83 protein-coding genes are annotated in these 90367 nt (G+C 58.2%); 45 read left to right on the forward strand and 38 right to left on the reverse strand.

Annotated elements, in window-relative coordinates:
- Nucleotides 1-299: 299 nt before the first annotated feature.
- The gene (gene rnk, locus FHJ80_RS16425) at nt 300-713 is read right to left on the reverse strand and encodes a nucleoside diphosphate kinase regulator (protein WP_139528414.1); all 414 of its coding nucleotides are present in this window, start codon (nt 711-713) and stop codon (nt 300-302) included.
- A 246-nt stretch (nt 714-959) separates the two neighbouring features.
- On the opposite strand from rnk, the gene rlmM reads away from it, so the two are divergent.
- Nucleotides 960-2027, forward strand: a complete 1068-nt coding sequence (gene rlmM / locus FHJ80_RS16430) for a 23S rRNA (cytidine(2498)-2'-O)-methyltransferase RlmM (RefSeq protein WP_139528415.1) — start codon at nt 960-962, stop codon at nt 2025-2027.
- A gap of 18 nt (nt 2028-2045) precedes the next feature.
- Here rlmM and FHJ80_RS16435 read toward each other — a convergent pair whose 3' ends face one another.
- The gene (locus tag FHJ80_RS16435; protein ID WP_139528416.1) at nt 2046-2333 is read right to left on the reverse strand and encodes an antibiotic biosynthesis monooxygenase; all 288 of its coding nucleotides are present in this window, start codon (nt 2331-2333) and stop codon (nt 2046-2048) included.
- A gap of 27 nt (nt 2334-2360) precedes the next feature.
- On the opposite strand from FHJ80_RS16435, the gene tusA reads away from it, so the two are divergent.
- Nucleotides 2361-2612: a sulfurtransferase TusA gene (tusA, locus tag FHJ80_RS16440; protein ID WP_139528417.1), complete on the forward strand. Its 252-nt coding sequence runs from the start codon at nt 2361-2363 to the stop codon at nt 2610-2612.
- A gap of 58 nt (nt 2613-2670) precedes the next feature.
- Here the strand turns inward: tusA and FHJ80_RS16445 are convergent, their stop codons facing one another.
- From FHJ80_RS16445 to FHJ80_RS16455, 3 genes are all read right to left on the reverse strand, one after another.
- Nucleotides 2671-3375, reverse strand: a complete 705-nt coding sequence (locus FHJ80_RS16445; RefSeq protein WP_139528418.1) for a hypothetical protein — start codon at nt 3373-3375, stop codon at nt 2671-2673.
- A gap of 112 nt (nt 3376-3487) precedes the next feature.
- Nucleotides 3488-4480, reverse strand: a complete 993-nt coding sequence (locus FHJ80_RS16450) for a DUF3080 family protein (RefSeq protein WP_139528419.1) — start codon at nt 4478-4480, stop codon at nt 3488-3490.
- A 3-nt stretch (nt 4481-4483) separates the two neighbouring features.
- On the reverse strand, nt 4484-5902 hold the full coding sequence (locus tag FHJ80_RS16455) for an MATE family efflux transporter (protein ID WP_139528420.1): 1419 nt from the start codon (nt 5900-5902) through the stop codon (nt 4484-4486).
- 136 nt (nt 5903-6038) lie between these two features.
- Here FHJ80_RS16455 and FHJ80_RS16460 point away from each other — a divergent pair, with 136 nt between their 5' ends.
- A complete protein-coding gene (locus tag FHJ80_RS16460; protein WP_139528421.1) occupies nt 6039-6617 on the forward strand; it encodes an elongation factor P hydroxylase in 579 nt (192 codons plus the stop codon).
- Here the strand turns inward: FHJ80_RS16460 and FHJ80_RS16465 are convergent.
- Entirely contained in the window at nt 6614-7093 is a 480-nt protein-coding gene (locus FHJ80_RS16465) for a hypothetical protein (protein WP_139528422.1), read from the reverse strand. The genes FHJ80_RS16460 and FHJ80_RS16465 overlap by 4 nt on opposite strands.
- A gap of 20 nt (nt 7094-7113) precedes the next feature.
- Nucleotides 7114-7959 (reverse strand): TatD family hydrolase, encoded by an 846-nt coding sequence (locus tag FHJ80_RS16470; protein ID WP_239286072.1) that lies wholly within the window; start codon nt 7957-7959, stop codon nt 7114-7116.
- Between the two features lie 222 nt (nt 7960-8181).
- Here FHJ80_RS16470 and FHJ80_RS16475 point away from each other — a divergent pair, with 222 nt between their 5' ends.
- Genes FHJ80_RS16475 through FHJ80_RS16495 form a run of 5 tightly spaced genes read left to right on the forward strand, consistent with a single transcriptional unit; the run spans nt 8182 to nt 15063 of the window.
- On the forward strand, nt 8182-9411 hold the full coding sequence (locus FHJ80_RS16475; RefSeq protein WP_218013991.1) for an ABC transporter substrate-binding protein: 1230 nt from the start codon (nt 8182-8184) through the stop codon (nt 9409-9411).
- 43 nt (nt 9412-9454) lie between these two features.
- Nucleotides 9455-11002 carry a fatty acyl-CoA synthetase gene (locus FHJ80_RS16480; RefSeq protein ID WP_139528424.1) on the forward strand — a complete coding sequence of 516 codons (1548 nt, stop codon included), beginning with the start codon at nt 9455-9457 and terminating at the stop codon, nt 11000-11002.
- A complete protein-coding gene (locus FHJ80_RS16485) occupies nt 11002-12147 on the forward strand; it encodes an acyl-CoA dehydrogenase family protein (protein ID WP_139528425.1) in 1146 nt (381 codons plus the stop codon). The genes FHJ80_RS16480 and FHJ80_RS16485 overlap by 1 nt, the downstream gene beginning before the upstream one ends.
- A 40-nt stretch (nt 12148-12187) precedes the next feature.
- Complete coding sequence (gene bktB, locus FHJ80_RS16490) at nt 12188-13372, forward strand: beta-ketothiolase BktB (protein WP_139528426.1); 1185 nt, start codon at nt 12188-12190, stop codon at nt 13370-13372.
- 38 nt (nt 13373-13410) lie between these two features.
- Entirely contained in the window at nt 13411-15063 is a 1653-nt protein-coding gene (locus FHJ80_RS16495; protein ID WP_139528427.1) for a fatty acid--CoA ligase, read from the forward strand.
- A gap of 11 nt (nt 15064-15074) precedes the next feature.
- On the opposite strand, the gene FHJ80_RS16500 is transcribed toward FHJ80_RS16495, so the two are convergent.
- The gene (locus FHJ80_RS16500) at nt 15075-16079 is read right to left on the reverse strand and encodes an AraC family transcriptional regulator (protein ID WP_139528428.1); all 1005 of its coding nucleotides are present in this window, start codon (nt 16077-16079) and stop codon (nt 15075-15077) included.
- 153 nt (nt 16080-16232) lie between these two features.
- Between FHJ80_RS16500 and FHJ80_RS16505 the strand changes: the two genes are divergently transcribed.
- Nucleotides 16233-18152 (forward strand): ATP-binding cassette domain-containing protein, encoded by a 1920-nt coding sequence (locus FHJ80_RS16505; protein ID WP_139528429.1) that lies wholly within the window; start codon nt 16233-16235, stop codon nt 18150-18152.
- Nucleotides 18153-18204: 52 nt separating this feature from the next.
- Here the strand turns inward: FHJ80_RS16505 and FHJ80_RS16510 are convergent, their stop codons facing one another.
- Entirely contained in the window at nt 18205-18657 is a 453-nt protein-coding gene (locus FHJ80_RS16510; protein ID WP_139528430.1) for a universal stress protein, read from the reverse strand.
- Nucleotides 18658-18802: 145 nt separating this feature from the next.
- Between FHJ80_RS16510 and FHJ80_RS16515 the strand changes: the two genes are divergently transcribed.
- A complete protein-coding gene (locus FHJ80_RS16515) occupies nt 18803-19345 on the forward strand; it encodes a preprotein translocase subunit YajC (protein ID WP_139528431.1) in 543 nt (180 codons plus the stop codon).
- A gap of 3 nt (nt 19346-19348) precedes the next feature.
- Here FHJ80_RS16515 and slyA read toward each other — a convergent pair whose 3' ends face one another.
- Both slyA and FHJ80_RS16525 read right to left on the reverse strand, forming a co-directional pair.
- Nucleotides 19349-19801 (reverse strand): transcriptional regulator SlyA, encoded by a 453-nt coding sequence (gene slyA / locus FHJ80_RS16520; protein ID WP_139528432.1) that lies wholly within the window; start codon nt 19799-19801, stop codon nt 19349-19351.
- A 71-nt stretch (nt 19802-19872) separates the two neighbouring features.
- Nucleotides 19873-21030, reverse strand: coding sequence for a DUF5924 family protein (locus FHJ80_RS16525; RefSeq protein WP_139528433.1), 1158 nt, complete (start codon nt 21028-21030; stop codon nt 19873-19875).
- A 257-nt stretch (nt 21031-21287) separates the two neighbouring features.
- On the opposite strand from FHJ80_RS16525, the gene fadB reads away from it, so the two are divergent.
- Together fadB and fadA are read left to right on the forward strand one after the other, a co-directional pair.
- Complete coding sequence (fadB, locus tag FHJ80_RS16530) at nt 21288-23474, forward strand: fatty acid oxidation complex subunit alpha FadB (protein WP_139528434.1); 2187 nt, start codon at nt 21288-21290, stop codon at nt 23472-23474.
- A gap of 24 nt (nt 23475-23498) precedes the next feature.
- On the forward strand, nt 23499-24677 hold the full coding sequence (fadA, locus tag FHJ80_RS16535; RefSeq protein ID WP_139528435.1) for an acetyl-CoA C-acyltransferase FadA: 1179 nt from the start codon (nt 23499-23501) through the stop codon (nt 24675-24677).
- Nucleotides 24678-24739: 62 nt separating this feature from the next.
- Here the strand turns inward: fadA and FHJ80_RS16540 are convergent, their stop codons facing one another.
- Nucleotides 24740-25201 (reverse strand): flavodoxin family protein, encoded by a 462-nt coding sequence (locus FHJ80_RS16540; protein WP_139528436.1) that lies wholly within the window; start codon nt 25199-25201, stop codon nt 24740-24742.
- A gap of 159 nt (nt 25202-25360) precedes the next feature.
- Here FHJ80_RS16540 and FHJ80_RS16545 point away from each other — a divergent pair, with 159 nt between their 5' ends.
- The 10 genes from FHJ80_RS16545 to FHJ80_RS16590 all read left to right on the forward strand — a co-directional run bounded on the left by FHJ80_RS16545 (nt 25361) and on the right by FHJ80_RS16590 (nt 33959).
- Nucleotides 25361-25927, forward strand: a complete 567-nt coding sequence (locus tag FHJ80_RS16545) for a hypothetical protein (protein ID WP_218013992.1) — start codon at nt 25361-25363, stop codon at nt 25925-25927.
- Nucleotides 25928-25979: 52 nt separating this feature from the next.
- The gene (locus FHJ80_RS16550) at nt 25980-26456 is read left to right on the forward strand and encodes a YbhB/YbcL family Raf kinase inhibitor-like protein (RefSeq protein ID WP_139528437.1); all 477 of its coding nucleotides are present in this window, start codon (nt 25980-25982) and stop codon (nt 26454-26456) included.
- A 91-nt stretch (nt 26457-26547) separates the two neighbouring features.
- Nucleotides 26548-26895: a zinc ribbon domain-containing protein YjdM gene (locus FHJ80_RS16555; RefSeq protein WP_139528438.1), complete on the forward strand. Its 348-nt coding sequence runs from the start codon at nt 26548-26550 to the stop codon at nt 26893-26895.
- 239 nt (nt 26896-27134) lie between these two features.
- On the forward strand, nt 27135-27599 hold the full coding sequence (locus FHJ80_RS16560) for an SUF system Fe-S cluster assembly regulator (protein ID WP_139528439.1): 465 nt from the start codon (nt 27135-27137) through the stop codon (nt 27597-27599).
- 68 nt (nt 27600-27667) lie between these two features.
- On the forward strand, nt 27668-29110 hold the full coding sequence (gene sufB / locus FHJ80_RS16565; RefSeq protein WP_139528440.1) for a Fe-S cluster assembly protein SufB: 1443 nt from the start codon (nt 27668-27670) through the stop codon (nt 29108-29110).
- A gap of 70 nt (nt 29111-29180) precedes the next feature.
- On the forward strand, nt 29181-29930 hold the full coding sequence (gene sufC, locus FHJ80_RS16570; protein ID WP_139528441.1) for a Fe-S cluster assembly ATPase SufC: 750 nt from the start codon (nt 29181-29183) through the stop codon (nt 29928-29930).
- The gene (gene sufD, locus FHJ80_RS16575) at nt 29927-31267 is read left to right on the forward strand and encodes a Fe-S cluster assembly protein SufD (protein WP_139528442.1); all 1341 of its coding nucleotides are present in this window, start codon (nt 29927-29929) and stop codon (nt 31265-31267) included. The genes sufC and sufD overlap by 4 nt, the downstream gene beginning before the upstream one ends.
- Before the next feature lie 14 nt (nt 31268-31281).
- Nucleotides 31282-32547 carry a cysteine desulfurase gene (locus tag FHJ80_RS16580; RefSeq protein WP_139528443.1) on the forward strand — a complete coding sequence of 422 codons (1266 nt, stop codon included), beginning with the start codon at nt 31282-31284 and terminating at the stop codon, nt 32545-32547.
- An 8-nt stretch (nt 32548-32555) separates the two neighbouring features.
- Nucleotides 32556-33125, forward strand: coding sequence for a putative Fe-S cluster assembly protein SufT (sufT, locus tag FHJ80_RS16585; protein WP_139528444.1), 570 nt, complete (start codon nt 32556-32558; stop codon nt 33123-33125).
- Nucleotides 33126-33143: 18 nt separating this feature from the next.
- Nucleotides 33144-33959: a vancomycin high temperature exclusion protein gene (locus FHJ80_RS16590; RefSeq protein WP_139528445.1), complete on the forward strand. Its 816-nt coding sequence runs from the start codon at nt 33144-33146 to the stop codon at nt 33957-33959.
- Here the strand turns inward: FHJ80_RS16590 and FHJ80_RS16595 are convergent.
- The 4 genes from FHJ80_RS16595 to FHJ80_RS16610 form a co-directional block, all read right to left on the reverse strand.
- Nucleotides 33956-34402: a hypothetical protein gene (locus FHJ80_RS16595; RefSeq protein WP_139528446.1), complete on the reverse strand. Its 447-nt coding sequence runs from the start codon at nt 34400-34402 to the stop codon at nt 33956-33958. The two genes, FHJ80_RS16590 and FHJ80_RS16595, sit on opposite strands and share 4 nt — an antisense overlap.
- A gap of 88 nt (nt 34403-34490) precedes the next feature.
- Nucleotides 34491-35399: a 30S ribosomal protein S6--L-glutamate ligase gene (gene rimK, locus FHJ80_RS16600; protein ID WP_139528447.1), complete on the reverse strand. Its 909-nt coding sequence runs from the start codon at nt 35397-35399 to the stop codon at nt 34491-34493.
- A gap of 39 nt (nt 35400-35438) precedes the next feature.
- Nucleotides 35439-35879 (reverse strand): RimK/LysX family protein, encoded by a 441-nt coding sequence (locus FHJ80_RS16605; RefSeq protein ID WP_139528448.1) that lies wholly within the window; start codon nt 35877-35879, stop codon nt 35439-35441.
- A 52-nt stretch (nt 35880-35931) separates the two neighbouring features.
- Complete coding sequence (locus FHJ80_RS16610; RefSeq protein ID WP_139528449.1) at nt 35932-36975, reverse strand: DUF3549 family protein; 1044 nt, start codon at nt 36973-36975, stop codon at nt 35932-35934.
- Between the two features lie 285 nt (nt 36976-37260).
- On the opposite strand from FHJ80_RS16610, the gene FHJ80_RS16615 reads away from it, so the two are divergent.
- Complete coding sequence (locus FHJ80_RS16615) at nt 37261-37593, forward strand: YqcC family protein (RefSeq protein WP_139528492.1); 333 nt, start codon at nt 37261-37263, stop codon at nt 37591-37593.
- Between the two features lie 70 nt (nt 37594-37663).
- Here FHJ80_RS16615 and FHJ80_RS16620 read toward each other — a convergent pair whose 3' ends face one another.
- From FHJ80_RS16620 to FHJ80_RS16645, 6 genes are all read right to left on the reverse strand, one after another.
- On the reverse strand, nt 37664-38290 hold the full coding sequence (locus tag FHJ80_RS16620; RefSeq protein WP_139528450.1) for an OmpW family protein: 627 nt from the start codon (nt 38288-38290) through the stop codon (nt 37664-37666).
- Between the two features lie 197 nt (nt 38291-38487).
- The gene (gene putP / locus FHJ80_RS16625; RefSeq protein ID WP_139528451.1) at nt 38488-39987 is read right to left on the reverse strand and encodes a sodium/proline symporter PutP; all 1500 of its coding nucleotides are present in this window, start codon (nt 39985-39987) and stop codon (nt 38488-38490) included.
- A 343-nt stretch (nt 39988-40330) separates the two neighbouring features.
- Complete coding sequence (gene putA, locus FHJ80_RS16630; protein ID WP_139528452.1) at nt 40331-43522, reverse strand: bifunctional proline dehydrogenase/L-glutamate gamma-semialdehyde dehydrogenase PutA; 3192 nt, start codon at nt 43520-43522, stop codon at nt 40331-40333.
- A 254-nt stretch (nt 43523-43776) separates the two neighbouring features.
- Nucleotides 43777-44643, reverse strand: a complete 867-nt coding sequence (locus FHJ80_RS16635; RefSeq protein WP_139528453.1) for an AraC family transcriptional regulator — start codon at nt 44641-44643, stop codon at nt 43777-43779.
- Nucleotides 44644-44670: 27 nt separating this feature from the next.
- Nucleotides 44671-45030, reverse strand: coding sequence for a hypothetical protein (locus FHJ80_RS16640; RefSeq protein ID WP_139528454.1), 360 nt, complete (start codon nt 45028-45030; stop codon nt 44671-44673).
- Nucleotides 45031-45309: 279 nt separating this feature from the next.
- Nucleotides 45310-45717 carry a CBS domain-containing protein gene (locus FHJ80_RS16645; protein WP_139528455.1) on the reverse strand — a complete coding sequence of 136 codons (408 nt, stop codon included), beginning with the start codon at nt 45715-45717 and terminating at the stop codon, nt 45310-45312.
- Nucleotides 45718-45859: 142 nt separating this feature from the next.
- On the opposite strand from FHJ80_RS16645, the gene FHJ80_RS16650 reads away from it, so the two are divergent.
- The 8 genes from FHJ80_RS16650 to FHJ80_RS16685 all read left to right on the forward strand — a co-directional run bounded on the left by FHJ80_RS16650 (nt 45860) and on the right by FHJ80_RS16685 (nt 52120).
- Complete coding sequence (locus FHJ80_RS16650) at nt 45860-46393, forward strand: YqaE/Pmp3 family membrane protein (RefSeq protein ID WP_139528456.1); 534 nt, start codon at nt 45860-45862, stop codon at nt 46391-46393.
- An 85-nt stretch (nt 46394-46478) separates the two neighbouring features.
- Nucleotides 46479-47348 carry a carboxylate/amino acid/amine transporter gene (locus tag FHJ80_RS16655; protein WP_139528457.1) on the forward strand — a complete coding sequence of 290 codons (870 nt, stop codon included), beginning with the start codon at nt 46479-46481 and terminating at the stop codon, nt 47346-47348.
- A gap of 110 nt (nt 47349-47458) precedes the next feature.
- Complete coding sequence (locus FHJ80_RS16660; RefSeq protein WP_139528458.1) at nt 47459-48391, forward strand: NAD(+) kinase; 933 nt, start codon at nt 47459-47461, stop codon at nt 48389-48391.
- A 1-nt stretch (nt 48392) separates the two neighbouring features.
- Complete coding sequence (locus FHJ80_RS16665) at nt 48393-49379, forward strand: metallophosphoesterase (protein WP_139528459.1); 987 nt, start codon at nt 48393-48395, stop codon at nt 49377-49379.
- A gap of 198 nt (nt 49380-49577) precedes the next feature.
- Nucleotides 49578-50429 carry a rhomboid family intramembrane serine protease gene (locus FHJ80_RS16670; protein ID WP_139528460.1) on the forward strand — a complete coding sequence of 284 codons (852 nt, stop codon included), beginning with the start codon at nt 49578-49580 and terminating at the stop codon, nt 50427-50429.
- Nucleotides 50430-50470: 41 nt separating this feature from the next.
- A complete protein-coding gene (locus FHJ80_RS16675; protein ID WP_139528461.1) occupies nt 50471-50755 on the forward strand; it encodes a YeaC family protein in 285 nt (94 codons plus the stop codon).
- A gap of 46 nt (nt 50756-50801) precedes the next feature.
- A complete protein-coding gene (locus FHJ80_RS16680) occupies nt 50802-51602 on the forward strand; it encodes a DUF2797 domain-containing protein (RefSeq protein ID WP_139528493.1) in 801 nt (266 codons plus the stop codon).
- A 92-nt stretch (nt 51603-51694) separates the two neighbouring features.
- Nucleotides 51695-52120 (forward strand): CopD family protein, encoded by a 426-nt coding sequence (locus FHJ80_RS16685; RefSeq protein WP_139528462.1) that lies wholly within the window; start codon nt 51695-51697, stop codon nt 52118-52120.
- Between the two features lie 40 nt (nt 52121-52160).
- Here FHJ80_RS16685 and FHJ80_RS16690 read toward each other — a convergent pair whose 3' ends face one another.
- Nucleotides 52161-52622 carry a DUF2231 domain-containing protein gene (locus FHJ80_RS16690; protein ID WP_139528463.1) on the reverse strand — a complete coding sequence of 154 codons (462 nt, stop codon included), beginning with the start codon at nt 52620-52622 and terminating at the stop codon, nt 52161-52163.
- A 68-nt stretch (nt 52623-52690) separates the two neighbouring features.
- On the opposite strand from FHJ80_RS16690, the gene coxB reads away from it, so the two are divergent.
- From coxB to FHJ80_RS16710, 4 genes are read left to right on the forward strand one after another with little or no spacing between them, the layout of a single operon-like run.
- Nucleotides 52691-53755, forward strand: a complete 1065-nt coding sequence (gene coxB / locus FHJ80_RS16695) for a cytochrome c oxidase subunit II (RefSeq protein ID WP_139528464.1) — start codon at nt 52691-52693, stop codon at nt 53753-53755.
- On the forward strand, nt 53752-56277 hold the full coding sequence (gene ctaD / locus FHJ80_RS16700) for a cytochrome c oxidase subunit I (protein WP_139528465.1): 2526 nt from the start codon (nt 53752-53754) through the stop codon (nt 56275-56277). The genes coxB and ctaD overlap by 4 nt, the downstream gene beginning before the upstream one ends.
- Before the next feature lie 4 nt (nt 56278-56281).
- Nucleotides 56282-56626 (forward strand): hypothetical protein, encoded by a 345-nt coding sequence (locus FHJ80_RS16705; protein WP_139528466.1) that lies wholly within the window; start codon nt 56282-56284, stop codon nt 56624-56626.
- Complete coding sequence (locus FHJ80_RS16710) at nt 56617-58923, forward strand: cation-translocating P-type ATPase (RefSeq protein WP_348773451.1); 2307 nt, start codon at nt 56617-56619, stop codon at nt 58921-58923. The genes FHJ80_RS16705 and FHJ80_RS16710 overlap by 10 nt, the downstream gene beginning before the upstream one ends.
- On the opposite strand, the gene FHJ80_RS16715 is transcribed toward FHJ80_RS16710, so the two are convergent.
- Both FHJ80_RS16715 and FHJ80_RS16720 read right to left on the reverse strand, forming a co-directional pair.
- A complete protein-coding gene (locus FHJ80_RS16715; RefSeq protein WP_139528467.1) occupies nt 58844-59137 on the reverse strand; it encodes a helix-turn-helix domain-containing protein in 294 nt (97 codons plus the stop codon). The two genes, FHJ80_RS16710 and FHJ80_RS16715, sit on opposite strands and share 80 nt — an antisense overlap.
- A 38-nt stretch (nt 59138-59175) precedes the next feature.
- Nucleotides 59176-60255, reverse strand: coding sequence for a PA0069 family radical SAM protein (locus FHJ80_RS16720; RefSeq protein WP_139528468.1), 1080 nt, complete (start codon nt 60253-60255; stop codon nt 59176-59178).
- 213 nt (nt 60256-60468) lie between these two features.
- Between FHJ80_RS16720 and FHJ80_RS16725 the strand changes: the two genes are divergently transcribed.
- Nucleotides 60469-60669: a hypothetical protein gene (locus FHJ80_RS16725; RefSeq protein ID WP_244993008.1), complete on the forward strand. Its 201-nt coding sequence runs from the start codon at nt 60469-60471 to the stop codon at nt 60667-60669.
- Here the strand turns inward: FHJ80_RS16725 and FHJ80_RS16730 are convergent.
- From FHJ80_RS16730 to ptsP, 5 genes are all read right to left on the reverse strand, one after another.
- Nucleotides 60618-60998, reverse strand: a complete 381-nt coding sequence (locus FHJ80_RS16730) for a gamma-glutamylcyclotransferase (RefSeq protein WP_139528470.1) — start codon at nt 60996-60998, stop codon at nt 60618-60620. The genes FHJ80_RS16725 and FHJ80_RS16730 overlap by 52 nt on opposite strands.
- A gap of 134 nt (nt 60999-61132) precedes the next feature.
- Nucleotides 61133-62800, reverse strand: a complete 1668-nt coding sequence (pgi, locus tag FHJ80_RS16735) for a glucose-6-phosphate isomerase (RefSeq protein WP_139528471.1) — start codon at nt 62798-62800, stop codon at nt 61133-61135.
- 236 nt (nt 62801-63036) lie between these two features.
- Nucleotides 63037-64773, reverse strand: a complete 1737-nt coding sequence (locus FHJ80_RS16740; protein ID WP_139528472.1) for a PTS fructose-like transporter subunit IIB — start codon at nt 64771-64773, stop codon at nt 63037-63039.
- Nucleotides 64770-65741, reverse strand: coding sequence for a 1-phosphofructokinase (gene pfkB, locus FHJ80_RS16745; RefSeq protein ID WP_139528473.1), 972 nt, complete (start codon nt 65739-65741; stop codon nt 64770-64772). The genes FHJ80_RS16740 and pfkB overlap by 4 nt, the downstream gene beginning before the upstream one ends.
- On the reverse strand, nt 65741-68611 hold the full coding sequence (gene ptsP / locus FHJ80_RS16750; RefSeq protein WP_139528474.1) for a phosphoenolpyruvate--protein phosphotransferase: 2871 nt from the start codon (nt 68609-68611) through the stop codon (nt 65741-65743). The genes pfkB and ptsP overlap by 1 nt, the downstream gene beginning before the upstream one ends.
- 236 nt (nt 68612-68847) lie before the next feature.
- Here ptsP and cra point away from each other — a divergent pair, with 236 nt between their 5' ends.
- A complete protein-coding gene (cra, locus tag FHJ80_RS16755) occupies nt 68848-69822 on the forward strand; it encodes a catabolite repressor/activator (RefSeq protein ID WP_139528475.1) in 975 nt (324 codons plus the stop codon).
- Between the two features lie 17 nt (nt 69823-69839).
- Here the strand turns inward: cra and FHJ80_RS16760 are convergent, their stop codons facing one another.
- Both FHJ80_RS16760 and pyk read right to left on the reverse strand, forming a co-directional pair.
- On the reverse strand, nt 69840-70316 hold the full coding sequence (locus FHJ80_RS16760) for a methylglyoxal synthase (RefSeq protein ID WP_139528476.1): 477 nt from the start codon (nt 70314-70316) through the stop codon (nt 69840-69842).
- 54 nt (nt 70317-70370) lie between these two features.
- A complete protein-coding gene (pyk, locus tag FHJ80_RS16765; RefSeq protein ID WP_139528477.1) occupies nt 70371-71837 on the reverse strand; it encodes a pyruvate kinase in 1467 nt (488 codons plus the stop codon).
- Nucleotides 71838-72075: 238 nt separating this feature from the next.
- Here pyk and gap point away from each other — a divergent pair, with 238 nt between their 5' ends.
- Nucleotides 72076-73080 (forward strand): type I glyceraldehyde-3-phosphate dehydrogenase, encoded by a 1005-nt coding sequence (gap, locus tag FHJ80_RS16770; RefSeq protein ID WP_139528478.1) that lies wholly within the window; start codon nt 72076-72078, stop codon nt 73078-73080.
- Nucleotides 73081-73103: 23 nt separating this feature from the next.
- On the opposite strand, the gene FHJ80_RS16775 is transcribed toward gap, so the two are convergent.
- The 6 genes from FHJ80_RS16775 to FHJ80_RS16800 all read right to left on the reverse strand — a co-directional run bounded on the left by FHJ80_RS16775 (nt 73104) and on the right by FHJ80_RS16800 (nt 80309).
- Nucleotides 73104-74153: a LacI family DNA-binding transcriptional regulator gene (locus tag FHJ80_RS16775; RefSeq protein ID WP_231125665.1), complete on the reverse strand. Its 1050-nt coding sequence runs from the start codon at nt 74151-74153 to the stop codon at nt 73104-73106.
- Between the two features lie 178 nt (nt 74154-74331).
- Nucleotides 74332-75438, reverse strand: a complete 1107-nt coding sequence (locus tag FHJ80_RS16780; protein ID WP_139528479.1) for an ABC transporter ATP-binding protein — start codon at nt 75436-75438, stop codon at nt 74332-74334.
- Nucleotides 75439-75503: 65 nt separating this feature from the next.
- Nucleotides 75504-77120: an alpha-glucosidase family protein gene (locus tag FHJ80_RS16785; protein WP_139528480.1), complete on the reverse strand. Its 1617-nt coding sequence runs from the start codon at nt 77118-77120 to the stop codon at nt 75504-75506.
- A gap of 68 nt (nt 77121-77188) precedes the next feature.
- Nucleotides 77189-78031: a carbohydrate ABC transporter permease gene (locus FHJ80_RS16790; protein WP_139528481.1), complete on the reverse strand. Its 843-nt coding sequence runs from the start codon at nt 78029-78031 to the stop codon at nt 77189-77191.
- Nucleotides 78031-79023: a carbohydrate ABC transporter permease gene (locus tag FHJ80_RS16795; RefSeq protein ID WP_139528482.1), complete on the reverse strand. Its 993-nt coding sequence runs from the start codon at nt 79021-79023 to the stop codon at nt 78031-78033. The genes FHJ80_RS16790 and FHJ80_RS16795 overlap by 1 nt, the downstream gene beginning before the upstream one ends.
- A 14-nt stretch (nt 79024-79037) precedes the next feature.
- Complete coding sequence (locus FHJ80_RS16800) at nt 79038-80309, reverse strand: ABC transporter substrate-binding protein (protein ID WP_139528483.1); 1272 nt, start codon at nt 80307-80309, stop codon at nt 79038-79040.
- A gap of 469 nt (nt 80310-80778) precedes the next feature.
- On the opposite strand from FHJ80_RS16800, the gene FHJ80_RS16805 reads away from it, so the two are divergent.
- From FHJ80_RS16805 to FHJ80_RS16835, 7 genes are all read left to right on the forward strand, one after another.
- The gene (locus tag FHJ80_RS16805) at nt 80779-82314 is read left to right on the forward strand and encodes a carbohydrate porin (RefSeq protein WP_139528484.1); all 1536 of its coding nucleotides are present in this window, start codon (nt 80779-80781) and stop codon (nt 82312-82314) included.
- Nucleotides 82315-82472: 158 nt separating this feature from the next.
- Nucleotides 82473-85178, forward strand: coding sequence for an HTH-type transcriptional regulator MalT (malT, locus tag FHJ80_RS16810; RefSeq protein WP_139528485.1), 2706 nt, complete (start codon nt 82473-82475; stop codon nt 85176-85178).
- Between the two features lie 147 nt (nt 85179-85325).
- Nucleotides 85326-87005 (forward strand): alpha-amylase family glycosyl hydrolase, encoded by a 1680-nt coding sequence (locus FHJ80_RS16815; protein ID WP_139528486.1) that lies wholly within the window; start codon nt 85326-85328, stop codon nt 87003-87005.
- Nucleotides 86993-88108 (forward strand): sn-glycerol-3-phosphate ABC transporter ATP-binding protein UgpC, encoded by a 1116-nt coding sequence (gene ugpC / locus FHJ80_RS16820; protein ID WP_139528487.1) that lies wholly within the window; start codon nt 86993-86995, stop codon nt 88106-88108. The genes FHJ80_RS16815 and ugpC overlap by 13 nt, the downstream gene beginning before the upstream one ends.
- A 113-nt stretch (nt 88109-88221) precedes the next feature.
- Nucleotides 88222-88746, forward strand: a complete 525-nt coding sequence (locus tag FHJ80_RS16825; RefSeq protein ID WP_139528488.1) for a DUF3455 domain-containing protein — start codon at nt 88222-88224, stop codon at nt 88744-88746.
- A gap of 124 nt (nt 88747-88870) precedes the next feature.
- Nucleotides 88871-89494: a sigma-70 family RNA polymerase sigma factor gene (locus tag FHJ80_RS16830; protein WP_232068234.1), complete on the forward strand. Its 624-nt coding sequence runs from the start codon at nt 88871-88873 to the stop codon at nt 89492-89494.
- A complete protein-coding gene (locus FHJ80_RS16835; protein WP_139528489.1) occupies nt 89491-90228 on the forward strand; it encodes an anti-sigma factor domain-containing protein in 738 nt (245 codons plus the stop codon). Before FHJ80_RS16830 ends, FHJ80_RS16835 begins: the two co-directional genes overlap by 4 nt.
- The last annotated feature ends 139 nt before the right edge of the window (nt 90229-90367 follow it).

Below are 90367 nucleotides of genomic sequence, written 5' to 3' on the forward strand. Positions count from 1 at the left end.
CGATGGTAGTGTGGGGTCTCCCCATGCGAGAGTAGGTCATCGTCAGGCACTTATACCGCAAAGAACCCAGCCAACCGGCTGGGTTTTTTGTTGCGCGCTCGATAAGCGTGCCATTATTCAGGCCCCGGGTACGCTGTGCTCGGGGCTTTTTGCTGTGTGCACGAAGGGGGAGTGAAAAACCATAAGCGGGGAAGGGCGAATAGCATTTTCATGCATTTATTATTCACCCATCCCGTTCATTTCTAAGATACGGGCACTGGCCACCTTCCTATCCGCATAAGTGGCTCTTTTGATCGACGTTAGCGGTGGTACTGCTTCTCGCGTTCGGGTTGCCAGAGAATCGCGTCTACTCGCAGGCGAGCATTTTGCTGATTGGGCAGCGGCCAGTCGATGGTGTCGCCCACTTTGAGCCCTAATAGGCTGGCTCCAATGGGGGCCATGATCGAAATAGCGTCTTTCGTCGTGCTGAGAGAGTGCGGGTACACCAGTGTACGCACCATCTGCTGGTTACGCGTTAGGTCAGTGAACTGAATCTGGCTGTTCATACTGACGACGTTGTCGGGAATGTCTTCAGGATCCACTACTTCTCCGCGACTAAGCTCGTCTTGTAAAAGCTCAGCCACCATTTGATCCTTGTCGGTGGCGTTATCGATCAAGCGCTGCAGACGATCTGCGTCGAGACGATTAATCAAGAGGGGAGGACGCTGCCCCATGATGCTCTCCTTGGCAAACGCGGCCGAACGACACGGCGTGCGTTGTTAGTCAAATGGTACTGTCTGGCATAAAAAAAGCCCCACCAAGAAGGAAGGACTCAAGATACTGTTTGGATAGTGTACGACACTTCTAATGAAAAGACGACGCGCTTAGAGCGAGGCGCGCAAAGTGCTATGATGCAGGCCGCCGAGCGAGCAAGTGATAAATATCGCATTTATGGATTGCAAATGATTTTGAGGTGAAAGGTGAGCGATACGGTACCCACGTCATGGCTTGTTTACTGCCGACCAGGGTTTGAAAACGATGCGTTAGCAGAGATGCAGCATCATGCACAGCAACTTGACGTGCCCTGTGAGTCGGTGCGAGGTGAAGGTTGGGTAAGTGTCACGCGCCAAGACGGAGAGGCCATTAACGATTTACATCGTCGGGCCGCCTTCCATCGACTCATCTTCGCCAGACAGAGCTTAGCGGCGCTACCTGCGTTAGCATTGTCGCGTGATGATAGGCTAACGGCTATCTTGGAGCAAATCAAAGCAAGCCGTTGGAGTTTTGAAGACATTTGGCATGAAACGCCGGATACGAATGAGGGAAAAGCGTTAGCGGGTTTGATCAAGGCGTTGACCAAGCCATTGCAAAGCATGCTGAAAAAGCGAGGAGCGCTTCGCAAAAAAGCGGGTGGCCGACGTTTACACATATTTTGGACCGATGGTGACCGTGTCCAGCTAGGGATGAGTTTTCCTGATAATCGCAGCGAGCTCATCAACGGAATTCGTCGGTTGCGTTTTCCTTCACGCGCGCCCAGCCGCTCGACGTTGAAGTTGGAGGAAGCTTGGCACGAATTCATACCCAGAGACGAGTGGGATGAGCGTTTGGCCGCGCACATGCAAGCGGCAGATCTTGGGGCAGCGCCGGGCGGCTGGACATGGCAGTTAGTGCAGCGTGGTATGTATGTCTATGCCATCGATAATGGCCCCATGAATAAGCAGCTCATGGACACTGGGCAAATCGATCATCTACGTGAGGATGGTTTTGCGTGGGAGCCGCCCCAGCGATTGGATTGGCTGGTGTGTGACATTGTCGATAAGCCAGTACGCGTATTGGCCATGGTTGAGCGCTGGTTAACGCGCAAATGGTGTAGGGAGGCGATTTTCAACCTCAAACTGCCGATGAAAAAGCGTTGGGATGAAGTGACACGCTGTCTGGCGGCACTGGAAGAAACATTGGCGGCGTCTGGGGTCCACGCCACGATTCGATGCCGCCACCTCTATCACGATCGCGAAGAAGTGACGGTACACGTCAGATTAGCGCATTAGTATGGCAACTGCTGTGTCCTAGTAGCCCGGCTCGTAGATGCGGATGGTTTCATCTTCCGTGAGCAACGGTAAAATACGCTGCATGGCCATGGCGCGCTCTTCGCTCCCGTGCCACTCTTTCCAGGCGCGCAGGTCGCGCCATTTGGTGATCATCAAACGGCGGTCGGTGTGGCCAAGCTCTACCAAGGTTTCACCACCAACGAAGCCCCGGACACCCAGAGAGACACGCATGGCCTCGCGTGCGGCCTGTTCATATTCGTCTTCTAAACCGGGCATAATGCGTCGTTCAATGATGATTTTTATCATAGGTCCGTTTCCTAACCGAGAGAGTCGATGACTGATACTACGGATGATTCCACCGCGTTCGATACGGCATTAGATACCACAGGGCTTTATTGCCCAGAGCCCATTATGTTGATGCATAACAAAGTGCGAGATATGGCGTCGGGCCAAATCTTGAAAGTCGTGGCGACCGATCCTGCCACCACTCGTGATGTGCCAAAGTTCTGCCAATTTCTTGGCCACGAACTGTTACATAAGGAGAGTGAGGGCGATCAATACGTCTACTTTATCCGCTTAGCATGACCCTGTGGAGAGAGACAAGGCGTTTACCGACTAAAGAGTAAACGCCTTGCATAGAGGATTATGGATGGTCACTACTGGGTACGACCATCATGGCAAGTGCCTCTAGTGTGGCTGGGTCCTCGTCCAAAATGCGGTTGGCAATGTGGCGCTGGAAGAAGTAGACGGTTTGATGCTGGGAGTGGGCATCGTAAAGGCATTCATCCCCCAGTAAGATCGGTGTCATAGTGGCCTTTTGCTCATCTGCCAAGACCGCCTCGACGCTGCCATTGCTATAAAGGCGCCATCCATACACCGGCTTCATGTGCCAAGGAGCGCTAGGGTGATTCATGCAGAGCGCATGAGTGCCTAACGTGTCGGGAAGCTGCTGAATCAGTGTGACGTCGCCAGATGATTCATACTCGAAGTAACCGGCTGCCGCGATCAGCTCATCGTATTTGTGGTCAGGCGGAGTGTCGAAGATTTCGTCTGTCTCTGGGTCACGATAACCAACGAAAACACCACTCTCATGACTATCTAGCTCATGACAAGCAACGAGTGACTCCATCCAAGGAACGAGGCCAACGACACTACCATCTTCTCTCAGCCCCCAAGCAAGAATCGGCAGGCCGTAGTAGGTGTCGGGACTCGCAGCGAGCTGGTAGACCATCTCTAATCCATCTAGCTCTGGGGCTAAACGCACTAAATACTTTCGCGCCTGATGACGCTGACGCACGGTTTCCAGGTCGATGACCTGGGCAGAGCGAGTTGACAGGGGTGCGCCCATGGTGTCCCTCCTTGTACTGCGTGGCCACGACGTTGGCAAGCAGCGATCACCGCCTGCCGCTACCTTCACCAATAGCACAGCTTGACCGTCAGGTTAAGCGTAAACATGATTTTTAATCAGGTGTACAAGTAGTGTGTGCGCTCTTTAACGCGGTATGTTCTTTCCAGGTCGATTGAAATTGCGACCACGGTGCCTCTGGATTATCCAGTGAGAGCCAGTCGCGTTGGTAAGTAGCAACAGCATCGGGAGGTGTGATTGGGTGGGCATCGATCAATTGATTGACGCTAACGAGCCATTGCTGTGAGTGAGTGGCCATCGTCTCGATCCAAACGGGTGTGTCCACGGTGAGACAGGCTTCTTCGTCAGAGGTCTGCGTGAGCAGTTGATTAGCTTCACGGAGTCGCTGTTCCGCGAGGAGGAGCGCGCGCAGAACCTCTGCCGTAAGCGGTCGTTCCTGTAATGTCTTAAGGTGATTCTCAAGTCGTGAAGAGTCTTGCTCCCATCGATGGCTGAACTGCTCATTGACCATTTGACGAAGATAAGTGAGGGCAGCTAGCTGCTCGCTAATGTCGTCCGTCCCCCCTGGGGGTAGTGGGCTGCTAGCCCTGGAAAAGCTTTTTTCCCACTCGTCGGAATCGAAGATGGCGTTCCAGCTCACAGCGGGTAGCTGCTCGGTTTTTAGATCGGTTAGCTGCGCCAAGCGTGCTTTGTCGTCATCGCCTAGAGTGTTGGGGATATCGCTATTCCAGCAAGCGTCCAAGCGTTGCCATAGAGAGCGTTCATAAAGCCAGTGCTGGCTGGGAGGGGCGACACGGCCCAACTGATTATTGCGGGCAGCAATCAAGGACGTAATTTGGCACTCACGCAGCGCGTAGATGTTGAGCATGCCGTCGCGGGTTTCTGGCACGTCGATCAAGCGCTGCTGACGCTCAGGGAAAGCACCTATGTTACGCGGCTCTGATCGCGTTGGCAGTGGTGTATCGAGCGCCGCTGCCAACTGCTGGTGGTATTGCTCCCAGGCGTGCTCAGCGCTGTCGTCACTACACCCAACAAGTAAAAAAACCGTAGCGACCGGCCTCCAGAGGGTGCGGAATGGTTTGGGCATACATCACTCCTGTCGACTGATCCTTTTTAAACGCCAAGCCAATAAACAGGCAGCTGTGCTGAGGCCCGCAATCAACCCAATCCAGTAGCCGTGTACACCCAACGGGTCAGACACACTCCCCAGGCCGTAGGTTCCTAGCCAGTGCCCGCCTCCCAAACCAACGATCCAGTAAGAGAGCACGGTAATTACCATCACGATCCGCGTATCTTTGTAGCCTCTGAGTGCGCCAGCCAAGTTGACTTGTAAGGAGTCAGAAAGCTGAAAAATCACCGCCAGTGAAATGATGGTAAGCGCTAACGCTTGAATATCTGCATTCGAGGTATAAAGCGATATCACCCAGGGCGCAGTGAACCACAATAGCGTGCTATTGATGGCAGCAACAATGACGCTGATGACGATACCATTCCAAGCCACTTGGCGCGCCATAGTCAAGCGCTGTTGGCCAAGCGTGTTACCTACGCGAACGGTCAGTGCCATGCTCAACGACATCGGTAACATGAACAGAATGGTCGTATAGCTGAGCGCGATTTGGTGCGCGCCAACGGTCACTTCACCGAAGCTGGCAATGAATAACGCGATCAGCGTGAACAGCGTGACTTCGACGAAAATAGCCACCCCGATCGGCACCCCTACGACGACGAGCTCGCGAATGCCCGCTAAACGAGGTGGCGTCAGCTGCTGCCATAATGACACGCTGCGATAGGTGTTGCCGCGGCGAGTGTAAAGCGCCATAGCGATGGCCATGGTCCACATGGATATGGCGGTGGCAATGCCACAGCCAAAAGCACCCAGTGCCGGGAGCTGCTGCCAACTGACGGGTGCGAGATCGCCAAACAGAATCGACAAACCCTCGCCGCCGTAGATGAGTAAATAGTTACAGGGGACATTGACGGCCAAACCGATCAAGCTGATCCACAGGGCGGGGCGGGTGTGGTTCATGCCATCCGAAAAGGCGCGTAGTGCTTGGAAGAGAGCAATGCCCGGCATGCCAAACGCCACAGCGCTAAGGTAGGCAGCGGACTCCTTTGCAACGCTCGACGGCACGTCCATGCGTTCGAAAATAGGCGCCACGGCGACCCATAGCAAGATTGCGGAGAGTAGGCCCAATGCCAACGCTACCCACAAAGCTTGATGCACGGCTGGGCGAATGGCGTCGTGGCGCTGGCCACCCAGCAAGTGTGCCACGATGGGCGTCAAGCCCATGAGGGTGCCGGTCATGAAGAGCATCAGCGGCATCCATAAGCTCGACCCGACAGAGACCGCCGCCAAGTCGGTGGCGTTGTGCCTGCCCGTCATCATGACATCCACTACGCTCATGCCCGCTTGAGCCAGCTGTGCACCACAAATCGGCAGTGCCAATGTGACCAGCGTGCATGTTTCTGGCCAGTAGATGGATTTGATATCGCTAGTAAAGCCGCCCAAAGTATGGCTCCTGTTTAGCAAAGAGACCTAAGAAAAGTCGATAGAGTAGCAGGAGTCGCTGTGCTTTGCCGTCTCCTCTTTAGCCTTGTGGAGGGGCAGGGGTATACTGCGCGAAATGCATCACGAAAGTATCAACATGGTCACACACGAAAAAGAGCGTTGGACGCTCGACGATATCAGGGCGCTGTTCGATGGTGTGTTTTTAGAGCAGTTTCAAACGCGTCTCGTCAAAGGGGGCGATGAGCCGCTTTATCGTCCCGCAAGTGCCGAATTTCCGTATCATCAAGTTATTTTTGCTCGTGGTTATTTTGCCAGCGCGCTTCATGAAATTAGCCATTGGTGTATCGCAGGGGAAAAGCGGCGGCAGCTCGAAGACTATGGCTACTGGTATCTACCGGATGGTCGGAATGCCGAACAGCAGCAGGCCTTCGAGCGAGCAGAAATTGCGCCACAGGCCCTCGAACGACTGTTCGCTCATGCCTGTGGGCGCACGTTCCACGTCAGCGTTGACAACTTAGGGGGGGAGGTCGAGGTAGACCGAGACGCCTTCGCCGCAAAGGTTGCTGCAAGAGCGCAGACCTATTTATATGAGGGGTTACCGCTGCGCGCCAACGCTTTTCATACAGCGTTGGAGCACTATTACCAGAAACACGCCTCTCTCGATGACGCCATTGACAAGGGAAGAGCGCAGCTAGCGGCATGTGCCGCGGTTTAATCCTGTATGTTTAACTGGCGGTGGAGGGTCAGCATCACTTCTATTTCGTGCTCAGGGCGCATCGGTTCCAGGCCAAGATCGTTGAAGGCTTCGCTACGTAGGCGATGCCACTCTCCGGCATCCAACCGGTCGTAGAGCACCTTGGCCGGTGCAAGTTCAACGAAAGGATCCAGACCATAAGTATCGAAAAGCCTGGCGAGCGCGGCTTCGTCTTCGCCGTTATCGCTGGTATAGAGAGTCGCTGAGAAGTGGTCGTTCTCCAGCTCGCGAATCACGTCCAGCGGGCTGACCCCTAAACTCTCCAACTCTTCGATACTGTACGCGCCCATGACGTTGCTGTCTTCGTCGATCCAGCTATCGTCAGGCTGAATCAGCGTTTGTTTGATACGTCCATCGGGCAGCGACCAGGCAATGGAGAGCGGCAGGCCATGGTCTTCGCCTGTTTCGATGGCAATGAAGCCAGGATAGTCAGCCACGCAGTTGCTCCTTTTAAGCATCAGCATTCAATACGGAAAAAACGTCGGGCGGTCTGCGTCGAAGCAGCCCCCAGCTCGGTGTCGCTTACCTCATGCCAACGGGCGATCTCTTGCACGATCCATGGCAGCAAAGCCGGTTCGTGTCGGCGTCCCTTCAATTTAGCAGGCAAATTCCGGGGCAGTAGGTAAGGGCAGTCGGTTTCCACCATCAGTCGGTCCAACGGAATGTCGCGCACCACTTCGCGTAGATGATGCCCTCGGCGCTCGTCGCAAATCCAGCCGGTGAGGCCGATGTGTAGGTCTAGGTCCAGATAGCCATGCAGGGTCGCTCGATCCGCCGTAAAGCAGTGTATCACTGCCTCACTAATGTCATCTCGCCAGTGGCGGAGGATATCCCGCATGCGCGCTCCTGCATCCCGCTCATGTAGAAACAGTGGCAGGCCGCTTTCTGCCGCCAGTGCCAGTTGGGCCTCGAAGGCATGCTCCTGCTGCGCTGGGGTGGAAAAATTGCGATTAAAATCCAACCCGCACTCTCCAACCGCCACCACTTCCGGCATGCCATAGAGCTGTCGCATCTCTTGGGCGACCGTGTCGGTCCATCCACTGGCATCATGAGGGTGAACGCCCGCCGTTGCGTGAACCCCCGGGTACTGCTGCGCCATGTGCACAGCCTGCTTAGCGTGGGCGATATCGGTGCCGGTCACGATCAGCGTCGTAACATTGGCCGCCTTGGCCCGCGCTAGCACGTCATCCAGGTCGTGCTGGAAGCTTTCGTGGGTCAAGTTCGCGCCAATGTCCACCAAGGGTGTCTCGGGGCGAAATTGCAGTGCTTCGGGTAAAAACGTATCGGCCTCAATGCTTGCCAAACTGTATTCCTCCGCCATGGGTCATTAACGCTATTGTAACGCTGGCGGCTCACAACCACTAATGCGCCTACAATCTGCACGCGGTACGAATGGCACGAATTGCAAAAAAACTGGCTTGTTAGGTAAACAGTAGCCGGGTGTTTACTTTTACTATGCAAGGGGTCCATCGAATAAATGCACAGTAAATACTCCTTCAATAACAACAATAGACAGGTATAAATCATGCAATTATCACGTCACTTCGCAATGACAGCGCTATCCGCTGCGGTGCTTACGGCCGCCTGTGCGCCCCAGGTAATGGCCAATGAAGGGATCTCGGATAACGAAATTCGTATTGGTTATCTAGCTGATATGTCGGGGGTTTACCGTGACCCCATCGGCCCCCTTGGTGAGGATGCCATTCATATGGCCATAGAAGATGTGGGGGGTAGCGTGCAGGGTGCCAATATCGTTGTGTTTAGTGCCGACGACCGAAATAGTCCCGACGTGGGCTCCAGCGTCGTGCGTGAATGGATCGACGAGCGTAACGTGGATATGGTCACAGGCTTGGTGGCGTCATCGGTCACATTGGCGGCGGTGAGCTTGTTGCAAGAGGCCGATAAGCTGGGGTTAGTGAACGGCGCGGTTTCATCTGGAGTGACCAATGAGCACTGTTCTCCCAATCATATTCATTGGGTTTATGACACCTGGGCAATGTCTAATGGTACTGCTAAAGCGATTACGCAAGAGGGCTACAAAAACTGGTACTTATTGAGCGCTGACTACTCGTTTGGTCACGCACTTGAAGCGGACGTCGAGCGTGTCGTCACTGAAAATGGCGGGACCATCGTAGGGCGCGCCCGCCACCCCTTCCCCAACAACGATTTCTCATCGTTTATGCTGCAGGCGCAAGCGTCTGGGGCGGATGTCATCGCCCTGAACAATGCCGGTGGGGACACTATCAACGCAGTGCAAACAGCAGGGGAGTTTGGGGTTACCCAAGCAGGCCAGGTGTTGGCAGGGATGGTGCTGTTTAGTACTGATATTCGCAGTATTGGACTTGAGAATGCGCAGGGTCTGCAGTTTACCAAGGCGTGGTATTACGACCTCAATGAAGAGACGCGTGACTGGGCGGAACGTTTTCGTGAGCGCACGGGCAGCATGCCGACCATGGTGCACGCCGGAATTTATTCCAGTACGCGCCACTACCTAGAAGCCATTGCCGCGGTAGGCACCGATGATACACAAACGGTTCGCCAGCAGATGGCCGATACGCCGATTAACGATATCTTTGCCACGAATGGCTATATCCGAGAAGACGGTCGCATGGTGCACGATATGTATCTTGTCGAAGTGAAAACACCGGAAGAGTCGGCCAATGAAGATGACTTGTTCCGCATCGTGCGGACTATCCCCGCAGAGGAAGCGTTCAGGCCGCTGTCTGAAAGCGTCTGCCCATTGGTAACGAGTTAATCCATCGCTGAAGCCTTTTAGACCATAACAACAAGGACTTAGCATGACGCTTGCCGACTCAATCCATCGTAATACCATTGGCGCTGCGCTTAACCGCAGCGCAGGTAAATATCCTCAGCAGCTGGCTCTTCGCTTCGCTGAGCGCTCTTGGAGCTATCACACCCTCAATGCTGCCGCTAACCAAGTGGCTAACGCCCTTTTGGAGGCAGGGCTGGTGCCAGGAGACCGCCTAGCCGTTTATGGCAAAAACTCCGACGCCTACGTGATTGCTTGGCTGGCAGCGGTTAAGGCTGGGCTGGTGCATGTTCCGGTCAATTTTGCCCTGAGTAGTGAGGAGCTTGGCTACATTTTGCAGCAGTCAGGCGCTAAGGGAGTGCTGAGTGATGCGTCGCTGGCTGACAAAGTGTGTGAGGCCACTCAATCCATCACGCTGACGGTGAATGGCACCTTGCATGCTGTAGAGCCTAGCGGCTTCGATGTATTAGCCAGCGTCGGTTCGTCCCACTCAAGTAAAGAACCTGACGTCGCGCTAGAAGGGAGTAGCCTTGCCCAGCTGCTCTACACCTCGGGCACGACCGCCGCGCCCAAGGCCGCGATGATGAGCCATCAGGCGCTAATGGCTGAATACATGGCGTGTATGGTGGAGCTGGATATCAAAGGCAATGAGGCGATGTTGGCCGCATTGCCGCTTTACCACTCAGCGCAAATGCACGTGTTTTTAATGCCTGCATTACTGCTCGGTGCCCCGGTCACTCTTTTGGAGGCGCCGCTGCCCGAAAGCTGCTTAGCGGCCATGGCTCAACACCAGATTAGCTCTTTTTTTGCGCCGCCTACGGTGTGGATAAGCCTCTTACGCCATCCGCAGTTCGGCCAGCACGACCTCTCTTGCCTGAAAAAAGCCTACTACGGTGCCTCCATTATGCCGGTGCCCGTACTCGAAGAGATGCAGCAGCGCTTTAGCGGTGTGGGGTTATACAACTGTTACGGCCAAAGCGAAATAGCGCCCTTGGCGACTGTTTTACGACCCGAAGAGCATGCCGAGCGCCCGGCATCGGCGGGTCGTCCGATTCTCACGGTAGAAACGCGTATCGTCGATTTAGAGGGAAACGATGTCGCCCCAGGGGAGCACGGTGAAATCGTGCATCGCTCGCCGCAGCTCATGGTGGGTTACTGGGATAAGCCCGAGATGACCGCTGAAGCGTTTCAAGGCGGTTGGTTTCACTCAGGGGATGTCGGTTATGTCGACGAGGCGGGATATCTATACATTGTTGATCGCATTAAAGACGTGATTAACACCGGCGGTGTGTTGGTGGCCAGCCGCGAAGTGGAAGAGGCGCTGTTCAAGCACGAGGCGATTTCTGAGGTGGCGGTGATAGGTCTGCCGGATGAAAAGTGGATCGAAGCGATTACGGCAGTGGTGGTATTAAAAGAGGGCCAGGCAGTCAGTGAAAAAACGCTGATTCACCACGTCAAAGGCATCATGGCGCCTTACAAAGTCCCTAAACGGATCGTCTTCACCGACGCACTCCCCAAAAGCACGGCGGGAAAAATTTTAAAGCGCCATCTGCGTCATGATCTCAAGGAGTCATGATGGACGAGCAGACGCACGCGCTTTTTCACACCATGATAACCCGCTGCTTAGCACAGGAAGTCGCGCCGTATTACCCACAGTGGGAAGAGGCTGGCGAGATTCCACGTTCGTTATGGCAGGCACTAGGAGCCGCTGGATTGCTTGGGATAGATCTAGAGGAGACGTACGGCGGCTCTGGAGCGGATATTGCCCTCACACAGTTGGCGCTTGAAGAGATGTCTCGCCATGGCTTTGGTGGCCTTGCCAGTGCCTACAACATTCACGCCAATATCGTGATGCCCTATGTACTGAATCTGGGGTCGCCTGAACAAAAAGAGACATGGCTGCCGCGAATGGCTCAAGGTGAGTGCTTAGGAGCGATTGCCATGAGCGAACCTCATGCAGGCAGTGACTTGGCCGCAATGAGAACGCGTGCCACCCCAACAGATCAGGGTTGGCAGCTCGATGGCAGCAAACTGTTTATCACCAACGGTCAATTAGCTGACCTGGTGATTGTCTGCGCAAAAACGGATCCTACTGCTGGCGCAAAAGGGGTCTCGCTATTTTTGGTGGACACCACATTGCCTGGTTTTTCCCGGGGTAAGCCGATCAAAAAAATAGGTCAGCATGCCAGTGATACGGCGGAGCTAGCCTTCGATCAATTACAGCTGCCTGCCAACGCGCTACTAGGTGAAGAGGGCGAAGGATTTCGCTACCTCATGCAAGAGCTGCCCCGGGAGCGCTTGGGGGTAAGCGCTCAAGCGTTGGGGGCGATAGAAGGGGCGCTGGCGCTAACGCTTGAGTACGTCACCCAGCGGAAAGCCTTTGGCCAGCGAATCGGCGATTTTCAAAATACTCGTTTTACGCTGGCGCAGATTAAAGCCCAACTGGAGATGGCAAGGGCCTATTTTGAGCAGTGTGTCGAACGGTATCGACAAGGCACCATGAGCAGTACCGATGCCGCTATTCTCAAGTTACAGCTGAGCGAGCTGCAGTGCCAGGCGATCGATCGCTGCTTGCAGCTATTTGGTGGCTACGGCTACACCCAGGAGTACCCCATTTCACGCTTTTATCTGGATGCACGGGTACAAACGATTTATGCCGGTAGTTCTGAAATCATGAAAGAAGTGATCGCGCGCTCGCTGCTGGGCAAAGCTTCTGAATAGGCGGCAAGCGTGAGCGTGTCATTTTCAACAAGGAGAAGATATGCAGCTGGATAGCGTAGTCATCGTGGGCGGTGCACGTACGGCCATCGGTGGGTTTGGCGGGGCGCTGTCATCGTTTGCCCCGCACGAGTTAGGTACCATCACGGCCATAGAGGCGCTACGCCGAGCTGGGGTAGACGGCGCCGATATTGATCACTCAGTGTACGGTCATATTATTACCACCGGCCCACAAGATGCCTACTTGGCTCGCCATGTTGCGCTCGATGCAGGCGTCCCTAAAGAAGCCGGCGCCTTTAATGTTAATCGGCTGTGCGGCTCCGGAGTCCAAGCGGTGGTGTCAGCGGCGCAGCAAATTGCCATGGGTGATAGCCGTCTTGCCTTAGCAGGCGGTGCCGAAACCATGTCCCGTGGTGCCTACGTATTGGCTCCCCAGGCGCGTCATGGCATCCGGATGGGTGACACTTCCCTTCAAGACTTGACCCTGGGAGTGCTCAGCGACCCATTTGGCAGTGGTCACATGGGGCTCACCGCTGAAAATATCGCTCAGCAGTATGGATTGAGTCGTGAGCAGTTGGATCAGTTCGCCCTCGATAGCCATCAAAAAGCAGCGCGGGCGATATCAGAAGGGCGTTTTGATACTCAAATCGTGCCAGTTGAGGTGACGAAAGGTAAGCAAACGCTGGCCTTTGCCCGTGATGAGCATGTCCGCGAGGGTGTTGAGCTCAGTGATTTAGCACGTCTAAAACCTGCGTTCAAACGCGGCGGCGTGGTCACGGCTGGCAACGCCTCGGGTATTAATGATGGCGCGGCAACGCTGGTCTTGGCTCATGCCGAAGAGGCGCAGACTCGGGGGCTCACTGTGCGTGCGCGGCTTCGAGTCGCCACCACCGCGGGTGTGGAGCCATCGCTGATGGGGTTAGGGCCGATTCCTGCGGTCAAGCGCTGCCTAACGCAGGCAGGGCTAACGATCAACGATATCGATGTGATTGAATCCAATGAAGCGTTCGCGGCCCAAGCGATGGCAGTGGCCGCGACGCTCGGCTTTCCGCTCGAAAAGCTCAATCCCAATGGTGGAGCGGTGGCGCTTGGCCACCCCGTGGGGGCGACGGGCGCCATCTTAATCTTGAAGGCGCTGCATGAGCTGGAGCGTATTCAGGGGCGCTTTGGATTGATTACGCTCTGCATTGGCGGTGGGCAAGGCATCGCGCTGTTGATCGAGCGCTAAGCCGCCCCGGTATCCAATAACAATCAAAGGTAGGTCTTATGTCGACGATAACGCCAAAACTGCTTCCTTCGACGTCCTCTGCCACCAACCCTCCCATGCTGATCAAGGATCTGCTGGAGTCCGGTGTGCGCATGGCGGGCAACAATCAGATTGTGTATCGTGATCAAACCCGTCACGACTACCGTCGGTTTCAAGAGCGTGTTCAACAGTTGGCCCACCTTTTAACCTCACAAGGCGTTCAGGCCGGTGACGTGGTGGCCGTGCTCGATTGGGACAGCCACCGCTATCTAGAGTGTTTTTTCGCCATTCCCATGATCGGTGCGGTGCTACACACAGTGAATGTCCGCTTAGCGCCTGAGCAGATCCTATACACCATGGAACACGCGGAAGATGTCTTTGTGCTGGTGCATGAAGACTTTGTGCCCCTGTTGGAACCGCTGGCCCATCAGTTGCCCAATATTCGCGGTTATCTACTCTGCCAGGAAACCACCCAGGAAGTGACCACTCCGCTCCCCCTGGTGGGAGAGTTTGAAACGCTGCTGGCTGAGCAACCCAGCCACTATGAGTTTCCCACGTTCGATGAAAATGGCGTGGCCACCCTGTTCTACACCACCGGTACCACGGGCAATCCGAAAGGGGTGTTTTTCACCCACCGTCAGCTTGTGTTGCACACGCTAGGTGAAGCCAGCACGTTCCAAGCGCCCGGCTTCGAGCTGCTGAACCGAGATAAGGTGTATATGCCGATTACGCCGATGTTTCACGTGCATGCCTGGGGCGTCCCTTACACCGCCACGCTGTTAGGGGCGACACAGGTGTATCCGGGCAAATACGAGCCCGAGATGCTGGTGAAGCTGCTGGTCAGTGAAAAGGTCGATTTTTCGCACTGTGTACCGACGCTGCTCAACATGGTGGTCAGTGCCGAGGCGATTGCGTCGAAGAAGGTCGATCTAACTGGCTGGAAGGTTCTGGTAGGCGGCAGCGCACTGACTCAGGCATTGGCAAGTCGTGCCTGGGCGTTGGGGATCGATACCCGTAGCGCCTACGGGATGTCGGAAACCTGCCCGCTGCTCACGGCCGATATATTACCGAAAGAAGTCACTGAGGCTGACTTCGAGCATCAGCTTCCGTGGCGCTGCAAAGCGGGGCTTCCGGTGCCGTTTGTCAGGCTGCAGGTGGTCGATCTCGACGGCCAACCGCTCCCCCACGATGGTAAAAGCGTGGGCGAAGTGCGTGTTCAAGCGCCTTGGCTCACCCAGGCTTACTATAAAGAAGAGCAGCGCAGTGAAGAGCTGTGGCAGGATGGCTGGCTGCATACCGGGGATGTGGGATCGCTGGACGAGCACGGCTTCCTATCGATTAGCGACCGCATTAAAGACGTCATCAAAACGGGCGGCGAATGGCTGTCATCGTTGGAGTTGGAAAGCTATATCAGCCAGTGCCCCGGGGTTGCTGAAGTAGCAGTGATTGGCGTGGCAGATGATAAATGGGGGGAGCGACCGGCTGCGCTGGTGGTGCCCAGTGATATCGAGCAACCGCCTACCGTTGAAGCGATTCAGGGCTTTATGGAGCAGTTTGTTGCGCAAGGAAAGCTGAACCGTTGGGGCGTTCCCTCGCTGATCCGTATCGTCGATGAAATTCCCAAAACCAGTGTCGGCAAGCTAGATAAAAAGCGCATCCGCACGGAGGTATAGACGCTACCACCTCACCCTGTCGCCTGTGCCTTACGGTAGGCGGCAGGGGAGTTTCCCGTCCACTGCTTGAAGGCGCGGCTAAAGCAGGCCAAGTCCTCGAAGCCCAGCGTTTCTGCGATGGAAGCGAGCGTCCGCTGGCTTCGGGTGAGCGCTTGAATCGCATAGTCACGGCGGTACTCATCTTTCACGGCTTGGAAGTGCGTCCCCTCCAGTCGTAAATGCCTCGATAGTGTTCGAACGGAGACATGCAGCGCCTCGGCGACCTCTTGCACGGTACATGCATCCGGCAGGTGACGGCTGAGATGCTCTCTCACCCGGTGAGTCGCTAAACGATCTTCAAACGAGACATAGAACCAATCCGCGGGGGCGCGCTGTAAAAAAGCCCCTAGGTGCCGCTTCGTTTGCCGGATAGGCTGCTCCAATAGCGACTTATCGAAGTAAACGGCCGTTTGTGGCTGATCGAATTTTACTTTGCCAGGGTAGAAGTAGAGGTAGTCGGCACTGTGTGTGGGTTGCGGATAGCTGCACTCCATCAACACGGGCGGTATCTTGCGAGCGATCAACCATGAAGCGATGCCATGAAAAAGCTTGAGCATTAATTCGTGCACGAAAATACGGCTGCCCGGCAGCGGCGCATGCTCCTCGAGCGCCATCCTCGCTAGGTCGTTGTCGATGGTAAAGGTGTAGCCAAAGTCATCCAGCATGATGCGAAAAAACTGGGTGTAGCGATGGAGGGCTACCTGGAGCGTTGGCGCGTCCAACATACTCAAGCAAAGCAGCTTGAGCGTTCCGCAGCGTAACGGGCGGGAGAAAAAGCGCGGCGTTTCATCGTCTAACTCGACGGCCAGCCGACGATATAACTCCGCGAACTGCTCGACGGTAACACGCCCGTGAGGGGCGCTGAGTAAAAAGGGGGAAATGCCCGCCTGTACTAGATAATGCGTGGGGGGCTGCCCCGCAAATGTAAGGCCACGAAAGAGTTCGTTGACGAAATGCATGGAGACCGTAACTGTCACGGTGATTTCACCTTGCCCGCATCTTTAAACACCGCTTTATAGTCGTGATCCTTCCGTGACGTTAGCACGTTGTCTCGCTTGGCTCTACAAGGGTGCATCGTAATTCGGAAGCATGCGTTACACTGTGCGCCTCACGATGAAGGAGGACACTGCGTGACCCTGTTACGACTCGAACAGCTGCAACTCGCTTACGGCACCCAAGTACTGCTCGATCGCGCCGACCTGACGGTTGAAAGAGGCGAGCGGCTGGCGCTGGTCGGACGCAACGGCACCGGTAAATCCACGCTACTCAAGCTCGTAGCGGGCGATATTCAGCCGGATGATGGCACCATTTGGCGCGCCCCCGGTTTGAAAATCGGCGTGCTGGCTCAGGAGCTTCCCGAATCCTCGGGGATGACCATCTTCGATATGGTGGCCCAAGGCCTGCCCGAAGCAGGTGAGCTGCTGTCGGAATATCAACACCTGATCAACGATCCTGACCCGGACATGAATCGCATGGCGACGCTTCAGACGCGGCTCGAGGCCATTGACGGCTGGTCGTTTCATCAGCGTATCGATGTCGTGCTCACACGACTGGGTTTGCCACCCGAAGCGGAGATGAGCGCACTTTCCGGCGGCTGGCGTCGTCGGGTGGCGCTGGCCCGTGCGCTGGTTTCCGAGCCGGACCTACTGCTGCTGGATGAGCCGACCAACCATTTGGACCTCGATACCATCGCGTGGCTGGAAGAGCAGCTGCTCGCTTTCAACGGCGCTGTGCTGCTGATCACCCACGACCGTGCGTTTCTGTCGAAACTCGCCACGAATATTTTAGAACTGGATCGCGGGAAGCTCGGGCGTTATCCCGGTGTCTACAGCGAGTATCAAGAGCGCAAACAGCACGAGCTGGAGGTCGAATCGCGCGAAAATGCATTGTTCGATAAAAAGCTCGCTCAGGAAGAGGCCTGGATTCGCCAGGGGATCAAAGCGCGCCGTACCCGTAACGAAGGGCGCGTCCGCGCGCTAGAAGCCATGCGCAATGAGCGCAGCCAACGCCGCGAGCGTCAAGGCACCGCCAATCTCACGGTGGATAGTGGCGAACGCACCGGTAAGCGGGTGGTCGAGCTCAAAGGCGTTACTCAGCGCTTTGGTGATGAGGTGATCCTGCGCAACGTGAACCTGGAAGTGATGCGTGGCGACCGCATCGGCTTCTTGGGGCGTAACGGTGCCGGTAAAACCACGCTGTTGAAAATATTGCTTGGCGAGCTGGCCCCTACCGAAGGCAGCGTACAGTTGGGCACTAATCTCAAAGTGGCCTATTTTGATCAGCTACGGGCCGGCCTCGAGTTGGAAAAAACGGTGTATGACAACGTAGCCCAGGGGAGTGATCGCGTTAGCGTGGGCGGTAAAGACCGCCATGTCATGAGCTACCTGCAAGATTTTCTGTTCACCCCAGACCGCGTTCGTCAGCCAGTGAAAGCGCTTTCCGGTGGTGAGTCCAATCGCCTGCTCTTAGCCAAGTTGTTCACGCAGCCTGCTAACGTGTTGGTGCTGGATGAGCCCACCAACGACCTGGACATGGAAACCCTGGAGCTACTCGAAGAGCTACTGCTCGATTTTGATGGCACGCTGCTTCTGGTTTCCCACGACCGAACCTTCATGGATAACGTGGTGACCAGCATGCTGGCCTTCGAAGGTGAAGGGCGTGTGCGCGAATACGTGGGGGGCTACACCGACTGGATTCGTCAAGGAGGGCAGCTGCCGCCCGCTCCCTGGGAGGGGGCAGCGCGTCAACAAACGGAGCCTACTCGCGCAGCGGAAGAAAAAACGCCACCGGCAATGGCGGCGGAGCCTGCGAAAAAAACCGTCAAGCTCTCTTACAAGCTTCAACGTGAATTGGATGCGCTGCCTGCTGATATCGAACGGCTAGAGAGTGACGTGGAAGCACTTGAGAAAGAGATTGGCGACCCCGCTTTTTATCAGCAGGAAGCCACGGCGGTCACTGCCAAGCTACAGTCACTCGAGAAGGCCCAGCAAGCGTTGGATAGTGCCATGGAGCGCTGGATGGAGTTAGAAGCCATGGCGAACGGAGAATAGAACGCGTAGTGAAATGCCAAAGGCCCCGTGAGGGGCCTTTGAGATTGACAAGTCACTCGTCGCTTTTTTCACCTTTTTTACCCACACGCACGGCGAGCACATCGCACTGTGCGCCGTGAAGAACACCGGTCGACGTAGAGCCCAGTAACAGCGCGAAACCGTGGCGACCATGGGAGCCGACCACGATCAAGTCGACGTTATGCTCATCGGCGAAACGGTGGATCTCGGTGTCAGGCATACCCACGACTACGTGTTGATCGGCGGCGTCGACGTGGGGAGCAGCAATGTCAGCCAAGCGTTTTTTGGCATGATCATCGAGCTGGTCTTGTATGCTGGTGAGGTCCATGGGTATGTCGCCGCCGTAGGCGAATCCCAAGGGTTCCAGAGTGTGCATGATCGAAATTTTCGCGCCGTTGTTGCGCTCGGCAATCGCCACCGCACGCTCAAGGATTTTGTGAGAGTCTTTGGTTAAGTCGACGGCGACCAGGATATGGCGATAGCTCATGGCGTATCTCCTTGGTGATGTGCCACACAGAAAGGCTCTGTTCGATACCTTTACTTTAGGTCTGAAAATGAATCTTAACAACGACCTAGGTCATGGTTTTTAAATATTGCGAGTTGAGTTTGACGAAAAGAGGGTAAGCGTTGCAATGGAATGGTTGATCATCGTTTTTATTCTGATGTTTGTGATTGCGCCAGTCATGTGGTTAAAACCAAGCCCGCGCCAAAAGCGCCAGATGGCGCTGCGCTCCTGCGCAGCGCGTCAGGGGGTGATGGTCAAAATGGCCAAACCGCCGCTCCATCACTTTAGAGGCACCATGCCGGCTTATCGCTGGCACTACGCGCAGTCCGCGCCTGGGCCAGATTTTTTATTGGTGAGAAACTCCAATGCCAGTGAGGCATTAGAGCCCTTTCATGCAGGCTGGCGCTGGCGCATTGCGCCGCTGCGTCCCTTGCCCGATGTGGCCAGCACACACTTACGAACTCTGTTAGAGCGTCTGCCTCAGGATGCGTTGGTATTGGAATCTAACGCCCATTCGCTGACGCTATGGTGGTGGGAATCACAAACCGCCGAGCGGTTTACGCGCTATTTGGCGGATATCGAACCTCTCAAGAAGGCGTTGAGCGGCCTTTCAGACCACCCACCCGCCAAACCGCTAGCGCCAGATGGCGTGGAACAAGGAAACGTCTAATGATTAGGCTGTGGGGCTATCTTGATCCCTTGCCTGAATCGCCAGACCGTTGGATTCGATCAGCGCAAGCCACTTATCCAACTGGTCCAGGTCCTGTTCGCTCAAGCCCGCTAGCATCTCCTGACGCGCAGCCAGTACCACACTATCGATCTGCTCCAGGAGCGGCATGGCGGCTGGGGTAAGATAGAGCCGTTTGCTGCGTCGATCGTTATCGCAGGCGCGACGCTCGACCAGACCTTGCGCCTCCAACTGTCCTAAAGTACGCACCAACGACGGCGCCTCGACACCGATCGCGCGCGCCAAATCACACTGAGGATTGCCTTCCCCCAGTTTCCAAAGATGGTACAGCGTCACCCACCGGGTTTGGGTCAGCCCTAATGGTGCCAGCCTGCGATCGAGGATCGAGCGCCACAGATGGGGCAAACGAGCAATACGAAAACCAATTGTTGATGCCATAGGTAACTAACTGCCAAAAGTGTAAGTGAACGAATTGTCATAAGCTGCGCCGCTGAATGCAAGGCGTTCTGTCACTCGGTCTGATTAGCGTCATTTTGGGTGGCGCCATTACCCGGAATGAAACGACGTAAATTCAGAGCGCTCAAACCGCTCGCACGGACCGTGCCATCGGCCACGGTAGCGGCGTTAACATCTTCCGAGACAGTAAACCGAATCAATCCAAGCCGCTGGCCACCGTCGGTCATGATATCGACACGCCACTCGCCAGAGGGGTCTTGAGGGAAATTCTGTTTATGGCTCCAGGCGCGGTATCCCTGTTCGCGGCCGCCGTTGATCGCCAGTGCAACGGTATCCAGCGCTTTTCCATTATGATGCCACGCATGGTAAATCGTTTCGCTCAGCCCTCGCGGGGCGCGAATGGCCGTATAGACGTACAGGCCGTTGCTGCGAATGGCCTCGGGCGTCAGGGTCAGCGACCCTTGCGGGGCGCGCTGCTGCGTATCGAAAGCGGGGGAGAGCGCCGTGCTGGTCATCCACAGGCTGGCGGGCGGTACCCATACGCGGCCAAGCCATGCCCCGTAGGCCAGTAGCACGGTAAGCGCAAAAAATCCCAACCAGCGCGCGAGAGAGCGTTTTTTGAGTAGATGCCAGAAGCTGGGCAGCGCCACGAGTACCGTCAAGACTAAGGCAAGTAGCATGCTCTGGCCGGTGGTCAGGTGAACCATGATGGGGAGTATCACCAGCAGAACAAGAAAGACGCACTGAGCATGAAACATGAAATAGAGGCTGCGCCAGCGGCCAGCGAGTTTGTAGTAGAGCGGGTCAATGATCGACCACACGGCCATGCCTATGACCAAGAGCGCGAAGAGTGCTTGTCCACTGTTCCACACCGTAGTGACTAGAATAAAGGGCAGGGTGAAAAAAAGCGTCTCTTGGTGGATCATTTGCGCAATAAAGGCCGTTACGCCTTTCGGCAGCGTCGGGTGACCACGATGGGAGAGCCAGCGGCCAATCACACTTTCAGATAGCAGTAGTAGCCAAGCGAACAGCAGGCCGAGTGCCAAAGCTGCGCCTAGCCACTGCTGCCGATCCACCAAAAAAAAGCTGCCGAGCCCGGCCGCAAACGCCATCGGTGGCCAAAGCCAGCTCCAGGGCTTCAAGCGCTCGACGATTCGTTCTATGCATCCTTGCAGTGCTTCTAGTCGCGCGGGTGTGAGGAGTGTCCCCATAGCGTCAAAAACTCATCAATGAAACGTATATGATCGTTGGGATCGTGATTAAAGTCGATGTGACGACGAAGTGTGGAAGAAAAAAGCGCAAGAAATGTGCTCATGGCCATGTGAACTGGGGGGCAAGCGAATTAGCCAAAAGTCAGGGCTTGACGTACTGATGTAACTCAACCAAGCTAAAGCAATCAAACGACCGTATGAAATGCGTGGCGGGCACGTTACCGACGTGCCAGCCCGAACTTGTGGAGAGAGCGCGAATGATCTATCAAGGCAATGCCATCACGGTGGAGCGTCGTGACACCCAGGGTGGCAATGACATCGCAATGCTCACTTTCGATTTGAAAGATGAGTCCGTCAACAAGCTATCTAGCGCCGTCGTGGCCGAGCTAGGCGACGCTGTCAAAGCGATTCAGGCCGAAAGTGGTTTGGAAGGGTTGATGATTCGCAGCGCCAAAGACGCCTTTATCGTCGGCGCCGACATCACAGAATTCCACAGCCTGTTCCACAAGGGCGAAGAGTACTTGGTGGAGATGAACCTCAAGGTTCACGACATCTTCAACGCCATTGAAGACCTGCCTTTCCCTACGGTGACGGCAATCAACGGGTTGGCGCTGGGCGGCGGCTGCGAAGTCCTGCTAACCACCGACTTCCGCGTGATGAGTGAGAAAGCCAAAATTGGCTTGCCGGAAACCAAGCTGGGTATTCTGCCGGGGTGGGGCGGTTGCGTGCGTCTGCCGCGCCTGATCGGTGCCGATAATGCCGTCGAGTGGATTGCTGGTGGTACCGAAAACCGTGCCGATGCTGCCTTGAAAGTAGGCGCCGTGGATGCCGCTGTTGCCCACGAGCAGTTGGAAGAGGCGGCACTGGATATCCTCGACCGCGCCAATGCAGGCGAATTGGATTATCACGCTCGTCGCGAAGAGAAAAAATCACCGCTCAAACTCAACGCCATCGAACAAATGATGGCGTTCGAAACCGCTAAAGGATACGTCGCTGGCAAAGCGGGCCCGCACTATCCCGCCCCGGTTGAAGCGATCAAAGTGATCCAAAAAGGCGCCGGTGAGACCCGCGCCCGCGCTCAAGCCATCGAAGCCAAGTCGTTCGCCAAACTGGCGCTAAGCAGCGTTGCCTTCAACTTGGTGGGCCTGTTCCTGAACGACCAAGTGGTCAAGAAGAAAGGCAGCAAGTACGAGAAACAGGCGCAGCCAGTCAAGCAAACCGCCGTGTTGGGTGCTGGCATCATGGGTGGGGGTATCGCCTACCAGAGTGCCAGCAAGGGCACACCGATCCTGATGAAAGACATCAAGGACGATGCCATCGAGCTTGGCCTCAAAGAAGCCCGCAAACTGTTCGCTAAACAGGTAGAGCGTAAGAAGCTCACCACCGAGCAGATGGCCGAAAAACTCTCCAATATCCGTCCAACCCTCTCTTACGGCGATTTTAGTAATGTCGATTTGGTCGTAGAAGCGGTGGTCGAGAACCCCAACGTCAAAGACGCCGTGTTGACCGAAGTAGAGGACAAGGTAAGTGAGAACACGATTCTGACTTCCAACACGTCGACCATTTCGATTAACCGTCTGGCCAAGAATCTGAAGCGCCCGGAAAACTTCTGTGGCATGCACTTCTTCAACCCCGTGCACCGCATGCCGCTGGTGGAAGTCATTCGTGGTGAGAAAACCTCGGACGCCGCCGTTGCCGCAACCGTGGCTTATGCTCGGGCCATGGGTAAAACCCCCATCGTGGTGAATGACTGCCCTGGGTTCCTGGTCAACCGTGTGCTTTTCCCTTACTTCGGTGGCTTTAGCTTCCTGGTCGAGCAAGGTGCCGACTTCCAGCGCGTCGATAAAGTCATGGAGAAGTTTGGCTGGCCAATGGGCCCGGCGTACCTGCTGGACGTCGTCGGCATGGATACCGCCGTGCACGCCAATGATGTGATGGCTGAGGGCTTCCCAGATCGTATGGCACGTGAGGGTAAAACGGCTATTCAGGTCATGTACGATAACAAGCGCTTGGGCCAGAAGAACGACAAAGGCTTCTACGCCTACGAAGAAGATAAGAAGGGTAAGCCGAAGAAAGTGAGCGACGAGCAGGCTTACGCACTAGTAAAAGAAGTGGTGAAAGAGCAAAAAGAGTTTTCGGATGAGGACATCATTGCTCGCATGATGGTGCCGCTGTGCCTTGAGACCGTGCGTTGCTTGGAAGATGGCATCGTCGATACGCCCGCAGAAGCCGACATGGCGCTGATTTACGGCATTGGCTTCCCTCCCTTCCGTGGCGGTGCGCTGCGCTACATCGACGCGCTGGGCGTGGCTGAGTTCGTCGCGATGGCGGATCGTTTGGCAGAAGAACTAGGGCCGCTGTACGCGCCTACCGAGAAGCTCCGCGCCATGGCCAAGAGCAACGAGCAGTTCTATGCGGGCGCCACGGCAAGCGCTCAGGCCTAAGTCACCACCCACAGGAGAAATAAGATGAGTTTGAATCCGAGAGATATCGTGGTGGTGGACGGTGTTCGTACCGCCATGGCGAAAGCGAAAAACGGCGCCTTCCGCAACGTGCGTGCCGAAAACCTCTCCGCTGCCGTGATGCAGGCGCTGTTTACCCGAAACCCTAATCTGGATCCGTCGGAAGTAGACGACGTGATCTGGGGCTGCGTCAATCAGACACTAGAGCAGTCCATGAACATCGCTCGCAACGCGGCGATCATGACCGGTATTCCTCGTACGGTGCCTGCCCAAACGGTGAACCGCCTCTGCGGCTCTTCGATGACCGCACTGCATATTGCTGCTGCAAACATTAAGGCGGGCATGGGTGATTTTTACGTGATCGGCGGTGTTGAGCACATGGAGCACGTACCGATGGCTCACGGCGTCGACGTGAATCCGGCGGCGAGTAAATACGCGGCCAAAGCCGCCATGATGATGGGGCTCACGGCGGAACTGCTGGGTAAAATGCACGGTATTTCCCGCGAAGATCAGGACAAGTTCGGTGTCCGTTCGCATCAACGTGCACAAGCGGCGATGGAGAAGGGCTACTTCGACAATGAGATCATCGGCGTCGAAGGTCACGACCAGCGTGGCTTCAAAGTGCTTGTGAAAAACGATGAGGTGATTCGCGCCGATGCCAGCCTGGAATCCATGGCGAACCTGAAGCCGGTCTTCGATCCGCGTAACGGTACCGTGACGGCGGGCACTTCGTCAGCGCTTTCAGTGGGCGCTTCCGCCATGGCCGTGATGAGCTACGAGCGTGCCCAGGCGCTGGGGCTGGAGCCGATTGCCAAAGTACTCTCAACCGGTGTCGCAGGCTGCGATGCATCTATTATGGGGTATGGTCCGGTACCTGCATCTAAAAAAGCCTTGAAAGCGGCTGGCTTGTCTGCAGCGGATATTCAAACCGTCGAGCTGAACGAGGCATTTGCCGCCCAGGGGCTGCCGGTGTTGAAAGACCTAGGCTTCCTGGATGTCATGGACGAAAAAGTGAACCTGCACGGCGGTGCCATCGCCTTGGGTCACCCGTTAGGCTGCTCCGGGTCGCGCATTTGCACGACACTGCTGAACGTCATGCAGCAGCGCGATACCACCCTGGGCCTAGCCACCATGTGTATTGGCATGGGACAAGGGGTTGCCACGGTGTTCGAGCGTTTGAAGTAATATGCGCTCTTCCCCGTAATGAAAACGGCACCCTGAGCGGTGCCGTTTTTCGTTTCAAGATGTTAAAACAATCCGTTATCCAACCCAGCAGCAAGGGTCATGCCCAGCTCTTCGGCTTGGCTGATAAACGCCTCTTGCCACTCGCCGCGAAAAATCAGAGGGTCCTGCACCCAACGCCAGCGTAGTCCCGTAACGATACTTTCCACTGCCCGACGAGTACCCGTTCCATCATGGCCCGCGCGGATGTAGAGCGCGCAGGGCAGGCCCTGCTTCTCTTCCAGTACGCCGTAGTAGCTGCGGTCGAAAAAGTCCTTTAGCGCGCCGCTCATGGTGCCTAGGTTTTCGGTAGTGCCCAATACGATACCGTCACAATCGAGGATGTCCGTCGGTCCTGCGTCGAAAGGCGTTTTGACGATGCACGTCACTGACTCGATATCCTCATGTTCTGCACCTCGCTGTACGGCCTCGCTCAAGGCGCGGGTATTGATGGAGGGGGAGTGGGCCACGATTAATAGACGTTTCATTCGGCGTTCTTCAGGCAATTGGCGGTAAGTTCAAGAGGTGCCACACTGTAAGCACTCCATGGCACAGCCTAGTCGCCTTTGGGTAAACCAATCAAACGCTCTCACACGGCATCTTGGATAGGGTATCAAGCGTTGAACGATCAACCAGGGAATTGCGTCATGCGCCAGCAGACCAAAGCGATAGGGATCACCACTTTTTGCACATTGGCACTCTTATTGGCAGGGTGTGCCGGCCCATCACGCCCGCCTGCCGATAACGAGCGCTCGGCGGCTCCTGCCGTCAATCAAGTAGCGACAGTGCCTAGCGCGCAGATAGCGCAGCCATCTTCCGTGGTGCGCGCCGATGATTGGGCGCCGCCACTGCAGGTGAGTCCAGAAGAAGAGGCCGCTTATTACGTCAGCCGCTTGGCGGATCGCCGGTTCGTCAGCCAGTATGGAGGCCCCGATAACTCAAGGCCTTGGTACATCGCCGCCGAGCGACTAGGCGACATCGGCCTGCCGGCAGTGCCGCTGTTGTTCTCAAGATTACACACCGATGACGCTTATGAGTTGATGCTGGTGCTATACGCGCTTCAGCTCGCCACACAGGATCCGCTTGTGACGTTTCAAACGGACGGTGACTACATTCAATTGCCCTCCGTATTAGACCCTAACGCAAATGCGGCAAATCGGCGAATTGCGCAGCAGTGGTGGGAACGCCATTCGTCGCGATTAGAGTTTCGCTAAATCATTCGCTACATTATGGCTTGCTATTACATCCGTAGAATAGGAGAGCATGATGGCTTTTGCACTATCCTCAATGAGCGTCACTAGCTCGGCGTTTGCGAATCACCAAGCGATTCCTGCCAAGCACACGGGCGAGGCTGAAGACGTTTCCCCAGCGCTTGCGTGGGAGGGGGCGCCGGAAGGTACTAAGGGGTTTGCGGTGATTTGTCATGACCCAGATGCGCCACTGGTGAAAGAGGGCAGTTATGGTTTCGTTCACTGGGTGCTGTACAACCTGCCTGGTGAGACCACTTCGCTGGAAGAAAGTACTGCGCTGGGCACGTCCGGTATCACCGATTTCGGTAAATTGGGATATGGCGGGCCTATGCCGCCGGAAGGACATGGCAGCCACCTTTACTACTTCTGGGTACTGGCGCTGGACAAGCAGACGTCACTGCCCGAAGGGCTGACGTTGCCTGAGCTACTCCAGGCCGTGGAACCCCATCTGCTGGGAATGAATCGCTTGGTAGGTACTTACCAGCGAGGCTAAACCGGCATTAGGCTGGAGCATTGCGCTCAAGCCGTGTAGGCTCCGTCGCTTGCTACTGTTTGCGTGACTGTCTGCTGCGATGGAGTCTTTAATGAGTGACCTGCCTAACTGCCCTACCTGTGCCTCTGAGTTTACCTACGATGATGGCCTTCAGTATGTTTGCCCCGAGTGTGGTCACGAGTGGTCGAAAGCGCCAAGCGCCAGCGAAGCGGACTTGGATGATGGCATTCGTGATGCAAACGGCAACCTGCTCGTCGATGGTGACTCGGTGACCGTGATCAAAGATCTCAAGGTCAAAGGCAGCTCCTCGGTCGTCAAAGTAGGCACCAAAGTCAAAAACATTCGATTGGTGGACGGCGATCACGACATCGACTGTAAAGTCGACGGTATTGGTCCTATGAAATTGAAGTCCATGTTCGTCAAGAAAGTCACCTCTTAATCCCGCCTTCTGACAGCCTGCCGCTTGCGAGCAGGCTTTTTTATGTCCATGTCATAGTTTTCCTAAATGATAATGATTGGCTTTTTTGATGTTATCAGCCGCGAACGTGCTAAGAAGTCGCGCTATTTGATAAGGATTTTGCAGAAGGGCTTCACATCAAATTTATACAGGACTAAAATGGTACCCAATTAGCGGGTAGGCCAACGGTTCGGCCCAACGCGATGGCAAACGGAGTGACTATGCTCAAGCTTTCTCGGCTGACAGATTATGCCGCTGTGGTGATGGCACAAATTGCCCGTCATCCCCAGGCGTCGCATGCGGCGGCTGACTTAGCAGACGCGGTACAGCTACCCCATCCCACCGTGAGTAAAACCCTTAAAATGCTGGTGAAAGCAGGACTCTTGGAGTCGCAGCGTGGGGTTCAAGGTGGTTATCGCCTAGCGCGGCCAGCGTCGCACATCACGGCGGCTGACATTATCAGTGCCATTGAAGGCCCCGTCGCGATGACCGAGTGCAGCCAAGCCGAAGGTGAGTGCGACTTGGTGGCCACCTGCGGTGTGGCCGACAACTGGCAGCGAGTATCGCTGGCCATTCGCACGTTACTCGAAAGTGTGACGTTGGCGCACTTGGCCGACACGACACCTATCAAACTGCCCGTACAGTTACCGATCCAAAGCATTAGCCTATCGGCGGCATCCGCATAAGCCGCTAGGTCTATCACCCTATTGACGGCGAGCTGACCTCGCCACCCAACTGCCCGGAGGGTATCACCATGGCAAGCGAAGAAATGGAACAGTTGGTTCGTCGCGAGTACAAAGATGGTTTTGTAACCGATATCGAAAGCGACACACTGCCACCTGGCCTTGATGAAAACACCATTGCCTTCATTTCCAAGAAGAAAGGCGAGCCCGAGTGGATGTTGGAGTGGCGTCTGGATGCGTATCGTCAGTGGTTGAAGATGGAAGAGCCATCCTGGGCGCACCTCGACTATCCGCCCATCGATTATCAAGAGATCTCCTATTTCAGTGCGCCCAAGCGCCCAGAAGATCGTCCCCAAAGCCTCGACGAGGTAGACCCTAAACTGCTGGAAACCTACGAGAAACTGGGTATTCCGCTGCACGAGCGTGCCGCCCTGGCAGGGGTTGCCGTCGATGCGGTCTTCGACTCCGTCTCGGTTGCGACGACCTTCAAAAAAGAGCTGGCGGAAGCGGGCGTGATTTTCTGCTCCATTTCCGAAGCGATTCGTGACTACCCGGATTTGATCAAGCAGTACCTGGGTACGGTAGTGCCCGTGGCTGATAACTATTTTGCTGCGCTAAACTCCGCCGTGTTCACTGATGGCTCGTTCGTGTTCGTGCCAAAAGGCGTGAAGTGCCCGATGGAGCTGTCTACCTACTTCCGTATCAACGCGGCCAATACGGGCCAGTTCGAGCGCACGCTGATCATCTGCGAGGATCGTGCCGAGGTCTCCTACCTGGAAGGCTGCACCGCACCCATGCGCGATGAAAACCAGTTGCACGCTGCCGTGGTCGAACTGGTTGCATTGGACGATGCCTACATCAAGTACTCCACCGTACAGAACTGGTATCCCGGTGACGAAGAGGGTAAGGGCGGCATCTATAACTTCGTGACCAAGCGCGGAGACTGCCGTGGTGAGCGTTCCCGCATCAGCTGGACACAGGTCGAAACCGGCTCGGCGATCACCTGGAAGTATCCTTCTTGCGTACTGCGTGGCAAAGACAGCATCGGCGAGTTCTACTCCGTTGCCGTTACCAATGGCCGCCAGCAGGCGGATACCGGCACCAAGATGATTCACATTGGTGAGGGTACTCGCTCCTACATCGTCGCCAAAGGCATTTCGGCGGGTAAGAGCGACCAGTCCTACCGTGGTCTCGTCAAGATCGGGCCGCGTGCCAAGGGTGCGCGTAACTTTACCCAGTGCGATTCACTGCTGATCGGCGACAAGTGCGGGGCACACACCTTTCCGTATCAAGAAATCGGTAACAGCACGGCGACCATCGAGCACGAAGCAACGACCTCCAAGATCGGTGAAGATCAGCTCTTCTACTGCCAGAGCCGTGGTATCTCCGAAGAGGACGCGGTCAGCATGATCGTTAACGGTTTCTGTAAAGACGTTTTCCAGGAACTGCCGATGGAATTCGCAGTTGAGGCGGAAGCACTGCTAAATGTCACTCTGGAAGGCGCGGTGGGCTGACCGCACCGGCACCCAACTCATTTTAAGGGCGTCGCGCTCGCGACCCGCAAGCATTTAAAAGGCGATCACTATGTTGCAAGTTAATGATTTACACGTCACCGTCGAAGGTAAAGAGATTCTGAAAGGCTTGACGCTCACCATCAATGCCGGTGAAGTTCACGCCATCATGGGCCCTAACGGCGCGGGTAAATCCACGTTGTCAGCAGTTATTGCTGGTAAAGATGGCTACGAGGTGACCCAAGGCAGCATTACGTTCGAAGGTCAGGACGTACTGGAGATGGAAATCGAAGAGCGCGCCCAAGCGGGTCTGCTGCTGGGTTTCCAATACCCGGTCGAAATTCCGGGCGTGAAGAACATCTACCTGCTGAAGTCCGCGCTGAACGCTCAGCGGGCTGCGCGCGGTGAAGGTGAAATGCCTGCCCCCGAATTCATGAAGCTGGTGAAAGAGAAGCTTGGCTTCATGAAAATGGACGCCAGCTTTCTGCAGCGTGCGGTGAACGAAGGCTTTTCCGGCGGTGAGAAAAAGCGCAATGAAATCCTGCAGATGCTGGTGCTGCAGCCAAAGCTGGCCATGCTCGACGAAATCGACTCTGGCCTCGACATCGACGCCATGAAAGTCGTCGCTGACGGCGTGAACAGCCTGCGTGCCGAAGAGCGTGCCATTCTATTGGTCACCCACTATCAGCGCCTGCTGGACTATATCGTACCGGACAAAGTCCACGTTCTGGTCGACGGCCGCATCGTCAAAACCGGCGATGCCGAGCTTGCCAAAGAGCTAGAGGCCAACGGTTACGAAGGCATTGAGGAGTCCGTGGCATGAGCGATACCCAAACCTTTCTGGACACGCTAGCGGCGCGCAGTCAGCAGCGCGCTGGAGAGCCTACCTGGATCGCTGCTCGCCGTCAGGCGGGCGCGGCTCGCTTCGAAGCAATGGGCTTCCCGACCCGCCGCGATGAAGAGTGGAAATATACCGATGTTCGCGCCATCGCCCAGGGCAACTTTGCCTTGGCAGAGAACGCCGAGTTCTCTCAGGCCCAGGCGGCTGCCCTCACGCTGCCACTGGATGCTTACCGGCTGACGTTCGTGGACGGTGTGTTTTCGGCAGCGCTATCGGACCTCGATGCGCTTCCCGACAGCGTTCAGGTCATGCCGCTCTCCAAAGCGCTGACGGATAACCATGAAGCCGTTGGAGGGCCGTTGGGTCGTTTGACCGGTGTCGACTTCTCGAGTTTTGCTGCGCTGAACACGGCCTTTATGGAAGAGGGCGCCGTGGTGCGTATCGCCCCCGGCACCGTAGTCGAAAAGCCCATTTTGCTGCAGTTCCTTTCCCGCGCGGGCACGCCGGTGATGAGCCATCCACGTATTCTGGTGGAAGCCGCTGGGCGTAGCGAAGCGACACTGATCGAGCACTACGTAGGCGAGGCGGATGCCGCCAACTTCACCAACGTGGTGGCTGAGTTGATGCTGGATCGTGGGGCGATTTTGAACCACTACAAGCTGCAGGAGGCGCCGCTCGGCGATCTGCATGTGGCGAGCATCCACGTAGAGCAGAATCGTGACAGCCGCTACACCTCGCACAACCTGAATCTGGGTGGCGCGCTGGTGCGTAACGACCTGATCAGCGATTTGAATGGGCAGGGCGCTGAGACGAACTTCTACGGCCTGTTCTTTGGCCAGGGGCGTCAGCACGTGGACAACCACACCAAGGTCAACCACAACGCCCCGCTGACGTTCTCGAACGAGAACTACAAAGGCATTCTGGATGACCGCGCTCACGGCGTCTTCAACGGTAAGGTCTACGTGAAGCGCGACAGCCAGAAGATCGAAGGTTTCCAGAGCAACCAGAACCTGCTGCTATCGGATCGCGCGCAAATCGACGCAAAACCCGAGCTTGAAATCTATGCCGACGACGTGAAGTGCTCCCACGGTACCACTACCGGTCAGTTGGACGAGGACGCGATCTACGCACTGCGTACCCGCGGTATCGACGAAGCCACCGCCCGTGGCCTTCTGACACTGGCGTTTGCTGGGGAAGTGCTGGAGCAAGTGGCACTGGATGCCGTCGCTGAGCGCGTCGAGTTGGCGGTGGCGGGTAAATTGCCGGAGCGTTTCAACCTGGCCGGACTGGTCGAAGCGGCGGCTGCGCTCAACGATTAATCAAGGAGTCATCGATGCCCCATAGCGTGATTGAGAAGCCCATGGCGGGCAGCACTGAGGCGTATGACGTTGAGGCACTGCGTGGCGACTTTCCGATTTTAAATCGTGAAGTGCACGGTAAACCACTCGTCTATTTGGATAACGCGGCGACCAGCCAAACGCCACAACAGGTGATCGAGGTGTTTAGCGACTACTATTCGCGCTATAACGCCAACATTCACCGTGGGCTGCACACGCTGGCCGATGAAGCGACAGCCGCTTTTGAAACCACACGTCATCGTGTCAAAGCGTTTCTCAATGCTGAAGATGCTCGCCAAATCATTTTCACGCGGGGTACTACCGAGGCCATCAATCTCGTCGCGCAGAGCTGGGGGCGCAGCTCACTCGGCGCGGGTGACGAGGTATTGATCTCGATGCTGGAGCACCACTCTAACATCGTGCCTTGGCAGCTGTTGGCAGCCGAGCGAGGGGTCACCATCAAGGTGATTCCGGTCGATGCCCGCGGTTCGCTCGATATGCAGGCGTACCGTGAGCTGTTGAGCGAGCGCACCAAGCTAGTGGCCGTGAATCATGTCTCCAATGCACTGGGCACGATCAACCCGGTGAAAGAGATGGCGGCATTGGCGCATCAGCACGGCGCATTGATCCTGGTCGATGGCGCCCAGGCCACGCCGCATCAGCAGGTCGATGTTCAGGAGATAGACGCCGATTTCTACGCTTTCTCAGGTCATAAAGTATACGGCCCTACGGGCGTAGGCGTGCTTTACGGCAAGCAGGCGCTACTAGAGGCCATGCCGCCTTGGCAGGGTGGTGGTGAGATGATTAGCACCGTCTCTTTCGATGTTGGCACTACGTTTGCCGATATTCCTCATAAATTCGAAGCGGGCACGCCCGCCATTGCCGAGGTCGTGGCACTAGGGCGCGCCTTGGAGTGGATGGAAGGCGTCGGTGTCGACGCGATTAGTGCCTGGGAAACGGTATTGCTGGACCATGCGACTCAGGCCGTCAACCAGATCGACGGCCTGCGTATCCTGGGAACCGCGCCCCATAAAGCGGGTGTTCTCTCCTTTGTGGTCGAGGGTGCGCATGCCCAGGACATTGGCCTGCTTATCGACCAGTTAGGCGTCGCGATTCGCACTGGACACCACTGTGCTCAGCCGCTGCTTCATCATTTTGGTGTCGAGGCAACCTGTCGTGCCTCGTTTGCGGCGTATAATACGCTCGACGAAGTGGATATCTTCGTGGCAGCGCTCAACCGCGTGATTGGGATGGTACGTTAAGGACTGCTATGGATATCGAGCAAGTGGCCAGCCTCGAACGAGGCCAACAACTACCGCTGCAACGAGATGTCGACGCTATCGCCATTCCGTTTGGCAAAACGGAGACGCTGGCGGAAGATAGTGTCGTCAGCGTCATGCAAGCCAAAGGCAGCTCGGTCAGTGTCGGGTTCGAAGGGCGTTTATACTTGATCGAAGGACGTCATTTGGACGCGCTGGGGCTAGAGCCGCTCCCACGGCCGACGCTCCCTGAGAGCGCTAGCGATGAAGAGATCGAGCAGTTCGTGTGGGATCAGTTACGCACCTGTTTCGATCCCGAAATACCGGTCAACATCGTTGATCTAGGGTTGGTATATGGCTGCCGAATCGAGCGCTTGATCAGCGGCGAGCGTATGGTGACTATCCGTATGACGTTGACCGCGCCAGGTTGTGGGATGGGGGACGTGATTGCCGCCGATGCGCGCAACAAAATCCTGGGAGCGCCGCAAATCAACAAGGTGCATACCGAGATCGTCTTCAGCCCGCCCTGGAGTCGTGACATGATGAGCGACGAAGCCAAGCTAGAGCTCGGCATGTTCTAACCCCTGTTGGGGAGCTGGATGCACAGCCTGTTATTACGTTGGATGAAGCGTTTGCTAATGTCGCTAGGAGCCTTGTTGCTGCTGGCGACATTGCTGTTTATAGCCGGTAATTTGTGGGTGCTCGCGAGCACCACACGCTATATCGACGGCCACTGGGCGCAGTGTCGTCCGACCGATGTAGCGATTGTGTTTGGCACCTCTCACTGGACGCGCAGTGGCCTGCGCAACCCTCACTTTCATGCCCGCATGCGAACCTCAGCGCGCCTTGTGGCTGACCAGCGTGTGAAGCATCTGCTGATCTCCGGGGACAATCGCACCCAGGCGTATAACGAGCCGCGCGCCATGTGGCGAGACCTGTATCGCCGAGGGGTGTCCGCGGAGCAGCTGACGATGGATTTCGCTGGCTTTAGCACCTACGACACGATGGTGCGTGCGCGAGATGTGTTTCAGTTGGATGAGGCGCTATTGGTCACTCAGAGCTGGCATTTGCCTCGGGCCATCTTTATTGGTCGAGCGCTAGGCATGGACGTGACGGGCTGCATCGCAGAGGAGCAACCCGCAGCAGACGAGTGGCGGCTGAGGATGCGCGAGTGGGTCGCACGCATTGCCACGTTGGGAGACCTATACCTCTGGGGAAGGGAGCCTTACTTTCTTGGTCCCGCTGAGCCGATCGATCTACAGCCGCAGAGCAGTAGTGCGACTGAAAGCAGCAAACCGGCACTCGAAACGACCGTTAATAGCGATGCTGCTCTACTGTTATTGCAGACGCAGGAGGATGAAAGGGGGATAGAGCCGAGTGCCGAGGAGTACTTAACCCCTAATGCCCGATACTAGCGCCGGGCTTTGCGTTTTTGCAGGCTATACAGCTCCCGGATAAGCTTTCGGCAACCCTGCATGCACTCGTCCACGACCGGCTCGATGGGATCGGGCAGAGGGTGAGTGAATAGCGTTGAAAGGGCCTGCATGAGTACACGCTCTTGTTCCAACAGCTCATTGATCAATACTTGGCTATCGTTGCCCACGAAACTCTTCAAACGGCTCCACAGCCACAGAAAATCGTCCCGCTCGACATCCGCATCCCGTGGCAGCATTTTCAGGTGAGCACGGGCAAGCTCCTGCAACGTGCGCATTTGTTGGAGTCGCTCAGTATAGTGCGGCTTCAGTGCATCGCGCAGCGAGGGGCGCAGGCGTTCGATATTGTCCTGGAAATAATCAATGCTATCGGCCAGCGCTTCCAGCACGCTGTCCATCGCCACTTGGCGATTGTCGAGAAACATGAGCGTCTACCTCCTTCGGTGACGCAGATTGTGGGGGTGGCAGCGTTGATTTGCCACCCCTAATGGGGATTATTTTTACAATTGACCGTTAGCCTTTAGGCTTGGGTGGTGCTTTGCGAGCAGGCACTGCATTCTTTTCGATATGCTCGATGATCATGCCGGCAATATCCTTGCCGGTGGCGCTCTCGATGCCCTGTAGTCCGGGAGACGAGTTGACTTCCATGATCACCGGGCCGTGGTTCGAGCGAAGCAAATCCACGCCCGCGACGCGCAGTCCCATCGCCTTGGCTGCACGAATTGCGGTGGAACGCTCTTCTGGGGTAATGCGAATCACGCTAGCGGTGCCGCCGCGGTGTAGGTTAGAGCGGAATTCGCCCTCTGCCGCTTGTCGCTTCATCGAAGCGACGACCTTATCACCAATGACGAAACAGCGAATATCGGCGCCGCGTGCTTCCTTGATGTACTCCTGCACCATGATATTGGCTTTCATGCCCATGAAGGCTTGAATCACGGACTCTGCGGCTTGGTTGGTTTCTGCCAATACCACACCAATGCCTTGAGTGCCTTCCAGTAGCTTGATGACCAGGGGGGCACCCTTCACCATGGTGATCAGGTCGGGAATGTCGTCAGGGGAGTGAGCAAAACCAGTAATGGGTAGGCCCAAGCCTTTACGGGAGAGCAGCTGTAGCGAACGCAGCTTGTCACGGGAGCGAGTAATCGCGACCGAGTCGTTGAGGACGTAGGTGCCCATCATTTCGAACTGACGTAGCACCGCACAGCCGTAAAAAGTCACCGACGCGCCAATACGAGGGATGACCGCATCGAACGGCTCGATTTCCGCGCCTTTATAGTGAATAGAGGGGTGGTGCGAGGCGATGCTCATATAGCAGCGCAGGGTATCCACAACCCGGGCAGTGTGGCCGCGCTGTTCGGCGGCTTCCACCAGTCGGCGGGTAGAGTAGAGGTTGCGATTACGCGAAAGCAGGGCAATATGCATGCAAGGCTCCGGTTTAAAAAAGTTGCCGTTTAAAAGTGTTCAAGGCTCGCCGTGCAAAAAAGCGGCACCGGGGGCGACGAGCAGGCGGCGCATGGCACGCCTGCCCAGCAACATCGCGTGGCGCATATTGCGACGGTCGGTCAGGGTGAGTTCAACCGGAAAGTTCAGTTCGCCCAGTTGCATAGGGGTTCTAATCACATAGCGCCACTCGCTATGGCCGTTTGAGCTGGTGACGCGTCGACGGTCGTGTAGGTGTAAACGGTAGCGGTGTGCTGGGGTTTCTGGTCCGCCGCTATGGGTCAAAAAACTCACCCATAGCTGCCCGTCGGCATCTTCGTGGGTTTCGATCTCTTCGGCGTGCAGTGCCGACGTGCGCGCACCGGTATCGGCTTTGCAGCAGAGGTGAAGCCCTAACTCAGGTAACGTCACCATTTCGCGGCGGCCGATGACCGCTTTGGCCTGATAGGGTAATTCCTTCACAGTGCACTCCTGACGATATAAGAAAAACAAGACATAGTGATGACGTTTGTTGTTAGCCGTTATGCGAAGACTGCATGGCCGATAAACGCGCCTGGATAGCGGAACCCGCAGGCGCGTCACGTAGGGTAAGCATAACGGGTAAGCGTAGACGAGGAATCAACGCAATGTCGCGTACCACGGAGGCAAAGTGGCTGCGCTCGTCTTCCGCCAAGCGCTGTAGGAACCGGGGAAGGCGTTCGGCGTCTTCTAGCCATGGCCAGCCGCGTCCGGCTATGGCGGCCATCAAATCTGGGCCGCAGGCTGCCGGGTCGTTTAGCAGGTGGCTGTACCATTCGCCTGCTAGAGCTGCACGGGAGCTGCCAACGGACCGCACGCAGGCGCACAGCGTTTCTAAATCTCCCTCGCTGGCTGCCACCTCGCCACGCGCGCACAGAGCTTCGACGAGCGCATCCGGCAAGGGTTGGTGCTCCAAGCAGTAGCAGAGGGAGTGGATCACACTTGTCGGCAGGCCGGGAATGCGGCCGGCGAGCGCCTCTGCGGTCTCGTTATCCAAGCGAACGACGTAATCGGCAATGCCTTGTAGCCCCAAAGCTTGCCAGTCGATCGTCTGTTGGCCGCTCAAATACGCTTCCACAGCCTCTAGGTGCTGGCTGGCAGATAGGCCATGGGCATGGGTAGCCCGGGCATTGAGCATGGCCTGAAAAGTAATGTCCGGCGTAAACGCCAGTGGATTATCTTTCATCAGATGATCGACGTCTGCCGTGTCGGCGGCGCCCAGGTCGGTGGCGGCGGCATTGCGCCCAAGCGTTTCCAACAGACGGTTGATGAAACCGTCACGCTGGGCAGGCGAGAGCATGCCTTGCTCGTCCAGTGGCAGTGCCAAGAACCAAATGGCAGGCTCTTCCATGGCTCCCAAACGGAAGACGATGGCGAGCCGTGCCTGACCCTGCCAAGGCTCGGGCCATGCGTGCTCGGCGTTCTCGAAAGCGCGCAATACGTCTCGTGTACACGCCGTGACCCGGCGCCCCATATGGTAAAGCGATACCTCCGCACCGCTGCGCGTAAAAAACTCATCAAGGGTGTGAATTGGCTGCATGACATCCTTCCGCTTTTCAAGCCTGCACTCTACCTTGCTGGTTTGCCACTGTCAGCCGCAACCGCTGATTAATCCGCGCTTTATTATCTAGGTGGTTAAAAATTGAACAACGTGGTGTAAGCCGCGTGAGAGTAGCGGTGGCGACACCTTTCCATAGTTTATCCACAGCCTCTTGCAGGTTTTCTGTGAATCTGTGAATAACGACTTCGATAGAGGCGTACGAGTGGCAACTTACCCACAGAGTTGGGATAATGGATGTCAACATTGTTCAACCCCAAGGTGTTTATGAGCGTCCATCAACAGCTTCAAACCGCGCTTCTCGAGCTTGAAGCCGCCATGAAGGCCGCGAATTTATGGCGCACCCCTACGCCCGAGGCGTCGGCGTTTGCCAGCCAGCAGCCTTTCTGTATCGATACCATGTCGTTGCCTCAATGGGTGCGTTATGTGTTCATTGCGCGACTGAACGCGTTAATCGATGCCAAAGCCGCCATGCCTGCCAAGTGCGACGTTGCCCCTGCGGTGGCGGCTTACATGATGCAGGAGAAGTTCCGGGCCAGTGACCAAGTGCTCGTCGTCAAAGCAGTGGAGCGTGTCGACCAAATCGTCACCGAGAATTAAGAGCGCGTCTCATCAACGAAAATGCCCAAGGCGCTCGCCCTGGGCATTTTTTTGTGGAGACTGCGTCGCTTCAGAAACGGTAGCTCAATCCTGCCATGACGACCATGGGGTCAATGGCAACGGTGCCTGCAGCGGCACCATTGACGGTGGCATCGGTATCGATGTCCAAGTACCAGGCGGCAGCATTCAATGCCCAATGTTCGTCGATCAGCAGGTCGACACCAATTTGGGCGGCAGCGCCCCAGGAGTCGTCGAGATCGAGTTCGCCAATCGCTAGCTGCTCATCGGAGAAGCGTGTGTAATTGATGCCTGCGCCAACGTAGGGTTGTACGCGAGCGTCGCTTCCGCCCAACGGATAGTACTGCAAGGTTAAGGTCGGCGGCAGGTGCTTGGTAGAGGCGAGGCTCTCGCCATTGAGTTGGATGTCGTGCTCAAAGGGGAGTGCGGCCAGCAGCTCGACGCCCAGCTTATCGTGGAAGCGGTAGCCCAAGGTGAACGCGAAGTCGGTTTTATCCTGAACATCCACTGCGAAGGCACCGCCTGCCAGCGAGCCGTTGTCGCTCTTGGGGGCTACTTTAGCGACCCCTACACGGGTGAAAAAGTCGCCGGCACCGTAGGCAATGGCTTGGCTGCTGATGGCCAAGGTGGCAGCGGCAAACCCAGTGGCGAGTAAGGTGGGAAGTGATAAAAGGCGCATGGCGTCGCTCCTGACCGTTCATTTTAGGGAAGTGAGTTGCTTAGCAATCATGCGGACAGTGTATCGAGTCAGGGCGAAGGCGTTCTTGACCTGGAGCAATCGCGGTGCTCTTGTGGCTCGAAACTTTCGACACAAAGTACCGCGCACAAAAAAGCTCAGCGGGTTGCCCCGCTGAGCTTTTTGCATCCGATCTTGGATTACGCTTCTTGACGGTCGATATGCTTGTACTCACCGGCGTCTGCCGTCACGCTGCTGACGACCAGAATGGCGATGAACGAGGCGATGAAGCCTGGAATGATTTCATACACGCCGGGACCACCCATGAAGGAGCCGTTCCAGCCCAGTGCAATCCATACCATGACGGTGACTGCGCCGACGATCATACCGGCTACCGCGCCCGCACCGTTAGTACGTGGCCACATCAGTGACAAGATGATCAGCGGGCCAAAGGCTGCACCAAAGCCCGCCCAGGCGTTACTGACCAGACCCAGCACTTGGGAGTTTTCGTCAGAGGCAATAAAGGCTGCCACAATACCGACCAGCACGACGCAGACGCGTCCCACTGCCACACACTGCTGCTCAGTGGCATTTTTGTGCAGGAAGAGACGATAGAAATCCTCGGTCAGCGAGGAAGAGGAGACGAGCAGCTGACTAGAGATGGTGCTCATGATGGCCGCCAGCAGCGCCGCATACAGGAAGCCGGTGATCAACGGATGGAACAGCAGGTTGGCTAGAATAATGAAGATGGTTTCTGGGTCTTGTACGTCCAGCCCATTACGAACGGCAAACGCACGACCTGCCAAGCCCAGAGAAACGGCTCCAATGAGCGATACCAGCATCCATCCCATGCCAATGTTGCGCGCAATGGGCACATCCTTTTGTGAGCGGATGGCCATGAAGCGCACGATGATATGCGGCTGACCAAAATAGCCAAGGCCCCAAGTAACCGCTGACAGCCAGCCGATAAAGGTCAAGCCGGTCGTCCAAGAGAGCAGGGTGGGGTCAACGCTATTCAGCGTTTCGGAGGCCTGGGAGAAACCGCCGCCGCCTTCGCCGAACAGTACTACGGCTGGCATGATGATCAGCGCCAACATCATGATGCAGCCCTGCACGAAGTCGGTCATGCTCACCGCCAAAAAGCCGCCCACGACGGTATAGATCAATACCACGCCCAGGGTGATGACCACGCCCATGGCGTAGTTGCTCATGTCACCGAAGTTATAAACCCCCGTGAATGCGCTTTCGAACAGCTTGCCGCCAGCGACGAGGCCCGACGCCGTGTAAACGGCGAAGAAAATCACGATGACGATGGCCGATACCGTGCGCAGTGACAGCGCCCGGGTCGGGAAGCGATTGGCCAAAAAGGCCGGGATGGTGATGGCGTTACCGTAGTGGATGGTCTGCTCACGCAGGCGTGGCGCCACCAGCAGCCAGTTAAAGAACGCCCCGACCAGCAGGCCGATCCCGATCCAGGCGGAACCCAGGCCCGATACGAACATGGCGCCGGGCAACCCCAGCAGCAGCCAGCCGCTCATGTCCGAAGCGCCCGCGGAAAGTGCGGCGACCTGTGGGCTAAGAGTTCGCCCCCCCAACATATAGTCTTCAGAAGAAGACGTGGATTTGCGCATTGCGTACACGCCAATGGCGATCATCAGCGCAAAGTAACCAAATAAGCTAATCCAGACACCTGTAGCCATGAAACTTCTCCAATTTGTGAGGACGACGCTACGCTACGTACAAAAGCGACTGCGGGTGCTGACCCTTTTGTACACGGCGAGCGTCGACAGGGGCTGCGTTGGCCAGGCCATGGCGGCCATCAACAGCCTTGTTGTTGTTAATCCTGAGTCGCTCTTCTACTGCCAAGCGTCGCGCATTCGCTCGTCAAAGCATGAGAGAGTTGATGGGTACGTGCGTATCTCGTGTTCCCCGTGCCCGGCGGGAGGCCCGTGAAGGCCCCCCGCGTCAAGGCAGTTGCTCTATTATTGTCAACCATGAGACGGTTCCTTTTCAGGAGTTCAGGTTAGTTGTATGGACGAGCCGTTACTCATCCCCTAGCGCCAGAAGTGACGCGTTGCCACCCAGGGCGGCGGTGTTGTTAGTAATCGTTTTTTCGGTCACGAAGCGCTGCAAATAGTGCGGTCCGCCCGCTTTCGGGCCAGTGCCGGATAGCCCCTGTCCACCGAACGGTTGAACGCCAACGACAGCCCCGATGATATTACGGTTGATATACACATTGCCTACTCGAATTTTCTGCGCTATTTCAGCGGCAAAGGATTCATTACGGCTATGTACCCCAAACGTCAGGCCATAGCCACGGCCGTTGATGTCGTTGATGACCTTGTCCAACTCGCGTGCTTTGTAGCGCACGATATGCAGGATGGGGCCAAACTGCTCGCGGGTAAGGGCATCGATGCTATCGATGGTAAAGGCCACTGGCGGCACGAACGTACCGTGCTGGGTGTGTTCAGCGGCCATAGGCGTTTCGGCGACTAAGCGGTTTTCGCCTTTGAGCTTTTCGATGTGCGCCATTAAGCCTTTACGCGCGTCTTCATCGATAACGGGGCCGACATCGGTGCCCAGGTCGCGGGGGTCGCCGATCCGCAGTTCGCTCATCGCACCCTTAAGAATTTCGATGACGCGATCAGCGACGTCTTCCTGAAGGTAGAGCACCCGCAGGGCCGAGCAGCGCTGACCGGCACTCTGGAACGCCGATTGAATCACATCCACGACGACCTGCTCCGGCAGGGCCGTCGAGTCGACGATCATCGCGTTCATACCGCCGGTTTCGGCGATCAGCGTGGGTAGCGGCGCATTTTCGCGGGCGGCCAACGCGCGGTTGATGATTTGCGCCGTGTCGGTGCCGCCGGTGAAGACCACGCCGGTAATGCGCGGGTCAGACGTCAATACGCTGCCCACGGTCGGGCCGTCGCCCGGCAACAGCTGCACCACGTCGCGGGGCATACCGGCTTCGTACAACAGCTCGATGACGCGGTGGGCAACGATCGAGGTTTGCTCGGCGGGTTTTGCCAGCACCGTGTTGCCTGCAACGGCGGCGGCAACGATTTGTCCGCAGAAGATCGCCACCGGGAAGTTCCAGGGGCTGATGGCTGCAAACACGCCTTTACCACCCATGGTCAACCGGTTGGACTCACCGGTCGGGCCAGGCAGTTCGATCGGCTCGCCAAACGACGCCTCGGCACGCATGGCATAGTAGCGGCAGAAGTCGACCGCTTCCTTGATTTCATCGACGCCATCGGTGAGCAGCTTGCCGCCCTCGCGGGAGCAGAGCGTCATCAGCTCCGCCATGTGCTCTTCCATCAGATCGCCCAGCCGACGCACAATCGCCGCGCGCTCGGCGACGGGCGTCGCGTCCCAGCGTGGGAAGGCTTCCCAGGCGGCATCGAGGGCTTTCGCCGCTTGCTCTTTACTGGTCCACTGCACGCTACCGACGGTTTGGCGACGATCGAATGGCGACGTTACGCGATGCGTGTTGGCGCTGTCATCGGCCACATCGAAGGCTAGCAGCGGCTTGGTGGGGTACTGCTTGTCCATGAACCCGCCCATCTTCTCCATCAGCGGGTAGTAGTGGCTACGGATATTGAGATTGACCCCGCGTGAGTTGCGACGTTTGGGTCCATAGATGTCTTTCGGCAGCGGAATACGCTTGTTATAGAACGTTTTCTGTTGACGCAGGGTGTCAATGGGGTGCTGGCACAGCGACTCCACCGGCACGTCGGGATCGACGATCTGGTGAACGAACGATGAGTTGGCGCCGTTTTCCAGCAGGCGACGAACCAAGTAAGGCAGCAGGTCTTTATGAGCCCCGACCGGCGCGTAGATACGGCAGTAGGTGCCTTTGGGCGCACGCTCCAGGGCCGCATCATAAAGCGCTTCGCCCATACCGTGCAGACGCTGGAATTCGAACGGGCGCTTGTCGTGGTTCGCGAGTTCCAAAATGGTGGTGACGGTGTGGGCGTTATGCGTCGCGAACTGCGGGAAGATGCGGCCACGGGTGTCGTCAGAGAGCAAGAACTGCGCACAGGCCAAATACGCTACGTCGGTACACGCCTTGCGGGTGTAAACCGGGTAACCATCGATACCCAACTGCTGCGACTCTTTGATCTCGCTGTCCCAGTACGCCCCTTTGACCAAACGCAGCGGAATTTCATCGCCCTGTTCGTCGGCCAAGCGGTTGATGTAGTGCAGCACCGGTAGCGCGCGCTTCGAGTAAGCCTGTACCACTAGGCCAAAGTGACCCCAGCCTTTGACGGCGTCGCTTTGATAAATCGCACGGAACACTTCCAGTGAGAGTTCCAGCCGATCGACTTCTTCGGCATCAATGGTAACGGCCACGTCTAGCGCGCGTGCTTTGGTGACCAGCTGGATGACGGTATCCACCAACTCGGCCAGCACTTGCTCTCGGCGGCCGAATTCGTAGCGCGGGTGAAGAGCGGAAAGCTTGATGGAGACCGAGGGGGCAGGCGTCTTGTCGCCCAGGGACTTACACGCTTTACCAACTTGCTCGATGGCACGGGCGTAATCGTCGAAATAGCGCTTGGCGTCGGCGCGGGTGCGGGCGGCTTCGCCCAGCATGTCGTAAGAGTAGGTGTAACCTTTATTGAACAGCGGCTTAGAGCGCTTTAGCGCTTCATTAATGTCGCGGCCCAATACGAATTGTTTACCCATGATTTTCATGGCTTCGGTCATTGCCCGACGAATGACCGGCTCGCCCATGCGGTTCACCATGCGATTGATGAAATGGGCGGGCTGGCCCTCTTTAGGATGATCCAGCTTCAATACCCGGCCGGTCATCAGCAGGCCCCAAGTCGAGGCGTTGACCATCCACGACTCGCTCTTGCCTACGTGGGACTGCCAATCGGCTGGCCCCAATTTATCTTCGATGAGTGCATCGGCGGTAGCTTTGTCCGGAATACGCAACATCGCCTCGGCGAGACACATCAGCATGAGCCCTTCGTGGGTATCAAGGCTGTACTGTTGCAACAGCTCGTCGATGGTATCGACAGCGGTGTCCATGTTGCGAACGTCGCGTACCAGCGCTGCCGTGTTGGCTTCAATGCGCGCGAAATCGTCCTGATCGGCGTTGAGCAGCTTGATCAGCTCGCCCACGTAAGCATCTTCGTCGACGATGTAGTGTTCGCTGACACGCTGCATGAGTGTATCGAGGTCGGTTTGCCAGGTGGCAGAGTCACGCATTTTCTTAGCATTGAGCATTGGAGCCCCCGTAAGACAGGTCTGAAACGAGCAACTTTAACGATAGCTGGGTTGGCTACCGTTAAAAAAGTGATGGCAGGGCTGGTGCCCAGTCTGACGATCGAATTTAGAGCTAGCCGCCGTTAGGTGTATGTCGTTTTCATGGCAAAACGTGTCAATTTCTCGGCAAGCAGTACCTGTTTACGACTTTAGTAGAGTTGGCAGGCACTGGCGAGGGCTCAGTTCAACGGCGTCGTGTTCGTATAACCGAATGCCTATCGGCGCGAAGAGAATATGCCCGGACTTACCGATGGACCGGAGGGTGGAAGAACCGTTGAGTGGTTCGTTGAGCTGTGGACGGTATCGAGCGCCGGATTCGCGAAGCCTTGCCGTAACTGGCGTGGTGAAGCGCCATAGCTGCGCCGAAACGCGTGGGAGAGGGCGCTTTGATTGGCAAACCCCGTTTGGATGGCAATATCGGTCAACGGCAGGCGGCTCTGCATAATGAGCTGGCGCGCCGCGTGTAGCCGCTGTCTGCGAACATACTGCCAAGGCGATAGACCCGTTTGGGCGCGAAAACGCTCGGAGAAATGCGCCTCGCTCAGGCAGGCAAGTTTGGCTAGATCTGCCACGCGTAGCTCGTCAGCCAAATGACGACGAATGAAACGATCGATTTGATCGAGGTTGATCCGGCGCTGGTTCGTCGCGCCCGACGCACCCAATCGCGCTTTTAGCGAGCCCAGCAGCGTGGCGGCTAGACGGTCTTGTTGAAACGAGGTCGCCGAGTTGTCAAATCCTCGGGCCAGCTCGCTCTCTACAAAGGTTAAATAGTGGCGCAGTGGGCTATCCAGCGCGAAAAAACGCGGCGCATCGAAAAGCGCCACCAGCTCGCGATGTTCGCCGGTAAGGGCGGGCGCGTCCTCGGGCAGGTCCAAAATCAGTTGGCGATTGTGGCCATTGCCCGAATAGTAGTGTTCATGGTTGGCAGGTACTATGCAGCCGGAAAACGCATTCACACGCCCACCCAAGCCCTCGATCTCAAACTCCGACGAGCCACACAGTGTAATGACGATCTGATGAAAGTCGTGGGAGTGATGCTTCGTCGCCGTTTCCAGAGGTATTTGTCGGATGGTGCTCGGCATACGGTTCTCCTCGTCGCTACAGCGTGGTTAGCGCTGACGAAGCGCTGTATGTGCCGCCAAATGGTCGCGCAGTGCTTTCAGCTCTGCGTAACCCTCCTGGTTGAGCAGCGGTTTGCCTTGAGCAATCTGCCAGCGCCTGCCATGGGTATCCATCAAATGGGACGCGCGGCGACGAATATTGTCGAGATACTCATCGTGGCGAATGGGGTAACCGATCAATGCATTCCACTCGGTCTCACTCACGCTGCTTTCCAACGCCTTGTCAAAGAGGGTAATCAGGTCTTTTGGCTCAGTGCGGTAGCGGGGGGTTCCGGCGTTCATCAGCACCAACAGCACGGCGCCTATGACCAGTACACACACGCCCAACACTAGTAAATAAAGTGCCATCTCACGCTCCCGGCCGCATCAGAATGGACGTCACTCGTGGCGTCCGCATCAGAGTCATTGCCCAGTATACGCCTGCCCCCGCCGAGACGAAAATTTTAACCTTTTGCGAACTTTTTCCCTGAGCAGTGTCTGAGTGTGTACAGGCAACATAGCGATGGCAGTCGCTAATAGTGTTGTTCTGGCTATTGTTTTCGATCCCTTGCTTCCGCTGCTTATCCCAAGCAGCGGTTTTTTTTGTAGGTACGTTGGGCTGACTCTAACGCTTTGGTGTTGTCGCACTCAATGACGACGAATCGTGAGTAAGGCCATGAGAATGTCACGACGTGTGACGATCCCTACCAAGCGATGCTGCTCGACGACGGGGTAAATCTTCGGTTTGGCGCCGAGCATTTCTTGCGCGAGGTCGGTCACGCTTTTATTGGGGGTGGTGGTCAGCACGTCTTGACGCATCAGCTCTCTCACCAGAGGGGCTTCGTGGTCATGGTAAATGCTGTCGAGTACGCGGCCCAAGACATCTTGTTCGGAGATGAAGCCGATCAAACGGTCCGACATATCGACGACCGGTGCCCCCGGCAGGCGATGTAACGCAAGCCCTTGGGCAAGCGTCGTGATGGATGTCTCTCCTGAGACGCGGTAGCAGTCACGAGACATGATGTCTCTAACGGTATCCGGAATTTTTTTGTTCATGAGAGCACTCCTCATCGTGATCGACAGGCCGCGGCCGATTCTCTTACTGTAGGTGATTTAACTCACTCTGCGCTGCCCCCATACTGTCTCTATTCAACGCTTTGCTTTTTCAAATCAGCCTCGAATGCTGTGAGGAGTCGTGATGGACGCTCGTGAATACCTGAATCGCAAGGGCGTGGGCTTGGACCGAGATCCTGACAAGCCCAATACGCTGGAAGAGAAAGCCTGGGAGCGTGCCCGAGGTTCGGGTCAGCAGCGCCCCAAATCAGGCACTCCGCATGATTGGGAGGATTGGGAGCGTTTCCATGACGATCTTGCCGAAGGTGCCGACACCCTAGAGCAAAAGATAGACAAAGAGGCACATCGTAAGGCGCTCGCTCGTGAGAAAGCGGCCTCTGAGCAGGCCAATGCTGCCGTCGAGCACTTTACGCCTCCGCCAATGGTCGAAAAGGCCACCGCCAGCGCGCAGCCAGCCCCTGCCGTCCATAGCCGAGTAACTCCTGACGAGCCGGCAGCGCTCGAGTGGGCCTATAGAGCACTGGCCGTACTGCTACCACCCTTGGCCCTCGGGCTGACCGACGGAGGTGCGCGGCGCGTGATCATTAGTGTGCTACTGACGTTGGCGGGTTGGATACCAGGCATCATCTACGCGTTGGTCTGGTTGAGTAAACGATAAATCCGCTTTGCGCTCTTGGCGCATTGGCAGGAGAGGTGAATGACGTATAATTGTCGTCAACTATCTTCTTCTTTGGGGTTTACTGATGGGCTACCTAGTAGGCGTTACGGCGTTGTGGGCGTTTTCGTTCTCGTTGATTGGGGTCTACCTCGCTGGGCAGGTAGATAGCTACTTTGCCGTGCTGGTGCGCGTGACGTTGGCCATGCTGGTATTTCTGCCTTTTTTACGACCAAGCCTGCTGCGCGGTAAGCAGCGGCTGGCGTTGATGGCACTGGGCGCGATTCAGCTCGGTGTGATGTATGCCTTCTTTTATCACTCGTTTTTACTGCTCTCCGTGCCAGAAGTGCTCTTGTTCACTATTTTTACGCCGGTTTACATCGCGCTGCTGGACGATTTGATGTTCAAGCGCTTTACACCTATCTATCTCGTCACCGCCGTGCTCGCGGTGATCGGGGCTGGGGTCATTCGCTACGATGGCGTTGATAGCGGTTTCTGGTTAGGTTTTTTGGTCGTGCAGGGCGCGAACCTATGTTTTGCCATTGGCCAAGTCGGCTACCGTCGTCTTGCAGCCGATCTTCCGCCGACATTGGCGTGGCACAACGTGTTTGGCTGGTTCTTCATTGGCGCCATGCTGGTGGCGTTGCCTGCGTTTTTGCTGTTCGGCAACGGTGCGGCGCTACCCTCGACGTCACTTCAGTGGGGCGTTCTGGCGTGGCTGGGCCTCGTCGCGTCGGGGGTGGGATATTTCGCTTGGAACCAGGGTGCCACTAAGGTGGATGCGGGTACGCTGGCCATCATGAACAACGCGCTTGTGCCTGCAGGTCTGGTCGTCAATCTCGTCATCTGGAACCGCGATGCCGATCTTGGCAAGTTACTGCTGGGGGCTGCCATCATGGGCGCTTCGCTATGGTTGAACCACTGGTGGCTGCAGCGCCGCCAGTGGGCGGCGAGCTAAGCTAAATCGCTGATTTTTCCCGGCGCCGTGCAAGCCGCCATCGCGCCGGGTAATTTGCTCGTGACTGTCTTCCTCTCCATAATGTGGGCTGATGCTAGCGAGAGTTGCCCATGTCCACCACCCCATCGCAAGGCTCCCCCTCTGGTAGCCCTCGTCATCCAGCGACGCCGTTCAAGACGATTGGATTGATTGGCCGTCTGGGCAGCGACAAAGTCGTTGACTCCCTTCAACGCTTGGTCCGCTACTTGACCGAGCATGACTATAAAGTACTCATCGAAGACCGTACCGCTACGGCGCTGTCCCATCACGGCGTACCTGAAGCGAGCCGTCGAATGCTGGGGGAATTATGTGACCTAGTGATCGTCGTGGGTGGGGATGGTAGCCTTCTCGGTGCCGCACGAACCCTATGCCGCAGCGGGACGCTGATCCTGGGGGTCAATCGTGGGCGGTTGGGTTTTCTCACCGACATCTCACCGGATGAGCTCGAAAACCGGGTCGGCGAGGTATTGGCAGGCGCATTCGAAGTCGAAGAGCGTTTTTTGCTGGATGCAGTGCTCTACCGCAACGGAGTAGCGGTAGGCAACGGTGACGCCTTGAACGAGGTCGTCGTACACCCTGGCAAAGCGGTGCGCATGATCGAGTTCGAGCTGTTCATCGATGGACAGTTCGTTTATAGCCAGCGTAGCGATGGGCTAATTGTCGCCACGCCGACCGGCTCAACTGCTTATGCACTGTCAGGCGGCGGGCCTATCATGCACCCAAAATTGGATGTGGTGACGCTGGTGCCCATGTTTCCGCATACCCTCTCCAGTCGTCCCATCGTGATCGATGCGGCCAGCGAAATACGTATTCACATCGGCGAAACCAACCAGACCTACCCGCATATTAGCTGCGATGGCCAAACACGTGCGGTGGCCAAACCTGACGATGTGCTGGTCATTACCCGTAAGCCAGAGCGCGTTCAGTTAGTGCACCCTATTGGGCACAATTTTTACGATGTGCTGCGCAGTAAACTCGGCTGGAGCCATCGGCTAGGGGATTGATATGGAGGGCTATGATTTAATCGGCGATGTCCATGGCTGCGGCGCAACGCTAGCAACGCTGCTCGAGAGGTTGGGGTATCACCAGCGTAGCGGTGTCTACCGCCATCCTCGGCGCAAAGTGATCTTTTTAGGCGATCTCATCGATCGCGGACCGCGCATCCGGCTCGCCGTCACGATTGCACGACGCATGGTAGAGGCGGGCGAGGCGCACATCGTGATGGGCAATCACGAGTACAACGCGTTGGCCTATACCCACCCAGCGCCTGCCGGGAGCGGCAAGCGTTGGCTTCGCGAGCATACGCCACGCCACAACCGCATCATTCAAGATACGCTGAATCAGTACCGTGATCACACCAACGAGTGGGAGGATACGCTGGCGTGGTTCAAAACCATTCCGCTCTTTTTGGAATTGGATGGAATCCGTGTCGTGCACGCCTGCTGGGACGACGCGCTGATCCATGAGCTCAAGCAGCGCGCGCCTACAGCGCGTATGGATAGCCAGTTTTTGGTGGAGTCCACTGACCCGTCCTCTCAGGCATATCGCATCCTTGATCGACTCACCCGCGGTCCCCATATACGGTTACCGAAAGGGGTGGCGATCCATTCAGGCGATGGCTTTACCCGGCAAACTTTTCGAGCGCATTTTTGGTCAGCCAATCCACAGCAGTGGGGCGATGTGGTGTTTCAGCCTGATAACCTTCCCGGTGATTTAGAGACGCAGCCACTCAGCGAAAGCGAACGGCAGCGGCTTAGTTATTACGGCCCCGATCAGCCGCCGCTCTTCATCGGTCATTACTGGTGTGAGGGTATTCCTGCACTGCCTGCTTCCAATATCGCTTGTTTGGATTATAGCGCCGTCAAGTTTGGCCGGTTAGTGGCGTATCGTTGGAGCGGTGAAACACAGTTGAATGCTGACCATTTCGTTTGGATTCAAGTGCCTAGAGAGGAGCGGGCGCTGCCCAAGCCTTGGGAAATCGATTTTGATTGAGTATCAAGCAGAATGGTTACATAAGGTTACATAATTTTTGCAAAACGGCTGAACTAACCCTCTTGCTGGATATCAGAGTAAGTGTTCCCTTGAATGATCCCTTGCTTTTATCCGGCGGCCCCCTCCGCCGGATTTTTTTGCTTCTCCGTTGGCAACGGGCCGCAAGCTGCACGACCACTTGGATACTAGGGAGATGCCATGCATCCCGTCATGCTCTTACCCCCGGGCGCAGATACACAAGCACTGCGCAAAGCGTTGTGGCACTACCGCATTGGTCATCGCATCACCGACGAAGCGGAGGGCCAGCTATTGTGGGTCGCCGACCCTCGCCAGCATGACGAGCTGCGGGCCGTGGTCGAGCGATGGGAGCGCGGCGAACCGCTCATTCGGGAGCAGGAGCGTCCCCGTCGACCCCGCAGTACCCAACATTGGGCGGTTGTTCTGCGCCAAGTACCCATCACGGCACTCATGATCGGCGTTAGCCTGCTGATATTCGCCTTGAGTGGTGTGCTGGGCGATCTACTGGTGGTGGCCCTGACCATCGTGCCAGTGGGTATTTCCGGTGGCCAGTTGGTGTACGGTTCGTTAGCGGATACCGTGCTGGGAGGGCAGGTATGGCGTCTGCTCTCCCCCGCATTCCTGCATTTTGGTTGGATGCACCTGATATTCAATCTGATGTGGGTGTGGTACTTCGGACGGCAAATCGAGCTGCTGCAAGGCAGTAAAACGATGCTGCTCCTGCTTCTCGTCGCCGGTATCGGTGCCAACTTGGCGCAATACGTCACCGGAACGGTGCTGTTTGGCGGTATGTCCGGCGTGGTCTATGCGCTATTGGGCCATGTGTGGCTCATGTCCCGCCGTGTCCCAAACAGTGGCTTTTTCGTGCCGCAAATGCTGGTGGTCTTTATGCTGGGTTGGATGGTGTTCACCATGACCGATATCGCCAGTACCGTCGGCTTTGGCAACGTGGCCAACGAAGCTCACCTGGGTGGTCTGCTCGTGGGGCTCGCCTCAGGCTGGTATTATTCTTCTCAACGACGCAAAGCTTGATACCACCAATTTGAACGCAGCCAAGACGTGAGGTGCTGACCGTGAGCGATATGACCTTCGATAAAATGATCAACCAAATGACGCCAGCGATTTATGAAAGTCTGAAACAGGCAGTCTCGCTACGTAAATGGCCCGATGGGCGCCGCCTGACGACCGAGCAAACCGAGCTGTGTCTGGAAGCCGTCATGCGTTACGAAGTCGAAAACAACGTCCCGGAAGAGAGCCGCGTAGGGTACTTGGAACGGCGCACCTGCGGTGCAGGTGCGACGGGTGCCGGTGTGAGTCCCGAAATGGCGGGCCTGGGCCGGGATGCCACGCGTGACTGATCTGTTGATTCCAGATATTTCTCCGGTTAAAGGATGTCTGCAGAAAATGGCGGCGGCGCTGCCTAGCCGCCAAGACGAACCGGTGGTTTACCACCTGCGCGCAGGTGAGCATCGGGTGGCGTTGAACGAGCGTATTGGTACGCCGCTGCGCCTCTCTTGGAGTGGTGCCATTGCCTGCACTCACTGTGGGCGAGCAACCAAGAAAAGTTTTGCCCAAGGTTTCTGCTACCCTTGTTTCAAGCGACTGGCGCAGTGCGATACCTGCATCATGAAGCCAGAGACCTGCCACTATTACCAAGGCACCTGCCGTGAGCCGGAGTGGGGCGAGGCGCACTGTTTTCAGCCTCATATCGTCTATCTTGCCAACTCGTCCGGACTGAAGGTGGGAATTACCCGCAAAACCCAAATGCCCACCCGCTGGTTGGATCAAGGCGCTATTCAGGCGCTGCCGATTCTCGAAGTGAATACCCGCCAGCAGTCCGGGTTTGTCGAAATGCTGTTCAAAGAGCAGGTGGCCGACCGCACCAACTGGCGTGCGATGCTCAAAGGTGAGGTCGAACCACTCGATCTCCGCGCCGAACGCGACCGCTTGCTGGGCACCCTGGGTGATGGGTTAGACCAGCTACGCCGTGTACACGGCGAGGACGCCATCCGTACCTTAGATGAAGCGCCTTTGCAGTTTGAGTATCCCGTTGCGACGTTTCCGCGCAAAGTCGTATCGCATAACTTTGATAAACGGCCCCTGGTCGAAGGCATACTCCAGGGCATCAAAGGGCAGTACCTCATGCTTGATACGGGAGTGATTAATCTACGTAAATTCACGGGTTACGAAATTTCGGTCGGCTGAAAATTAGGCATTTTGCCTAGCCAGAGTGGCATCGGTTGACTAGGGTTAGTAAGTCACTACAGACACTGCCCTCGTTACGCAAGGAAGCCCCGATGCCATGGCTAAAACTGCTGCACATTGCCGCGCTGGTTATTTGGTGCGGCTCACTTCTCTATCTGCCAGCGCTGTTATTACAAGCGCTTCAGCTGCGTAAAGATGCTGGGTTTGCCCAAGGCACGCCGCCTATGCCGCGGTTTTTTTATAATTCCATTGCCACGCCTGCTGCGCTCGCTGCCATCGCCTCTGGCACGCTGTTGTTTCTTTTACACGGCTTGCTGGGCGGCTGGTTGATTCTCAAGCTGGGCGCCGTGGTGGTGATGGTGGTCGCCCATGGTTGCTTTGGCTGGCTCATCTTGCGTTTGGAAATGGGCATTTTCAAGGGCGTCAAGATGGCCAGTCTTTGCGCGCTGTTGCTGGCGGTGTTGGGTATCTTTGGCGTCCTTGGGTTTGTGCTCTCAAAACCGCTGGAATGGAGCTAACTCAATGGCAACCCCAGAGATGATAGCTGGCTTCGAGCGGCTACGATTCTACTTCCACGCCTACCGCGTGTTCATACACCAGTTGGCCGCCCAGCCATCCGGCCAGTGCAATCAGGCTTGCCGTGACCAGCGATATCGCCAAGCCCCAGGGCAGCACCGCGCTGGGTTCGTTGAAGCGCAGCAGCCAGTTCAGGGATGCCAAAGAGAGCATCACCACGGCCACGATGGCATGACTCCAACCGGTAATCAGTCGGCGGATGCGAGCGACGGTGACCAAGTCGATGATGCCCGCGACCGAGGCAACCCAGCCGCCAAACGCGCCAACGCCCGCCAGCCAAAGCCCGCCGCGCAGCCAGAACGTATCCTGGGTGTACCAGTAGGCCAAGTCGCAGGCAACCAACGCCATCAGCGCCGCCACTGGGAAGTGAATCATCACTGGATGAAGCGGATGGCCCGCCAGCGATGCGCGGCTTTTGATCGAGCGTTGGGGCGTCTGTGTCATGATCACTTCCTGTGGTTAGACAAATCAAAACAGTTTGATAGATCAACTGCATGTCAGGGAAAACGCTCATGAGGGAACGCAATAGCGCCACGTCCACCAGCATGTCGTATCGCGCCGTGCCGCGAACCCGTCAAGCGGCCTGTTGGCTTGGGCTTGGCTTGCTGTTCGGCGTTGCGGGTTGCAGCGGCGACAGCTCTATCTTAGACCCTGCAGGGCCTGCCGCAAGAGACGTTCGGTTAATTTGGTGGGTGATGCTGGTGTTTGCCACCGTTGTATTGGTCGGGGTCACCGTGGTTTGGCTATACGCTTTCAAACCGCATAACGTCGAGCGCACACCCGCGCAAGAGCGCCGTATCGCGCGGCGCTGGATCATTGGGGGTGGCCTCGTCTTGCCCATTGCCAGCATTACGGCGCTGCTGACGTTTGGCGTGCCCGCTGGGCAGCGCATGCTGCCGCTGCCGCTCGATGAACCGCCTGAAGTGATCGAAGTCATTGGCCATCAGTGGTGGTGGGAGGTGCGCTATCCCGGTGCCGAAGGGGGCGAGGTAGTCACTGCTAACCAGCTCGTCATGCCCGCCGGAGAGCCTGTGGATTTTCATGTAAGCGGCGCGGATGTGATACATGCATTTTGGGTGCCGCGCCTGGGCGGCAAAATCGACATGCTGCCGGGAAGAGTGAATAAAATTCGCCTGGAAGCCGATGAGCCCGCCGTGTTTGGTGCCCAGTGTGCCGAGCTCTGTGGAGTAGGCCATGCGCATATGCATTTATACGTTGAAGCCGTACCCCGTGACGACTTCGAGGCCTGGCTGGCGGCTCGGCAGGAAGCCACGCTAAGCGAATTGGCAACGCGAGATTCAACTCATGACGATGCTAGAGACGCCTTTATGACCCACTGCGCGAGTTGCCATCGCGTGGCGGGCGTTAGTGAAGGCGGTGTCGGGCCAAACCTCTCGGATGTGGGAAGCCGAACAACGCTCGGCGCGGGCGCAATGGCTATGGAAGAGGGCGCGGTGAGCCAGTGGCTGCAACGCCACCAAGCGTTGAAGCCAGGTAACAAAATGCCTACCCATAACGACATCGACACGGACACCTTGGATGCCCTGGGTGCTTGGCTGGAGACCTTGACCCCATGAAAAGCGTGAATCAAGAAGCAATAGAGCAGGACCCGCAGCAGTTACACGAAGACCTGCACGATATTTGGGGCAACCCAAAGGGTTTGAAGTCGCTCACCATCGTGAACCATACGACGCTTGGCCTGCGTTTTATGATCACAGGAATGGTATTTTTCTTGATTGGCGGCATTCTCGCCATGCTAGTGCGCACCCAGCTGGCGATGCCTGACCAAAACTTCATGTCACCGGAGATCTACAACCAGGTGACCACCATGCATGGCACGGTGATGATGTTCCTGTTTGCGATCCCCATGCTGGAGGGGCTGGCGATTTATCTGATTCCGAAAATGATCGGTGCCCGGGATCTCGTATGCCCACGCCTTACTTCGCTGGGTTACTTCTGCTATCTGTTTGGCGGGATCATTCTGACGTCGAGTTTGATCATCGAGATGGCACCGTCCAGCGGCTGGTTCATGTACACGCCGCTGAGCAGTAAGGAGTTTGCACCGGATCTTGGGTCTGACTTCTGGCTGCTAGGCATTACCTTCGTGGAGATCTCGGCGCTCTCGGCGGGGGTGGAACTGGTCGTCTCTATCTTACGCACCCGCACCCAGGGCATGGCACTGCATAAGATGCCGCTGTTTGCGTGGTACATCCTCGCCATGGCGCTAATGATCGTGGTGGGCTTCCCACCGCTGATCTTGGGCAGCGTGTTGTTAGAACTCGAGCGCGCGGTCGGCATGCCGTTCTTCCAAATTGCGGGCGGCGGCGATCCAGTGTTATGGCAGCATCTTTTCTGGCTGTTTGGCCACCCAGAGGTGTACATCATCTTTCTGCCTGCTGCCGGGATCATTTCGACGTTGATTCCCGTGTTTGCCGGACGGCCCATCGTGGGGTACGGCTGGGTAGTGGCGGCAATTACCATCATGGGCTTTATCAGTTTTGGGCTGTGGGTTCACCACATGTTCACCATCGGCATACCTCAACTGGCCCAGGCGTTTTTCTCGGCGGCCAGCATGCTAGTGGCCGTGCCCACGGCGATTCAAGTCTTTGTCTGGTTGGCTACGCTCTGGCTCGGCAAACCCAAAATGAAGCTGCCCATGCTATGGGTGATGGGCTTTTTGGTCATCTTCGTGTGTGGTGGGCTTACCGGTGTCATGCTGGCGCTGGTGCCGTTCAATTGGCAGGTGCACGACACTCACTTCGTGGTGGCCCATATGCACTACGTGCTGGTAGGCGGCATGTTCTTCCCGCTGATTGCTGGGCTGTACTACTGGTTGCCGCTCTTCTCCGGGCGAATGCCTTCCGAGAACCTGGGGCGTTGGGGCTTCTGGCTGACCTTCCTAGGCTTTAATGGCACGTTTTTGATCATGCACTGGACCGGGCTGCTCGGTATGCCCCGACGGATTTACACCTATGAAGCGGGGACTGGGTGGGAAATTTTCAATTTGCTCTCGTCGGTGAGTAGTTTCGTGCTTTCAGCGGGGATTGCCATGGTGCTTCTGGATATCGCGCTACACTTCCGGTTTGGTAAGCCCGCCCAGCATAATCCCTGGAATGCCGACACGCTGGAGTGGGCGAATACCATGCCGCCCAGCGCTTATAATTTCGTCAGTCTACCCCGCGTGGAAACCCGACACCCGCTGTGGGATGACCCCAACCTACCGCATACCATGGCCGAAGGTAAGCACTCGCTGGCGGTTGCTTCACACGGCAGGCGGGAGATGTGGGGCACCGATCCGATTTCCGGCAGCGTGCGGGAAATCATTCATCTGCCTGGCAACTCCTGGTGGCCACTGTTTGCCGCGTCGGCCCTGGCGGTGGTATGTCTTAGTCTTCTCACCCGTGTGTACCTACTGGCAGGTGTATTCGTGATCATTGCCGGTATCTTTTTGCTGCGCTGGTCTTGGGAGAACGGTGCCCACCCCAAGGCGGCACCGGATGCAGGCGTCAAACCCGGCGACCCACCGCTTCACTCGCGCACCATGGATGGCCCCGGCCTCTGGGCGATGGGGATTTTCCTGATTGCCAATGGCTCGTTCTTTCTCTCTTATCTGTTTGGTTGGTTTTATCTCTGGACCGTTTCGCCCGAGTGGCGCATGCCTGAGACGCCGCCGCTCTCACTTTTATTGATGGGGGTGGCTGGCGTGGCGGTTTTAGTCGGCAGCGCAGTGATGGAAAAACTCGTGCGTGGGCTGCGCCAGCAGCGTGATGCTGGTCTAGGCGCAGGCTTCTATCTAGCCGCTGCGTTAGGCGGACTTCAGGTGGGACTAACGGGCTGGGCGCTTTGGCAAGCTGAGCTTGCTCCTACGCAAACCTCCCATGACGCAGTGATGCTGGTCGGCCTTGTCTATGCGCTGTTCCACGGCGGTTTAGCCGTCATCTTGACCGTGCTACAAGGGCTGCGAGTGGGCTATGGCTATGTAGGCGCTCATGCGCCTTTTGAGCCTGGCGTCGTAACACTGTTGTGGCGCTATAACGTGGTCACCTTTGGTCTATTAATAGCGGCGCTAGCGGTGCTGCCCCGCGTGTTAGGAGGGTAGGGCGATGGAACGACTCAACTTTACTCATCCTATCCATTTGGCGGTGGGGCTAACGCTTTGGAGCGTTTGGTTCGTGGCCGTGTATAGCGGCCTTTCCGTGGCGTGCGCGGTCACCCCCCCTCCGCCCGAGGCGGGAGCGCTAACGCTCCTCAACGTAGGTTTGGGCGGTTTTACCCTAATCTGTGCCGCCGGGCTTGTGCTCTTGGGCTGGGGGAGCTGTCGCACGGCCAAACAGCACCAGGGGCGACAGCGCTTCCATGCGGTGGTATCCGGTTGGCTCTACCTGTTCTCGGCCTTTGGGGTGGCGTTTGCGGGGCTGCCGATCATAGGTGTGCCGCCTTGCCTGTAACCGAGGCCGAACACGTTGCTACCAAGCAAGAGGCGCCGCTCTATACGCTTCACGGTATGTGGTGCACCAGCTGTGCGCTGGCGGTGGAGGGCGCATTAGCTCGCCTTCCAGGCGTCGTGCAGGCCAGCGTTCATTATCCGACCGCAACGGTATGGGTAAACGGCACTCCCGCTGCAACGCAGTTGGCGGCGTTAGCTCCCGTGGTGACGCGGCTAGGCTATCGGCTAAGCGAGTTGGAGCCTGTGCACGATGCTCAACAGCGCCTTGCCAAAGAGAGCCGCTATTTATCGTTGCGACTTATCGTGGGCGCGGTATTGGGCATGTGGACCATGCTAGCGTCGCTATTGATTTATGCGGGCGCGCTGCCTAATGCCGCCATAGAGCTGGTCGTCGCGTGGGTGGCCGGTGCCTTCTCGCTGCCAGTAGTGGTCTATTCCGGTCTGCCGTTTTATCGAGCGGGGTGGCGCACGCTATTGGCCCAGCGCCCCGGCATGGATGTATTGGTAAGCCTGGGGGTGCTTGGTGCCATGGTGGTCTCGGTAGGGCTGCTCCTACGCGGCTCTTCCGAGGTCTATTTCGATACCGCAGTGATGCTCATCGTGCTACTTCTGGTGGGCCGGCTGGTCGAAACCCTGTGCAGGCAGCGGGGGCTCAAAGCCTTTGATGCACTAAGGCTGCCGGAGGCTGATGTCGTAGTTTGCCAAGGCGGGCAGCGCGACACGCAGCCCGTTGGGGAAGTCGCCATAGGAGCCGTGATTGAAGTACCCCCTGGTGAGCAGGTGCCCTTGGATGGCCTGCTGGACACGCCCGGCTGGCTGGATACCGCCACGCTAACCGGGGAAAGCGTGCCCCGTTATCTGCATGCCGGGCAGCGCGTCTATGCGGGCTGCCGCTATGCGGCGAGGCTAAACGCTGCGCCTTTGAAGGTGATTGTGACTGCTACCGTCGGCCAGCGGCGGATGGATAAACTGTGCGAGCAAATGCGCCGCGCCCAGGCAAAAAAGGGCGAATTGCACAAGCTGGCCGACCGCTTTGCCTCATGGCTAAGCCCCGTAGCGCTGCTGCTGGCGGTGCTGACACTTCCGCTCGGGCTGCTGATGGGCCTTGGTTTGGAAGACGCAGCCGTGCGTGCGCTGTCTGTTTTAGTAGTGGCGTGTCCCTGCGCGGTGGGATTGGCGGTCCCGCTGGCAAGCCTCGCCGGTAGCAGCCAGGCGTTACAACAGGGCATTGCTCTGCGCGACCCTTCTGCTTTTGAAACGCTGGCCAACGTACGCGGCATTGCCTTCGATAAAACCGGCACGCTCACCCGTGGGCAGCATCAGGTAGTGAATGCCGCGCTGCGCCAAAGCGAAGACCTCACGCAGTTTCGGGCGATGCTAAGCAGCGCCGTCAGTCAAAGCGAGCACCCGTTAGCCAGCGGATTGCGGGATTGGGCCAGCACGGTTGAAACAGCGGCGCCGTCCAACGTGTTTCATAACGTTCTGCATATTGAGGAGCATCCCGGCAAAGGCCAGCAAGTCACGTTTCAAAACGCAGAGCAGTGGTGGTTAGGTAGCGCCGTATGGATAGAGCAGCAGCTTGGCGCGCCCTTGCCAGATAGCGCTCATCAACCTGACAACGCCTTTGCATCGCAGGTAGTCGTGGCGGATAGCCATGGTTGGCTCGCCACGCTCTACTGTGCCGACCAGCCGGTGAGCGATGCGACAGCGAGCCTTGCCGAATTAAAGCGCTCAGGGTACATCGTGGCGCTGATCAGCGGCGACCGCCAGGGCCCGGTGGGCTGGCTTGGCCAGCAGGTAGGGTTAGCAAACAATGCGTGCTACGCCCAGCGTTCGCCGGAAGCCAAAGCGGCACTGCTCAAAGCGCTGCCATCGCCCACGCTCTATGTGGGCGACGGGGTGAACGATACCTTGAGCCTTGCCGAAGCCGGGGTAGGCGTCGTCCCCATGCAAGCCAGCGACGCCGCCCGTGAAGGTGCCGCCGCGCAGCTGCTTCGGCCAGGGGTGAGTGGTGTAGTGTGTTTACTCTCGTTGGCTAAGCGCACACGCCGAGTCATGATGCAGAACCTAGTATTTTCGGCACTCTATAACACGCTGGCGCTGGGGCTGGTGATCATCATGGCGGTTCCGCCCTTAGCCGCCGTGCTGGCGATGGCGGCAAGCTCGTTCAGCGTGACGTTAAATGCAGCGCGACTTGCATGGTCAGAGCCTAGCAAGACTAGCGATATCCCAGCGCCTGACCCAAACGCTCCGCATTCGACGTCACCCACTGCGGGTCAATCGCTCCCCACTGTTTAATGGTGTAGTGGCCAATGTTGTGGCGTTCGCCGTCGCTTTTTTCGAACACGCACTCGATATCCAGTTCCCCTAGCGATGTAATGGTGTCCTGTGCGGTGCGTCTGGGCATGCCGGTGGCTTCCATCAGGGCGGGCACGCTGGCCACGCCTTGCTCGATCAAATGAGCCACGTAAAGGCGGCGGTAAAAACTGGATTTCGTTTTGCTAAGCGACATGGAGATAACGTCTTCTTAGTGATGGGTATTCCAGCAGTCTAATCAAATAAATCCCACTGCGCCCGGGGCGGACGAAAATCACGGGTATTCAACCCCTGATCGGTGCGGGCCTGCATGTTCCACTGGCGGCTAGCACGCTGAAACCTCTGGGCAATCAAATCGGCGAATACCCCTTCGCCGCGAAAGCGCTTCCCAAAGGCCGCCTCGTAGGTTTTACCGCCCCGACACTGGCGCATCAAACTCATTACCTTGGCGGCGCGCTCGGGGTAGTGGGCCTCTAGCCACGCCTCGAATAGCGACGCGACCTCGTGGGGTAGCCGCAGCAGCATCCAAGTGGCAGTGCGTGCTCCGGCACGGCTCGCGGCTTCCAGAATGCGTTCGATCTCATGGTCGGTCAGGCCAGGAATGATGGGGGATACCAGCGTGCCCACCGGAATTCCCGCCGTATTTAGCTCACGAATCACTTTCAAACGCGCCTGGGGCGATGCCGCACGGGGTTCCAGCGTACGCTTGAGGTTAGCGTCCAGGCTGGTCAAACTCACGAACACCCGCACCAAGCGATGCTCCGCCATTTCTGCCAGTAGATCGATATCCCGCAAAATCAGCGTGCTTTTCGTCACTAGCGTGACCGGGTGTCGGCACGCCAGCAGAAACTCCAGCAGGCGGCGCGTGGTTTGGTAAGTGGCTTCCAGCGGCTGGTAGCAGTCGGTATTGCCAGAAAGGTTAATGGGACGGCAAACGTAGTGAGGGTGGCAAAGCTCCTCTTTTAAATGCTCCACCAACCCGCTGCGGGCGATCAGCTTGGTCTCGAAATCCAGCCCCGGCGATAAATCCCAATAAGCGTGGGAAGGGCGGGCGTAGCAGTACACGCAGCCATGCTCACAGCCACGGTAAGGGTTGAGCGAGCGGTCGAAGGGCAGGTCGGGCGACTGGTTCCAAGAGAGCGCGCTTTTGCTGGGCTCTTCACGCACTTCCGTTGCCAGCGAGGTGGCGGCCTCTTCCTGCCACCAGCCGTCATCCTCCGCCACGCTGTGGGTAGGGGCAAAACGGTTATGCGGGTCGTAGGTAGCACCGCGCCCTTTGTGCACGGTAGTGCGAGAGAGGTCCAATGATGTCATCTGCCACCTCGTACGTAGCATTGAAATATATGTTCATGCATACAGTATATGAGGTTTTCTCAGCACCGCAACCAAGCGGGCAGTACAGCCACGACAGCGCTCATGGTATTTTTGGCAAAAGAGGACGACTTACTGGGATGACGTCAGGGAGAGAGCATGTCCGCGACGACGAGTCAGCGTGTAGCGCTGATCCTTATCGACATGCAGCAAGGCATGGCGACGGAGGAGGCGGGAGAGCGCAATAACCCGCAAGCAGAAACCAATATTCAGCGATTGCTGACCGTTTGGCGGCACCGCGATGAGCCCGTCGTGCATGTGCGTCATCTTTCCCGCTTACCTAGCTCGCCTTTTTGTAGATCGTTCTACCACTCTCCGCTCTCAATCAGCTGCGTTGCCTCAACCGTTGGGTTGTAGATATAGCACCACGCATCGCCATACTGTGTTGCCAGCACCGTCCTGTCGTACACGCCTTCTGCGGGGGCCAGGGGCAGGTAATCTTCCAATTCATCGAGCCGCGCTAATCGCTCGGCGTCGATGGCGTACACTTCCACGCTCACACCGGCAGACGGCGTGAGCTTGGCGCCTGGGTAGGGCCCAAGATCGTAGAGCGTAATCTCGTTTAGGCAGTCTTGACCCAGCATGTCAGCGCCGTTTAACCAATGATGATTGCGGTGGCCGCGCTTTAACGTGCCGTACACCGCGACTCGAGGGCAGCGCTGGATGGCTTGGTGAAGATGCTGCATGGGGTCACCTTTTCACACTATTCAATAAGCTAAGACGACACGCCGATTTTCGACGGGTGAGCGCCATTCCATAGGCGTTGACCTAAAAGCGCCCTGGTCGTTTGCCAAGGCGCTGTGCTTACTTACCTTTTAACCTAACGCTTCTTCCGCACCGGTTTTTTATCACTGCTCGCTGGCTCGGCGCTATCGGCTTTGCGCGCGCTGCTAGGGAAGTGGGCGCGTACGAGTTCCAAAAGCCCCTGGGTAGACGCGTCGAAATCCGCGGCGTTGGCGTCGATGCGCTCGCTGATTTCACCGGCGATGCGCTTGCCGAGCTGCACGCCCCACTGGTCGAACGAGTTGATGTTCCAAATTACCCCCTGAACGAACACCTTGTGCTCGTAGAGCGCAATCAGCGCGCCCAGGTTTTTCGGCGTTAGCTCATCGAGTAACAAAGTGCTGGAAGGGCGGTTGCCTGGGCAGCTGTAGGGGTCGAGCTGGCTCAGCTCTTTGCTGTCGCCTTGGCTGCCTTCCATAAAGGCGTTGGCTTGGGCCAGCATATTGGTCAGCAGGGCGAAGTGGTGATCTTCCACGCCCGGCTCCGGCTTGAGCGAGGCAATAAAGTCGATGGGCACATAGCGTGTGCCCTGGTGCAGCAGCTGGAAGAAGGCGTGCTGGCCGTTGGAGCCGGTTTGGCCCCATACAATCGGGCCGGTTTTGTAGTTCACCGGGTGGCCGAAAATATCCACCGACTTACCGTTGGACTCCATGTCCAGCTGCTGCAGGAAAGAAGGCAACTGGTTCAGCGCTTGGTCGTAGGGCACGATGGCCTGGGTTTCCGCGCCAATGAAGTTGATGTACCAAATGCCGATCAGCGCCATCAGTACCGGCATGTTCTGAGCGAAAGGCGCTTCGATGAAGTGGCGGTCCATTTCATGGGCGCCTTCCAGCAGCTCGATAAAGCCTTCGAAGCCAATCGAGAGCGCAATGGGTAGGCCAATGGACGACCACATGGAGTAGCGGCCACCCACCCAGGCCCAAAACTCGAATACGTTCTCTTCGCGAATGCCGAACTCCATGGCCGCTTTGCGGTTGGTGGAGGCAGCAATGAAATGCGCGCCCACGTCGGCATCATCTCCGGCATTTTCCAGAAACCAGCGGCGTGCGGTCTTGGCGTTGAGCAGGGTTTCCTGGGTGGAGAAGGTTTTGGTCGAGACGATGAACAGTGTGGTGGCGGGGTCGAGTCGGGAGAGCACTTTTTGAATATGGGTGCCGTCCACGTTGGAAACGAAGTGGAAGTGCAGCTCCGGGTGGCGATACTTCAACAGCGCACGCACTGCCATGTTGGGGCCGAGATCCGAACCGCCAATGCCGATATTGACCACGTCTTTGATGCGCTGGCCGTTATAGCCTTTCCACTCGCCGCTGCGCACCGCTTCGGAGAACAGTTTGATCTGCTCACGGGTTCTGGTGATTTCTGGCATCACGTCTTCGCCGTCCACGTACACCGGCTCATCGCCCAAATGGCGTAGGGCGGTGTGGAGTACCGGACGGTTCTCAGTCACGTTGATAATGTCGCCAGAGAACATCTGGGCGCGGCGCTGCACCAGGGCGGAGTGGTCGGCCAGCTCGATCAGTTTGGCCAGCACCTCGTCCGATACCTGATGCTTGGAGTAATCCAAAAAGAGGCCGCCGACGCGCAGGCTCATTTTTTCAAAGCGCTGCGGGTCATGCGTAAAGTAGTCACGAATACGGTCATTGGCGGTTTTATCGCGCAGGCGCTCTAGGGCCTGCCAAGTAACGCTGCGAGTGAGTTGAAACATAACGGGCGGTCCTGTTGTTTTTACATCTGTTTTACATCGTTATCGCTAACGGGGCGTGTCCGACCCCTGGCGTCGCTTTTTTTTATGTAAAAATACTACATATTGCGCGCGTGAGAACAACAGTTAGCGATACATGGTAAGAAAAATGGTTAATAAAACAGCGGGGTGGCGGTCGTCTTGAACGGCTGACTGAAAAAACAAAAGGGCGAGATTGCCTCGCCCTTAGTGTGCCGCTTTTAGCTGGCAACGGCTACTTGGGCAGCGCCACGTTTGATAAACGCGTAGCCCAGGCCGGTGATCAATGAGCCCACCACAATGGCGCCCAGGTAAAGCAGAGCGGGAGTAATGGCGTTAGGAATCAGCAGCACGAAGATACCGCCATGGGGGGCCATCAGCTTGGCACCCACCAGCATGGAGAGCGCACCCGTGACCGCGCCCCCGGCGATACAGGCGGGAATCACGCGCAGCGGGTCTTTCGCAGCGAAGGGAATCGCGCCTTCACTGATAAAGCATAGGCCCAGCACGAACGAGGCTTTACCCGCTTCCCGCTCGGGGGCGGAGAACTTGTTGCGCGCCACGAAGCTGGCAATGCCCATACCAATGGCGGGCACCATACCTGCCGCCATGATCGCGGCCATCGGGCCGTAGGTTTCAGAGGCCAACAGGCCGACGCCAAAGGTGTAGGCCGCTTTGTTGACCGGGCCACCCAGGTCGAAGCACATCATGGCGCCGAGCAGAATGCCCAGCAGCACGGCATTGGTCGAGCCCATGGACTCCAGGAAGCTGGTGAGCGCGCTCAGCACGGCAGCCACCGGCTCGCCAATCACGTAGATCATCGTCAGGCCGGTGACCAAGCTGGCAATCAGCGGGATGATCAGAATCGGTTTGAGCGACTCGACGCTGGAGGGCAGCTTCACGTAGCGCGTGACGGCGAGTGCCACATAGCCCGCCAGGAAACCGGCCAGAATACCGCCGATAAATCCGGAGCCAATCTCGGCGGCCAACATGCCGCCAATCATGCCGGGGGCAATGCCGGGGCGGTCGGCAATCGAGTAGGCGATGTAGCCCGCTAGAACGGGAATCATCAGCGCGAAGGCCGTGCCGCCACCAATCTGCATTAGCGCGGCGGCCAGGGTGCCTTCCTCCTGGAAGGCCTCGATACCGAACACGAACGAGAGGGCGATGAGCAGGCCGCCTGCGACCACCATGGGCAGCATGAACGACACGCCAGTCAGCAGGTGCTTATAAATGCCTTTTTCTTTGATGCTTTTTTTGGCCGTGGCGCTGCCTGCAGTGCTGGTGCCGTCTTCCACGGCGGCGTCAGTGAGGGCGGCCTCCAGGGTCGGGCGCGGCTTTTTGAGCGCGTTGCCGGTCGACGTTCGGTAAATTCGCTTACCCGCAAAGCGCGAGGGGTCGACTTCGATATCGCAGGCCAGCACGACGACATCGGCGGCGGCGATTTCCGCTTCCGTGAGTTTGTTTTGCGCGCCCACCGAGCCTTGGGTTTCCACACGAATCTGGTGGCCCATGGCCTTACCCGCTTCGGCCAGCGCTTCGGCGGCCATAAAGGTATGGGCAACACCGGTGGGGCAGGCGGTGACGGCAACGATGTTTTTACCCCCCGCACTGCTAGTCGGGGCAGCCGCTGTGGCTGCCGGGGCACTGTAGATCGGCGCTTCCCGCTTAGCTTGGCTTAAAAAGGCGCTGGGGTCGGGCAGGGCGCTGGCAATAGGAGCCTGGAATAGCCGCTTGCCTTCGAACCGCTCCGGGGCGGGCACGTGGTCGGCAGCTACGACGATCAAATCGGCGTTGGCGATCTGTTCAGCGCTGGCGGCTTGCAGCGGCGCAATTTCGCCGTGCATCTCCACATGAACGTTCCAGCCTAGCCGCGTGGCGGCTTGCTCTAGGCGCTTGGCGGCCAGGAAAGTGGTCGCCATGCCGCTGGGGCAGGCGGTAATCAGAATGAGGTTCATCGCGTGGCTCCCTCGGTGTGGGTGTCGTCAAGACGCCGTACCCGGGTCTGTTGTTGGAGTGAGTCGAAATCATCGGCGTGGGGGGTGCCCACCCCGACGTGGCGTACCGCTTCGGCAGAAAGCGCCGTCGCAAAACGAAGCGTATCGACGGGTGTGTGCTGGCTCAGCAGCCCATGCAGCATGCCCGCCACAAAGGTGTCACCCGCGCAAACGGTGTTTGTGGCGGTGACAGTGGGCGGCGTGGATTGCCAAGTGCCGTGCTGGCTCACCCATAGAACGCCTTCGGCACCTGCTGAAATCAGCGCGTGTTCGATACCGCTGGCGTGCAGCCGTTCGGCGGCAGCTTGGCGCTGCTGGTCGGTATCGAGCGTGCTACCGGCCCAGTCGGCCAGCTCGGTTTCGTTGGGCTTTACTGCGGCAGGCTGCGCGGCAATCGCCGTGAGCAGCGCCGGACCGCTGGTATCTACCCACAGCGGCACTGCGAAACCTTTCAAGAAGGCAAGCAGCTCGCCGAACGCGGGTTGATCGATACCGGGAGGCAGGCTGCCCGCCACCACCACGGCCTCGGGCGGCGCACTACCATCGAACAAGCCGCCGAGCGCAGCGCGTAAAGCCTCCAGGTGGGCAGCTTCGATGGGCATGCCGGGGCCGTTGATATCGGTCACGCGGCCGCTCTGCTCGGCAAGTTTGGCGTTAATGCGCGTGCTGCCCGGCACCCGCACGAAGGCGTCGATGACGCCGTAACGGGGAAAGGCGAGGCTGAACGGAGCATCGTTCTCTTCGCCCAAAAAACCGCTCACGATCACCTCGTGACCTAAACTTGCCAACACCCGCGCGACGTTCACGCCTTTACCGGCCGCTTCTAGCTGCGCGGTGGTGGGGCGGTTGACGTGTCCCAGCGTCAGCGCCTCCAGATTGAAAGCGAGATCCAGCGCGGGGTTGAGCGTAATACAGACGACTCGTGCCATTAGCGGGCCTCCAGGGCGTCGCGTACCTCGTCGCTGGTCGCCTTGCCGAGCGCGAGCTGCGCCGTGGCCTGGGCATCTGCCAAGTCGAATTCACGCAGGCGAGCTTTGACCAACGGGATTTGACGCGCGCTGACCGAGAGTTCATCGACACCCAGGCCCACCAGCACTGGCACGGCCATGGCGTCGGAGGCTAGCTCACCACACACGCCGACCCATTTACCGTGTGCATGGGCGGCCTCTACGGTCATTTGTATCAAGCGCAGTACCGCCGGATGCAGGCCATCAGCTTGAGCGGAGAGCTCTGGATGGCCGCGGTCAATGGCCAGTGTGTACTGGGTCAAATCGTTGGTGCCGACCGAGAAGAAGTCCACTTCGGCGGCCAGCGTCGGGGCTAACAAGGCACTCGATGGGACCTCGATCATCACGCCAAGCTGCACGTCGGTGGCGCGCTGCTGGGGGGCGATCTCGGTGAGCAGGCGGTCATAGATCGCTTTCGCCGCGCGGAATTCGGCCACGTCTTTGACCATCGGCAGCATGATGCGCAGCGGTTTGCCGACGGCGGCCATCAGCAGTGCGCGAATCTGGGTTTCCAGCACGTCCGGCTGGGTCAGCGCTAGGCGAATACCCCGCAGGCCGAGGAAGGGGTTGTCTTCCTGGGGCACTGGCCAATAAGGCAGCGGCTTGTCGCCGCCCACGTCCAGGGTGCGGGCGACGAGCGGGCGGCCGTCGAGGGCATCGGTCGCTTCGCGGTATTCGGCGATTTGCGTGGCGAGATCCGGCGCGCTGGAGTAGGCCATGAACAGAAACTCGGTGCGCAAAAGGCCGACGCCTTCCGCACCACGCTCGACCGCATCGGCGGCGTGGGCGGTGTTGCCGAGGTTGGCAGCCACTTCCACCTTGTGGCCGTCGCGGGTTTGCGCTTGCTCGAATCGCAGCTCCCAGGCGTCCGCTTCACGCTGCTGCTGGTCGAGCAGCTGCTGTTCGGCGCGGCGCAGGCGCTCCTCGGAAGGTTGCGACGTCACGCGGCCGCGCTCGCCATCCAGAATCATCATGCCGCCGTTATGCAGCGCCATCACCGCTTCACCGGCACCGACCACAGCAGGAATGCCCAGCGCACGGGCCAAAATAGCGCTGTGGGCGGTTGCACCGCCGCGCACGGTCAGCAGGCCGCGCACACGGGAGGTATCCAGGCGGGCCACGTCAGAGGGGCCGATATCGTCCATGACCAAGATATAGGGGTGGTCGGGTGGCTCGGGCAGGCTGACGTCGCAAAGCACGCCGAGCACGCGGCGGCCGACATCGCGAAGGTCGGCGGCGCGTTCGGCCAGCAGTCGGTCGGCCAGCATCTCTTGAGCGTGGGCGGCGGTGTCGATGGCTTCCCACCAGCCCGCTTCCGCCGAGCGGCCTTCACGAATGGCGTCGATGGCCGCCTGGTGAAGTTCGGGGTCGTCGAGCATCTCTTCATGCATGGAGAGAATGTCCGCGACTTCGCCGCCGGGCGCTTTATGTACCAGCGCCTGAAGCTGGGTGGCGCCTTCTTTCAGGGCCGCTTCCAAGCGGGCGATCTCGTCGTCGGGCTGATTGGCGTGCTCAGGATAGTCGAACTGCATCGGGCGAATGACGAACACCGGGGCAATCGCCAAACCGGGCGAGGCGGCAACGCCGGAATGGGGCGTATCGGCAGCGAGTGGTTCGACGGCGGGCTTACTGGTGCTAGCGGCTGGGGCCGCGTCGCGACCGCCATCGAAGGGCGTGACTTTCTCACCCAAGCCACTCTCGACGGCGGCGGCAATGGCGTCTAACGCGGCATTTGCCTGTTCGCCCTCGGCGGAGAAAATCAGCCACTGGCCGCGGCGCGCACCCAAACCAATCACTTTGGTCAAGCTTGCGGCGGAGACGGTAGTGGCGCTGCCCTCTTCCAGGCGCACGTTGATGGGCATGGGCTGGGCACGAGCGATCTGTACCAGCTGTTTGGCCGGGCGAGCGTGCAGGCCGTGGGGGTTCAGAACGCGCACCCGGCGGGTTTGGGTGCTGGCGGTTTCACCGGCCAGTGCCGCCAGTAGCTGAGCACTGTTTTTGCCTAAGAAGCTGTCGCTTTCGCCGTTTTCCAGTACCGCCATCAACTGTTCGAGCAGCGGCAGGTGAGCGTCACCGCTGGCAGCGAGGCAGAACAGCGCATGCACCGGATGACCGCGGTGCTCGAGCGTGCTATCGGCGGGGGTGGCAACGCCTAGCGCGGGTTGGTTTACGCCTTGGGCGCTGCTCGAGAGCCACAGGCCTTTGCCCAGCCACTGGGGCTGGGCGCTCGCCACGGTACCGATAAAGCCATTATCCACGCAGCCGCTTTGACGCAGCCGCGCAGCCGCCGCCAGGGCCAGCTCCTGCGGGTCACGGGCGGGGAAGTTGATACATAGCGTATCGGCATCCAGGCGGGGGGCTAGTGACGGCTTAGAGAGCAGGCGTGCAACATCGGCGGCGGAGCTGGCGCGAGCCAACTCGCTTGCCACGCCGTCGCGGTCGAGGACGTGGGTTAGCTGGCGCAAAATATCCAGGTGTTCGTCGTTTTGTGCCGCTATCGTGACCAGTACGTGAACGGTGTTGCCGTCGTGCCACTGAACCCCCTCAGGGAACTGCAGCACCCGCACGCCGGTACGCTTGACGTGTTGGCGGCTTTCCGGGGTGCCGTGGGGAATCGCAATGGCATTGCCTAAGTACGTCGAGGACTGCGCTTCGCGGGCGTGGAGGCCATCGCGGTACTCGGCCGCCACCAGGCCAGCCTCTGCCAGAGCGTTGGCGGCGCTGTCGAGCGCAGCTTGCCAGTTGTCCGCATGGCGGTCGAGCAAGATGTCATCGGGGCCGAGTGTCAACATAGGGGTCTCCTGTAAACGCGGTCAGGCAACGGCAACGTCTGCGATTGGCGGCGAAAGTGCGCGCATAAAACGTTAGTCGTAGATCGTTGTGGTTAACTGGATGAATCGTGTCACCTGTGTATAGTGGCTATGCTGAATCGATTCACTTTTCGACACAAGGGTTGTCTTTTAAGACTTTGGTCTGAAGAGGGTAAAACGGCTGCTAAACTGCCGTCTTCATCTAGGGAGAAACCAGCATGACACTTGCCGATATTGCCCGGCTTGCCGGGGTTTCGCGCACCACGGCAAGCTATGTAATCAACGGCCAGGCCGAACAGCGGCGTATTAGCCCGGCCACCATCGATAAAGTGATGGCCGTGGTGCGTCAGCACCGCTATCACATCGATCCTCAAGCTGCCGCGCTGCGCCGTGGCGCGAGCCGTTTGATTGGTTTGATCGTGCCGGATTTAGAGAACATCAGCTATGCGCGCCTTGCCAAGCGCCTGGAGCGCGGTGCCCGCGAACGCGGCTACCAGCTGCTGGTGGTGAGTTCCGATGACTGCGCGGATAGTGAGCGCGCGCTGGCCTTGGCGCTGCGCGCCCAGCGCTGTGAGGTGCTGATTACCGCCAGCTGTCTGCCAGAGAGCGACACTTTTTATACGGATTTGGCCGACGAAGGCTGGAGCGTCGTTGGGATGGACCGTGGCCTGACACCCGAGCGTTTTGCCAGCGTGGTGAGCAATGACCAAGAGGCGGCTTACGCGCTGACGCGCTCGGTGATGGAGGGGTCAACGCGTCGCATTGCCTGGTTGGATGCTATGCCCGAGCTCTCGGTGAGCCGTGAGCGCCGTGCGGGTTTCTTTGCCGCCTTGGAAGACCAGGGGGTTGAGGCGACCACCTTCAGCGGCGAGCGTTACGAGCGGGATGTGGGCGTGGCGCTGGCGCAGCAAGCGTTTGCGGCGGGCGAGGTGGATGCGCTGGTCACCGCCTCTTACGCACTCATGGAGGGCGTCTTCGATGAGCTGCTGGCTCGAGGTGGGATGCCGAGGACACTTCGGTTAGCCACCTTCGGCGATCATCGCCTGTTGGATTTTCTACCCCAGTCGGTCAATTCGGCACGGCAAGATTACGACCGCATCGCCGAGCTGACGCTTCAGTGCGCGCTCGGCGCGATGAACGGAAGCTACCAATGCGGTCAGCAGGTGGTGGCACGCCACCTGCGTACTCGTTAAGCAAAAGGTGCGCGCGGTTATACCGTGCGGGCATTTGCCCAGGCATTCGCGTCGGGGATCGACATATCGTAGCGTTCGGCCAAGTAGGGCGAGGAGAGCAGAAAGTCAGCACTCGCCGCATTACAGGCCACCGGCACGTTCCACAGCGCCGCCAAACGCAGCAGCGCTTTCACATCCGGGTCGTGGGGCTGCGGTGCAAAGGGGTCCCAGAAGAAAATCAGCACGTCGAGCTGCTGCTCGGCGATACGTGCACCGATCTGCTGGTCGCCGCCCAGCGGCCCGCTCATCAAGCCTTCTACCTCTAGCCCCAGGGCGGTCTTCAGCCGCCCGGCGGTAGTGCCCGTGCCAATCAGCGTGTGCTGGCTCAGCGTCTCCTGCCAGCGCGTCGCCCACTCCAACATCTCGGTTTTTTTGCCATCGTGGGCTATCAACGCAATACGCTTGCGCGGTTGCAGCGTGCGCACCGCTTGGCGGGGTGGGCGGGCATCGTTCATGGCATGGCTCTCCTGGTCATTCGCTTGTTATTCATCGTCCGTCGAGACGGTTATTCATTCGGCGTCGACGGCCAGTACTTTCATGGTGTTGGTGCCGCCATGGGCGTTCATGTGGTCGCCGCGAGTAAGAATGACATGCTCGCCTGGGCGTGCCAATCCATGGGCTTTCAGCAGCTTGATGGCTTCCTGGTTCACTTCGGTCGCCTCCATGTGCGTGGTATCGAATGGAAGCGAGACCACGCCGCGGTAGAGCGCCATGCGCCGCTGGGCGATGGGGCTATGGGCCAAGCCTACGATTGGCAGGCCCGACCGGATGCGCGAGGCAATCAGCGGCGTGTAGCCGGTGGAGGTCATGCAGGCAATGGCGCGTACGCCGGTCAGATGGTTGGCGGCGTACATGGCGGAGAGCGCAATGGTTTCATCGATCCGCTCGAAGCCTTCATGGATGCGGTGGCCGGAGGCTTGAGCAATGCGCTCGCGCTCGGCACCCAGGCAGACGCGGTCCATGGCTTCGATGGTTTCCACCGGATAGTCGCCCGCTGCGGTTTCTGCCGAGAGCATGACGGCATCGGTGGCGTCGAGCACGGCGTTGGCTACGTCGAAGACTTCCGCACGGGTGGGGAGCGGCGATTCGATCATCGACTCCATCATTTGGGTGGCGGTGATCACCGCGCGATTCAGCGAACGGGCATGCTTGATAATACGCTTTTGCGTGCCGATCAGCGCCTCATCGCCAATCTCTACGCCCAGGTCGCCGCGAGCGACCATTACCGCTTCCGATGCTTCGATGATGGCGTCCAAGGTGTCGTCGTTGGCGACGGCCTCGGCACGCTCCAATTTCGCCACCAACCCGATCTCTTTGCCCTCGTCACCCAGTAGAGCACGCGCTTCCTGCATGTCGGCGGCGCTGCGTGGGAACGAAACGGCGAGGTAATCCACGCCAATCTCGATGGCGGTTTTCAGGTCTTCTTTATCCTTATCGGTCAGCGCTGGGGCGGAAAGGCCGCCGCTTTGCTTATTGATGCCTTTATTGTTGGACAGCTTGCCGCCCACGTGAACTCGGGTGTGAACTTCTTGCCCAACGATAGACGTGACGTCCAGCACGACGCGACCATCGTCCAGCAGCAGACGGTCGCCGGGGGTGACGTCATCGATGAGCGCTTTGTAGTCGCAGCCGACGCGCTCGCTGCTGCCGCCATTGGCATCTAGTGCCATGTCCAGCACGAACGGTTGACCGACCTCTAGATGAACGGCGCCTTCGGCAAAGCGCGAAATGCGAATTTTAGGGCCCTGCAAGTCGCCGAGGGCGGCGACACTGCGGCCCAGGCGCTGGGCGATCTCGCGGACAGCGTTGAGGCGTTTGCGATGATCATCGGCAGACCCATGGGAGAAGTTGAGGCGCACCACGTCAACGCCTGCTTTTAGCATGGCTTCCAATACCCCAGGGCGGTCGCTGGCTGGGCCAAGCGTGGCGACGATTTTGGTACGGCGTAGGGGAGTCGAGGACGTTGCGCGTGTCATAGGGGCTCCTGGGGGCAGCGTTGCTGAACGTGGCCCGATAAAGGGCGGGTGAATCGTTGATTAAGTATTGGACTACGATAGCCTTTATATAGTAATTTTACTACATATTGGATAGTTATTAGCCTTTAGGGGCGGTTATGGCAGGTTTTAATCGGCCTACAGGTGATTAAATACGTATTTTTAGTAATTTTTTTACTGGATACGCCATCTACGACCACTGCTTGATTGAGGTGCTACCATGACAATAAGAGTTGCCATTAACGGATTTGGACGGATTGGCCGCAACGTACTGCGTGCACTGTATGAAAACGGCTACCGTGATCGCGTTCAGGTCGTTGCGATCAATGATCTGGGTGACCCTTCGCTTAATTCCCATCTACTGCGTCATGATACGGTTCACGGCCACTTCCCCTTCAGTGTCGAGCATGACGCCGAAAGCATCAGCGTAGATGGTGATCGTATTACGATCTCCTCCGAGCGTGATCCGGCCAACCTACCCTGGGCGTCCATGGATATCGATCTCGTCATGGAGTGTACTGGTCTGTTCACCAAGCGCGAGGCGGCTGCCAAGCATATTGCTGCGGGCGCCAAGCGTGTGCTGATCTCAGCTCCCAGCCCGGACGCGGATGCCACCATCGTTTACGGTGTGAATGACGACATCCTCACCGCTGAGCACACCGTGGTGTCCAACGCGTCGTGCACGACGAACTGCCTAGCACCGGTTGCCAAAGCGCTGAACGACGCTGTTGGTATCGAAAACGGCCTGATGACCACGGTTCATGCCTACACCAACGACCAAAACCTGTCGGATGTGTACCACTCCGACCCCTACCGTGCCCGTAGCGCTACCCACTCCATGATTCCGACCAAGACCGGCGCTGCCGCTGCAGTAGGTCTGGTATTACCGGAGCTGGCGGGCAAGTTCGACGGTTTGGCGGTGCGCGTACCGGTGATCAACGTCTCTCTGGTGGATCTGACTTTCACGGCAGGACGTGATACGACCAAAGAGGAGATCAACGAGATCGTCGAGAAAGCCGCCGCGAACTCCCCTGTCCTGGCGGTTAACGCCCAGCCGCTGGTCTCCATCGATTTCAACCACGATGCGCACTCGTCTACCTTTGACGCGAATCACACCCGCGTTAATGGCCGGTTGGTGAAAATCATGGCGTGGTACGACAACGAGTGGGGCTTCTCCAACCGCATGTTGGATACCGCCATCGCCATGCAGAAAACTGCGCAGTAATCCCGCCGTTTAGGGGCTGTCCGCTAAGGACAGGTATCGCCCAACAGCAGCTCGGTCTGGAGCAGCTGTTGGGTCTTGGGTATTCGCCCCAGAATCATTTTGGCCGCGACACGTCCTTTGCCCGCGCTGTCCTGGCGCACGGTCGTCAATCGAGGGGCACGATATTGCCCTTCGGCAATGCCATCGAACCCCGTGATGCGTAACGCCTTCGGCACCTGGATGCCTCGCTGTTCCGCCAGCGTCAGCGCGGTCAGAGCAATCCGATCCGACATGCACAGCAGCAGATCGGGACGCTGCTCTGCTGGCTGATCGAGGATCTCGGTGATCACCGGCGAGCACACATCGAACACGTTCTCCTCGATGTTCCATAGCGGAATGGTATCGGTATCGAACCCGTGTTCACTGAGCGCGGCGTGAAACCCGGCGAGGCGTGCTCGGCTGATCGTGCTGCTGTCGGGAAGCAACGTATGCGCCTTCGTTACTCGGCCATTACAGGGCTCTCTGGTCAGCCGCAGGTTGATGATGGCAGGCCGGGTAGGACGCTGTTTAAGGGCATGCATGGCCATGGCGTAGCTAGCGTCACGGTCATCGATATGCACCGTGGGGCAGCCGTCGATATCGAAGTCGACCGAGACCAGCGGACGCTGCGACGGCAGTTCGTTCAACAGTTTATTGTTGGGCATCAGGCCGTAGACGATGAAGCCATCGGCAATGTTGGCCGAGCCGGGCGGTTGTGATGCGTGCCCCCGGCCTGGAAGCAGCAGCAGGGTATGGCCATGGGCATCCAGGACTTCCGCTACACCGGAAAGAAACTCACTGGCGACGGCATCGTTCAAGCTGTAAGTCAGGCTTTCGGCCAGAATCACCGCCACGATGCTGGAGCGGCCGGTGCGCAGGCTGCGCGCTTTGGCATCGGGGCCGTTATACCCCAGGCGTTTGGCTTCTTTGAGAATGCGATCGCGCAGCAGCGGAGAGAGCTGGTCGGGGCGATTGAAGGCGTTGGAAATCGTCGCAGTAGAAACGCCGAGTTCGAGCGCAAGGTCCTTTAAGGTCATTCGGCGAGGGGTGGTCACGGAGCTTCCTAAACTGGTGAAGAGTATGGGCGGAGAGAGTGCGTGCCGGACGCCTTTACAGCGCAGGCTAATTATTGAATTGTCGCGCACAAGAATAACGGCCTTGACGGTCTGACGACTACCCTCTTTGCAAGGTGCCTCATCCAGCCAAGGCCGTTATGGGTCTTTCTATCCGTGTTTAAGCGGCCGAGCGCGCCTTGGCTAGTGTCAACGCGGCGCCGCTCTCATCGAACAGGTGGACGTGTTCGGTATCCGGTACCAGCGACACCTGCTGGCCCTCTTGCCACTGGCTGGGCGCTTCGCTGCGATGGATGAGCAGCGTCGAGCCCGCTTTCGGCTCCAGATAGACGTAGACCTCGTTGCCCAGGTACTCGACGTTGACGATATCGAAGCAGTTATCGCCTTGAGGCGCTTCCAAGCGAAGGTGCTCGGGCCGCACGCCAAGCGTGAGCGAGGTGCCCTGTGAGTAAGCGTCGCCCGCTTGGGGCAGTGAGACCTCGCCGATGCCCGCTGCTTTGACGCGGCAGCCTTCGGCGGCGCCGCTGATCAGCTCGGCGGGCATAAAATTCATGGTAGGCGAGCCAATGAAGCCCGCGACGAATTGGGTGGCCGGACGCTGGTACAGCTCGTGGGGACTGCCCACTTGCTCCACATGGCCCCGGTTGAGCACTACGATCTTATCCGCCAGGGTCATGGCTTCGACCTGATCGTGGGTCACGTAGATCATGGTAGAGCCAAGACGGTTGTGCAGGCGGGCGATTTCGTTACGCATCTGCACCCGCAGCGAGGCATCCAGGTTGGAGAGCGGCTCGTCGAACAGCAGAATGCGCGGCTCCCGCGCCATGGCACGTCCCATCGCCACGCGCTGGCGCTGGCCGCCAGAGAGGGCTTTGGGTTTGCGGTGCAGCAGCTCTTCCAGCTGCAGGATTTTGGCCGTGCTCATTACCCGCTCGTGAACGGTCTCTTTAGCAGTGTTGGCCAGCTTTAGGCCAAAGGCCATGTTGTCGTAGACGGTCATGTGCGGGTAGAGCGCGTAGGACTGAAACACCATGCCGACGCCGCGCTCGCGGGGGGGTAGGTCGTTCACCACGGTGCCGCCAATGTTCAGGTCGCCATCGGTGATCGATTCGAGCCCTGCAATCAGGCGCAGTAGGGTGGATTTACCGCAGCCGGAGGGACCCACGAACACGACGAACTCGCCGTCGCCAATGGAAAGATCGACGTCTTTGATGATGTGGTCGCGGCCAAATACCTTGTTGACCTTTTCAAGCGTAACACTTGCCATGGTAACTCCTTGCCGACCTCGACCTGAGCGGGTCGGCTATCGTTATTAACTGTTATGGGCGGCGTTTAGGCAACCTGCATAAAGGCGGCTTGGTACGCGGGCAGCGTGAGTGTGCTGCCGTCTCGCGTGGCGGTAAAATGGGCGACCGGCAAGTCGCTGGCGACCTCCACGGGCAGGGTGGTTTGCTGCTCTTGCCCGGTCAGGTTGAAAACACATAGCAAGATCTCGTCGCCTTTTTGACGGGTAAAGCCGAGCAGGTCGTCACCGACGTCGACCAACGATAAATCGCCATCGAAGAGGGCGGGGTGGCGGCGGCGGAACGCCAGCAGGGCGCGTACGGTATTGAGTGTGGCGTTGGGGTCGTCTTGCTGGCGGCTCACCGCCAAATCCAAGTGACGAGCTTCCATGGGCAGCCACGGCTCTACTGGCGAGAAGCCACCCTGATCGCCGTCGGTCCAGGGCATGGGCGTGCGGCAGCCGTCGCGGCCTTTGAACTCGGGCCACAGCACTTTGCCGTAGGGGTCTTGAATGCGCTCGAAGGGCACGTCCGCTTCCGGTAGGCCCAGCTCTTCGCCTTGGTACAGGCACACGCTGCCGCGCAGTGAGAACAGCATGGCCAGCATCACTTTTGGGTAGGCGTGGGGGTCTTCCTCAGCGCCCCAGCGGGTCGCACTGCGCACCACGTCGTGGTTGGACGTGGCCCAGCAAGGCCAGGCGTCGCCCGCCAAGCGTTGGAAGCGTTCGATCACTTCGCGCAGGTAGCTGGCGGAGTGGGGCATGTTGAGCAGGTCGAAGGTGTACGCCATGTGCAGCTTATCGCCACCGGCAGTGTATTCGGCCATGCGTTCTAGCGGATTATCGTCGCCAATCTCACCCACGGTGGTGGTGCCGGGGTACTCATCCATCAGCGCACGCAGGTCTTTGAGGAAGTCCAGATTTTCCGGCCGGCTGAGGTCGTAGACATGGCGCTGCCAGGTGTAGGGGTTCGCTTCCGGTGCCCCCAGGGTTTTGGCTTCGCCTGTCGGTACCGGCGGGTTGTCCCGCAGTTCGGCGTCGTGGAAGTAGAAGTTGACCGTATCCAAGCGGAAGCCGTCTACGCCCAAATCCAGCCAGAAACGCATGTTGTCGAGCTGCGCCTGACGGGCTTCCGGGTGGTGGAAGTTCACGTCCGGCTGGCTGGTCAGGAAGTTGTGCAGATAGTACTGCTGGCGCCGGGAGTCGAAGGTCCACGCCGAGCCGCCAAAAATCGACAGCCAGTTGTTGGGCGGCGTGCCGTCGGGTTTCGGATCGGCCCATACGAACCAGTCGGCTTTAGGATTGGTGCGATTCTGGCGGCTCTCCTGGAACCAGGGGTGCTGATCGGAGGTATGGCTGATCACCTGGTCGATCATCACTTTCAAGCCCAGCGAGTGAGCTTTTTCCAGCAGCGCCTTGAAGTCTTCCAGCGTGCCGAACATGGGGTCTACGTCGCGGTAGTCACTCACGTCATAGCCGAAGTCGAGCATCGGAGAAGTAAAGAAGGGCGATAGCCAGATGCCGTCCACGTTGAGGGAGGCCACGTAATCCAGCTTTTCGGTGATGCCGTTCAGATCGCCTACGCCGTCGCCGCGGCTGTCCAAGAAGCTACGCGGATAGATTTGATAAATAACGCCGCCGCGCCACCACATCATGTTGTCTTGCATTACTGTGTTCCTTAAAAACGGTTGCTGAGTTTGATCAGCGAATTCATGGGACCATGGTGTGAAGGCGGTTAGCCCTTCACGGCACCCGCGGTCAGGCCGGACACGATGCGGCGCTGGAAAATGATGACCAGAATCACCAGCGGTACGGTGACCACGACGGAGGCTGCCATGATCGGCCCCCAGGGCAGTTCGTAGGCACTACCGCCTGACAGAAGGGCAATCGCAACCGGCACCGTGCGCTGCGCATCGGTCAGTGTGAAGGTCAGTGCGAACAGAAACTCGTTCCAGGCGGCGATGAATGCGAGCAGGCCCGTGGTCGCCATGGCGGGCCACATCAGCGGCAGAAATACCTTGGTGATGGTCACCCAGGGCGTTGCCCCATCCATGATCGCCGCCTCTTCCAGCTCCATGGGGAGCTGCTTCATGAAGGTGGTGAGCACCCACACCGTAAAGGGCAGGGTAAAGATGGTGTAGCTGAGAATGAGGCCTGCCGGGTTGTTGTAGAGGTTCAGCGCGCGAATCACTTCGAACAGCCCAGAGAGAACGGCCACTTGAGGGAACATCGACACGCCGAGAATGACCAGCAGCACGGTGGAGCGGCCGCGAAAGCGTACCCGACCCAGCGCGTAAGAAGCGGTGATGCCTAGCAGCAGCGCGATGAATACCACGCTGAACGCGACGATGATCGAGTTGAAGATCGCCCTCACGAAGCTCGATTGGCTAAAGATCTGTGCGTAGTTGTCCAGATTCCAGGTCGAGGGCCATAGCTCCACGCGGAACAGGTCGCTGGAGGGTTTTACCGAGGTAATGACGGCGTAGTAGAACGGGAAGACCGCGTACACCATGATGACGGCAATCAGTGCCCAGAACCCGACGCGTTTCGCTACTTTGGCTAACTGACGGCTGTTCATCAGTCACCTCCCAATTGAATCTGTTTGCGGCCAAGGTAGAGATAAGCCACGGTGGCCAGCGCGATGATCAAGAACAGCAGCGTGGATGCGGCGCTGCCGTAGCCGACGTCCTGAAACTCGACGAGCTGCTGGCGCGCGTAGACCGACATCGACATCGTGCTGGTGGAGTTGGAGGTCAACACGTAGATCACGTCGAAGACCCGCAGGGCATCCAGCAGGCGGAAGATGACCGCCACCATCAGCGCCGGGGTAATCAGCGGTAGCGTGACCTTGAAGAACACGCGCACCGGATGAATGCCATCCACCTCGGCGGCTTCGTAGCAATCTTTGGGCAGCATCTGCAGCGCGGCCAGGACCAACAGAGCCACGAAGGGAATCGTTTTCCACACGTCGACCATGATCACCGCCCACATGGAGTAGGTGGCGCTCGCGGTCCAAGCGATGGGGTTATCAATAATACCGACCATCATCAGCAGGTGGTTGATGATGCCGAACTGGTCGTTGAGCATCCACGCCCACATCTGAGCCGACACGATGGTAGGAATGGCCCAGGGAATCAGCACGGCCGCCCGAACGATCACGCGGCCTTTGAATTCTGCGTTCAAAATCAGTGCGACGATGACGCCGAAAACGACTTCCAGCGATACCGACACCACCGAGAAGTAAACCGTGTTCCACACGGACTGCCACCACACTGGGTCCGCCAGCACGCCAAACCAGCGGCCGTTGTCGTAGACCAGGTAGTTTTCGAAACCGATCAGATTCGCCGAGCCCAAATCGGAGAGCGACGCATCGGTAAAACTCAGGAAAAACGTACGTAGTAACGGCCAGCCCGCCACCAGCGTGAGGGCAATCAGCATGGGGGCTAAGAACAGCCACGCCGCCTTGACGCGTTGGCGGCGGACCTTGGTACCCCGTTGCCGCCGCGCTGGCGTGGCGGAACGCGCCCCGAGGGGCGCGTTTTGGTGAGAGTGGTGAGAAGAGCTCGACATAGGTGTCTCCGCGTTTACCAGTTGCGACGCTTCAGGCGCAGCAATTCGCCTTCAAGGTCGGCGACGGCTTGAGCGCCATCTTTGGTGCCGGACAGCACGTCATGAGAGGTGCTGAAGAACGCGTTGCTGACACGGCCATAGGCATCGCCCGTGGGGGCAGAGGGGCGGGCCACCGCGTTGGTGAACGTATCGTAAAGCGTGCCGAAGAAGGGCACGGCATCCAGCACTTCCTGGTCTTGGTAGAGCGAATCGATCGTCGGGTTGTAAGAAGCCTGAATGGCGCGGCGCTTTTGCTCTTCTTCACCGGTCAGATACGCCACCAGGTCAGCGGCGATCTCAGGATGCTCGCTGTAGCGCGACACGGCCAGGTTCCAGCCGCCCAGGCCCGCGGCGCTCTGGCCCTCTTCACCGCCGGCAGGCAGCTGCACGACGCCTACTTTGCCGCGCACGTCGCTATCGTCACTCTGGGCCAGTGACCACGCGTAGGGCCAGTTGCGCATGAAGACGGCATTGCCGCCCTGGAAAACACCCCGTGCTTCCTCTTCGGTGTAGTTCAGCACGCCTTCCGGGGAGATGTCGCCAATCCAAGAGGCGGCCAGATCCAGCGCTTGGGCAGCGCGCTCGTTGTTGATGGTCACTTCGCCTTCGTTATCGACCACGGTGCCGCCGCCAAAGCTGGCAACCCACTCGAGGGCGTTGACGGTCAGGCCTTCGTAGGCGCGGCCTTGGAACACGAAGCCTTGCATACGGTCGTTGCCCGCTTCACGCTCGGCGTTTTGAATATCGCGCGCGATCTCCGTCATCTCTTGCCACGTGGTGGGCACCTCGTGGCCATGCTTTTCCAGCAGGTCTTCGCGGTAGTAAAGAACACCCGCATCGGTAAACCAGGGCATGGCGACCAGGCGGTCATCGATGGTGTTATTGGTCACGATGGTGTCGAAGTGACCGACTGCGGCGTCTTCACCCAGTACTTCGCGCAGGTCGAGCAGGTGGTTGGCTAGCAGACCGGGCCATACCACGTCGATCTGCATCACATCGATATCGCTGGAGTTAGCGGAGAGAATTTGTTGATAGAGAGACAGGCGCTCAGTAGACGAGTTGGGCGTTGAAACCACATCGACGCTGTGGCCGGTTTTCTCTTCCCAGGCGCGTACGCCTTCTTGGCAAAGGGTCAACTCTGCGCCAACTGCACCACAGGAGATCGTCAGTTCGGCCGCCTGGGCAGACCCGGTGGCACTGGCAAGACTGGCCAAAGCAATAGCTGAAGTGAGTAGTGTCTTTTTCATTACGGCGTTCCTCGGCGTTTATTGTTGTGGGTGATGGGGTATCAATGCGCTCATAGCGCCTACTTAAACGATTAAGTACGCTGCCAGTTAGCCGTCTGTCGTCGTGAAGTTCAATAGCGACTTTTGTCTAATCTATGTCAATTCAATTTCTCTAAGATAAATAACCTTTTAGACATTGGTCGATAATTAGTAAAAGCTTGTTGGTTTACGTGCTCTTAATCGATTAAGTTTCAACTGTCACTCTATCTTCACACAACACGAAAGTTGCTTTGCAACACGTTGGGTCAATCACCTTGTCGCGTTGTTGGGCACAGGCTTCGGCGAGTCGAAGTAACGACACGGGTGGCAGCACTGAAACGCTGGCTTTTTTTACACCGGTTTTGGGGCCGGTGATCAAAAAGTAGGGAGCCAAACGGTTCGGGCGTTCGGGATAAAAAACAATAGGATTTAACACTAGGGTTGAAAAACAATGCATAAAATGACGTTCAAAACACCTTTAGCCATTGCCGTCGCCGCTGCCAGCTTCGGTCTTTGCGGTGCCGCCAATGCTGACATGACCTTGGAAGAGCGCTTTGCCGAGCTGGAAGCACGCATTGCAGCCGCTGAGCAGCGAGCTGAAGCGGCCGAGCGCCGCGCCGAGCTAGCCGAGCAAGGTCGCGGAACCGCGCCTGCATCCAGCGCCCCGGCTGCGGCGACTACCAATGCCGATATCGAAGAGCGCCTGGCCCGCGTCGAACGCCAGGCCAGCGGCGAAGAGGGCTTTTCGTTTAACGTTTACGCCCGATCTGGCCTGCTGATTGGTGAAGATGGCAAAAGTGCACCGGGTGGCCCGTACCTAACGCCCGCCGGTGGTAACGGTGGGGCGGTGGGGCGTTTGGGCAACGAGCCGGACACCTACTCTGAAGCGATCCTGAACTACCGCATGCAGTTCGATAACGGCGCCAAAGCCCGCTACACCACCATGCTGGCCCATGGCACCAACTCCAGCAACGACTGGGTGGGCGATGACACCAACCTGAACGTGCGTCAGGTGTACGCAGAGTTCAGCGATTTGCCGAGCTTTACAGGGGCCTTCGAGAACGCCTCGATCTGGGCGGGTAAGCGCTTCGATCGCAATAACTTCGACATTCACTGGCTTGACAGCGACGTGGTCTTTCTCGCCGGTACCGGTGGTGGTGTGTACGACGTGCAGCTGGCGGAGAACTGGAAAACCAACTTCTCGCTCTATGGTCGCAGCTTCAGCGACTTCCCGGTCGTCAACCGTGAAAACCCCGGTTTGGACGGCGAAAACAGCGATACCGACAACCTTGTCCTGACCTCCAACAACTACTTCGGTAACTGGCAGGTGATGGTCAACGGCATGTCCGCTGCCGATAACGACGAGCGCGACATCGGCGTCGGCCAAACCGCTGCCGATACCGGTTGGCACACCATGGTGGCCTACCACGGTGATAGCTTCTTTGGGTTGGGCGACGGTAACTTCAAGGCCGCCGTACTGCACGGCCAAGGCCTGGGTGCCGAGGTGAAAGGCTTGGGTAGCAACGGCGACTTGACCGATGATGCCAGCGCAACGCGCCTTGCCCTCTACGGCACGACCTACATTGCCCCGCAGTGGCGCATTGCGCCGGCCATCCTGGCGGAAACCAGCGACGACCGTTTTGCTAGTGGCGATAGCTATGATTGGGCCACGCTGAACGTTCGCCTGGCGAACGAAATCAACCAAAACTTCGAAATGCAGTACGAAGCCAGCTACCAGTGGATGGACTTCGAACCGCAGGGTTACAGCGGCCGCAATGCGGTGGACGGCGACTACATGAAGTTCACCATCGCCCCGACCTTCAAGCCGGAAGTGGGCGGGTTCTGGAAGCGTCCTGAAATCCGTCTGTTCACCACCTACAGCGACTGGGATGAGAGCCTGAATAGCTACGGTGCCAGCTCGCTGGGCAGCGACGGCTTCACAGGTGGTGAGTTCACCTTCGGTGTCCAAACCGAAGTATGGTTCTAGGGGAGTACCGCTCGCTAGCAAGACTGCTTTCGATCTCATGGCGGCATGAGCGCCATCTGCCCATGCCGGTTGCCCGCGACTCGTCGCGGGCTTTTTATTGTCCAAATAAGTAGCCTAAGTCATAGACGAGGACGTTGGTAGACACATAGGAGAGGGCCATGCCGCTGCTACAAGAAAAGCTTACCGCACCGACGTTGCCACTGGGCGTCGTGGCAAGGCCGCGCCTCAATGATGCCTTTGCATTGAACGAGCGCGTGCGCCTGCTTCTCGTTCAAGCCCCGTCGGGCTACGGAAAGACCACGCTACTGGCAGAACGCCTACCCGCCCTGGAGCAAGACGCCGCTTGGCTGCGCCTGGACCAGCGCGACAATCGGCCCGAGCGCTTTTTACGCTACTGGCAAGCCGCCATCGATACGCTGTTACGTGAGGATGCGCCGCTGTCGCCTTTGTCTGAGGCGGCGGACTGCGTGGAGCAGCTAGAGCGCTGGCTGGGCGAGCTGCCGAAGCAGCGGACGGCTTGTCGGCTGGTCGTGGATGAGTTCGAGCACCTGACGCACCCCGATATTCTGGCGGGGCTTGCCCACTGGCTGCGTCATCAGCCGCCCTGGCTGACCCTGACCCTGGCCAGTCGCTCCCGGCCTGCGCTGGGCCTTGCCAGCCTGCGGCTGCGGGGCGAACTCGAAGAGATCGATCTAAGCGCCCTGGCCTTCGATAGCGAAGAGGCGCAAACCCTCTGCGCCGAGCAGCTCAGTTTTCCGCCTACTCGGGTGAGCCTGGAGCGGGCGCTGCGCCGCAGCGGCGGCTGGGTGATGGCCCTGAACTGGCTGGTGGAGCGTACGACGACTCGCGCCGGATTCGATGCGCTGGTCGAGCGGCTAAACGGCGGTCATCCCGATTTTGTGGCCTGGTTCGATGAACGGCTGGCCGAGGCGCTGCCCCCTGAGGAGCGAGAGCTACTACTGCAGCTCGGTGTGCTGGAGCGCTTCTCACCTGAATTGATGGCGCGCCTGCTGGAGGGCGAGCGGCTTACCCAGCGGCTCGATGCCTTCGAGCAAGCGGGGCTATTCATCGAGCGGCCCGACCCCCACGCCCAGTGGTACCGCTTTCAACGGCTGTTCGGGGAGTACCTGCGCCACCGCCGCCACGAGCTTAGCTTGGCCACCCAGCGCACCCTGCACCAGCGGGCCAGCCAAGCCTGGCTGGCACTCAACGACCCGATCATGGCGTTGCGCCAAGCCATTTTGGCGGAATCGCCCGAGGAGGTGGCCAGTCTACTGGTCGCGCAAGGGCCAGCGCTGTTGGCCAGCGGGGCCTACGCGCTGCTGGCTCAAGGGCTTGGGCTGCTGGGGGAGCCGCAAATCTCGACACGCCCAGAGCTGGCGCTGCTCTACGGCTGGGTCTCCCATGCGCAGTTCCAGTTCGATATCACCGCACGAGTCATCCAATGGATCGAAGCGCAGCTGGAGGCCCCAGAGTGGCAGCGGCTGACGGCCGAGTTTGCCACCCTGCGCGCCCAATTAGCGATCAATCAGGGCAACGCCGAGCGCGCTGCGCCGCTCGCTGAACAGGCGCTCGCCGTGCCCGCCCGCTATTTAGCCTCCACCCCGCTGACCGCGACCGCCATCTTGAGCGAGGCGCGTTTCGTGCTGGGCTATCTGGACGAGTCGCTGCAACGGGTGCGCGAGGTGGAGCGTCTGGCACGCCAGCGAGAAGATCACCAGCTACTGCTGTGGTCATTCTGCCATCAGTCGGAAACGCTGGTGGCCCAGGGGCGCTTGCAGGCCGCTTACGATATTCAAGAGCGCGCTTTTGCCCATCTGGAGCGGGCAGAGCTCGAGCACCTGCCCGTGGCGGAGTTTCTCTACCGGATTCGCAGCCAGGTGCTTTGGGAGTGGCACCGCCTGGATGAAGCCGAGCAGGCCGCGCTCAAAGGCATTGCCGTGCTCGACAACCAGGGCGAGCGCTGGACGCTACAGTGCCACATTCAACTGGCCAAAATTGCCCAGAGCCGTGGCGATCAGGCTCAGTGCGCTGATCATATTCGGCGGCTGCGTAAAATCCTGGCCGAAGGCGATTACCATATCGACTGGGTGGCCAATGCCCACGCCACGCTGCTGGCCTGGTGGCACTCCACGCAAGACCTCGACGCGGTAGAGCGCTGGCGTCAGGAAGCGCCCACCCCCATCACCGACGGGGCCACCAACCACTTTGCGCAGTGTAACGTACGCAATCACGCCCGGGCGCTCACGCTGCTGGGCCGCTTTGATGAGGCCCGCGCGCTGTTGGAAGCGCTCGAAGTCCATACTCAAAGACTTGGGCTGGTCACCGATGCCAATCGCAACCAGCTCTGCCTCGCGGCCGCTGCGTGGTCGGCTGGCCAGGAGGCGCAAGCCCGCCGCCACATGCATCAAGCGCTCAGTTTGGCGTCTCGCACGGCGTTGATAGGCAGCTTTTTGCGCATGGGCAAACCGTTGGGAGATCTGCTGTCGGGCGTATTGACGGACGGTCCGCTTTCAGCGCTGGAGCAGGCGAGGGCAGAGCGGCTGCTGGCGCTGGCGGGTCAGCAGAAAGATTTTGGAAGCGCCCGACGCTTGATGCTGGATGAAACGGTGATCGCCGATATTGTCGCAAGACCTGACGTGCCGGAGCTGATTCGCACCTCGCCGCTCACCCGACGCGAATGGCAAATCCTGGGGTTGATTTACGCCGGGCTCTCCAATGAGCAGATTGCCGAACAGCTCTCGGTGGCGCCGACGACCATCAAGACCCATATCCGCAGCCTTTACCAAAAGCAGAGCATTCGCCGCCGGGACGAAGCCATTGCGCTGGCAGGGCAACTCATGGCGCATATTCAGGGGGAGTGAGGCGCCGTGTGATCACTCCTCCCCGGGCCTACGCCTGGTATGCCCAGTGGGGGAGGATTCTATCAAGCGGCGTAGCCTGCATCATGCCGAGCATGGGCCATCTCTCTATTCATCGAGATACCGACGGCAATAACAAGGATAAGGATCATGATGCAGACACCTTCTACTTCTCACTACGTTGGCAGCCAAGGGGCCGACTGGTGGCGCGGCGCGGTGATTTACCAAATCTACCCGCGCAGTTTCATGGACAGTCACGGCGACGGCATTGGCGATTTGCAAGGCGTGATCGACAAGCTCGACTACATCGCGTCATTAAACGTCGATGCGATTTGGCTGTCGCCGTTTTTTACCTCGCCGATGAAAGATTTCGGCTACGACATCAGCAACTACCGCGATGTCGACCCCATGTTCGGCACGCTGGACGACTTCGACCGCCTGGTCGAAGCGGCCCACGCGCGGGGGCTGAAAGTGACGATCGATCAGGTGATGTCCCACACCTCCGACCAGCACGCGTGGTTCGAAGAGAGCCGCCAAAGCCGCGACAACCCAAAAGCCGACTGGTACGTATGGGCCGACCCCAAACCCGACGGCGCGCCGCCCACCAACTGGCAGTCGGTATTCGGCGGCAGCGCCTGGCAGTGGGATACCCGCCGCTGCCAGTACTACCTGCACAACTTCCTGGCCAGCCAGCCGGATCTCAACTTCCGCACCCCTGCCGTGGTCGACGCCATGCTGGAAGAGGTGCGCTTCTGGTTGGAGCGCGGCGTGGATGGCTTCCGGCTGGATGCGGTGAATTTCTGCACCCACGGCGAGTTAAAAGACAATCCGCCGCGCCAGGAAATCACCGAGAGCTTCCTAGGCGTTCGCCCTGACAACCCCTACGGCTATCAGCTCCACCATTACGACAAGACTCAGCCGGAAAATCTCGTTTTCCTGGAGCGGCTGCGGGCACTGTTGGATGAGTACCCCGGCACCACCAGCGTGGGCGAAGTGGGCGACGACGATGCGCTCGGCGTGATGGCGGAGTACTCCCAGGGCGGCAAGCGCCTGCACATGTGCTACTCGTTCAACCTGCTGACCGATAAAGCCGACCCTGGCTACTTGCACGAAACGCTTACCGAAATGGAAGCGCGCATTGGCGATGGCTGGCCCTGCTGGGCGCTGGGAAACCACGACGTAACGCGGCTGGCAACCCGCTGGCAGGCGGAAGGGCAGCTCGATAAGCTGCGCCTCTATTTGGTGTTCCTGTTCAGCCAGCGGGGCAGCGTATGCCTCTATCAGGGCGAAGAGCTGGGCCTGCCCGAGGCGGAGCTGACGTTCGAGCAGCTCGTCGATCCGGCGGGCATCACCTTCTGGCCTGCTTATAAAGGTCGCGATGGCTGCCGCACCCCGCACCCCTGGCAGGCGGACGCCCGCCATGCGGGCTTTAGCAGCGCTACTCCCTGGCTGCCGGTGCCCGATTCCCACGCAAGTTTGGCGGTGGACCAGCAAGAGCAGGATGCCGATTCGCTGCTCAATGCCTACCGCGCGTTTTTAGCCTTCCGCCGCACGCAGCCTGCGCTGGTGAAAGGCGACGTGGACTACCATCCGGTACGCGACGAGGTGCTCTGTTTGGAGCGCACCCATCAGCAAACTCGCCTGCTGGTGGCGCTGAACTTTAGCGATCAAACCGTGACCCGCTCGGCTCCCGAGGGTGCTGAAGCATTGGAGGATGCGCCTAAGTGGCTAAACGGCGAGTGGCAGGCAGGTACGCTGACGCTGCCGCCGTTTGGGGTGGCGATTGCCCGCTGCCCGCAAACCCAGGAGGATGCGCCATGGGACGTTTAACCCTCAGCGGCATCGGTAAATCCTTCGATGGTGTCGAAATCTCACGGGATATCGACCTCACCATCGAAGACGGCGAGTTCGTCGTTTTCGTGGGCCCCTCCGGCTGCGGTAAATCCACGCTACTCCGCATGATTGCAGGCTTGGAAGACATCACCACCGGGGATATGCAGCTCGATGGCCAGCGGATCAACGAGATACCGCCCCAGGAGCGGGACATCGGCATGGTGTTCCAATCCTACGCGCTCTACCCGCACATGAGCGTGGCGGAGAACATGGCCTTTGGCTTGAAGCTGGCGCGTACCGACAAGGCGGAGATCCGTCGCCGCGTGGAGCACGCCGCCGAGATGCTGCATCTCACCGACCTTCTGGAGCGCAAGCCCAAAGACCTCTCCGGCGGCCAGCGCCAGCGGGTGGCCATTGGCCGCACCCTGGTCAAAGAGCCTGCCGTGTTTCTGTTCGACGAGCCGCTCTCCAATCTGGATGCCGCGCTGCGCGTGGATATGCGGGTACAGATCGCCGCGCTGCACAAGCGCCTGAACGCCACCATGATCTACGTCACCCACGATCAGGTGGAGGCGATGACCCTGGCCGACCGTATCGTGCTGCTCTCGAAAGGACGTATTGCCCAGGTAGGCGCGCCGCTGTCGCTGTATCACTTTCCTACCACCCTGGAAGTCGCCGAGTTCATCGGCTCGCCGCGGATCAATACGCTGCCGGTAACGGTGGTCGACCCCGGCGAGCGTCAGACCGTGGTGCGCCTGCATAGCGGTGAAACGCTGGCGGTGGCGGTCAACGGTCATCAGCTTCAGGCAGGCGATAGGGCCACCCTGGGACTGCGGGCCGAGGATTTCGTGGCGGCTGAGCAAGCGGATGCAACGTTGAGCGCTACGCTGATGGTGGCCGAAAAGCTGGGCTATGAAACCCTCGCCCACTGGCAGTTGGCGGGCATCGATACCCCCGTGACCCAGCGGCTGGATGGCCTGACACGGCTGGAAGAGGGCCAGGTTTCGCGCTTGGGAATCGCTGGCCAGCGCTGCCACCTGTTTGATGCCAACGGCAATGCCTGTCCGCGCCAGGTCACGGTGGATGGGGTGAGCCGTTAATTTTTAAACACTCAAACTTTTTTTCAAAAAGAGTGCATCCAATCGGTCTCCTTGTGTGTATCCCCTATACAGCCGCTACTCAAAGCGGTTGAACAAAACCCAAGGAGACTGAAATGACCATCCAACACATGACGCGTGCGACGCTCGCCGCTACCTTGATTGCATCCTTCAGTCACGCCGCGTTGGCGGACATGCCCCCCGCCGACGTCCAAGTACCGGACGGCAACACCGTCGCTCTCGAAACCGTCGGCGTGGGTGCGATTACCTACATGTGTGAAGCCAAGGACGACGGCACCATGGGCTGGGTATTTAAAGGCCCACACGCTGCACTGAACGACAGCGAAGGCACCCAGGTCGGCAGCTACTACGGCCCGCCCGCCACTTGGGAAGCCCTGGACGGTTCTAAAATTACCGGCACTCAGCTAGCCGTGGCGCCGAATGGCGATGGCAACATTCCGCTGCAGCTCGTCGAAGCCAACCCGGCGGAAGGCGAAGGCGCAATGAGCGGCGTGAGCTACATCCAGCGCTTGAACACCCAAGGTGGCGTTGCCCCTGACGTTGCCTGCGACGAGGGCCACGACGGCGCCACTGCGGTCGTCACCTATCAAGCCGACTACATCTTCTGGACCGCGAACTAAGCGTTCCAACACTGACTCACTTTTATTAAGCTTCGTAAGGCTAGGGACTCGTCACCAGGCTCCCTAGCCGTTATGCTCCTGGCAGTGCGACGACCGATGCGGCGCGTTACCAGGGAGCGAAGATGTGTCTGAACGTGACATGCCTGAAACAGGTAAGGCTAACACCATTAGCACCGATAACGGCCACGTAAGGCCCGCTCAAGAATTCGATTACGCTGATGCGCTCGCCCGCTGTGCCCGGGGGGAGCACGCAGCGCTGCAACGGCTCTATCAACAGGAAGGTGCCAAGCTGCTGGGTGTCGTGCTGCGCATCGTGAAGGATCGAGGCATGGCGGAAGATATCGTTCACGATGCCTGCCTGAACATTTGGCAGCGCGCGGACAGCTTCGACCCGCAAAAAGGGACAGCCCGAACCTGGATCTTCAGCATTGCCCGTCACTTGGCGCTGAATGCCATCCGCGGCCGTGACCGCGAAGTGAGCGTCGACCTGAACGACCCCCACGAACTCGATGACGACGATACCTTCCAGCAGGCGTCGCAAGTGACGGATGCCTTCGATTGGCAAACCGGCCAACGGATGGACGAGTGCCTGCAGCAGTTGGAAACCGAACGCCGTAACTGCGTGCTGCATGCCTATGTGGATGGTTTGTCCCATGCAGAGATTGCGGCGCACACGGGCGCGCCGCTAGGTACGGTCAAAGCCTGGATCAAGCGCAGCCTGCTTCGCTTACGGGAGTGTATGGCATGAGCCCTTCGAACGAACCCGATGATCTTCATGTCCTGGCCGGTGAGTACGTGCTAGGCACGCTGCCCATGGCCGAGCGCGAAGCCTTTGAGGCGCGTTTAGCCAACGACCCTGAGCTGCAAAAAGCGGTGGCGGCATGGGAAGAGCGCTTTTTCCCCTACACCGCGATGGTGGAGCCGGTCACGCCCTCCGATTATCTCTGGCCGCGCATCGAGCGCAGTCTCAAAGCCTCCGCTACCCGTGCCCCGTCATCCGTGCCCACACGCGCTCCCAGGCCGAATGGACCACGCCGCCGCTTGATGCAGAGCCTGCCGTTTTGGCGAGGGGTGGCAGGGGCAGGATTAGCGGCTGCGCTGGCCATGGGCGTGCTGTTGACCAACGTGACGACCGCACCTGCAACGCCAGAGTACATGGTGGTGCTGCTCGCACCGCAAACTCAGTCGGCGGGGTGGGTGGTGCAGGCCGCGAATCGCCAGGAGATCCAGCTAATTCCTTTGGGCACCTTCGAGGTACCGGAGGGCAAAGCGCTGGAGTTCTGGACCAAAGCCGATGATTGGCAAGCGCCCGTCTCGCTGGGGCTCGTCGAGCCGGGGCAACCGCTGCGCCTGCGGTTGGATCAGCTGCCGCCGCTGCAAGATAATCAGCTATTCGAGCTGACGCTGGAAGATGACACTGGCTCGCCCACCGGGCTGCCCACTGGTCCGATTGAGTTCATTGGCCGCGCGGTCGAAATCTAACGTCGCCAGCCGCTGTTAAAAAAAGCTCAACCCGACCTGGAATAAGCGCTCCACGTCGCGAATACGCCGCTTGTCGATCACGAACAGAATCACGTGGTCGCCGCTCTCCACCTTCACATCGCCGTGGGCAATCAGCACC

This window comes from Halomonas sp. BL6 (genome assembly GCF_006228115.1).
Lineage (GTDB): Bacteria > Pseudomonadota > Gammaproteobacteria > Pseudomonadales > Halomonadaceae > Vreelandella > Vreelandella piezotolerans.

What these genes read in the sequence shown, in the direction of transcription:
- FHJ80_RS16800 (WP_139528483.1), bottom strand. Translation starts at nt 80,309, where the DNA reads ATGAAAAAGACACTACTCACTTCAGCTATTGCTTTGGCCAGTCTTGCC.
- FHJ80_RS16785 (WP_139528480.1), bottom strand. Translation starts at nt 77,120, where the DNA reads ATGCAAGACAACATGATGTGGTGGCGCGGCGGCGTTATTTATCAAATC.
- FHJ80_RS16790 (WP_139528481.1), bottom strand. Translation starts at nt 78,031, where the DNA reads ATGAACAGCCGTCAGTTAGCCAAAGTAGCGAAACGCGTCGGGTTCTGG.
- malT (WP_139528485.1), top strand. Translation starts at nt 82,473, where the DNA reads ATGCCGCTGCTACAAGAAAAGCTTACCGCACCGACGTTGCCACTGGGC.
- FHJ80_RS16825 (WP_139528488.1), top strand. Translation starts at nt 88,222, where the DNA reads ATGACCATCCAACACATGACGCGTGCGACGCTCGCCGCTACCTTGATT.
- FHJ80_RS16475 (WP_218013991.1), top strand. Translation starts at nt 8,182, where the DNA reads ATGCAATTATCACGTCACTTCGCAATGACAGCGCTATCCGCTGCGGTG.
- FHJ80_RS16620 (WP_139528450.1), bottom strand. Translation starts at nt 38,290, where the DNA reads ATGCGCCTTTTATCACTTCCCACCTTACTCGCCACTGGGTTTGCCGCT.
- FHJ80_RS16550 (WP_139528437.1), top strand. Translation starts at nt 25,980, where the DNA reads ATGGCTTTTGCACTATCCTCAATGAGCGTCACTAGCTCGGCGTTTGCG.
- FHJ80_RS16640 (WP_139528454.1), bottom strand. Translation starts at nt 45,030, where the DNA reads ATGGCACTTTATTTACTAGTGTTGGGCGTGTGTGTACTGGTCATAGGC.
- tusA (WP_139528417.1), top strand. Translation starts at nt 2,361, where the DNA reads ATGACTGATACTACGGATGATTCCACCGCGTTCGATACGGCATTAGAT.
- FHJ80_RS16730 (WP_139528470.1), bottom strand. Translation starts at nt 60,998, where the DNA reads ATGCAGCATCTTCACCAAGCCATCCAGCGCTGCCCTCGAGTCGCGGTG.
- FHJ80_RS16635 (WP_139528453.1), bottom strand. Translation starts at nt 44,643, where the DNA reads ATGCCGAGCACCATCCGACAAATACCTCTGGAAACGGCGACGAAGCAT.
- sufB (WP_139528440.1), top strand. Translation starts at nt 27,668, where the DNA reads ATGGCAAGCGAAGAAATGGAACAGTTGGTTCGTCGCGAGTACAAAGAT.
- rimK (WP_139528447.1), bottom strand. Translation starts at nt 35,399, where the DNA reads ATGCATATTGCCCTGCTTTCGCGTAATCGCAACCTCTACTCTACCCGC.
- FHJ80_RS16555 (WP_139528438.1), top strand. Translation starts at nt 26,548, where the DNA reads ATGAGTGACCTGCCTAACTGCCCTACCTGTGCCTCTGAGTTTACCTAC.
- FHJ80_RS16595 (WP_139528446.1), bottom strand. Translation starts at nt 34,402, where the DNA reads ATGTTTCTCGACAATCGCCAAGTGGCGATGGACAGCGTGCTGGAAGCG.
- FHJ80_RS16450 (WP_139528419.1), bottom strand. Translation starts at nt 4,480, where the DNA reads ATGCCCAAACCATTCCGCACCCTCTGGAGGCCGGTCGCTACGGTTTTT.
- FHJ80_RS16525 (WP_139528433.1), bottom strand. Translation starts at nt 21,030, where the DNA reads ATGGGGACACTCCTCACACCCGCGCGACTAGAAGCACTGCAAGGATGC.
- sufT (WP_139528444.1), top strand. Translation starts at nt 32,556, where the DNA reads ATGGATATCGAGCAAGTGGCCAGCCTCGAACGAGGCCAACAACTACCG.
- ptsP (WP_139528474.1), bottom strand. Translation starts at nt 68,611, where the DNA reads ATGTTGACACTCGGCCCCGATGACATCTTGCTCGACCGCCATGCGGAC.
- putP (WP_139528451.1), bottom strand. Translation starts at nt 39,987, where the DNA reads ATGGCTACAGGTGTCTGGATTAGCTTATTTGGTTACTTTGCGCTGATG.
- FHJ80_RS16615 (WP_139528492.1), top strand. Translation starts at nt 37,261, where the DNA reads ATGAGCGTCCATCAACAGCTTCAAACCGCGCTTCTCGAGCTTGAAGCC.
- FHJ80_RS16815 (WP_139528486.1), top strand. Translation starts at nt 85,326, where the DNA reads ATGATGCAGACACCTTCTACTTCTCACTACGTTGGCAGCCAAGGGGCC.
- FHJ80_RS16480 (WP_139528424.1), top strand. Translation starts at nt 9,455, where the DNA reads ATGACGCTTGCCGACTCAATCCATCGTAATACCATTGGCGCTGCGCTT.
- fadA (WP_139528435.1), top strand. Translation starts at nt 23,499, where the DNA reads ATGAGTTTGAATCCGAGAGATATCGTGGTGGTGGACGGTGTTCGTACC.
- sufD (WP_139528442.1), top strand. Translation starts at nt 29,927, where the DNA reads ATGAGCGATACCCAAACCTTTCTGGACACGCTAGCGGCGCGCAGTCAG.
- FHJ80_RS16835 (WP_139528489.1), top strand. Translation starts at nt 89,491, where the DNA reads ATGAGCCCTTCGAACGAACCCGATGATCTTCATGTCCTGGCCGGTGAG.
- FHJ80_RS16650 (WP_139528456.1), top strand. Translation starts at nt 45,860, where the DNA reads ATGGACGCTCGTGAATACCTGAATCGCAAGGGCGTGGGCTTGGACCGA.
- FHJ80_RS16435 (WP_139528416.1), bottom strand. Translation starts at nt 2,333, where the DNA reads ATGATAAAAATCATCATTGAACGACGCATTATGCCCGGTTTAGAAGAC.
- ugpC (WP_139528487.1), top strand. Translation starts at nt 86,993, where the DNA reads ATGGGACGTTTAACCCTCAGCGGCATCGGTAAATCCTTCGATGGTGTC.
- ctaD (WP_139528465.1), top strand. Translation starts at nt 53,752, where the DNA reads ATGAAAAGCGTGAATCAAGAAGCAATAGAGCAGGACCCGCAGCAGTTA.
- FHJ80_RS16460 (WP_139528421.1), top strand. Translation starts at nt 6,039, where the DNA reads ATGGTCACACACGAAAAAGAGCGTTGGACGCTCGACGATATCAGGGCG.
- fadB (WP_139528434.1), top strand. Translation starts at nt 21,288, where the DNA reads ATGATCTATCAAGGCAATGCCATCACGGTGGAGCGTCGTGACACCCAG.
- FHJ80_RS16515 (WP_139528431.1), top strand. Translation starts at nt 18,803, where the DNA reads ATGGAATGGTTGATCATCGTTTTTATTCTGATGTTTGTGATTGCGCCA.
- pfkB (WP_139528473.1), bottom strand. Translation starts at nt 65,741, where the DNA reads ATGGCACGAGTCGTCTGTATTACGCTCAACCCCGCGCTGGATCTCGCT.
- FHJ80_RS16685 (WP_139528462.1), top strand. Translation starts at nt 51,695, where the DNA reads ATGCCATGGCTAAAACTGCTGCACATTGCCGCGCTGGTTATTTGGTGC.
- FHJ80_RS16690 (WP_139528463.1), bottom strand. Translation starts at nt 52,622, where the DNA reads ATGACACAGACGCCCCAACGCTCGATCAAAAGCCGCGCATCGCTGGCG.
- FHJ80_RS16715 (WP_139528467.1), bottom strand. Translation starts at nt 59,137, where the DNA reads ATGTCGCTTAGCAAAACGAAATCCAGTTTTTACCGCCGCCTTTACGTG.
- gap (WP_139528478.1), top strand. Translation starts at nt 72,076, where the DNA reads ATGACAATAAGAGTTGCCATTAACGGATTTGGACGGATTGGCCGCAAC.
- FHJ80_RS16590 (WP_139528445.1), top strand. Translation starts at nt 33,144, where the DNA reads ATGCACAGCCTGTTATTACGTTGGATGAAGCGTTTGCTAATGTCGCTA.
- FHJ80_RS16545 (WP_218013992.1), top strand. Translation starts at nt 25,361, where the DNA reads ATGCGCCAGCAGACCAAAGCGATAGGGATCACCACTTTTTGCACATTG.
- FHJ80_RS16540 (WP_139528436.1), bottom strand. Translation starts at nt 25,201, where the DNA reads ATGAAACGTCTATTAATCGTGGCCCACTCCCCCTCCATCAATACCCGC.
- sufC (WP_139528441.1), top strand. Translation starts at nt 29,181, where the DNA reads ATGTTGCAAGTTAATGATTTACACGTCACCGTCGAAGGTAAAGAGATT.
- FHJ80_RS16795 (WP_139528482.1), bottom strand. Translation starts at nt 79,023, where the DNA reads ATGTCGAGCTCTTCTCACCACTCTCACCAAAACGCGCCCCTCGGGGCG.
- pyk (WP_139528477.1), bottom strand. Translation starts at nt 71,837, where the DNA reads ATGACACGCGCAACGTCCTCGACTCCCCTACGCCGTACCAAAATCGTC.
- FHJ80_RS16680 (WP_139528493.1), top strand. Translation starts at nt 50,802, where the DNA reads ATGGCGGCGGCGCTGCCTAGCCGCCAAGACGAACCGGTGGTTTACCAC.
- putA (WP_139528452.1), bottom strand. Translation starts at nt 43,522, where the DNA reads ATGCTCAATGCTAAGAAAATGCGTGACTCTGCCACCTGGCAAACCGAC.
- FHJ80_RS16510 (WP_139528430.1), bottom strand. Translation starts at nt 18,657, where the DNA reads ATGAGCTATCGCCATATCCTGGTCGCCGTCGACTTAACCAAAGACTCT.
- FHJ80_RS16780 (WP_139528479.1), bottom strand. Translation starts at nt 75,438, where the DNA reads ATGGCAAGTGTTACGCTTGAAAAGGTCAACAAGGTATTTGGCCGCGAC.
- coxB (WP_139528464.1), top strand. Translation starts at nt 52,691, where the DNA reads ATGAGGGAACGCAATAGCGCCACGTCCACCAGCATGTCGTATCGCGCC.
- FHJ80_RS16720 (WP_139528468.1), bottom strand. Translation starts at nt 60,255, where the DNA reads ATGACATCATTGGACCTCTCTCGCACTACCGTGCACAAAGGGCGCGGT.
- FHJ80_RS16660 (WP_139528458.1), top strand. Translation starts at nt 47,459, where the DNA reads ATGTCCACCACCCCATCGCAAGGCTCCCCCTCTGGTAGCCCTCGTCAT.
- FHJ80_RS16665 (WP_139528459.1), top strand. Translation starts at nt 48,393, where the DNA reads ATGGAGGGCTATGATTTAATCGGCGATGTCCATGGCTGCGGCGCAACG.
- FHJ80_RS16805 (WP_139528484.1), top strand. Translation starts at nt 80,779, where the DNA reads ATGCATAAAATGACGTTCAAAACACCTTTAGCCATTGCCGTCGCCGCT.
- FHJ80_RS16725 (WP_244993008.1), top strand. Translation starts at nt 60,469, where the DNA reads ATGGCGACGGAGGAGGCGGGAGAGCGCAATAACCCGCAAGCAGAAACC.
- FHJ80_RS16740 (WP_139528472.1), bottom strand. Translation starts at nt 64,773, where the DNA reads ATGAACCTCATTCTGATTACCGCCTGCCCCAGCGGCATGGCGACCACT.
- FHJ80_RS16445 (WP_139528418.1), bottom strand. Translation starts at nt 3,375, where the DNA reads ATGGGCGCACCCCTGTCAACTCGCTCTGCCCAGGTCATCGACCTGGAA.
- FHJ80_RS16495 (WP_139528427.1), top strand. Translation starts at nt 13,411, where the DNA reads ATGTCGACGATAACGCCAAAACTGCTTCCTTCGACGTCCTCTGCCACC.
- bktB (WP_139528426.1), top strand. Translation starts at nt 12,188, where the DNA reads ATGCAGCTGGATAGCGTAGTCATCGTGGGCGGTGCACGTACGGCCATC.
- FHJ80_RS16705 (WP_139528466.1), top strand. Translation starts at nt 56,282, where the DNA reads ATGGAACGACTCAACTTTACTCATCCTATCCATTTGGCGGTGGGGCTA.
- FHJ80_RS16760 (WP_139528476.1), bottom strand. Translation starts at nt 70,316, where the DNA reads ATGAACGATGCCCGCCCACCCCGCCAAGCGGTGCGCACGCTGCAACCG.
- FHJ80_RS16560 (WP_139528439.1), top strand. Translation starts at nt 27,135, where the DNA reads ATGCTCAAGCTTTCTCGGCTGACAGATTATGCCGCTGTGGTGATGGCA.
- FHJ80_RS16610 (WP_139528449.1), bottom strand. Translation starts at nt 36,975, where the DNA reads ATGCAGCCAATTCACACCCTTGATGAGTTTTTTACGCGCAGCGGTGCG.
- pgi (WP_139528471.1), bottom strand. Translation starts at nt 62,800, where the DNA reads ATGTTTCAACTCACTCGCAGCGTTACTTGGCAGGCCCTAGAGCGCCTG.
- rnk (WP_139528414.1), bottom strand. Translation starts at nt 713, where the DNA reads ATGGGGCAGCGTCCTCCCCTCTTGATTAATCGTCTCGACGCAGATCGT.
- FHJ80_RS16655 (WP_139528457.1), top strand. Translation starts at nt 46,479, where the DNA reads ATGGGCTACCTAGTAGGCGTTACGGCGTTGTGGGCGTTTTCGTTCTCG.
- FHJ80_RS16670 (WP_139528460.1), top strand. Translation starts at nt 49,578, where the DNA reads ATGCATCCCGTCATGCTCTTACCCCCGGGCGCAGATACACAAGCACTG.
- FHJ80_RS16580 (WP_139528443.1), top strand. Translation starts at nt 31,282, where the DNA reads ATGCCCCATAGCGTGATTGAGAAGCCCATGGCGGGCAGCACTGAGGCG.
- FHJ80_RS16645 (WP_139528455.1), bottom strand. Translation starts at nt 45,717, where the DNA reads ATGAACAAAAAAATTCCGGATACCGTTAGAGACATCATGTCTCGTGAC.
- FHJ80_RS16485 (WP_139528425.1), top strand. Translation starts at nt 11,002, where the DNA reads ATGGACGAGCAGACGCACGCGCTTTTTCACACCATGATAACCCGCTGC.
- slyA (WP_139528432.1), bottom strand. Translation starts at nt 19,801, where the DNA reads ATGGCATCAACAATTGGTTTTCGTATTGCTCGTTTGCCCCATCTGTGG.
- cra (WP_139528475.1), top strand. Translation starts at nt 68,848, where the DNA reads ATGACACTTGCCGATATTGCCCGGCTTGCCGGGGTTTCGCGCACCACG.